This is a genomic window from Microcoleus vaginatus PCC 9802 (assembly GCA_022701275.1).
Classification (GTDB): Bacteria; Cyanobacteriota; Cyanobacteriia; order Cyanobacteriales; family Microcoleaceae; genus Microcoleus; species Microcoleus vaginatus_A.
Genome location: CP031740.1, coordinates 423,358 through 538,700 on the forward strand (window position 1 = coordinate 423,358; position 115,343 = coordinate 538,700).

A 115,343-nucleotide genomic window follows, 5' to 3' on the forward strand; every position below is an offset into this window, starting at 1 on the left:
TGAAGTTTATCTGATTATTGAAGTTGCCGATACTACGCTGAGAACAGATTTGGGAATTAAAGCGACTATTTATGCTCAGTCTGGAATTGCAGATTATTGGGTTTTGGATGTTAATAATCGGCAACTTCACGTATTCCGAGAACCGAGTCAGGATGGCTATGAAAGTATAGTAGTTCTGGGAGATGATGCGAGTATTTCTCCTTTGCAGTTTCCCGATATTTCCTTTATGGTTCGAGATATGTTGCGGCCATTGGTGTCAATTTAACGCTTTTTTCCTGAGTCCGGCAGGGGTTGAAACCCCCACCTCAAAGCTGAAGTCCTCGCTAGGAGGACTGAAGAGCTCATTAGTTAGCAACTATGCACTTTAGACTTTTATTGCAAAAATTTGAGATTCTTCGCTTGGCTCAAAATGGCAAATTTACCTTGTAATCCGTAAGTCTTGTTAGTCCTCTTGAGAGGACTTTAGCTTTGAGCCAGGGAATTCATTCCCTGGCGGTTTCCATTGGTGAGTAGCGGCCTATTTTAGCTTCTCAAACTAACGCCGAATTTCTCAACTAAAACATCGCGCACTTTTTGTTGTGCTGGTTCGACATCGGTTTCGCTCAAAGTTCGATCGCCCGCGCGGTAAACTAACCGAAAAGCCAAACTCCGCTGTCCCGCCGGCACGTTGTCGCCTCGATATTCGTCAAACAGTTCCACCGAATCCAGCAAACTACCCGCCGCCTTTTTCATCGCACTCTGCATATCTACAACCGGAACTTCAACCGGTGCGAAAAATGCAATGTCTCTGTCTGAAGCGGGGAAACTCGAATAACCAGCGAATTTGCGAGTTTGGTTGTTCGATCGATCCAACGCTGCCAACAGCACCGCCAAATCTAATTGAAACACGTAAACCTGCTCTGGCAAATCCTTTTGTTGCTGCAATTGCGGGTGCAACTGTCCAAAAACTCCTAAATGTTTTCCGTTTAACGATAACGCAGCGGTGCGGCCCGGATGCAAGCGTGTATTCGAGGAATCGCTTTGATATTCTACCGACAAACCCAACTCCTGAAACGCGCTTTCCAAAACCCCCTTGGCCTCAAACCAAGTCAAAGGTCGATCGCGCCCTCCCTGCTGCCATTTCCACACAGTCGGATCGCCGCCAATAATCCCCGCAACTGCATCGGCTTCCTTCATTGAATCCCCATCTTTCCAGAAAATGCGGCCGACTTCAAAACCGTTTAGTGCGCCATTTCCCTGTTCCAAATTGTACCCGAAAGCATCAATCAAACCCGACAGCATTTCTGTCCGCAAAGCCGAATATTCCACAAACAGCGGATTCGCCAGTACAACCTGATTTTCTCCCTCAGTTTTCACCAAAGAATAGTGCATCAACTCCGTCAAACCGGCCGCCCGAAAAGCCGATCGCACATTCCGAATTGCCGCATATTCTGGTGACAGATAACCAGGTTCCGTTTTGCTAGGCAAAGTATCGCAGAAATTGTCATAACCGTGGAGTCTGGCAACTTCTTCAATTAAATCAATTTCCCTTTCTAAATCCCGGTAGCGGTAAGGCGGCACAGTCACATTCCAAACCCGCTCTTTTTCCGTGGGAACAACTTCGCATCCCAAGGCTGTGAGAATATTTTTTACCTCTTCCGATTCCAGATATTTAGAACCGCCCGTTTCTCCTCTTTTCAACTGTCCTAAAACCAGATTTACTCGGTCGAGACGCAATTCGAGCGATCGCGAAAAACTCAAATCCTCGCCCGAACTTGCCGTTTTCTGCACCGTCGCAGCGCCTCCAGCCAACTCCAAAATTAGGGCGACAGCGCGGTTGCAAGCCGTCGCCAAGGCCGCCTGATTCACCCCCCGTTCGTAGCGGATCGATGCCTCGCTCCGTAGGCCTTGAGCGCGCGCAGAACGGCGAATCGTTGCCTGGTCAAAAATCGCGGCTTCCAAGACTAAATTTTGCGTTCCTTCGTGAACTTCCGTGTCTTCGCCGCCCATTACTCCAGCTAAGGCAACAGGTTTGTCGCTAGCAGTAATTAACAGATTTTGAGCTTGCAAATTGCGGTTTTGTCCGTCCAAAGTTTTGAAGGATTCGCCTGTTTTGGCAAAGCGGACGCCGATGCTGATATCTTGAGTACCCGTGAAAGATTGTAGGCGATCGCGATCGAAAGCGTGCAGCGGCTGACCCCATTCCAATAAAATGTAATTAGTTACGTCCACCACATTATTAATCGGTCGCACTCCCGCCGCTTGCAACCGCTGCTGCAACCAAGCTGGAGAAGCAGCAATTTTCACACCTTCAATTGTCGTGCCGATGTAAATCGGGCATCCTTGCGGTTCTGATATTTCTACTGCCAAACCAGGACTTTCTTTCCCCTCAATCGGAACACCATTCGCTTCGGGAATTCTCAAACTCGCCCCAGTCAGCGCCGCCACTTCCCGCGCCACGCCCACCATGCTCAAAGCATCTGCACGGTTGGCAGTTGCTGTCAAATCTAAAATTACGTCATCTAAACCCAAAAGCGGGCGAATATCGCTGCCCAATTCGGGATTTTCTAAATCGAAAATGTGAATCCCGGCTGACTCTTTAGATAGTCCCAATTCCGCCAGAGAGCAAATCATTCCTTCGGAAGGAACGCCCCGCAATTTAGCAGGTTTAATCTTTAAATCAATAGTCGATAAATAAGTGCCAACAACAGCGACAGGCACGTAAATGTCTGCCCTAGCGTTCGGTGCGCCGCAAACAATATTCAAAGCTTCTGAGGAACCCACATCCACTTGACAAACTCTCAATTTGTCTGCATTCGGATGCTGTTCGCAGGCAATGATTTTGCCCAAAACTACGCCGCTTGCCCACGGGCGGCGGTCTTCAATTTCTTCCACTTCAAACCCAGCCATTGTCAGGGTTTCGGCTAATTCTTCCGGGGATATCACCACATCCACCAATTCCCGGAGCCACTTTAGAGATATACGCATAATTTAGTCAGTAGTTAGTTGTCAGTGCTCGGTAGTTATTAGTCAAAAGTCGGCGCCGACAGGCTACGACTTTTGAGTCCCAGAATTTATTCGGGAAAGCTTTTCTTAGCATACTAATTCAATTTTGTCAAGACTGTTATGGTACACATAAGCAAAAAGGAGGAATATGCCCAAAGGTAGATGTCTACTGGGGGATGAGTAGCATTCTTATTCAGAGAATGAGGTATGCTAGAGACATCTAACAACGCAAAAAGCACCTAAGTTTAGAAAGACTTTACACAAAAAAGCACAACTTTAGCAAGTCTTTAAACTATCTTCAAGGATAATCAACGGAAAAAACTCACACCAGCGAGATAATCAAAATAGGGAAAAGATATCGGTTTAAAAGACTTAGGTGCAATTCCAATTCGCAATCGAAGGCACGGCCAGCCGACAACTGATAGATTAGTATTTCTACCAGAAGCAGGAACAGGCAATTTGTGCAGTCGAGCGACGCTGACAAGATCAGAACCACATAGGCAAACTCAATCAATATGAGCTACTGCGTAAATCCGGGCTGTCCCCATCCTCAAAACCCTGCTGACTCTATTCTCCAGTGTCAGACGTGCGGTGCGCGGTTATTGCTGCGCGCTCGCTATCGAGTCATTGAACCGTTAGGGCAAGGAGGTTTTGGAGCTACATTTCTGGCAAAAGACATTTCATTGCCCGGTCAACCGAGTTGTGTAGTCAAGCAACTGCGACCCAGTAGTTCGTCGCCGCGAGTTTTAGAAATGGCGCGGGAATTATTTAAGCGAGAGGCGAAAACCCTCGGCCAACTGGGCGACCACCCCCAAGTACCGAGGCTGCTAGACTATTTTGAAACGGAACAGCAATTCTACTTAGTTCAAGAGTATGTTAAAGGCTCGACTTTGAAACAAGAAGTCAAGCAGTCAGGCCGTTTCAACGAATCGGATGTTAAAAATTTTCTATTAGAAATTCTGCCAGTAGTGCAATATATCCACAGCCAAGGAGTAATTCACCGAGACATCAAACCCGCAAATATTATTCGCCGAGTTCAAGACAGCCACTTAGTTCTGATTGACTTCGGAGCGGTAAAAGACCAAGTTAGCCAAACAATATTATTAGACCCCGCCGACCAAAGCGCCAACACGAAATTTTCAGTCGGCACATTTAGTTTTGCCCCCCCGGAACAAATGGCGCTGCGGCCGATATTTGCCAGCGACATCTACGCGGTGGGCATGACTTGCTTGTACTTGCTGACAGGAAAATCGCCCAAGGATTTAGATTTTGATGGAGTAACCGGCGAAATTGTTTGGCAGCCCCACGTTCAGGTAAGTGCAAATTTTGCGCGGATTCTCGAAAAAATGCTGAAGCCGATGGTTGGGCACCGCTTCCAATCGGCAGCAGATGTCCTCAGAGCTCTCTCGGGCCAATTTGAAGACCCAAGTCTTGTCGATGGCTTAGCAACTCAATTCAACGGCTCTTCTCGTACAGTTGAAGAACCGACAATATTTAATGACGAGGGTTCTTCCTGGTCACCGCCTCAGAGCAAAATCAATCAAGATTTACGATCGAACCACACCCGCGCTGGTAGAACTTCCTTCACCCAATCCGGGAACACGGGGATGCAACCGAGAGTTTCCCGAACTCTGGCTGAGTCCGGCAGAACTTTCGGAACGGTTGGACCTTCTAGCGGCAATTTAGCAGCGTCAAAGGTATCGAAAGTTGCTCCTAAGTGGGACACCAACAGCGTGCGAGCGGCATATTTTAAAGGCAAGCGCGATTTTTCTGACTGCGAACTGTCTGGCCTGCAATTGCAAAAAGCGCAGTTAGCGGGGGGGAATTTTTATCAGGCTAGGTTGGTGAAGGCAAATTTGCAAGCAGCGGATTTGTCGGGGGCGAATTTGGGTCACGCGAGGTTAATTCAGGCGAATTTGCGAGATGCTAACTTGACTGAGGCTTATTGCAGCACTGCCAATTTTGAAGGCGCGGATTTCCGAGGTGCTGACTTGACGGGCGCTTATTTGACTAAGGCGAATTTGCGGGGAGCAAATTTGTGCGGGGCGAATCTTACGAACGCTACAGTTTCTGAGGAACAACTGGCTATGGCAAAGACCAATTGGCTTACTGTTAAGCCGGATGGTAAGCGGAGTTTTGGATTTTAAGAAGTCATGAGTCATCAGTCTGAAGAGGGAAGATGAAAAATGCCCCCAATCTTCCCCCCGCTCCCTTTCCCCTACTTCCCACTCCCCCAGTCAGGTGAGTCGTCAGGAGGAAGCCCGATCGCCCCAAAGCCGCCTAAATTAAAAACTAGGAATGGAGGATTCGATCGCACTAAACATGAAACTGCTCAACCCCCGCACTCGAATGCTTCTGTACACCGGCATCCTGGCCCTGGCCTACTTTGTTACCGGAAAACTCGCAGTGTCGATGCTGGGACTGGTGAAAGCCGAACCCTCCCCCGTGTGGCCGCCCGCCGGTATTGCTCTAGCAGCACTGCTACTGCAAGGACGACGGATGTGGCCAGGAATTGTCCTCGGTTCGGTGCTGTTAAACTCTACCGGCGGTATACCGTCGGCTGTCATTGTCACATCAGCCTTTAGCGTCACCCTGCAAGCGCTGGCTGGAGAGGCTGTGCTGAGGGAGAGCGGATTTTCTACCAAACTCGATCGATTGCGAGATGTTCTGGCTTTAGTGGCGGGCGCTGTCATCGGGTCTACTTTAGTCGGTTCTACCCTCGGCAACTTGGGAACGTGCATTTTTGGTTGGGCTCAGTGGAGCAATTTCTCTCGCAACTTGTGGACTACCTGGCTCGGAGACGGCATGGGAATTTTGCTCGTGACGCCAGTGCTGCTGACTTTGAACCACGCCGTTAATAGTTTTAAATTTCCATTAAACCCCCCCATTATTTCAACTTTTCTCGCACTTTTTAAAAGACAGAATAATCAATCATCAATTACTAATTACCAACTACCAATTACTAATCGCAGATACACATTCCCTGCACATGAAAATCGTTATAATCTTATATTTTTAATTATTAATTATTCAGAAATAGCGCTCTGGCTGACTCTATTACTGAGCGTTAGCTGGCTGTTTTTTTGCTCAAAAACACAGGCGGCGATCGCTCAGTATCCGCTGGAATATCTGCCTTTTCCTCTGATAGTTTGGGCAGCCCTGCGGTTTCAACAGCCGGGAGCGATTTTTGCTTATTCGATCGTGTCTTACATCGCGATTTTGGGAGCAGTCCAGGGAGGCGGGCCGTTTTTCGCCAAAAGCGATAATCTCAAACAAGCGGTGTTATTTTTACAAGCTTTTACCGGTACGATCGCCCTTGTGGCTCTGATGTTGGCGGCCGCTGTAGCAGAACGCCAGCAAGCGCTTTTTGAGGTGCGCCGCACGGCGGCGGCGCTGCGATCGCGCGAAGCTAGTCTGGCGAACGCTCAGCGCATCGCTCAGTTGGGCAATTGGGATTTAAATTGCACCGCCGTCGCAGCAACTGAGAACTTTCAGGAATCGTCAGAACACTGTACACCCAACAGCGAATTGCGGTGGTCGGACGAACTTTACCGCCTCTTGGGTTTTGCTCCGGGAACGGTCAAACCGACACCAGAAGTTTTTTTGCAGGCTGTACATCCAGAAGACCGAGAATTGGTGGCGCGATCGCAGCGCCAAGCTATGTTTGAGCGCAAACCCTATTGCATTAACTACCGAATTGTGCTGGCAGACGGCTCCGAACGCACTGTCTGCGAACAGTCGGCAATTCAGTCAGGGGCGATCGCCGCCACAGTCCAAGACGTTACCGAACGCCACCGCGCGGAAACCGCTTTGCGGGCGTCCTCCGATCGCGATCGCTTGCTCTCAGAAATCGCCCTGCGAATTCGCAACTCCCTCGACCTCGAAGAAATTCTCAACACTACTGTTGCCGAAGTCCGGCAATTTTTCAAGGCCGACCGCGCTTTCATCGGTATTATGGACGCTCTGGGGGCAAATCTTCCTAGCCCGGTGTACTGTAAAATTGTGGCCGAGTCTGTCGGATCTCAATGCCGTTCTATTCTCGGGTGGGTGCTCGCTGACGAGAATCACCTCGAAAATTTGAAAACTTTTTATGCTAACCACCGCGTCCGATCTGTATGCAATACTGCTACCGTGCAAGTCAGCGATACAGTTGCTAAATACTATAGCGACTATCAAATTCGAGCGACGTTAAATGTGCCGATCGTCCTAGGGGATGAATTGTTCGGGATCTTGGCCGTCAACCAGTGCTCCGGGCCCCGCCAGTGGCAGGAATTTGAAATTGATTTGTTAGAAAAACTCGCTACCCAAGTGGCGATCGCTCTCCAGCAAGCCCAACTTTTGCAGCAGGTAAAAGCTCTCAATGCCAACTTGGAATCTCAAGTGGAGGAACGCACCCGGCAACTACAGCAAAAAATGCACGAACTGCAAGAAAGCAACCGCCTCAAAGACCTATTTTTGCACGCAGTTTCTCACAATCTCCGCACTCCAGTTATGGGAATGTTAATACTGCTGAAAAATTTGCTCAACAAATCGGCCTCTGATTCTCTACAAGAGGTTCCGGTTTCTCGATCGATTTTGGAGCGGATCGTTCAAGCCAGCGAACACCAGTTGACTATGGTTAATGCCTTGCTCGACGCTCACGCTAGCGAGGTCAAAGGTATTGTTCTCAATACTGTACCGTTGCACTTACAGTCTTTAACTTCAGCAATTGTTGGTGATTTAGAACCGATACTGGCCAAAAACCAAGCAACTTTGACTCAGGAAATACCGACGGATTTGCCGAGAGTCTATGGCGACAGCAAACACTTGCAGCGGGTGTTGGAAAATCTGTTGACTAATGCTATCAAACACAATCATCCGGGAGTCAATATCACTTTTAAAGCCGAGGTAATAGAAGTTGAAAAAACGCTAAATTTTGAAGGAAATTCACAGGTTTTAACATCTCAAAATACTCAGCTCGCCGATTGTATCGCTAACCGGATATCTCCTGGGGGCGATCGTCCTAGAATAGGCGAGACAACCCAAAAAAATCAGGAAACCCTGGCCAAATTTCACCTCAATGGCAGTTGCACAATACCCCGCTATCAGGGGCAAATTGCCAATATCGGCAGCAAATTGCCCGGAGTCACCGTAAAAATGGTTCGCTGTACTGTAACAGATAATGGAGTGGGAATCAGCGCCAAACAGCAGGAATCTCTATTTGAACTTTACGTTCACGACCCTAATAGCCGACAATTAACAGGGCTGGGTTTGGGCTTGTACCTTTCCAAGCAAATTATCAAAGCTCACGGGGGCGAAATCGGCGTCGAAAGCACTCCTGGAGGTGGCTCGACTTTCTGGTTTTCGCTGCCTGCTGTCAACTCGGACGATCGCTCTTTGCCAGTCTAAAATCTAAAATCTAAAATGGTATGAGCTATTTGGGCAACGCAAAATCAGTTCAGGGGTTAACGGTTTATGAGGTGTGGCGCGATCGCTTCCTCCGAGATCGGCTGCGCCCTGCTGTCGGGATTGCCATATTTTTTGCCTTCACAATAACGGTCTATTTTCTGGGCGAAAGATTCTTCGTTGCCCAGGAGTTTAAAAGTGTTTATTTGTACACGAGCGCTGCTGTAGAATTGGGTTTGTTGACCTGTTTTGTGTTGCAAAAAACCTCCTTCGGACAGCGCTATCCCGGTTTGCTATTTTTGGGTTTTTCGTGGTCGCTGACGGTGGTTGTACAGCTTGGGTTAGCTGTCGCACAAGCGGGGGAATTACCAATTTTTACCTGGAGTTTAGCGTTTCTGATCCAAGCTACGCTGATGCCCGTCCGCTGGCGCCTCCACCTGATTTCTCAACTCGGCGTTTTGTGTTGCCACGTCGGGATAAATTTGGCTTTAAATCTAAGTTTTGCTAAGTATACTCCTTTTAAGTTGACCGGGTTTTACTTATATTTGTTTTGGTTTTGTTTGATTTGCGATTTGTCGGTTTATTGGTACGAATGTCTGCAACGGAAAGAGTTTAGTACCAGGCGTGAGTTGGAATCTGCTTACCAGCAGTTGGAGGTGGCAGAAGCGAAGTACCGCAGCATTTTTGAGAATGCCGGCGAGGGAATTTTTCAAAGCACTCCCGACGGCCGCTACATTACTGCAAATCCAGCTTTAGCGCGGATTTACGGCTGCGATTCCCCGGAAGAAGTGACGGCAAAGTTTACTGATATTGAACGGCAGTTGTATGTCGATCCGCATCGCAGAAATGAGTTTTTGCGATCGATCGAGGAAAGCGGCACAGTATCGGATTTTGAATCTAAAATTTACCGCTCAGACGGCAGTATTGTCTGGATTTCTGAGAAGGCGCGGGCGGTACGGGACAGCAGCGGCGCCGTGCTTTATTATGAGGGTTTAATTGAGGATATCACGCAGCGCAAACAGGCACAAGAATCGCTGCGGCTGTTTATCCACGCTCTTTCTCACGACTTGCGAAACCCGGTGGCGGGAATGTTAATGGTGCTGAAAAATTGGCAGACGAAACCTGGGGATTCGATCGCAATTCCCCGTTCTTTTTTGGAGCGGATGATTCAAGGTAGCGAGCAGCAATTGCGCTTGATAAATTCGCTGTTGGAAGTTCACGCCGGGGAATTGCGCGGTTTGGTTCTGCACTGCGATGCCGTTGATTTGAGGGCGGTAGTTGAAGCTGCTGCGACCGATTTGGAGCCTTTAATGAATGAGGGGAAAGCTACTTTTAAAAATTTGGTGCCGGATAATTTGCCAGCCGTGAATGCTGACAAAACTCAGTTGTGGCGCGTATTCTCTAATTTATTTGCTAATGCTTTAAAACACAATCTGCCGGGATTGAATTTAACAGTTTCGGCTCAAGTAATCAAGGCGGGGAAATTAATTATAAATCAAAGCACAGCAAAACAAGACATCCACAAATTACCGATTACCAATCCACAATCCCCCATTACCAATCCCCAATCCCCAATCCCCAATCCCGGAAGTAGGATGATTTACTGTACTGTGGAAGATGACGGGGCGGGAATATTGCCGGAACAGTGCGAACATCTTTTTGACCTTTACCTTAGGGGTGATAAATCCCGACACTCCGTCGGTTTGGGTTTGGGTCTATATCTTTGTCGGCAAATTATTGGTGCTCACGGTGGCCAAATTGGGGTAATTAGCACTCCGGGTGCTGGGGCAAGTTTTTGGTTTACTTTGCCGCTGGCGGAGAATTTCCGGTGATTTTTTTGTATTTTTAATTACCTTTTATCTAGCAATCGTGCCAGATATTTAGAACGTTATTAATTGCTGAAACCCTTGCGAAATATGCTTCTTCATTCTGCCTGCGGCTATACTTTTGTTGTGCCGTCGCAGGTGCTTTTTGAGTGCTTCAAGCCAAATCGGTCGATCGAAATAGTCCGATCGGACTATTGATATTAATTTAAAAGCGTGGTATAGTAACCCAAATGTTTTTAAAGGAAAAATAAATCTCCGATCTTCACATTTTCTTTAGAAACATCATTTAATCTAGAAAATCTCTAAAACTAGATAAAAAATATGCAATCTATGTTTATCGAGCAAAGCTCAGAAAATACAGCTAAAGACAATGCAGCTAAAGACAATGCAGCTAAATATAACGAGCGCTCGTTCTCAACTTTAATTCGGGCGCTCCGTCTTTCCCAAGGTTACTTTTCTTTCGTTTTAGTCAACTGCAACTCGCTAGCTTTGCGGCAGCAAATACTTGATCGGCTACAAGTAAATTCTCCCGTGAAACCGCGGCAACTGCTTTTGCCCAAATCGGCGACAACTCTTTACACGACAATCCCAGCAGAAATAGACGGCGAAAAGCCTCCAGCTTTAATGCTCCTCGGTTTGGAATCAGTGGAGCCGATCGATCGATTGCTCGTTTCTACCAACCTATTATGCAGCGAATTCAGCAAAAAATTTTCGTTTCCCCTCGTCTTTTGGGTGACTGATGAGCTCCTGAGAAAAATCATTCGCACCGCCCCGGATTTATACAATCGGATGACGACAATTAGATTCATCAGTAATTAGTAATCAGTCGCTCGATTTTAGATTTTAGATTTTAGATTTTAGATTTTTAACAGTCAACAGTCCTTAGTCAAGTGTTAAATTCCGCTTCCCAAATCAAGACTAATTCTCGCGCCGCCGCAGTTCCCTCAGCAGGAAAACCTGCCAAAAAGTCTTTATCCGCCCCCACGTCGTAAGGCCCTTCCTTAAACTCCAAAATCACGGTATCCTGTGTCAAAGCTACTAACGTGTGAATAGTGCCCTCTGGCAGTTCGACAGCGCGAGTCGGGCCGACCGCGCTGACTCGCAAGGAGCGCAGGATTTGACCATTTTCGTTCAAAATAAGAATACCGACTTCTCCTTGAATCACCACAAAAAACTCAAAACCGTTAACTGCAGGCGGGCGCAGGTGTTGGTGAGGGCGGACGTAAGTGCCTGGTTGCAGCACGTTGACAAACCGCTGCACTTTTTCAGACAAATCATGGAAATTGTAGTTTTGTCGCTGGCGGGGACTGCGCCGGGAGGAAGCAGCAACTTCGTCTAGCAATTCTTGCGTCAGCAATTTGATCGGAGGGGACTGCACAACAGATATCCTGTATTTAATAGTTTTTGAACAAATGGGCTAGTCTGGGATCATCGTTATCAGCATCTCTTGACACATGGAAATCGCAACTCAGGTGCGTATCACTAAGGCAATGCGTTTGTCAAGTATCTTTAGAAAAAGTATTAGCCCGATCGCCCTTTCGACTATTCTAGTCTGCGCCAGTAGCGTTTCTGCCTCTGAACCGAGGGTGGCACTGTTAATTCAGCAGGAATTCCCACAGCAGCAACTTAAAGAAGAAATTCGCGATCGAGTTCAAGAAGAAGTTGACATTGCTTTCGGGCGCACGGCGCTACTGCTTAACGGGCTGATAATTGCCCTAACTTTGTTTCCGACAGCAGCCGGAGTCGGTGTGTGGTTTCTGTTGAGCAAATTGTCCAAGCAGACAACAATTGCCCGCCAAGAAATTGAAAGTCTCCATTATGATACAATCTCTCAATTAAAACTATTAATTTCGGACGCTGAAACTATCTTAGGCGAAATTCAACAGCAAAGTCACCCGGCAGAGGCAGAAACAGACCTTTTATTCCCCGATGCCCAAATTCAAGAATTTGCTCCGGTTAACTATGGCAATTACCAAAAGTTATTGACGGCCGGCGACTATGCTAAACAGGGAGATGCTTGTTTCTTTGAAAACCGTTATCAAGATGCGATCGCAGCTTACGATCAGGCCCTGCAAATTCAGCCGGATTTAGCCGATACTTGGAATAACCGAGGAGTAGTGCTGACGAGAATGCAGCGGTATCCAGAGGCGATCGCCTCTTACGAACAAGCTACTACAATTCGCCCGAATTATCCCGACGCTTGGAACAATCGAGGTGTGGTATTGTTGGAGTTGCAAAAGTACCAGGAGGCGATCGGCTGTTACGAACAGGCAATTCAAGCCAAACCCGATTATGCCGATGCTTGGAACAACCGAGGCGTTGCTTTCTCAAAAATGCAGGAGTACGAACAAGCAGTAATTTCTTACAATCATGCGCTACAAATCAAAAATGATTATACTGACGCTTGGAACAATCGAGGCGTTGCACTCTCCAAATTGCAAAAATACGAAGCGGCGATTGATTCCTACGACAATGCTGCTAAAATTCGACCTGACTTTTACAGAATTTGGTACAATAAAGCCCGATGTTATGCACTGCAAGGTAAAATTGAATTAGCAATTGAAAATTTAAAGCGCGCCCTCAATCTCAATCCGAATGTGTGTAAAGAGTTGGCCAAAAGTGAAGCTGATTTGGAGAAGATTCGCGAACACGACGCATTCAAGCAGTTGATTAATTGAGCGGAACTCAGTAGATGAGTAAGAAAATACATACAGCCTATTCCAGGTTTATGAAGTTTAGGGACAAAGGTTTTCGCCTTTTCCCTACGGGGATAGAACGATAGGCGGGGGTACTTCATAAACATAGAATCTGCTTTAAGTAGTCAAAAGCGAGTGAAACAAAGCTATTGGCTTTCGGTTCTGGCAGTTGTACATTCGGTTATACAGCAAGGTTTATTTGTGCCTACCTACTTATTTCTGTTTGATTACTACCAAAGTAATGTCATCAAATACTTTTTGCTCCCCCATGTATCGTCGCACGTCGTCAATAACAGCTTGCTTGATTTCTGTTGCTGACTGTTCCCTGTTAAGGACAACCACTTCAATCAAGGCCTCGATACCGTATTGATATTTCTTCATATCAAAAGCTTCGGTAATTCCATCTGTATAGAGTACGACAACATCCCCCGAATTCAATTGTATTTCAGTAGTAGCAATGAAATCAGCAATATCTGGTTCCAAGGCGATGGGAAAGCCTAACTCCATGGTATCAATCCGCTCTACTTCGCCGCTGGAACGCACGACAATCACCTCTTCGTGCTGTCCGCTCAAACGCAGGATGTTGTCCCCCCGATATTCCAGCAAAGAAAGGCTCATACTTTTACCGCAATTCATGCGCTCTACGTTGTCAAAAAGCGTTTGGTTGACTGTCTGCAATAATTTAACTGGGTCGGTTTCCTTGTGAACCAGCAAAGTGCGAATTGCTGTTTGCGCCATAATCATTAACACACCGCTTTCTAAACCGTGTCCTGTCACGTCGCCGATGCCAATTGTGGCTTTACCGCCGTGATTTAGTACGTCGTAGTAGTCACCGCCAACTTCATCAGCCGGTTCCATGAATGCAGCTATTTCTAGCCCTGCAATTGACTCTAATTCCTGCTGTTGAGGCAAAATCATTTGTTGCAGGCGGCGGGTTACGTCTAGTTCGGCACTCATGCGAAGGTTTTCTACTTTTAGCCGTTCGTTCAAAAGCAATATTTCTCTATTAGCTTGGGCTAATTGTGCGGTGCGTTCTTCTACTTTTTGTTCTAGGGTTTGATAAAGTTGGGCATTTTCTAGGGAAATAGCAGCTTGGGCAGAAATTATGCTCAATACTGCTAATCTGTCTGCTGTAAAAGCGCCAGTTGCGAGATTGTTTTCTAGATACAAAATGCCGATGAGTTTGCCTTGATTGATGATGGGCGCGCACAAGACTGATTTGGGTTGATTAATTGCAATATAAGGCTCTGCGGTAAAGGTTCCTTCGCGGACGGCATCATTTAAAACTACATCTGACTGAGTTCTTGCGACATAATTGATAATAGATGTCGGGAGATTCTCACTCTTATTAACAGCAAGAGATTGCAAGACTTGGACGGAACCGTCAACGTCTCCGGCAGCTTCAATTCTGAGTTCGCCCCTGCTGTTTAGCAAGATGAGAAAACCTTTTTGAGCTCCGGCATTTTCAATGGTAAGTTTAATTAAGTTTGACAGTAAGGATGCTAATACTACTTCGCCGGATATTGCTTGCGATGCTTTGATTACTGTGGTAAAATCCAGCATAAACGAGTTGCTGCTGCCTGTCGAGGTTGGCGGAAGGGATGTGGTGGTTATGGCAGAAAGGTTTGTACCTGTTGATGTTTGTCTCAGCCATAGCTGAGGGTAGCGCTTTTCTAAGTCTTTAACTTTGGCGGCTGCACCCCAGCGGAGATAGTAAGAGCGGGCATTTTGCAGGTAGGTATTGGCAATCAATGTCTTATTTTTAGATAAGTAAAATTTGGCAGCTAGTTCGTAGGAGAGGGCTTCTTCGTTGATGTATTCGTTTTCTCCAGCGGTGGCGATCGCACGATCGTACCAGTCCATTGCTTCAAAGTTTTCCCCTTTAATACGACACAATTCTGCTTCTATTAGTTCTACTTTCTGCAAGTAATTCATCGGTGCGTAAGTTGCCAATACTTTCAGTTTATCCAGATTAACGGTTACTTGTTCTAACATTTGTTCGCGATCGCTCTGGCTGACATCAAAGTAAACCGCAAGTCGCACGAGAGAATCGTAGAAATAAAAGAGAGGAGCGAGAAGCGAACCAACTACTCCGGCTAAGTCTTTTGCTGCTAAGTCAGCATATTTTACAGCTTCAGCAAATTCTCCAAAGAGATAGCAGAGAATGGTTTTTTGCAAGTAAATAATGTAAACCGCACTGCGATTTTTGGCTTGCACCATCATTGGCAACTGGATGTCTTCGTTATAAGCTTCACCGATTAATTTACAGGGATTTTCGGAGCCATCTATTAAATTGAGAACTGCCTGCCGATAGATTTCATTAAAATTAAAATCTGCTTCTTGCTTTAGTTGGCGCATCATGTCGCTGTAGGCAGCTAATTCTCCTTCAAGTTCTGTTAATTCTTTGCCGATGAAATATGCGTGTAAGGCATACATACTGGCCGCGTGACAGGCATATTCTATATCTCCCGTTTCCAAGCCGATCGCGCAAGCATCCTGCGACAGTTTTAAAGTTTTCCTGACCGATTCTTTGCAATGTTTGACAAAACCATTCACAATGTGAAGTGTTTCTGCTTTGACTTCGTTGGAGTTAATCCTCTCCAGCAAATTTAAAGCCAGTTCGCCAAATCTGTAACCAGATTCGATGTCATTGAAAATCGCGCTCAAAAGCAGTCCACAATTAGCATAACCTGGCAAAGAATAGGGAGCATTGCCGTATTCTATCGATAAATTGACTTGTTTAAAGGCAAACAGCGGCAGGATTTGGGGAAAGGAAAAATAGGCAGCAGCAAAGGTGCTTGATATCACCTGCATGGCTGCTAATTTGTCCGGTGCTGTCATTGGCGGCAAATCGATTAAATCTTCGATTTCTCTGCCTGTTAGCGCTGCCTGAGTTGCTTGCAGCGCCGCCTCAATATCTGTCGGATTGGGGTGTTTGGGAAAATATATATCTAACAGTTCTAGCACTGATAAAGCTGTGTCTACTGCTTGCCGGAACTGGCTTTGCGCTAACTGAGCGAGAATTTTTGCTTGATAAACTTTTACTTTGTCTAAAACTGTTTTCGCTTGTTGCAGCACCGGAGTTGCTAATTGCTCCATCTGCTCGAAATCGGTACTGATGTAAGCGGCTTCTGCTGCTTCTTCGTAGAGATTCAGGGTTAAGTCGTATTGGGTTTGCCAACTGTCTGCACTTAATAATTGCCTGCCCGCCGCGAAGTAATCCAGTGCTGATTTATAAGCAGCGGAAACTTTGGCTTTTTTGCCTGCTAAAAGGTTTAGTGCTGCCAGTTCATTGCGCTGCGGCTGTGCAGCAATTAATTCGCTGCCAAAGTTTAGGTGATTGACGATATCAAAGATTTTCTGTTCTCGCTGTTCCGGCGCAGTATTTTCCAACAAAAGTTGTCCGACTCGGTAGCGGACAACTTGCTTTTCTGGTTCGGGAATTAGAGAATAGGCGGCTTGCTGCACGCGATCGTGCAAAAATTTGTAATAAACAGTTAAATCTTCTGAATTTTGCTCTAATTCGAGAAATTTGTAATCATTTCCCACGGGAATAATTAAAGTTTCCCTAACTGCTTCCAAAAGTTTCCCGTTAGTTGCTTTGACTGAATTTTCACTAACAATCGCCAAGGTTTTTACGTCAAATTGATTGCCAATGCAAGCAGCCAATTTTAATAGTTGCTGTGTTTCCGGCGACAGTTTTTGAATTTTTCCTGCCATCAGCTCGACTACATTATCAGTAATTCCCTTGGCTTGAATTTGCTCTAAGTCCCACTGCCAGCCTCCCTTGGTTCCCCCAAGCTTCGGAGAGGTTACTCCAAATTTCAACAGTTTCTCAGCATAAAGTGATTTGAGAAACTCGTTAATAAAAAAGGGATTGCCTTGAGTTTTTTGCAGGACTAACTCTGCTAAGGGCAGGGCTTTTTCGAGATCGCATTTAAGAGTATCTGCAATTAAATGACTGACATCATTTAACTTTAAAGGTAAGAGGGAAATTGAATTAATAACGCATCCAGTTTTCTGAATCTCATTAATTGTTAAAATCAGCGGATGGGCTGCACTGACTTCGTTATCCCGATAAGCCCCAATCAGAAACAGATATTGCATATCTGGGTCGGTGATTATTAATTGAAGCATCTGCAAACTTGCGGAGTCTGCCCACTGCAAATCGTCGAGAAACATGACTAAGGGATGTTCTGGCTTGCAAAATACGCGGATGAAGTTATGCAAGACTAAATTAAACCGATTTTGCGATTCAGCGGGAGGAAGTTCGGATAATTCTGGCTGCTTGCCAACTATCAATTCTAATTCGGGAATTACATCAATAACGACTTGGCCGTTAACTCCAACTGCTGTTAATATTTTTTCGCGCCACTGTTGGAGTTTAGCTTCTGTTTCTGCGAGCAACTCCCGCACTAATTCTTGAAAGGCTTTAATGACGGCGCTGTAAGGAATATTTCGCTGAAACTGGTCAAATTTCCCGGCGATGAAATAACCTTTTTTTCGGGTAATGGGTTTATAAATTTCTTGAACTAAGGCTGATTTGCCAATGCCGGAATATCCGAATACTAACATCATTTCGGAATGGGGTCGGCTGTTGGGGGATGGCTGAGTTTCTGAGGTTACACTTTCTGCTTCTTCCTGCAAGCTACCGGCAACTCGCTCAAATGCCGCCAGCAGGCTTTCTATTTCTGTTTTTCGGCCGTAAAGTTTTTGAGGAATTTGAAACTTATCTGAAATATCGTGCTGACCAATAGTAAAGTCTTCTATCTTGCCTTGAGTTTGCAGTTGAGTGAGACACAACTCTAAATCTGCTTGAATTCCCCAAGCACTTTGATATCGCTCTTCTGCGGTTTTTGCTAACAGCTTCATTACGATATCTGAAACAGGTTTAGGAATCTCTGGATTGAGTTCTTGGGGCGGAACGGGTTGTTTAGCGATGTGACAGTGTACTAATTCGATCGCATCATTACCTTCAAAAGGCAGTTGATTGGTTAGCAGTTCGTAAAAAGTAGCGCCCAGGGAATAAAAATCAGCGCGGTAATCAATGGCGCGATTCATTCTTCCGGTTTGTTCGGGTGCGATATAAGCTAAAGTTCCTTCTAAAACATTGGGACTTTTTAGGGTAGGATTTTCTATAGACAAGACTGTCGAAATGCCGAAGTCAATAATTTTGACTTCCCCGGTTTTGGGGTTGATAATTATATTAGATGGGTTAATGTCTTTGTGGATAATATTAGCGCTGTGAATCTGACCCAAAATCTCGACAGTTTTGATCGCGATGGGGAGAAATTTCGCTAAGGTTATTTGATGTTGCTGCCGCCATAAACTTAAAGATTCAGCGCCATCATCCTCGAAGACGATGGCAAGAGAATTATGATATTTTTCTAAGCTGTAAGCTTTAACAAAGCCTGAAAAATTCAGAGTTTGACTGATTTGGTATTCCTGCTGGTATCTGAGCAGTTGTGCTGGCGTTGGCAATTCTTCTTTCAGCAGCTTGAGGATGATCGGTAGGCGTTCGGCGTAGCCGTCACGTAGCGAATCGCGATCGCGAATTCCGCGATAAACGAAGGAGTTTGCGCTTTCATAAATTTGGGAGAAAATCTGATATCCAGGAATGCCAAGCATAGTTTAAATTGTCCGTTTTGAGCTTTTGCGCTTTCTGTGGAGCAGTTGCGACTTTATCTTGTCATTATTGCTCATATATCACTGCAGTGGTAGCTCGATCGCTGCCACTGCATAATAAATGACTGTTTGCAAAATCGGGATGCTTCCGATTTTGACTAACTTAATTAGCAGTCAGCTTCTCTCTTTGGTTCCTTTTTGGTATACACCCATTTATTAAATAAATCCTGAATTTCTGGCGACTGCTGCTGCACGATTTTATTGTAATCTTCCCGTGGGTCAATGCAGTAGCTTGCTGTGCGCTTCTCCACTTTTTGCAGCCAGGTTGTGTGGATGGTGAAAGCTAGGTTAAATTGAGGATGCCAGAGCTTGCAAACAGGCCCGCTGTTCAAGTTAGCAGCATCAAAAATCCAAACTTCATTGCCGTTGGTTTCGTCGCTGCCGTCGCCGTAGTGAACGAGGCAGACGATGTAACCGTCTGTTGAAATTCCGCTATCGGTGCGCGGTACGAATTGCGGCGACATTACCCAGTAACCGTCGGGAAATTGATAAACATCTGCGATACTCAGGCGATTGTCGCCTTCCTTAACGCTTTCTTGAGGAGCGATGTGCAGCCGCAATAAATTAGATGGTCTTCCCTTTTTGGTAATGTCGTCTATTAATTTTAAACTTAATTCTCGGTATTTGTAATTTTTGTACAAGTCAACCATGTGTTGTGTTTTGAGATCTTCCCAACATCCCAAACAAATCCAGTAGATGTCTTGCAGGCGATCGGGCAGCGGGTGCTGTTGATATGTGCAGATAGCCGGCCCCCAAGTATACTTTTCATCCATGATGACATCTTGATGTTCTTTGACTAATTTTCCAGTTTTGCCGTTGACAACGTGACATCCAAATTTGCTGATGTCCATCGGCCCTGCGATCGCTCCATAAAGACGCGGCAAATTGTTGACTTCTAAATTAGCGGTTTTATCGTCGTCAAAATCAAACTCGGAAAGATATTCCCCCGCATCCCACGCACAAACGTGAGACAGGTGCAGGGTAATTAAATCGTTAGGGTTTTTATAGTCTGCAAGAAAGTGTGCGGCTTCGCCGGGAATTCTCACTTTCTTGGCACTGACATGACTTTTTTCTGGCTTGAGATCGCTGCGGCGGATGATGTAGAAAGAGTTGTCGCTTAATTGCGGGCGATCGAGAAAATTCCTGACAAACTTTTCAAAGCGCTGATAGTTTTTGTTAGTAAGTGTTGGCAGCAGTTCTTCTAAAGAAACTTTGAACGCTGTATCCAGCAGCACGATATAATCTTCTGTCACTGCCATTTGATGGATACTTTGCTTAATTTTAATCGACAAACCGTTGTGCTGCACTTTCCACTTTTGCAGACTTCCTGAACCTTCCCACCGCAGGATATATACAAAGTTATCTGTAAAGATTCCGGCTGAGCCTCGCAAAAATTTCCAAAAACTCTCCACTGTCGTCGAGACTTTCTTCCTGACAGATAGGGGTTTTTCCTCTAGTTTTGGTGAGGTAAGAAGGTTTTTTTTCTTTATATTAAATATTTTTTGCAACCCCTGCATAATCCAATCCCAAATTTCTTTGAAGATATAAGCTAGGGGAATCAATTGCGATAAAACATTTGAGATCGATCGCCCGATATTGACCGTAAACATTTCCCGTGTATAAGGGTCAAAGCAGGGATGGGCTGAAGTTTGTATGATTTTAAAGGGAGTTGGCGGCTTTCCAGGCAAGCCAATTTTAGTAACTTCTTTCCACTCGTCACTGCTGCCGACTGGGGTAACAGTTTCCAGGGTTTTCGGATCGATTTCGTAAGGGCGGCCTACATCCCAAGTAGCCAACAACCGTTCGCTCTCATCTTGAGAAAATTTCAAGGGCACAAATGCTGTATTGAGCTGGTTCCTGACACCCAGTTGCCCAGATATGCGGGTAATGCCGTAATTTTCAAATTTCAAAGCGTTATATGTCGGACACTTGTCGGCGGCTGCATCTGCATAGTAACAAGGGGGTTTTACCAATCTTGAAGCTAGAAATGCTCCGGCTTGCAAGTTGTCAAAATCGAGACGGTAAATCATACCGTCGCCGTTATAAAGCGGGGTTGTACCGTCTGAAGACGGGTAAACTGTGGAGTTAGTCGGATGACCTTGAGCGTCGGGCGAATCTATCGAGCCGACTGGTGCAACAATGAATACGTGACCTTGTAAATCTAGCGGTAGCTTTCCCTCTTTAACGTTCATCTTTAGCGGTAAATTTTTGGCATCTGGGTTGTCTTCTTTGTTGCCAAATTCGTCGCGGCTGACTGATAATACTGAACGCGGAAAAGTTGGATTGAGTGCTTCTTTAGTAGCGTTTTGCATCTGTTTTTCACTTCTAAATATTTTCAGTTTGAGATGACGGCGGGATGAAAATTAGTTGCACTCGCCCGTTTCTAGGGAAAGTTTTGTGCACCTGAACTGACTGCCATTAGTCGCTGCTGAGCGGCGGTCGCGAAAATCAGCACAACTCAAAGGATAACTGGTACTCTTTTTACCATATATTTCCGATTGTGTCAATATTTTTCTTACTATCGGCACCCCAGGAGTTTGGAGGCGAGCGCGGGAATATTTAAGATTATTTAGACATAGTTTGTGAATATCTTATATTTGATAAATTAACAGCAAATACCGCTCCCCATGCCAGTAATAAAGTAAGAGGCACGGTCTTAAATTAAAAAATAAAGTAGGTGTTGACGGGATCTTGCAGGTAGGTGCAAATGCCACCCTCATTTAAAAACATGGAACTCGAAGTAATAGTGGTGTTTCAGCTCCTACCCAAACCGCACTTTAGAATATTTAATTTATTAAATTAGCAAAGAAACATAGAGTTTATTAGCCACCTCGAAACTAAAAAGCCTGAATCAAGAAAAAATGATAAAATGTAGTTTTAGGAAAAATAAAAATGAATAATCTGCAAGAGTACCTAAAAAAAATACCAGCACACAAAAAGGGTGTTAGAAATGGAATATGAACAACTAATAGAGTTAATTCAATCGGCTGAGTTATTAGAGCAAGAAAAACAACAGGAACGAGATAAAATAAAGATGAGAATAATAAAACTAGGTCGAGGGCGTCGCTCCTTCATTATCAACAAAAGAGCCGAGCTTGGTGACACTACAGCACTTTGCGTGACTAAGAGGTACAGTAACAGCAGTGAGCAAAATAATTTTCGATTTGCTTACTTGAACATAATTTCACACCCAATTCCAATAGTTTTTCCACAATCTGTACACTTCGAGGTACAAATCTCCTGAGCCATGCCTTTAATTCCCACCATAAATGTTCGATGGGGTTAAACTCAGGTGAGTACGGTGACAAATACACTACTCTTGCTCCCACTGCTTCGATCATTTTTTCCACACCTTCTACCTTGTGTGCCTTCAAATTATCCATAACTAATACCGCTCCTTTCCATAATTTGGGAACCAATTGTTCTTGCACAAATTTCTTGAACTCTTCTCCATTCATTGATTGTTTCATTGTTTTCATGGCGATGACCTTCTTGTTGGTTATTGCACCAATTACTGTCACCCTACTTCCTCTATAAAATGGCTTGATATCGTAGCTTCTTTCTCCCTTTTTACTTCTAGCTCTGGATCTCATTATCCCTAGCAATACGCCCATTTCGTCCAAAAATATCAGATCTTTTGGTGCGACATCTCGGATTTTTTTCCAATATTCTATTCGCTGATTTTGATTAATTTCTTTATGGGCTTGACTGCTGCGTAGTGTTTTTTTTTCAAAGTGAGTTGCTGCTTTTTTAGGAATCGGCACATCGCACTCTCGCTCAACCATACTCCTGTTTTTTCGTGCCAATACTCACAGTATTCCGCTAGTGTGTAATCTGGATACTGGGCTACCATCTCTTCAATCTGTTGTTCGTGACCAAACAGTAAACTCGGTTTACCGCCCTTTGCCTGACTAGGGAGTAATCTTCCTGTCTCTTTTTTTCGCTTTAGTAGGGCTTGTACGGTACTTTTACTGACTTGAAATCTTTCTGCTACTTGCCGAATAGAGGTGTTACCTGCCTCGTAAGTGTCAACAATCTTTTGACGCATATCTAGGGAGTAGGGTTTCATTTTTTTCTTTCTTACCACCTCTACTATTGTACCTAACTGTTAAGCAAAGTGCTGTAACATATTTACATCAGTTACCCAGGTTTCAAATGCTAGGATTATAGTTGAGATTAAGTGAATCTACAGCCAATGACTTTTTCCATTATTGGATAAAACTTTTAAGAGAATTACTGCCACCCAGTTTACTAGAACAAGTAAAAAAAAGGACAGTGGGTGGCAGTGGGTAGAAAAAATACTCTCTCGATTTTTAATTAATAGCAGATAGCTCTGAACAGCTCGGGGAAAGCTCCAGAGAAAATGTATAACAAAAAAGTGTTATTCAGGGCAGAATAAAACACATACATTCCTTTAAAAATTAAGTGATTGTGATGTCACAGAGAAAAGATAGAGTCGATGTAATGGTAGAGAATTGGGAGCAAAAACTGTTCTCAATCTATGGATATAAATAAGCCAGGACTTAGGGAAGAATCAAAAATATAAAAGAGACAAAGCTTCCCTAGGGGAATCAGCAATTCAAACGTCGCATCAAAAGCCAATAAATCACGAATTCTCGAAAAAAAATGAATAAGATGGGTTAAAGCCCGACAAAAGATAGTAGTAGCACATTTAATAAAACGCCTCAAAACTTATGTAGTTTCCTAGGACCAATTTCGCTTAAGAAGGGAAAACTCTGAAGAGGTAATCTTGAGTGTGTGCGGACTAATAAGATGGCGAATAGGAACGATAGTATTATAGGCTAATAATTAAAAAAGAATTTTCTAAAAAATAATAAAAGATCCGATATCAAACTAATTATTATTAACATAGCTGAACAAGCCCATAGATCCGTTACTTGTAGAGAACCAAGCACTCTTAGTGCGAGAGATTCAAAAGTAGCCAGAGAAGAGCTTTGAATATTTTCGGAGATGTCTATTGTTAAAACATTTGATAGGCAATGGATCTTACTCCTGACTTCTGACTCTTGACTCAGGACGAATGCTAGATATACAAATATTTCTGCCTTCTCCCCATGATGTAGGGTGCGCGCTGCACACCTTACACCTGTGGAGTCACCTATAACCTCATGATTGCAACTTAATTTCAACTACAAATACTTCTGCAAGAGCAAACCCATTTTCTCCTTAGTTGCGGCAGGCACTTGCTCCAGCCGAGTCAGAATTGCATATTTCAAAGCTGAATGCGACTCGGAAACGGGGGGATTTTCTGTTAACCTCCGGACTGTTTCTTGAATGACTTTTTGGGCATTTGCTGCATTGCGGTGCAAGTTTGCAACTACCATTTCTACAGTTACGCTGTCGTGATCCTCATGCCAGCAGTCGTAGTCTGTGACTAATGCTAAAGTTGCGTAGGCAATTTCTGCTTCTCTGGCTAATTTTGCTTCCGGCAAATTTGTCATCCCGATGACTGTCGCCCCCCAACTGCGGTAAAGGTGGGATTCTGCTTTTGTGGAAAATGCGGGGCCTTCCATGCAGACGTAGGTGCCTCCCCGGTGGAGGGTAACGTCGGCGAGGTTCAAGGATTCGATCGCACTTGCCAATACTTTAGCCAATTCGCCGCAAACCGGATCGCCGAATGTGATGTGAGCAACAATTCCTTCTCCAAAAAAGGTAGAAACTCGATTTTTTGTGCGATCGATAAACTGATCCGGCACTACCATATCTAAAGGTTTCGCCTCAGCTTTGAGAGAACCAACCGCCGACGCTGAGATTAAATACTCAACTCCCAAACTCTTCATTGCATAAATGTTTGCCCGATATGGCACTTCTGAGGGCAAAAAAGTGTGGTTGCGGCCGTGTCTAGCCAGAAATGCTACCGGCGTACCGTCCAATGTTCCCACAATTGCGGCATCGGATGGCGCTCCAAAAGGTGTATCAATTTTCACCTCTTCAATATCCTTGAGGGCCTCCATTTTATACAAACCGCTGCCGCCGATAATTCCGATTTTTGCTTGTGCCATTTTTACTTTCTGCCTGAGTTTTACAAGAGTGATTCTATCGGGCCATCGTTAAGTTGGGATAAAGATAATTGAAGATTTCCTGACAAAAGTCACCCTATATACACTATTTTGTCACACAAACTGTGTGATCTTAATCACCAAATAACTTCACAAAATCTTTAAAAATAAAGATACACAGTTCTGTTACCTACTTTTAGCGTGTTAAGACCATGACAGTCAGTTCTGGTAACGTCCCCAAAATCACGATCGAGGCGATCGTCCAGCGCATCTTTGCTTTTCGGCAAATTACCCCCCTTGACAGACGGCTGCTGAAGTCAGCAATGCTAGCGGAGAAAGGTCTTGACGAAAAAGACCACTCTCACATCAACCGGGTGTGTCAGGGCATCCGAAACGGATTAATTTTAGTTGTGGAATAACTTTGCTACACTATCTCTTGCTAGCTCAAGAAGCTGTTTTAAAAGTTGTGTTTGAGTCTGTATCTCCGGGAACTGAGTTCGGAGAAGGTTTTACTATTTTTCGGCGCGCGATGGATCAACATCACAAATAATATTATTTCCCTCTTATCGCTCAAAGTTCAACAGCCAAAAGCCTGTATAAGTCATGCCACTATCATCGGGCTGGACTAACAAAAAATGTAATCCTTTACTTAATTGCTTGCGCTGTTGGTAAATTTGGGCTGCAGCTTTCACCTCGCTATCTTCAAAAGTAGCCACAACCCACCTATCTACTAACCCAGCTTCCAATATCAATCCGTCTGGTTCTCCAGCAATATAATTCACAGCGAAAGGCTTGGCATCCTGAAGCCATCTAGCCAACCGCATAGACTGGCGTCCGCCGTCAATCACCACTCCTGGTACGGGCACTGTTGAGGCCAAGCCCAAATTCAGCGGTAACAGCAATTCTGGCATTTCCAAAATTGGCAGGGGACGCCCTTGGAAAGCCTCTTCAATGTCGCCGGCGGGTAGGGAAGCAAAACGCCAGCCATCGCCCCAGAGGTTTTCGGGTAAAGGCACGGGCGGCGGCGAGTCGAGGGCGATCGCACTGTAAGTTTCACCTGTATAATTAGGCATACTCAAATATTCTTTGGCGCGTTGTTGCAGCAGCAATTTCAGAGCCCCAGTGCGCCGAGTCGCTTCTACCTTGACACCCAAAACTTTGCCCGCAGCTTCGATTAAGCCCAGAGACTGAGGCCTAAATACTTGAATCAATGCCGGCAAATTCTGAGTTTGAGCTTGCTGCTGCAACTGCGAAGCTAGCCAATTAGAATTTGCGTCCCCCTGGCGGCAAACAGCGCTAAATTGAAAACTGCCTTCCGAGTCGCAAATTAAGAGTTCCCACAGTGGTTTGCCAGTTTCGTCTTGGAGAGGGCGGCGGTAAAAATCGGCTTGCCAAATACGCATAAATAATAAAAAATTAAAATCTCTAACTCGATTATTTTAGTATAGCCTGGTGACAATCTGATACAATACCGAACTATGAAAAAAAACTTCGAGCGATATATTCTCAGTTCATCTTTAAGTTTTATTTCAATATAGCCCTCCTAAATTTTTTATAAATTTCTTACTCCCTCCCCTTACCAAGGAGATGGTTGGGGTGGGGTAAAAAAATTACGACTGATGCGAGGATTGCTATATCTAACACAAGTAAAAAAAACGGCAACTGTAGGCCTGGGATTCCAACCGTGGTAGTAATCAGTAATTCCCAATTCTAAAATCTAAAATCTAAAATCTAAAATAGAATAAAGGCTCGGTTAGCCATTTTCCCTTAGCAATTAGCCATTCCCTAATTTATTTAAGATGGTGAACCAAATACATATCCAACTCGCCTTTATTTTTAGCATAAATTTTTCCTCGGTATTCGCATTCAAAAAAATCTTTAACTAATTCAAACGTGTCGTGAGAGATATTAATATTTCCAGGTACGCCAGAAGATTCCATCCGAGATGCAATATTAACTGTATCTCCCCAGACATCATAGGAAAACTTTTTATGGCCAATTACCCCAGCAAGTATTGGACCTGAATGAATGCCAATGCGGATATCCCAATAAGGGATATTTTGTTGAGCTTTCTGCAATTTCCGCAAATCCATGAACTGTCGAATTTCTAGGGCAGCAAGTACAGCGTCAAAGGCGTGTGTTGGGCGAGGCGTAGGAATTCCCGCCGCGCACATATAGCTGTCGCCAATAGTCTTCAGTTTTTCCATAGAGTATTTATCCATCACGCGATCGAAATAAGAAAAACAATAATCTAGTTCGTCAACCAACTCTCGCGGCGTCATTTTTTCAGATAACTGAGTAAAGCCTTTAAAGTCAGTAAATAAAACCGATACGTTATCATAATAAAGTGGTTCCACTTTGCCGTTATTTTTGAGTTCCTCGGCAATTTCAACCGGCAGCACATTCAACAGTAGCTGATCAGATTTGTGCTTTTCGGCATCGAGTTCGGAATACAGGCTATTTATCTCTTTAAAGCGTTCAGCATTGCGGATGGCTGAGGATAGTTGCAAAGCCAAAAGATAGCCAATTCGTAAATCTTCTTGAGTGTAAGCTCGTGGCTTGGTTGTGGCAAAATTAATTGTCCCTAAAACCTTACCTTCGCTTTCCAAAGGAATGATAATTTGCGAAGCGTAGGGGGATAAAATAGCAGTAGCACCCGCTTCTTGAATTAATTGAGGTTGACGTGTTGTGAAAGCCTTGTGAATAGGGCCGCCCTCTGGGAGGGCTGCAATATCTACAGGGATATGCCGGCCAAATAAGGTCATGCAAGCGTTAGTGCTGTGCAGGCAAACGCTACAGTGTTCAAAGTCTAGCAACCATTTGGCTTGCTTGCCTATTACCCGCAAAATCTGGTTGAGATCGAGGGTGCGGTTAATGGCAGTGGCAACTTCGTTGACAGCGGAAATGCGGATGGAAAGCGCTTGAGCTTCTGCTAACAAACGCCGGGCTGTCAACAGAAGTTCTTCTCGATCTTGATCTTCTAGCCGATCGCCCATAATATGGGTATAAAATATAGATTACAAAGCATCTATTTCGAGGGCTATTGAATCCGTATATCGGTTGACAAAGCTAAACAAGTCTGCTGTTGCAATAATCTCAAATATTTCACAATCATCAAGTCCTAAATCCCGCAGGTTTTGGTAATCAGTTTCTGTCATTTCCAGGGGCTTTGTAGCAGCGAGCAAGCCAAACCTAATTACGGCTTTATCACGTTTTGGCAAAGGGCAGTTGGCAAAGTCAGAAACTAGGGTTCGCAGGATTTCTTCGCTCATCCCCAAGGCTGACAATCCGTGCAGGTGAACTTGGAGTGCGTACTCGCTATTATTTGATTGGGAAATAGCGACGCCGACCATTTCTTTAAGCGTGCGGGGTAAGTCTCCTTGCAGAATGGTGCCCCGGAATTTTTTCCAATTTGCTTCTAATAGGTCAGGGTTGATTGCCATTGACTTGAACAGGTTGGGGACCATACCAAACCCCAAGTCTGTCAATATTTCTTGGTACACTGCTTTGGCTTTAGGATCGCTAAGTTGCTCATATTCTATAAGTGGAAAGTGTGTCATTGTCGTGTTGAACTTTACGGCAGTTAATTGGGGTTGGAATTTACGTGTTTGTTATGTAACGCCACTCAAAGGGCGACCTTACGAGCTATCTTGGCTTTAGTCGGATTGATGATAAAATGCACCGCTGTCAGCAAACCGCGAATCATGAAAATGAGCTAGCAACAAATCTGAGTCTTGAGGCTGGATTAAACCTGCAATTATAGCAGTAACCGGAGCCAATGAAATTCTGTTGCGATCGGGTTATAGTGCTAATCTTAGATGTTTCCAATGGCTGCTGTCAAGTATGGGCAATTCATGGGGCGCGGCAGTGTGAAATCTTACCAAAACTCTTGAATTAGATAATGCTGTTCCGTTCGCTAATTTTTAGGCAAAAAACACTGTTCGATCGATCAATCGGGCTCCACAAATGCCCTGAATCTTGTGCTCCGGCGCGCACAGAGGGGAAAAACAAAATGCTGTGCGATCGAGTTTATTGAATTAATCAGATGCTCGATCGACAACCCATGCCCCAGTCAAGCTACGCTAACGCCTGCGACTGGAGTTATTATAGATAAACTGTAAACTTCTATCATTGTCGCTGCATTTGCTATGAACCCTGCCCTGACTCAATTTGGCGCTCAGATGTCCCACCTCACGGGAGTTCGGGCAATTATGAAAGATATTATTGAAACACTCCGAGCCGGCAGCGGGCAGGAGTTTATCAATTTGAGCGCCGGAAACCCGGTGATTTTGCCGGAAGTCGAGCAGTTGTGGCGCGACTGCACTGCGGAACTTTTGGCGGGCCCGGAATACGGTGAGGTGGTTTGTCGCTACGGTTCGAGTCAAGGCTATCAGCCGTTGATTGATGCGGTGCGGGAGGATTTCAACCAGCGTTACGGATTGAATTTGACCGATCGCAATATCCTAATTACTCCCGGCAGTCAATCGATCTATTTCTACGCAGCCAACGCTTTCGGCGGCTACACTACCAGCAAACAGCTTAAAAATATTGTTTTACCGCTGAGCCCAGACTACACGGGTTACGGCGGCGTTAGCTTGATTCCCGAAGCGGTAGTCGCCTGCAAACCCACCCTCGATATTGATGCAGCCGCCCACAGGTTCAAATACCGCCCGGATTTCAGCCAATTGTCGATCGACCAAACCACCGGTTGCGTCATTTTTTCCCGTCCCTGCAACCCCACCGGCAACGTTCTCACCGACGACGAAGTTAAGAAAATTGCCGATTTAGCGGCCGCTTTCGACGTGCCGGTGTTCGTTGATTCCGCCTACGGCCCTCCGTTCCCGTCCTTGAATTTTACCGAAATGACGCCGATTTTTGGTGGCAATATCGTGCACTGTATGAGTTTGTCGAAGGCCGGATTACCGGGTGAAAGAATCGGAATTGCGATCGGCGATGAAAAAATCATTCAAATATTAGAATGTTTTCAGACCAATATGTGCATTCATTCGCCCAGATACGGACAGGCGATCGCAACTCGTGCCATTGCGTCCGGCGCTCTTGCCGATATTTCCATCAACGTAATTCGCCCGTACTATCAAAGCAAATTTGCGATCGTAGAAACCACTCTAGAACAAGCAATGCCGAAGGATTTGCCGTGGTTTTTGCACCGGGGTGAAGGAGCAATTTTCGCGTGGTTGTGGCTGAAAGATTTGCCAATGACTGATTGGGAACTGTATCAAGAGTTGAAAAAAGTCGGCGTAATTGTCGTGCCGGGAAGTTCTTTCTTCCCTGGTTTGCGGGAAGATTGGCAGCACAAACATGAGTGTTTACGCATCAGTTTGACTGCAACAAATGATGAGATTGAAACTGCAATGAAACGCTTGGCTCAAATGGTAGAAAAGCTTTATCACTCTTGATTTATTATACCAAATCCGCAGAAATCCACCTCCTTTCTGATTCGGTGGGGGAAACCGCTCTACAAGTCAAACTTTCGTCCGCCTCCGCAGACAAGCGAGAGCGAGGGGGTATTTAAGCCGGATTTGGTATGATTTCTCAGTCTCGCGTAGGTGGAGTCCGTTTGTGTAGTTTGAGGTCAAAAGCGATTTCAATCGGCGACTAGGAGCGAGGAGTTTTTAACACTTAAACCACCCGATAAACAAAACTCAGAGTTGCCCAAACATTCACATCCAAAGCCAAATCATCCGTCGATATCCCCACTTTCTGCACCCCTGGAATGCTAGCCGCGTGCAAATCTTCGAGCACCGCCCGCGCCACATTTAAAGGATTCAACAACGCTCGAATTGGCAGGGCATCCCTCGTTTGCTGCATTTCGGCTTCTATTGCAGCCAGAGTTTGAGCGAAGGGTTTCTCACTAAATATAATCATAGTTTCCGCAAGTCCGATCGCCCCAGATACCGCCAACCCAACAGCCCCAGCCGCCGGCACGGTCAAATTCTCCCCAGGAGCGATCGCCCGCGACATAACTCCCACAGATTCTTTGCCCTCAGTGCCGAGCACTGACAGCCGTCCCGCGCTGTCCGAGCAAAACACCGCAAAATAAACCGGGCGATCGCTGTCGTTATACAACCTGTAGCTAATTCGGCTGCCCTCTGCCAAACTTAGTATATGAGCGCTTGCCGATTTCTCACTTTCCGCGCTCAGGGGTTCCAGCCGATAATCACCGCCGGCCCGCACCGGCTCTCGCTGCGCCACGGCCCGCGCTTGCGGTGCGAGAGTTGCCAGAACCGCCCGCACCTTCAGGCGCGAAGACCCCTCATTGACTGTCAGCCGCAGCAACTTCCCCGCCTGCAGCGCTTTCAACTGCGGAGTCAAGCGCTGCACCGCAACCTTAACTGCTTCTCCCCCGTCGCCCTCAGTATCGGGAATCAGCATTTGAGCCAAAGAAAACAAACCGTAACGCCTTTGAGACAAAGCAGGCTCGTGAGGCGAGACTGTTTCGGCTAAAGTCGTTTCCGGGACTCTGCCGAACCGACAGTCAGCCAATTGCTCGCTGCCTACCGCCGAAACTTGTGGCAAAGTCGAGAAAGCACTGGTGGCGTCCACCCGCTCGATGCGTTCCAAACCCGAGTCCAAAGCTACTGTCAAACCGATGTTTCGCGGCAATACCCGAATTTCTTCCCTCACCAATTCGCCGACTGTTAGTTGCCCGTCTGTTCGATCGAACCCGTCTACAACTTGGGCTTTAGCAGAGAGGCCCGTGCGTCCCCGCAGCAAAAGTCTCGCGCCCCCGGAGGAATCCACAGCAAACACAGAACCCCCGCAGCACTCCAAAACCCCGGGCGACAACCCCCCCAGCCACAACTGCACAGTTTTGCCCCCCTCTTCCACCGCCGTCACAGCGCCGTCAGATGCAGGGGAATTCAAGATTAAATTTGAAAAATTCACCGCCGGCGCGGTTGTTAAATCGTGATTGAGAATTTGCGGTTGCTGCGATAACCCCGCCAGCTTGCTGTAACCATTACCCGCCACACGACTGAAACTGACGCTGAAGCTGCTAGCGGGAGTTGCCCACCACAAAGTTTGGGTGAGGGCGTAGGTAAACAAACCTGCGGTAAATCCGTTCCACTCTTGTTCCGCGGCGAGTGCGGAATTCGCGCCCGCGGCAAGTACGGCGGCGTCCGGACGGAGATTTGGGCGGGAGCGGAGGTCTTGGGCAAACGTTAATTCTGCGAGGCGAGGCTCGCCGATGGTGGGGCGGGGGCGGGAGCGAATGCGAAAGTTGCCGTTTTTGGGGAAACCCGGATAGGTGTAGCTGGTGTCGAGGATGGCGATCGCATTTTCTGTCGCGAGCGATCGCATCAACAGCAACAGCGTTTCCTCTAAAATATCGTTCACCGCCCGGTTTGCTAACAACGGCAAAACATCATCCGCCGGCACCAAACTGTTTTGCATTTTTCCGGGAGACTCGCCCCAACTGACTCGGCTACCGCAGCCGCTAAAGTGAAAAACTACCACGTCACCGGGTTTTGCTTGTTGAGTCAAGTGAGTGACAAAAGCCGTCTCGATATTCTCCCTCGTAGCTTTAGCGTCAGTCAAAGTCAAAATATCCGACGGCACAAACCCAAACCGATATATCAGCAGTTCCCGCTGCAATTCCACATCCGTGACGCAGCCGTGCAGGGGCGAATCTGGATATTTGTCAACGCCAACCAACAAAGCCAATTTCCTGGCTGTAGGCTGCGCTAAGGCTTGGAGGTAGCGATCGCCCAACGGCAGCCACAGGGCCTCGCTGATTCCGATGGCGGCCAGCACCCGGCCAGCTTGCTGCAAAAATTCCCGCCGCTTGAGTCCCATTTTTAAATAGCTTTGAATTTTAAGTTTTGAATTTTAAGTTAAATTCCCCTCAATAATTTTAGGGGAATTAATTAGATTGTGAGTGTTTAGTATTAAGGGAGTTTTTAAGTTTTAACTTTTGAGCTTTAAGTTGAAAATTTCCCATTTAAAACTCAAAACTCAAAATTAAAAACTATGCAGAATGTCGCCCCCACCAATGTTCAAGATTTAAATCTCGTAATTGAAAATATTCATTGCCTTGGCTAATTCTGCGGCAACTTCCGGCCGGGAAAACTGCGGCGGCGGCAATTTACCAGCGCGCAGCATTTCCCGAACTTTGGTTCCAGACAAATGCACCCGTTGTTCGGGAGTGCTGGGACTCGTTTTAGTTGTAGCCATTTGTTCCGTCAGTGTGCAATAGAAAGCGTGCTCGAATTTCATCGGCACAATTCCCAATTCTCCCGGCTCAAATTCGTCAAAAATATATTGGGCATCGTAAGTGCCGTAATAATCGCCAACTCCAGCATGATCGCGCCCCACGATAAAGTGAGTGCAGCCGTAGTTTTTGCGGATTAAAGCATGAAAAATTGCTTCTCGCGGCCCGGCGTAGCGCATCGCCGCCGGATTAATTGCCAAAATTACGCGATCGTGTGGATAGTATTTTTCTAGCAGAATTTCGTAGCAGCGCATCCGCACATCAGCGGGGATGTCGTCTTCTTTTGTCGTCCCGACTAACGGGTGCAGAAACAAGCCGTCTACTGTTTCTAAGGCGCATTTTTGGATGTATTCGTGTGCGCGGTGGATGGGGTTTCGGGTTTGGAAACCGACTATCGTTTTCCATCCTTTTTCTGTGAACAGCATTCTCGATTTCGCCGGGTCAATTTGGTATTGGGGAAACCGGGGGTCTAGTCCGCGTTCCAGCAGCCAAACATCACCTGCGAGGTTAACGGGCCCGGATTTGTCTACTACTTGGACGCCCGGGTGTTTGAGGTCGTCGGTGCGGTAGACGTTGAGGGCTTCTTCTTCTTTGCTATAGTGGTATTTTTCTGCAAGTTCCAAGAGCCCGACAAATTCGCCCGTCGGCGAGTCGAGGCGCACTAAAGTGCCTTCTTTGAGGGAGTCGGCGACTTCTTGGGAGACCGAGAGGGTGATGGGAACCGACCACGGCAGGCCGTTGGAGAGGCGCATTTGTTTAACGACCGATCGATAATCAGCTTCGTTCATGAACCCTTTGAGGGGACTCAGGGCGCCGATGGCGATCATTTGCAGGTCAGAGATCGAGCGATCCGAAAGCTGGACTCGCGGCAAGACTTCTGCTTTATCGAAAAATTCTTGTCTTTGGTCTAGTGTGGCAATGCGGTTGACCAGGGTGCCGCCGTGAGGGGCAATGCGGTCTGAATGCTGGCTCATGTCGATTTGAAGTTGTGGGTTTTAGCTGCCAGAGTACATAGTATCAAGCGGTGGCTGCAATTCTACATTTTTTAATTGTTCTGGACTTGTGCAGAACGCTACTTTTGTGGCGGTGTAATTCTTTAACTGTAAACTCGCGCACTCCAAACTCTAAACTTTCCCGTCAATCGATTTTAGATTTTAGATTTTAGATTTTAGATTGAAGCATTGACCCCACGGATAAATTCGGGGGCGTGTTTATCGGATACAGGTTTTTTATTTCTCCACGGATGAATCCGGGGGCTTGTATCCTGGATGCTTTCGGTCAAGTCTGGACTTGAAATTCTTCGGGATCTATTCCCCAATTTACCCAGTTAATCGCTTCTTTAGCCGATCGCACTTTTGGTGGCACTCGCAAAGCGTGAAGGTGTCCCGTACTCGGACAAGTCATCTTTAACAAATAAATTGGCTCTATGTCAATATTATTTTCAATTTTCAACAAAGTATATTCTTGCCAAGTATCCAATTCAGTTGCTTGCAATTCTTGACAAATTCTCGGATAGCCGATCGCTTGAATCAAAACTCGCCGCACTTCGGCATTCTGTTCTGTTAACAGCCATGAAGCTTGCCAAGACTGCGGCGGAACTTTACCAATTATTTCCGGCAGTCGGACACCGCGATAAGAGTATACACTGAACTTGTCAGCAAATTCAACCGCTGGTTGACCTTCTGCGTGGAGCAAATATTCGCTATCAAAATGAAGTTGGATCGGGCGATCGCACACAAAGCACTTTTTCTCAAACGGGTAAATCCAGCCGCAGTTTTCCACTAAAGATTTAAAGGCTGAGTATAAAGGGCGATCGTACTCCAAATTTAACACGCCAATACAAAAATCCACCCAACTTCCGTGACAGGCTGATAGTTCGGAAACTATGCTGTTATTATGATAAGCCTGATCGATCAGAAATCTCTGAAATCTCCCGCCCAACTTCCTTGCTAATTTGACGTAAACTTCGTCTTTAACATGAAGGTGGAGTTGATTCATCAGTTGAGCGTACAGGGGATTATAGAGTTGGCTGTAAATTTGATTTTCCAGCTCCCGGCCGAGTTGACTTCTTAATATATCGTACAATTCATTATGAATTTTGTTTCTGATTTCGCTGGCCGTTCCCAGACCAGAATCGCGTATTCTTAGCGGTTCAACTGCTTGCAAAGCTATGTAAGGGCTGTCACAGAAAATAATTTCCGGTTCAGGACAGCGGATGATGTTGTAGGCGGTGTTGATGGCCGCTGTCGCTTGCGGGCGATCGATCGGTTTTATCGAAAGTCCAATTTGTCGCCACTTCTCGCGATAAATCGGAATTAGCGGTATTTGTTCGGGAGTAATTGCGATCATTTGTACAGCTAGATTATTTAATTGGCGGTCAAACTTTTTCGCTCTCGCATCCGGTAAAAACTCAGATTAACTTTGTAGTGACCGCAGCAATTTTCACTACCAACCTCTTTTATTAGAGCCGTTAAATTATTTGTATGAATTAACAATTGTTTGCAACGCACCTAAAATCATAGGAACATTATCGACACAATAAACATCAGCATCAATAATTAAATTATTTCCCTCTAATTTAAGAAACCGCCAGACAACGCCAGTAGTTACGCAGCCATATACTGCAGGTAGGGAATTGTGTTCGCGTTCGTTAAATAGCTGAGCCGCTACCATTTGTGCTGCACACTGCGGCAGAAAAGATTCTATTTCTGGGCCTTTCGTTTCTCTCAATGCAAAAACCGGAACTTTAATTTCAAAATCAAACGGCACGGAAGATAATAGAAAGTCGCATTCCCCATTCAATCCCTGCTCAACATCTACATCAAACGACCAACCAGAAAAAATAGAAAATTGTCTGTTGTTCCTTTCTCTAAATTCTAACAGAAGAGGAGAAATAATCCGTTCCGAACGTTCTTTGGCAGTTGTAACAGCAGTGTGAGAACTAATTTCGAGGGTTCTCCAAAACCATTCGGAGGGTTCTACAGGAACAACCTTGGCACTCCAAATAGGACTGAGTGACGGTTCCAATCCAAATCGCTCTTTTAATTGTTGGAAAGTAAAGGATTTGTAAGACATATTTCTCAGATAAGTCGCTGAAACTCTAGATTACTGGGAGAGAGAAAGCGAATTGACCGACGCTAAACTCGTTTGTATACAGGACTTACGCCTTAGAAACCCGGTTTCTGGGATAAATCGTGGTTTTGTAGAGAAGTATCTAGGAAGAAACCGGGTTTCTAACCGCCGTGCCGAAGTCCTAATATAGCAACCAGTGGATAATTTGTGAACCTCTCTTTTCTTACTTATTCCTTCTTCTTTTTCTCCTAGATAAATCAATCCTTCTTCCCTCTTCCCTCTTCCCTCTTCCTTCTTCCTTCTTCCCTCTTCCTTCTTCCCTCTTCCTTCTAAACATTTAACCACTCAAGGAGTACCCTGGGCGCCGGCAACAAAATCATTAACAAAAGCCCGATCGCCATTAGCCCCAAAAAATCCCGCCGATTATCCAATTCACTGACATCATTCAACGCCGGTTCGTCGTTTAGTGGCGTGAAAAACAAAATAATCGCCCATAGCAGTAAACCCTGTTCCAAAAAAGACAGCAGCAGCATACAAAGTCTAGCAACTTGCCCGATCGCCATACTCGCTCGCTGGCCGAACATCGCGTGCACGATGTGCCCGCCGTCGAGTTGTCCCACCGGCATCAAATTAAACGCCGTCACGATCAAACCCAAATAACCAGCCACCGCTACCGGATGCAAATTGATCGCAGTTTCCGCATTCAAAGCGCCGCCCAAGGTTAACTTGCTCAACAAAGTCATCAGCAGCGAAAAACTGGGTTTGAAAGAGTCAAAATTTAACATTCCCGACTTTTCAGACAGCGGTACAATAGTCGAATGATTCAAACCCCAAAGTAATAATGGCACTGTCGCCACTAAACCCGCAAGGGGGCCGGCAATGCTAACATCAAATAAAGCTCGGCGGTTGGGAATTGGACTCCGTATTTGAATGAATGCCCCAAAAGTTCCCAAGAAAAAAGGAATCGGGATAAAATAAGGCAAAGTCGTGCGAATTTTGTAGAATGTGGCAGCTAAATAGTGGCCGGATTCGTGAATTGCTAAAATTGTAATTAGAGAAAGCGAGTAAGCCAAACCCTGGAGCAATATTGATGGGTTGGACTGCAAAGCTTGTTCAGTAACTCCGGCAAGTCGCGCCCCGACAAGCGTAGTCGTAAACACCGTGATCACCAGCAAAGCTAATGCGAAAAATGGCCGGGTTACAGATTCGGTTTTGACAGGAGTTTCCCCTGATTGGTGGCTGGGATTGGGAACTATAGCAAAAAAAGGTTGACCGCTCAAGCTGTTTTGAAATACTACTAAAAAGCGATCGCCAAAAAGCCTCTCCACATTCTCCCGAATTGTCTGATAAGCCGCGTCGGGGTTCGTCCGCAACTGTCCGCGACAAATTACAGCCTGCGGCCGAAATTCCAAATCTCGCAAAAAGTAAATTGACCAAGGAAAACAATCGCGCAAACTCGCTTCTTCCGCTGCATTTATCGGGCGCACGGGCGGTTTTGGCTTTACAGGTTCAGTCGCTTCTGCTGCTAGCTGCTCAGCAGTTTCGGCGGTAATTTTCTTGCGCCCCAACTGTACCAAAAACCAATACAAAAAAGGGCAAACCAGAAAAGGTATAATTACCAACTCCGGCGGTACAGTTTTGCTGGTACCGTAAACTAAAATCCAACCACTCCAAATCAGCGCGGGCGCCATCATTACCAGCCACAGCAGCCATATCGGAGTCCTGGTGATGCGGCTGGTGCCGTTCTGCAACAAGTAGTACGATATCAGCCCCAATACGAACAACCATAGTAAAAAGAACATAATATTTATCCCATTCCCTTCTGAAATACTTCCTTGAAACAACAGACTTTAGTCTCCAAACAACCCAGGCCCGTGCTCGACAATATCCTTGCTTTCCCGCCTAACCGGGAAACTCTGGGTGCAACAGCCTATTTCATTGTAGAAAACCAAACTAACATCCTGGTGGATTGTCCCGCTTGGGATGAGATTAACCAAACATTTTTGCGGGAACACGGCGGCGTGCGACTGCTGTTTCTCACGCACCGCGGCGCTATCGCCAAGGCGCGGGAGATTCAGGAAGCCACGGGGTGCGAGATCCTGATTCAAGAGCAGGAAGCTTATTTACTGCCGGGTTTGAAGGTGACGGTTTTTGAGCGAGAATTTGTTGTGAGCGATCGAATGAAAGCATTTTGGACTCCTGGCCATTCTCCTGGTTCCTCTTGCCTTTATCATAGTGGCAGCGGTGGAGTGCTGTTTTCGGGTAGGCACTTGCTCCCCAACCGAGAAGCCGCCCCAGTACCGCTGTTGACCGCAAAAACTTTTCACTGGCCTAGGCAAATTAACAGCGTGAAATCAATTATCGATCGATTTTCGCCAGAAACTTTACAGTATATTTGTCCCGGTGCAAATACTGGTTTTTTGCGGGGAAAAGGATCGATCGATCGAGCTTTTGAGCAATTAGCCAATCTGGATTTAGCTGTTTGTTTGCAGTCAAAACCTGAACCCTAAATGTATGCTGCAACATCAAAAAATGATCTGACGCACTAATTATAGCGGTAAGGTGCGCCTAGCGCACCCTACATTATTCTTCAATTTCTTAGAGAGGAAGTTCGTTGGTGAAGTAGCGGTTTAACCGCCGATTCTTACCGTGGAAAAAACTGTGGAAAAAACAGAAAAACAAAAAATGCTCGCCGGCGAATTGTATTTAGCTGGTGATGAGCAATTAATTTTAGAGCGCCAACGAGCCCGCCGCCTCACCAGAACCTACAATTCTACCCGCGAAGACGAACCAGACAAACGGTTAGAAATTCTCACAGAATTGTTCAGTTCAGTTGGCCCAAAAGTTGAAATCGAGCCACCTTTCTACTGCGACTACGGCAGCAATATTTATGCTGGAAACGGATTGTACATGAATTTTGGTTGCGTGATTCTCGACTGCAATCGAGTTAACATTGGCGAAAATTTACTGTGCGGGCCCAACGTGCAAATTTACACAGCTTTTCACCCCACAGACCCGGAAATTAGACTTTCTGGCGGAGAACTCGCCGCTGAAATTAATATTGGCAATAATGTTTGGATTGGTGGCGGCGCTATGATTTGTCCAGGAGTCACTATTGGCGACAATAGCACGATCGGCGCAGGCAGTGTTGTTGTCAAAGATATTCCCGCAAACGTCGTGGCGGCGGGGAATCCTTGCCGAATTATCCGCCATCTACCTTGATGTGGTACGATCGACACAATCGTGCGATCGGCTCTTTGGAGCTTAAGCCAAAAATTTTAGGTATTAGAACAGCCGGTTTGAGATTTTTTAGGTAAAATACCCGAAAAAAACCCTGGAAAAAATCTCAAATCTCAAATCTAAAATCGCTTAATTTCTCGTTCCCGGTTTCCACACTACCAAGCTTTTTTTATGACGACTGCAACAGTTTATTCCAACGCTCCTGATCTCTGCACCGACGACTACATAGCAGTCGGTGTAGCTACCTGCTTCATCAAAGAAGAAGGCGAAGTTTTTGAAGTGCAAGTAATCGAAGCTATTCCCTCAGCAGCTTTGGAAGCAATTTTGAAGGGAATTCCCACATCTTATTTAATGATTTGCGGGACGACTTTGGGAGCAGTGCTAGACGGCGAAACACCCAAAATGTTGCCAGAATTCCCGACATCAGCTCAGTTTAGCGAAGAATTTGGCTTTCGGGCGATCGCCGCTGCCCGCACTTACAAAATCCGCCCCCAAGCTCAACTTCACATTCCCCTGGGAACAGTTCGCAACGACTTTACTTATTCCTTAGAACGCAAAAGAGTGCTCAACTCCGAGCGCGTCATTCGCACTGAAGACAATGTGAAACAGCACGAACACACTCACAAGGTTCTTTAAACAAATCCCGCAACTGGGGCAATTTAACAGTGCCTCAGCCAGCGGATGCACCGAAAATAGTTCCGAGTTTTGAGATGTAATATGAATTCCGGTTGCACTCCTCAATATGATTTTTGACTGTTGACTGTTGACTAAAATTATGCTTTCGGACCAACTGACTGTTGGGATTTTTGAAAAATACCGAGGCAACCGGAAACGATGTCAATTAAACATTTAACAAGTTTTTAGTTCATTAATGAAGGAAAAACTTTTAATATTTCGTTATTAAGACAAACACCAAACATCTCAATGTAGGGTTCGCAGTGCTCACATCACCTAATTAACATAAATTATTAACGACTGTTAAGAAAAATCTTAAGTTCTTAATGAAAAATTTTAATTCATCAAAAAAATGATAGAATATTATTCCAGTTTAACAAGGTGAGCCGGCCGGCGGGAAAAAATTAAAAAATCCCGCAATTATTGAAGGCTAGTAGTTTCAGACTACTGGCATGCGGGCGAGTACATCGCAGGTGAGCTAAGGATTTCAATCTCACAAATTGGTCAAACCATGCGAAGCTTTGCGAGAGTAAAGTGGTGGAAATTAACTCGACTATTGCCAGCGGAATTAAAGGGCGAATACCATCTTGGGTACAAAACTGCGCTCTTAATTTTGGGCGGAACAATTTTAGCAGCTAGCATCACGGGTTGTATCAGCTATCAAAGCGTTCGCCGCTTGATTATCACCAAAAGCGAGCGAAATGCTTTGTTAGAAGTTAGGGAGGGGGCCAACAAGATCGATCGCTGGCTCGGCACTAGAAAGGCTGAGATCGAAATCCTCGCCCACACTCCTCCCGTTCGTTCGATGAATTGGTCAGTTGCAGAGCCTTATTTAAAATCGGAAGTAAATCGACTGCAAGAGTTCCAGCACTTCGCATTAATTGATCCCGACGGTTCTTATTTCACCACAAAAGTGGGCAGAGCCTTGATTAATGTGAGCGACCGCCAACACTTTAAAAAGGCAATGGCTGGGGAAGTCTATGTTTCCGATCCTACCATTTCTCGCACGCTCAAAGGACAAAGTATTGTTCCCATTTCCGCTCCGGTGTGGTCAAATTCGGCAAATTCTATTGATAAAACAGCCGAAAAGCCGATCGGAGTAATGAACGGCGTCATTAGCATCGACCGAATTGCCGAAGTAGTAGGAAAGCTGGAATATGGGGCAGGAACTTACGCTTTTGTTCTAAATTCTCAAGGAGTGCCGATTGTGCATCCCAACGATCGATTAACCGGAAATATAGACAAATCGGCGCCCAGTCTTTTAGAGTCCGCAGATGCTAATTTGGCAAATGTAGCCCGGGAGATGGTTTATCAAAAAACGGGCATTGTGCTGACTCAAATCAACGACGCCAGAGTTTATGTTGCCTATCTTCCCTTAGAACAAGCTGAATGGTCGATCGCCCTCGTAATTCCCCGTGACAATCTCGAAAAAGAACTCCTGCCTTTCAAGATACTAGCAATAGCCGCCGGCGTACTTGCCGCCGCAGCTATTTTCGCAGCAATTGTGGCGCTCAAGCTGTTTGCCCTAAATTGCATTCGCAGTCGCACAGAAGGTCTTCTCCATCGCTTGACGGGCCGGATTCGCGCTTGCTTGCACCTCGATCGCATCCTCCAAACTACAGTAGACGAACTCGGTACTTTACTGAAGCTCGATCGAGCAATTTTCGCATGGTACGATCCCCGACAAGATACTTTAGAATTTGCCTGGGAATATTGCCGGGAAGGTTTGCCGGGGCGCTTGGGAATCTTTGGTGTTCCAGGAGGGCCCTCTGGAGATTTAGCTGCACGGCTTCACCGCTGCGAAACGATACTGCTACATAAAACGGCTGCCCCTGATGCCACAGCCTCTGAGGAATATGTCCATATCGAACTCACAAATGGTCACTACGCAGCAGTACCCGTACTAACTCAAAATCATCGGCTTGGATATCTGTTCGCCTGTGCAAATCGGCGGTTTGCAACTCCCGACGAGGTGGAAGTTTTGGAAGCAATTGCAGACTCGCTGGCGATCGCCATTTCCCAATCCCAACTCCACGGGCAAATTCAACAAGAACTCAAACTTTTGGAAGAAGTCTTAGCCAAACTCAGAATCACCGAAGAGCATTTAGTACAAAGCGAAAAAATGACAATTGTCGGCCAACTAGCCGCCGAAGTTGCCCAGGAAATTAATAACCCGATTAACTTTATTTACGGTCGCCTGATTCACGTTAACGATTATATCAAAGATTTGCTCAATATAATTCGCCTCTATCGCGAACAATATCCCGAGCCTGTGCCGCGAATTGCCACAGAAATAGAAGCCTGCGACCTAGATTTTATCACCGAAGAGTTGCCGCAAATTCTCAACCTTTTGAAAATAGGAGCCGATCGCATTCGCCAGATAGTCCTTGCTTTGCGGAAATTTTCGCTTCCTGACGAACCCAACAAAGAACACGCCAACCTAAATGAAAGCATCGACAATATTTTGCTGTTGCTAGCGAGTCGGCTGGAGCAAAAAATATTAGTAGTCAAGGAGTACCACAACCTGCCCCCCATTTTGTGTTATCCCGGTCAACTGAGCCAGGTATTCGCGAGTCTCCTCAGCACTGCTATTGATGCTCTTAACACTCTTGAAAACTCCGCTCCAATTATTACAATTAAAACAGATATTGTCGAGGATTCTCCAGGCAGGTTTATTTCACTATCAATCGCCCACAACGGCTCCCGAATTCCACCGGAAATTCTACACAGAATATTTGACCAGTTTGGCCATACTAAATCATTTAAAAATTTTAGAGGATTGGAGTTGTCGGTTTGCTATAAAATTATTGTAGAATTGCACGGCGGTCGCCTTACAGTTGAATCTCCAGTGCCATCTCAAATTAAATCTCAAACTGGGGGCGGTGCTGAGTTTATGGTAAAATTGCCGATTGTTTGATATCGCATCTTACCGCCAGGGAAACCCGTCGCAAATCTTGCCAGCAAGCTCCGCGAAAAGTTTAATTTGGCTTCGTACTCAAGACTTTATTCGTCATAAAACAGAGGGCTGAAGTCCTCACTACAAACCTAATGATCCTTTGTTAACCCAATTGCTATGATAGGATTAGGGAAATAATAAAGGTGCAACCACAGCAAACAACCAACCTCCCATTACCAAGACTTCCGCAACAATTAATAAAATATTTTTGTTCATTTTCAAATTAAGCCTTTTCACATTAAGAGCGATCGACCAAAGAGCGAATTTTCTTCCACCAAGCCGCCGGTGAATCCTCCGGGCGATATGCGGCATCAAACATGGACAAAATTAGCGGCCAACCCCCCACCTTCGCACTCATCAACAAGTGCATTGCCAGACAAAACACCAATACCACCCAACCAGAAGCGTGTAAATAATACCAAACCTGCGTCAATTCCCCAGCCGGCAGCCATTCTTCCTTAACCATACTGCCAGAAGCGATCGCCCAAGTCAGTGCCAGCAACATTAACGTATTCACAATCCGGTGCCAACTGTACCACCAAATCGGTTTTCCCAACTGCGTTAGTTTCCCAAAAGAATCCGGCTGCACCAAGCGTTTTGGACCGGCGTGGAAACTGTACAATGCAAAAGCCGGCATTATTCCTAACAGCAACATCTTGCCAAAAGTGCCGTGAATCCCGATAATATCTGCAATCTGAGGCACGGGGACTTTGCCAAACCGCCCATCGTAGGTGTTGTAAGCCAGAAATGCGCTCAAAATTGCTAAAAGGGCGATCGCGGCGTTAACCCCATGCAGTAACCTGAGCAGCAATGGCTGGTACGGTCTAGATTGCGGCATAGTCAATTCTGCTACTTGATAAATAATCTTTTACACAATACAGCTAAGCGCTGATTTTTTCAACTCTCGCTAATTGTGAAATAAATGTGACTCAAAAATGAATATATTATGATAATAACGTAATTATATCAAAAATTTTTGTAAACTAAAACAGTCAAGAGTAACAGTTTATTTATAACACCTAACAGTTTACAAAAATGGATGCAGCCACTACCATATTACTTTCCTTGGGACTAGCAGCCGATGCTTTTGCTGTTGCTGTTTCGAGCGGTTTAGCAATCAAACACATGAAGGTCAATAAAGCTTTAAAAATCGCCTTATTTTTCGGAGGTTTTCAAGCTTTAATGCCCGTAATAGGATGGTTAATCGGTCTTAGTTTTAGTTTTTTGATAACACCGATCGACCATTGGATCGCTTTTGGGCTTTTGAGTTTCATTGGCGGGAGAATGATTTACGAATCGCTGCAAAGCGAAGAATGCGAGAAAAAGTTCAATCCCTTAGATACGGGAACTTTGATAACGCTGTCGGTGGCGACGAGTATCGATGCCCTCGCAGTTGGCCTCGGATTTGCTGTCCTGAAAGATTCTATTGCTCTTGCGGTGACTGCGATCGGAGTTATTACTTTCTTTTTAGCCTTTGCAGGCGTGTTTATTGGGCACAAGTGCGGCAACTTGTTTGCTAATAAAATTGAGATATTGGGCGGAGCAATTTTAATTTTTATTGGCAGCAGAATCTTGTTTCTGCACTTGACAGAAATGCCATTAGTTATCGGTCATTAGTTATTAGTCAAGAGTCATCAGTCGAACATTGACATCAGAGTCTCTGGTGACTCCAATTCCCAAAAAGTGCTATAACAGCAATATTGCGTTAAAGGATAAAAATTCGGTGCTGAAACTTTACGGCGGAGCCCGCAGCAGGGCCTCAATTGTCAAGTGGTATCTAGAAGAAATAGGAGTTCCCTACGAATTCGTCATGCTGGATATGCAAGCAGGGGCACACTTGCAGCCCGAGTATCTCGAAATAAACCCGATCGCCAAAGTACCGGCAATTGTTGACGGAGATTTCAAACTTTGGGAATCCGGCGCAATTCTGCTGTATTTAGCTCAAAAACATGGTAAAATGCCCGATAATTTGGAGCAGCAAGCTCAAATCGTGCAGTGGGTCATCTTTGCTAACGCCACCCTCGGCCCTGGAATATTTGTCGAAGCAAGTCGGGAGCGGGAAACTCCCAAGTTGTTAAAACCGTTAAATGAAATCTTCGAGAAACAGCCATTTTTAATGGGTGATGAATTTGGCGTCGCCGACGCAGCAGTCGGGTCAATGTTGGCCTACATTCCGATGATGCTAAAACTAGACCTTAGTGCTTATCCGGCCGTTGTAGATTACATCAAGCGGATCTCAGAAAGACCGGCTTTCAAAAGTGCGATCGGCGGTAGCTGAAGGCAGAAAGAACAACGAAACAAAACTTAATAGCTAAAAGCAGGGGCAATTCAAAAATTGCCCCTGCTTTTTAGGAAATCAAACTTATCTAAATCCGACAGCCGCCTGCCAAACAAAAGCCAGCAACAAGAAAAACACGGGAATGACCGGCAAAACATTAACCAAAGGCTCAAAAATCGAATAAGCTTCGGGCAGTTTTGCTAAGAGTAATGCAGCTTCCATGAATCAACCTACCTATCCAACAGAATTTTCATAATTGTCGCATATCTTTACCCAAGGCAATCATGATTAATCGACTCTCGGTGCGAGCCAGTGGGCAAACTCTTCAGTAAATCGATCGGCAAAAATCGCTTCCCGCATCCTCCCAGTAAAGCGAATCAACTCCGTGACATTGTGAATCGCCAGCAAAGTATACCCCAGCACTTCGTTAGCCCGCGCCAAATGGGCCAAATAAGCCCGACTGAATTTTTGGCAGGTATAACAAGGACAAGACTCATCCAGCGGAGCAAAATCCTCCCGAAACCGAGCATTTTTCAAATTCCAGCGTTCCCCACCAACAAAAGCAGTCCCGTGGCGGGCTAGCCGAGTTGGAATCACGCAGTCAAACATATCTACGCCACTCGCCACCGCCAGCGCCATTTCCCGATAAGTCCCAATCCCCATCAAATAACGCGGTTTATTTGCCGGCAACAGAGGCGCTGTCACCTTCACAATCTCTGCGATCAAATCCCCCGATTCCCCCACACTAACCCCGCCGATGGCGTAGCCTGGTAAATCCAAATCTACCAACTGGTTCGCCGCGCGCGATCGCAAATCGGGGAAAACGCCCCCCTGGACGATTCCAAACAAAGCTTGATCCGGACGCGAGTGAGCTTGAATGCAGCGTTGCAGCCAGCGGTAAGTGCGATTTGTCGCCGCCTCCACCTCTTCCCGCGTAGCGGGGTAAGGGGGACACTCGTCAAAGGCCATAATCACATCAGCGCCCAACTCATTCTGAATTTCGATCGATCGTTCCGGCGTCAAATTAATCATGCGGCCATCGCGGGGAGAGCGAAAAGTCACCCCATTCTCCGAAATAGTCCGCATTTGGCTCAAGCTAAACACCTGAAAGCCGCCCGAATCCGTCAGCATCGGGCCTGGCCAAGCCATAAATTTGTGCAATCCGCCCGCGCCTGCGACAATCGCTTCCCCCGGCTGCAAGTGCAAGTGATAAGTATTTGCCAAAACCATTTGAGAACCCGCCGCCTCAAGATGTGCCGGTGTCAAAGTTTTGACATTAGCTAGCGTCCCCACAGGCATAAATTTAGGCGTTTCCACAACACCGTGGGGAGTTGTAAAAACCCCTGCACGCGCTTGGGTATGGCTGCAATTAGCCTGACATTTAAAAGAAAATCTCGCGTTGTCTTCAGTCATTAGTCCCCGACGATCGTTAACCGCTACTGGGCAGTCGTTGTTATCTAACCTATTGTTGATGACATAGCGACAAAAAACTCATGACCCCGCCCAAAAACGGATACAAGTTTCCGACAATCGTCGTGGAGGGCAAAAAATTTTAGACCTTAGTTCTAACTCCCAGATTCACGGCGCTGCAAGTAAATCTAAAATCTAAAATCTAAAATCTAAAATCGACTGACTGACGATTAAAAGGGGGAATCATCTTCGTCCAAGTGCAGATCCCAGTTGCCTGAGAGTACCTGATCGACAACCGCATCCAAAGCCGCAGCATTTAAATTCCGGGCGAATTGCTCTTGCAAAGGATTGGAGAGGGGAATTAAGCGCAACTGCCGTCCATCTTGAATCAGGTCAAAATAAGCACCATCTTCAGGGGACTGTTTAAGTTCCAGGTAATCAAAACTATACACGTTCAAATAAAGCGCATGGTTGGCAATCAGGGTAGAACGGTCGGGGTTGGCGAAGACTTCGAGTACATAACCTTCCCCTTCGCTATAAATCTGGCCATCCTGTATGTGAAGGTAGCGAACACGTCCTAAATCAAACAGCAATCTTTTGATATCGCGTTTGTTGACGACAATCCCTGTATCGATGATGCAAGGAGCAACTACCCTGTTATTCAATTGATCGTGACTCATGTAGTAAAAGCCTCTGTTGTAGTATTGTCCCGTCTTGAAAATCAGGGAGTTAGTTAGAATTCTTGGCAAGGGAAACACGGATCTTGAGTATAGTCATTTTAGATAGGGAGCTTTGGGATCGCTGCCGACAGAGGTTTTCCGGGGAAAAGAGCGGGCGACAGGAGGAATGCTCGATCCAAAAAACTAGGGTGTTACAGTCCAATTCTGGCACACGCTAATCGATTGACAACTGCATACCAGATGAAAAATTTTCTATCTTATGGTGCATGATAAATGGGTTCGCTCTACGATCGAGTTTTTCCGGAATCAAGGCGCTGCCATCGCAGCGGCAGTCGCTTTTTATACTTGTTTGCCGGTACCAGTGTCTTGGACTTTGGAGTTTCGGGGCATTGCCCGCTTGGCACCGGCGATCGGGCTTTTGATTGGGGGGATGCTGGGACTGGGGGATGTTGGGTTGCAGTTGTTGGGAATGCCTGATCTGACTCGATCGGCCTTGGTGGTAGTCTTGGGCATCGCCGTGACTGGCGGGCTGCACCTAGACGGCGCAATGGACGCGGCGGACGGGCTGGCTGTACCCGACCCGGTACGCAGGCTGGAAGTCATGCGGGACAGCGTTACAGGAGCCTTTGGGGCGATGGCTGCGATCGCGATCGTACTGCTGAAAACTGCCGCTCTCTCGGACTTGAATAACTATCGGTGGCTGGCTTTGATGGGTGTCGCGGGTTGGGGAAGGTGGGCCCAACTGGTGGCGATCGCCCGCTATCCATATCTGCGGGCCGAGGGTAAGGGAGCTTTTCACAAGGAATCTATTTATTCTCCTTTTGATTTTATCCCAGGAGTGCTGTTGCTGCTTAGTCTGAGCGTGGTGCAAGTTGTCTTGGAGGGCGATCGGTGGCTGTTGGCGGTGGGGATGGCGTTGGGGGGAAGTGCGATCGGGATTTTTGCCGGAGCCTGGTTTAACCACCGTTTGGGCGGCCACACGGGCGATACTTACGGTGCCGTAGTCGAGTGGACGGAGGCTTTATTGCTGTGTCTTTTGGCAGCTTTGGAAGGGTGAAGATGCAACGCTTGCGCTTTTTGTGGCAGAGTGTCGTATCCAGTCACTGCGCCCCCGAATCAGTCGCTTGCGAAGCTACTCTAAGTGCGATCGGTCATACTCTCGAAAGTTTATCGCACCTGCTGCACCCTGAGCACAGGATTTACCGTATTAAGCTACAAAAACCGCATTTTTTCACCTATATTCTCACTGTAGTGGCATATTTTGGTTTAAAAAAACGGTTTCCAATGAATGGAAAATGCAACTGCCAATTTTCCATTCATTCTCAATTTTTACGCTTTCGGTTCAACCCAAATTGTCATCCCCTCAACCCTCAAACCTTTGCCGCGAGTGCCGCAATATTGACCGTTAGCAGTAACAGGAGTATCGCCCACATTCTGGATGTGAGCCGTATAAAATACGTCGTATTTATCAGCTTGCGGCCCTGTCAGGCGGGCGGCAAATCCCTCAATGCGCTTGGCTTTGCCCCGGAAACCGGCCAACTCCCCTTCGGAGATCCAAGCAGTATCGCCAACTCCTTCAACGTGAGCCATGTACTGCAAGTTTAAACCGGCAACGGGAGGCTCTATTTTAATTTGAAATCCTTCCACGCGGCGGCCTTGAGCTTTAGTACCCGCATATTCTCGATCGCTAAAAGTTCGATCGCCAATTCCTTGAATATGCGCCAACACTTTTAAACCCACAGGCGCCACTGTTTGGGAACTCGCAGACTGCGCGATCCAAACTTTGATACCCTCTATTCTCAAAGCTTTGCCGCGAGTGCCACAATATTCGCCGTTGGAGGACACGTCGGTGTCGCCGATATTCTGAATGTGAGCGCTATAAAATACGTCGTACTTATCAGCTTGCGGCCCGCTCAACCGCACCGCAAATCCCTCAATTCGTTTCGCTTGACCCCGAAAACCTGCCAATTCTCCTTCGCTGATCCAAGGAGTATCGCCCACACCTTCGACGTGAGCCATGTACTCGACATTTAAACCGGGAATTGGGGGATCGATATTAATTTGAAATCCTTCGACACGGCGCCCTTGAGCTTTAGTACCCGCGTATTCTTGAGCACCGAAAGTTCGATCGCCAATCCCCTGAATGTGCACCAAAACTTTGATTCCCAAACCGCCCTCTACGGCCACCGCTGGTTGAATGTTCCGGGGTGCCCCAAAAACAATGTTCCCAGAACCGGTTGTCGGGAGAGACTTAGGTACTTCCACGCTGGGAACAATAATTACCTCGTGCATGGGGGCAGAAGGTGCGGGGGATTCCAAAATCTGGATCTGTGGCGCAACTGTAACTTGTTTCGGCGCCACATTTCCTGACGGGATGACAATCACTTCTGGCAAAGGTTCGGCGCTGATTTTTTGTTCTGGCGCTGCTTTAAATGCGGGTTCGACTTTTGCAGGTGCTGCTTTTACCATCTCAGCAATGGTTAATTTGCCTCTGGAAATGGCTACGGCTATTTGTTTGCCAAAAGCGGCGCTGACTGTTTCTTCGAGAATGACCCACTGTTCGTCATCTAATTTGTCTTGCTGTTCCACCAGGGCGAGCACTGCTGAAACTGGGTGTTTGCCGCTGACTAAGGATTCTGCGTCAGAATGCAGTTGAGTTGGGGTTGATTCGGAAATCGCGCGTTGCAGTTCGCGGGCTCTGGCATGAACTGATTGTAAGGGTGCGAAGTCGCTTTGTTCGCGGTGGGCGATCGCCAATACTCGATCGATCACTTTCAATGCTGCATCGCGAATTTCTGCTTTACCTTCAGAAGCTGCTGCTGTCTGAACTAAGTTTTGAATCTCTTTGAGGGAAGCAATTTCCCCCGGCGCGATCGCGGATTTGTTGAGTTCGAGAGCTTGTTTTTGGACTGCAGCAAAGTTGCGGCTGTAGGCTGCTACTTCCTGCAGCAAGCTGTCAGAGGGAGGAAGGCCGGAGTCTTGCAGTTGTTTTGCTGCTTGAGACAGGCGATCGGCCAAATTAGCATAAGTTTCCGATAGTCGGGCTATTTGTTGTAGCAAATCTTTATGAGCTAGTTCCATATGTCTTGCCGTAAATATTTAACTTGCTGATTATAGACGTTGAGCGTCTTCTGAAGGTAGAAGGCAGTAGTCATTAGTCATTAGTCCCAGGGAAAAAGAAAAATGCTCCCCCTCTCCGACTCCTCCACTCGGACACTCTCCGACTCCCCCACCCAGACACCCGGACACTCTCCGACTCTCCACTCTCCGACTCCTCCTCTGGCATCCCCTGGGTGATCGCCGTCACAACCGTGCAAATACTTAGTCACACTCTGGGACTCCGGCTGTCACGAGTGACCCGTAACAATGTCACACCTATCGAGCAATAGCCGTCACTGCTGATTCTGTGAAAACAGTTGATACTGAGGCTTGAACCAATAAAATCCCGAAGTGTTATGGTACTAATTCGTGATCTCACCCAGCAAGCTCTGGCTCTAGGCTATCTAACCATTGAAGCCGAAAATCAACTGCGGCGGATGTTAACTACCACCAAGTATGACTTGGAAGACTTAAATGCTTTTATGGCTTTGCAACTAGCAGCTATGTCCGGAGGAGTGAAACAAGAGTCTCGCGAACTGAAAAAATTGGAAATCTTTGGCGAGACGGCTTCCGAAACTTCCTGTTAGTAATTGGTTGGCTTTTGATCACTTAAAATTTAGTAAGGGACATTTCTACCGTGCAGATTCGTGAAGTTGTAAAACAAGCTATTGCCGCTGGATATCTGAGTTTGGAAGCGGAAAATGAAATGCAGAATATTTTTTCCTCAGCCAAGTGTGATTTGGAAGATTTGAATGCTTTTATGAGCTTGCAGTTAGCTGCGATGGCGGGTCGCGTGAGGCAAGAGTCTTTGGAAGTGATGAAAATGCCCAATTTTCCGGATAGAAATTAATTTTTTTATTCAATCATCTGGCGATATGAATATTAAGCTTTATACTTAATAAACGCTGGTTAAATATAATTATATTGCTTATTTATAGACTAATTAATTTAAAAAGTATTGGTATTTGGGTTCAATAGGTGTTGAGCAAATTAACTAAAATTGAAATAAATATTAAAATGAATATGTAAGTGGAGAGTGAGGACTTCACTCGTCATAGGTCAGGCTTGGAGGACCAGACCTGTCAAGGTGTAGACAAAGTGTTTGCTTCCTAAAAGTTGAGCAGTATTCTAGAGATGTTATGTATTGTTAATACTCTATAAAATGGAGAAGATGTATCCCTCGCCCCAAGCAGAGATTTCAAGCGTTTTAGCTACTTTGTAGGGGTTGCATAATTGCCGGGTGATTTTGATTGTTTTTTTGGGGAATGGGCTCTCGTAGCCCGAAGGCGTGTATTTTCACCGCAGGCGGAACACCCCACAATATATTAGTGTCAACTTAAGCTTTTAGTCCGCCAGTGCTCCCGCTCACCCGCAGGGCGGTTTCATTCGACCTAGGTGCAATCCCCTCGTGGTTGCCCCCATGTCTGAAACGCCTGTGAAATCGTCTGTGGGGGGTAGGCATTCTTGGCACTACAAGAGTCAAAATCGCGATTTTCGTGAGAATGAAACTGCCCTGCGCTCACCCGAAAGTGCGCCAAAGAATGAATTTCCTGTCTTATAGCTAAAGTCCTCTCAAAGAGGGCTGAAGAACTCATTAGTCTTCATAGCGAGGACTTTCGCTTTGAGGCTCTTGTTTCAACCCCTGCCGGAATGAGGTTTAACGTTAAGTTGACACCAATGCTCACAATAATCATCCTCAAATTGTGTAAGGCCCCTTTTTCACAATCTGGACAGGTATGGCTGGGATGAGGGCAAACAATTTATGATCGCTGGTTAACTGGACTTGGTATGAAACAGCTAATATTATTTCCCCTCCATCGACCGCAATAAAATTAGTTGGTAGTGAGGACTTTAACCCTCATAAAACTCGCTCGTACTTCCGTCGTCACTACAAAGTTTATAACGGTTATAATACCCGATTTTCTATCCTAACTGAGACTATTTCTCGCGACTCCGACGCTCTAACTCTTTAATTCCTCTCAGAACAAACAGCGACATTAAAGCGCCAATTAATGCCAGTTGCCACAACCCGCATCCTGCCGCAGTTCCTAAAGCTGCTGACACCCAAATAGCGGCGGCAGAGGTGAGCCCGTGAACTTCCACTTTGCCTATTTCCTCTTGATTTTGCCGCAGGATTTCTCCGCCTCCCAAAAACCCAATCCCGGCAGCAATGCCTTGAATTACGCGCCCAAAAGCCTCTCCTCCACTTTCATTTTTACCCATTGCTAGTGGTATTAAAACAAACAGCGCAGAACCCATACTTACTAGCATATGAGTTCTTAACCCCGCTGGTTTGTGTCTGAGTTGGCGCTCCCATCCAATAATTCCGCCAACGAACATGGCTAGGCACAACCTTAATAGTAGGCCTAGCCAATGATCGGGAGACCACAAGTTAGCGATCGACAATGTTTTACTGCAAATAATTAATCCGAAGATTCCAATATTAGCGGAGTACGATGTCCGATCGCAATCTCACTGCCAAATCTTGTTCCGGGCGAATCACGAGTACGTCAACGCTGCGTCGCCCCAACAATACTCCAGCTATAGCGCCGATCCCAGCGCCTCCCAATACTTCTTCAGTGGCGATCGCTTTGTCACCGGTAATGCCTGCTAGTGCTGCTGCTGCTGCTGCACCCAATGCTGCACCTTGCGCTAATGAACCTGTGCCAGCACCTTTTTGGACTCTTTCGGTTCTGGTAATAATTCCTGAATAGCCATCAATCCGATAGCGTTGGCGGCGGCTGATAATTAACTCTCTAGCAACAAATTGAGTACCTATTTGATTGCCTCTTCTGACAGGTTGCAGTGTCCCGACTATCTGGCTGCCTCCGGGGATTAATACTCTGCCTTGAGGTGTGCGGATGTCTCGCGCCACTGTTAAAGTTAAAGGTGCAGTTTCTTCGCGGGTGACAAGTATTTTGTCTTTTTCATAGCTAACTGGAATTACACTGCCCGACGGAATTCGGATGCTATCAAATTGTGAAATTCGTTGTTGGGCTTCTGCGGGAGTCGCTACCACTAGCGGCGCGCTGGTTCCAACTGTAATGCCCAGTGCGAGGATTGCTGCTGTTGCTGAACGCCATTTTTGAGAAGTAATCATATAAATTGTCTCCTTGCTGCGGTTTTTGTTTACTTAGGAACGCAATACTGCTAAATTTGTTTCTTGTTTCGCATTCATCTGATGTTTTGATTATGGCAGGCTGGAATTCTACAAGTTGGGAAGATAAGGTAGATAATCGAAAATTTTAAAATTTGGAAAGATCGAGAAAATGGGCAACATTGGGAAGATAAGGAGGATAAAGGAGAGATTTCGATTCATCGTCCCCCTTAGCCTCTAATTAGTTAAGGTGAAATTACAGCACGAAGGCTGGGATCGCCAGGTTAATTGTTGAGAGCGTTTAAAGCTAACAATCCAGCACCGAAAGCTGGTTCGTATCGGGGCGAAATTACCTTAGCCTTTGGGGCGATCGCACTTATGGCCGCTTCAAACCGACCTCGGCAATTTGCCTCGCCGCCCCACACGCCTCCTACGATCACAATTTCAAATTCTTCTGTTTGGTTAAATAGCGCTGAAATGGCTATTTTTGTTGAATAGGTTAATTCTGCCACAGCATTATTGATAATGCAGTCAGCGACGTGATCGCCCTCTGCTGCTGCTCCCTCGACAATCGGCGCTAAAGCTGCAATTTCTTTGACTCCCCAACCGCGCCCGTAAACCACTTCTACCAATTCTTCTAGGTTATTGAGGCCTAAATGCTTTTGAAATTTTTCCGCAAGCACGGTAAAATCTTCGCGTCCGTCATAGAACTTCAAAGCAGCTTGCAAACCCTGAAGGGCGATGTTATATCCGCTGCCTTCATCGCCTAAAATATATCCCCAACCGCCGACTCGTTTAGTTTTCCCTTGACGGTTTTGCCCAAAAACAATCGAACCGGTTCCTGAAATAACGGCGATACCCACTGGATGGCCTGTACCGCCAGCAAGTGCGATCGCGCAGTCGCTGCAAATTACTATATTCCTGGGCAGAAATGATCGGGTTACTGGTAAAGTATTCGTCAACTGCAAGTTCTGCACTACAAATTGCACTATTTCACGATCTTTTGGACGCCCGACGCCTGCTAGTCCCAGACCAATTGCTTCTATGTTGAGATTGCCTACAGCCTCGAGCTGAGCGGAAAGAACGGCTCGTTCGATCGCCAATTGGATGGATTGTTTTGCTGTCTCAATTCCCAGGGTTTGATAATTCGACGGCCCTGCTTCACCCCGTCCTAAAACAAGGTGGTTGTCATCCATTAAAAGGCAGATAGTTTTAGTGCCGCCGCCGTCGATGCCGAATACGTAGCTCATGAATAATTTAGAGAATAATAGAGCAACCCAGATTAACAGAGATAGCTCTATTCTACGCTTTGTACAATCCGATTAAATCGACAGAGCAATGCTAATAATAATTAAACCTAATAATGCTAACCAAACCAGATGGCGCTGACACCAATTTTTGATCGATTGCAGCCCGCCGCTGCTGTAAGGGATCGTCTGTGGCACAAGTGGCTCAGCTTGATTGTGATAAAGCGTGCATTCTTTGGCAAAGGGACGCTGCGGGTAGTTGCAAGTGTCGTCTTCGTGATAAATACAGGTAGCACACAGAAATTCTTCGGGTTTTGATCGATAAAGAGGGATACCCGGATGACCGAAAGCTTTGAGGGGGATTTTGCAGTGTGGACAGGCGAGCGCTTGGGCGTCTACAGGTTGGTGACAGCGGGGGCAATCAGGCATAGACAGAAGGGTGATGGGGTAATGTGGTGGGTAGGCTCATTAGCGGGTTTTCCGAACGCCGATTAGCGTGATCGCCTCGCCATCAGGCGGCTGGATGCTCCAAAATAGAAAGGTAGGTGTGCGCTGATGTAACTTTAAGTTTACAGATGGTTTCGCAGCCACAGCAGGCGACCTGAGCCGATCGGGTATGAAAGGGCAAACATTAGGAAAAATCTATGGATAACAATAGCAACTTACTCAAACAACTGGTAATGCTGGGCATTGGTACTACCTCCCTGGTAGCCGAGAAATTGCAGGAAGCTAGCGAGCAATGGGTCAAAGATGGCAAAATCAATCCCGAGCAAGCCAAAACCTTTGTCGATGACATGACGGAGCACCTCAAGTCTGAGCAGGGCAATTGGGATACGCAGTTGCAGCGGCAATTGCGGAATATTCTCCAAGATATGGGAGTCCCCCGACAGTCCGAAATGGATGAGTTGCGCGGAAGGCTCGATCGTTTGGAACGTCAGATGCGGGATTTAGAAAACCGTAACTGGCGCTGAGTTCGATCGCCCGCGAGAAGTTCGCTGCTATCTTGTGATAAGATTGTCACCCGAAGGCAGAAGGCTAAAAAAAGGCACTTATGTAGAAGTCATTTATGTAGAATTACAAACATTCTGACTTCATACTTTTGCCTTTAAAATTATCTGGAACCTGCCGTTTTTTGGTGGAAAAGTTCAGATAACATTTGGTAGTTCTTGTTGTACTAGATGTCTTAGATATCTGAGATATCGCGGTTAAAAGTATCAGGAGGATTAATTTTGCGAGGAGTTCTAGTCAGCTTGGGGGTAATGCTGGTTTGCTTTTTGTTTTTGATAGTCGCTCAAATGGGCGGTTCTGGGTCCCAAGCAGTTGCAGCCGAATTGAACAATCTTTTACCCGAGACTGCTATTGAGAAGTTGTCCGCGCAGTCTTTGAATGAGGATAGCTTGCTAGTAGCTGATGCTACTTTACCGAAGGTACCAGCTACTATCGCTGGCAATAACATGACTGATAATACTGAGAAAACTGTCACCACAGATTCCGGTCTGAAATATGTTGAATTGAAAGAGGGTAATGGGGCGACTCCAAAAACCGGGCAGACGGTTGTCGTGCACTACACTGGAACTTTGGAGGATGGCACGAAGTTTGACAGTTCTCGCGATCGTAATTCTCCTTTTCAGTTCAAAATTGGCGTAGGTCAAGTAATTAAGGGTTGGGATGAAGGTGTCGGTACGATGAAAGTTGGAGACCGCCGCAAGTTGATTATTCCCCCTGAACTCGGTTACGGTGCTCGCGGTGCGGGCGGGGTGATTCCTCCTAATGCTACGCTGATTTTTGATGTGGAATTGTTGAAAATCGCTGGCTAGATAGCTCAAAACCTAATTCAACGTAAAACTTTGTAAAACTTTTACGGTGTTTAGAAACCCGGTTTTTTTTAAGAAACCGGGTTTCTGTGTAATAAGCTGTTCCGCATTTAAGTTGTATTTTTCAGGCGGGCGAAACGCCCACCCCACAATAATTTCATCAAAGTTGACTGTAAAATTTAGCTGCACCTGAGCTTATCACGTCTGGTAAATTAACCACAATATTGGTAGTGGCAGGTTTAACCAACAATCTTCCCTTCACCTCGACAATATCTATCTACCCGTCCCCCACTTGAGCGACAAAATTTTATAAAGCCAATTCAACGGACATAATATAAGCTCTGGTGGATTTACGATCGCTTCGGAGATGCCAGATTGCGAAAGCAGGTAAATTGGGCGTCAAATAATAGTTTGATGATTCCTGTGGGGCCGTTTCTGTGTTTGGTAATAATTACTTCTGCAATTCCGCGATCGGGCGAATCAGGGTTGTAGTATTCATCGCGGTAGAGCATAATTACTAAATCCGCGTCTTGCTCGATCGAGTTGTGAACTATGATGTCATTAGCGACAAAATTATGCAGGGCAAGCACTGTTAAATCGTAAACCTCAGCTTCGCCATCAACTTCTATTGAGGCGATTTCATCCCAGTAAATATCGCTCTTAGATAAGAGGGCAAGTTCATCAGATTTAACAATTGTAGCTAATCTGAATGCTCGTTCCCGACCGAGGTTTTGTTTGTAAAGGGTTGTACCACAATATAAGTTGCCAAGCTGTGCTTGCATCTGGCGTGTAGTTAAACCACATTGCTGCATAGCAGGAACAGCATACATTTTCCACACATCACGCGGTATGACATCTCTATTAGTATTGCTAGAACGAATTTCAATGTATTCTGCCATTTCTGTCAGAGCTTGCTGTTTGTAGTTACCTACTGCACCAATCAAATGAATAAACTTATCTAAATCAGGTCTTCCAGTAACCCAAACTTGATGTTGATCTCGCCCTTTCCCTGGCTGGGGGCTTAAAAATAAGCGGGCATTGATACCAAGTCTGAGTAAGAGTGACTGAACATCTCTTGCCAATTTTTCACTACTGGAAGCATAGTAAACACTAGGGTAATGACATTTACCCCTACCTGTTTTTATGCAACCATCAGTAGACCAAAGATGGCGTAAAAATAAAGCTATTGCTTCTTGAGGCTGCTCAAATATTTGATTAGGGACAAACTTCTGGTGAGAACGCAGACCAAAAACACCTAAAGCATCTAGCCATTCAGTTACAGGATTCCTCACATTATGTGTGAGATGATAGGCCGCAGGAAGATAAACTTGATACCAATCACGTTCTTTACCAATACGAGGTATGATTCGCTCTCCAAAGACTTCTATTGCAAGATTTGCAACTGTATTGGCTAAATCTTCCTCTCTAGTAGTGTATTGAATAACGTGTCGAGGTAGAGTACATCCGTCTCCAATCATGTGTCCTAGCAAGGCTATTTCGGCATTGTCCATCGATTGGATGAAGGAACTTGATATGTATCTTCTAGGTAGGGCAATGCGATCGCCTATTTTTAACTCGTCCAATCGCCGCCAGCCGTGAATGGTTAAGAACTTATGATTGCCAGTGGCTCTAATTGCTCGTCCCAAACGAGTTTGCAGTCGTAGTACAGGCTTCACACCTGTAGCAAAGGCATTGCTAACAACGGCTTTTTCTAACTGCATGGTGGCTTCATTGAGCGCCCAAACTGTGAAGCCAGATTTTCCTACTAATTCACGAATTGGTACGCGCACACCAGTATCTGCTAGCATTACTAAACTATCACCTGTTAAGCAGCCACTTTCTCTCAAATCTGACATCATCGGCCGCTTGTTTGTCCTCGCTTCCACACCCCGACTCAACTGAGATAAGGCAATAATCGGCACGTTGAGTTCGCGGGCTAAACCTTTAAGGCTTCTGGTAATTCGAGATAGTTCTTGCACGCGGTTGTCGCTGGTACCTTCCATTAATTGCAGGTAATCTAGCAAGACTAATCCTAGGGTTCCGCCTTGTTCTGCTTGGAGGCGGCGGACTTTCGATCGTATTTCTGTGACGGTAATATTGGGAGTATCGTCAATAAATAGTGGTAGTTCTGATAAATTGCCAATGGCTGTACTGATTGGTTCCCATTCGTTTTGACTGATTCTACCCGATCGCAATCGGTTACTTTCTATTTTGGCTTCGCTGGACAGGATACGCTGCACTAGCTGTTCTTTCGACATTTCTAAGCTGAAAACGGCAACCGGCAATTTCTGCTGTCCAGCGGCGATGTGGTGGGCGATGTTGGTACAAAAGGCAGTTTTGCCCATCGCCGGCCTGGCTGCAACGATGATTAAATCCGATCGCTGAAAGCCTCCTGTCATAGCATCTAAGTCATAAAAACCGCAGGGAATACCGGGAAGTGTGAGGCCTTCATTGCGATTTTCTAGGTCTTGAAATGTTTGGTTTAATGTTTCGCCGATCGATACTAAATCCTGTTGCGGGCGTTCTTGAGTTATGCTGAAAATTTCTTGTTCGGCGCGGTCTAAGACTGTTTCTAGTGGTGTTGCCGTCTCGTAACCTAATTGTACTATGTTGTTGCCAGCTTCGATTAATTTGCGGCGCTGATATTTGTCTTCAACTAAAACTGCATATTGGTCGATGTTGACTGCGGAAACTGTGCGATCGACTAATTGTGCTAATTTTGTTAGTCCTCCTACTTGCTCTAACTGGTTGCGGTCGGTTAGCGCAGTTGTTACCGTCATTAAATCGGTAGGTTGACCCTGTAAAAATAGCCCTAATGCCGATCGATAAATGACTTGATGAGCGGTGATGGCAAAAAACTCCGGCCGCAGCAGTTCGGCAATTCGGGAAATAGCTTCGGGGTCAATTAAAATCCCGCCCAAAATTGCTTCTTCTGCCTCTATATTTGTCGGCATCAAATCGCTCATTAGTCATTAGTCCGCAGTCATTAGTGATTAGTCGTCAGTTTTGAATCCTTAGTTAACAGTCCTCAGTCCTTAGCTAGCGGTACGCAGTCCTTAGTTAGCTGTACTCAGTTCTTAGCTAATGACTAATGACTAATGACTAATGACTAATGACTGATGACTGTTAATTACATCGGAACAACTTGAATATCAACTTCGGCGGTAACTTCTGCGTGTAGTTTGATTTCAGCTTTGTATGTACCAGTTTGGCGAATTTCGGGCAGAGTGATGCCGCGCCGATCGACTTCTTGACTGGTAGAGTTGAAAATCAGTTCTGCTACTTCTTGGTTGGTGACAGTACCAAAAATCGCGTCAGCTTCGCCAACTTGCTTGGAGATGATGAAAGGCCCAGCCGATTGGAGGGCGGTTTTGCGGACTTCAGCTTGCTGCTTGAGCTCTAGCTGGCGCAGTCTTTCTTCTTCACGGCGGCGCTCTGCTTGCTTCAGAATGCCCGGAGTGGCTCTAAATCCCATTCCTTGGGGTACTAGATAGTTGCGGGCGTAGCCCGGGGCTACTTCTACTACGTCGCCAGCTTTGCCGAGTTTGCTGACATCTTTATTTAAAACTAATTGGACGCGCTTGGCCATGATCGTGGGTTGTGGGGTTTTAACTGCAACTTTTTATAATAGCGAAGTTTGAGGGGCGATCGCAAGGGAGTTCGGCAACGGATTTGGTAACGGAGGTAACGGATATAACGGATTGAACGGATGGATGTTGAGATTCGAGGTTCGAGGGAAGAAACAGGGATAATATTTTTAACAGGCAAATTCAGTTTCAAATTACGCCAAACAGGGGTGGTGTAATGAGCCAAATCAACTAGATTGCCATGTCTTACCGAGAACTCAGGCTTTATTTTCAAGGCGCTTGGCGACGATCGCTCGCGCTACAGTAGCAACTAACAGGGTCGGATTGATCGGCTTGGCTAAGTGTTTGTCAAATCCCGCTTGCAAAACTTGGCGCTCGTTCGCTTCTCCAGCATAGGCCGTTAAGGCGATCGCCAATAACTGCCGATACTCAGGCGCAAGCTGAGTGCGGATGCGATTTATCAACATATATCCGTCCATCTGCGGCATTCCGATGTCGCTGACGAGCAAATCCGGCGCAGTTTGTTCGATCGACTCTAGCACCTCAGCAGCAGATGACAGGGAAATCACCTCTGCACCCGCTTCCTCAAGCACGAAAGCGACAAAATCTCGCGAGTCAGGTTCATCATCTACCACCAAAATTCTCAATCCAGCTAGTTGCAAGGATGAGAGATCGGGACAAGCAGCCCCATGACGTTCTTCCTCCTCCTGCCTTCTAGAATCATCATTTAATAGCGGTAATCTCACCGTAAACGTCGCTCCTTGACCTTCTCCGGCGCTTTCTGCAAACACCGTTCCGCCGTGAAGTTCAGTGAGTTGGCGGACGATCGCCAATCCCAATCCCAAGCCGCCAAATTTGCGAGTTGTGGCGCCATCTTCTTGTCGGAAATGGTCAAAAACATAAGGCAAGAAATTGGGAAGAATGCCTTTACCAGTGTCTATGACTTGAATTTGAGCTTGGCATTCTATTTGCATTAATCGAACTTCAACTCGACCGCCTTCGGGCGTGAATTTCACCGCGTTTGACAGCAAATTCCAGACAATTTGCTGCAAGCGACTTGTATCGCCGACAATTTGCCCGACATCGGGATTTAAAATTGTTTGAATTTGAATTTTTTTGGCTTCGGCTGCTAATTGCACGGTTTCCAAAGCAGACTTGATAATGGTTGCCACATTCACCGGAGCGACATTCAATCTGAGTTTCCCTTGCAGAATCCGAGACACGTCAAGCAAGTCTTCGATTAGTTGAGATTGTAGTCTGGCGTTACGCTCGATCGTCTCAAAAGCCTTGGCAGTTTGATTCGCCTTCAGCTTGCCACCGACGAGCAGTTGCGACCAGCCTAAAATCGGATTCAGGGGCGATCGCAACTCGTGAGAAAGCACCGCCAGAAACTCGTCTTTAATGCGGTTAGCGCGCTCGGCTTCCGCGCGAGCAGTTTGTTCTAATTGCAGAACCATATCGCGCTCGGTTTCCACTTGTTTGCGCTCTGTAATGTCGATTACAGAGCCGATATAACCCTCAAATTGTCCGCTTTCGGAAAATCTGGGAGCAGCCGCATCGATCGCCCAAGAATATCTGCCATCCTTGCGCCCGACGCGAAATTCTACGCGGTAAGGTTCCTGGCGTTCGTTGGCGGTCAAAAATGCTTTTTTGACCTGTTCTCGGTCTTCTGGATGCGCCGCGTTTACCCAACCGAATCCCAAACCAGTTTCCTCCGTTTGACCTGTGAATTCATACCAGCTTTGGCTCAGGAAAGTGCAATAGCCTGTGGAGTCTGTTACCCATACCATAAAAGGAGCGTTGTTAGCCATAGTGCGAAATCGTTCTTCGCTTTCTTGCAGCGCTGCTTCGGCTTGTTTGCGTTCTGTGATATCCCGACAGACAGCCACTCCGCCTTTGATTTCGCTGCTAGTATCAACTACCGGATAACCGCTGATACTGATCCAGGGACCTTCGGAACCTTCGCGGCGGACAAATACCTCTACATCATTAACATATTCACCTTTGATTGCTCTGGCTAGAGGTAGTTCAGCGTTGGGGAAAAGGGTTTTTTTGTCAGGCAAAAATAGTCCGTAGGTGCTCGACCATTCCTCATAGGATTTTTCATTCGATAGCTGACCGAATATGCCTACGGCGGCTCGGTTAAACAGCACCAACTCCCCTTGTTGGTTGGCCAAAATCAAACCATCACCAATGCTGTCAATAATTACTTGCAGTAACTTAGTTTGTTCTTGCAGGGCGACTTCTGCTCGTTTGCGATTTGTGATGTCGCTGGAGATGCCAATCAGACCGATGACTTCTCCCGCCTGATTGCGGTAGGGAGCTTTCATTACCAGAAATGTCCGAATGCCATCGTGAGATTCTTCGAGGACTTCTGTTTGGCCGGATTCCATAATCCGCCGATCGTTTTCCGTGACTGTGACTGCAAGTTCTACTACTGGGTATAAATCCAGATCGCGACCACCAATTACTTCAGAAGCAGATTTGCCCATTATTTCCAGCGTGGCTGGATTTGCATAAATAATCTGTCCTTCTCGATTTTTGACAAAAATTGGCGTGGGCGCTGACTCATTAATCACGTTCAAAATCGCATTCTTTTGCCGCAGTTCTTCTTCAGTGCGTTTGCGATCGCTAATATCGCTCCAATAAGCCGTAAGTCCTTCGGCCGCAGGATAGGCACTCACTTCTATATACATCTGGAGCGACGGCGAAAACTCTTCAAATTTGACAGAAACTTGCTCGTTAACGACTCGATGAAATTCTTGATATACCCTCGAATTGGATTCTTTGTCGGCGGGGAGTAGCTCCCAAATTGATCGACCTAACAAGTCGGCTCTCGATCGAGAAAGGAGTTTTTCTGCAGTGGCATTAACGTAGGTATAGCGCCATTGTGAATCGATCGCGATAAAGGCATCGGTAATACTTTCTATAATATTGCGGACTTGCTGGGAGGCCGCAGAGAGCGCGAGTTCAGCGTTTTTGCGCTCGGTGATGATTTCGCAAAAAATCATGATGCCGCCAATCTCATTGGTGTTGGTTCGCCAAGGATGAATTTCCCAGCGCACCCAGTCGATTAACCCATCAGGGCGGGGAAACTGATCTTCTTGGCAGATTTCGACTTCTCCCGCCAGACAGCGCTGGTGGATTTGTTTCAAACGATCGGGCAAATTGGGAAAGATGTCGTAGTGCGATCGACCCACAATGTTTTGAGTGCCGAGCCCGTAACTTGATAGCCAGCGGTCGCTCACCAGCATATACCGCATCTGGCGGTCAAACATCGCCACTCCCGCAGGCGAATGTTTGACGAACAGCCGCAGTTGTTCTTCCTGTTGCCGCAACCGATTCTCCGATTGTTTGCGATCGGTGATTTCTGTGAAAAGCAAGGCGACTTTGCGGCTGTGCGGCTCAGGAGTGCGGAACGCCGAAACCTCAAACCAGCGGTTCGTGACTTCCGAGCCATGCTCGAAGCGCAGGGGTTCCCCCGTCAGCGCAACTTTGCCGTACATCTCAAACCAATCATCTTCGAGATCCGCAAGGAGTTGTCGCGCCGTTTTACCCACAGGTTGTTCGAGTCCGGTTTGTTTCAAGAAGGCCGGATTGACTTCCAAAAAGCGGTAATCGATCGGCTTTTCGTTTTCGTCAAACAGCATTTCGATGACGCAAAAACCTTCGTCTAGGGACTCAAACAAAGTGCGATAGCGTTCCTCAGAACGGCGCAAAGCAGCAATAGCTTGTTTGCGATCGGTAATATCCATAAACGCCGCCACACAGCCGCGAACTGCGCCTTGTTCGTCAAATAACGGCACCGCATTCACCAACCAATCAAAGGCTGCCCCGTCCTCGCGCACCATTTGAATTTCCATATCTCGCACTTCGACGCCGGAAGCCACGGCTAGTTGCATGGGGACTTGTTCTCCCGGAATTTCCTGTCTGTTGCGGAGTCGCCTAAACGGAAGGACTGCAGCTTGCTCTCCGGTTCCTGAAACATTGGTATCGGGCGGCACTTTCAACATCGACTGGGCAAACCGGTTAGCGCGAATTACTTGACACTGTGGGTCGTCCGCGATCGTAATACCGACGGGTACAGCATCCAGTATCGATTGCAGTTCATTAATTCGTCGCTCTAGTTCCTGGTTGAGCCGTTGAATTTCTTTTTGGGTAGCTTTGCGCTCGGTAATTTCATGCACCGTCACATTCACGCCCAAAACGCGATCGTCCTCAGCCCTCAGCGGATAGAGACTCAACAGCCAATCGTGTTCGACTCCCGGCTGTGCTGAGTTCGTCCCGCGAACTTCGAGCTGTTTGAGGGGAACTTTAGTTTCAATAACTTCTCGGTAAAGCGGCTCTAAATCATCTGCCATTTCTGGCAAGATTTCGCGCAATGTTTTGCCGATGTGGGCGGCGGCTGGAACTCCGTTAATTTCTGCTAGCCGATCGTTGATGCGGACAAACCGCAACTCCGTATCTATAAAGCAAAGTCCGATCGGCGCACTAGCATAAATCGCCTCGATTTCTGCTAGTTGTTGGTGTGCCGTTTGCGCTTGTTGAATAAAAACAGCCCGAGCCCCCTTCTGCTCAGTCACATCTTGAAAATAAACGGCAAGTCCCGATGGGATCGGATACGCTCGTACCGCATACCAAGCATTGAGCGGCGGATAAAAAGATTCAAAACTAACTGTAACTTGGAAGGTCGCGGCGTGGCGATATTCCTGCTCGAACAAACTGCCCACTGATTCGGGAAACTCTTCCCAAATGCTGTTGCCAATTAAATCTTTTGAGGGTCGATTCAGCCACCGCGCCGCTTGCGAATTGAGGTAGGTAAATCGCCAGTCTCGATCCAAAGCAAAGAACCCGTCCGAAATACTTTCGAGGGTGTCTGAGAGTTGTTGCGCGGGCGCGTTACAAACGGGTTCTGGCTTTTGTTGAGCGATAGCAGTGAAGGTTGTTACTACCGCATAGGGAGTCGATCGATCTGCCTGAAATAAAGGTTGAGAATTGAGCGTCAACCAAATCAATTCTCCCTGTGGCCGATCAAAGCCCATGATGACATTTAAACATGGTTGCCCGGTTTGCAGCGCCACCATCGCCGGATGTGTCTCCCCGGGAAAATCCGAGCCATCTTTACGCAGAGTCTGCCACCGACTGTTGATTGAAGTGCATAAGAGCATCTGTTCTGCTGTCATCCCCAACAGCTCCTGGGCGTGAGAATTGCACCCCTGAATGCTACCATCTGCCAATTGCAGAACCATCCCTACATCAGTTGGCAAAGGCGCGGCGGGGTAGAACGCTTTGTTAGAATCCGTTGAAACAGAGGGGTCGATTTTTGCTTGGGGTTCAGTATTGCGTGGGTTTTGCATCGGTTTCTAACAACGATCATTTTACTTTGGGCAAAGCAAAGCGCGATTAATAATAGGGAAATAACCAGAGGAACTTTTGATTTGAGGAGGGTGACGCTTCAAACCTAAGATGGATGTCGATCGTTGTGCGGTAATATCGATATCTAGACAATTTATTTTATCGTAGAGTCCCACGTCTGAACCATTTGCGCGATTTAGCACAGGCGACGAGGAATTTTCTGGCTGTTTCAAATGCCAGGTTAGTCCGTCTCATTATTTTTCGCGTTGCTGCATATTACCAATGGCTGTTGCTCGTTTTCGGGCGCGCACAGATGGCACTTGCACACAGGTAAATAAGTAGATGAAGCTTGAAAATACATAACCCCTCTCTCGCAGCGAGTGAAACGAAGCAATCGCTCTTGTTATGCCCGCCTTACATTCTGTTATATTGTAAACTTTATTTGCGCCTACCTACTTAGAAACCCCGTTTCTTTGTGTAAATCTAACCGGAAATTTAGGCAAGATTTTGCTCGTCTCAACGGTAAACGGGCGATCGTATTTACCTCAATACAGGGTCGCCTGCTTCCTCCAGTCCCAACGTTTGTGTCACGTTTGCCGTTCATCTCACAAACTTAATCCTATGCACATATTCACAGCCGCCGATCGCACCTATATTCTGGGGTTAGCAGCACTTCTCAAGTCTGTAGATCTGAATGTTAGCCAATCTGGGAAGGAGCAGGTCAAAATTAGCGTTGTATCTACCAGGATATATTCACACCAAAAGGAACAGTTACAGAATTGCTGCAAATACCAGATTGAATGGCAAGAATTGCAATCTAATTACGACCAACTTCTTTCTGTATCAGGTTCTAAACTTCCTTACGTTAAATTGGAACCGCGAAAATATACCAAAGAAACAGAAAGGCTGATTTGGCTCGACAGCGATACGATCGTTCTGGGGAGCTTAGAGCCGCTGTGGAACCTAGATTTTCAAACTCTGCCGATAGCAGCCGCACCCAACGTCTGGGGAAATCCCAACAATTATCAAGATCTAAGCCCTTATTTCAATAGTGGTGTTTTAGTTTACAACATGAAGCTTTGGGAGGAAGAGCAACTGTCGGAAAAGTTGCTCCACAACGCTAGAACCCACGTTTGGGGCGATCGCGATCAAGGTGCTTTAAATTCAGTTTTAGTGGGAAGGTGGAAGCAATTAGATCAAATATGGAATAACTACAAGACTGATGATATGTCAAGTAAAGTGATGCACTTTATATCAAGACCGAAACCGTGGGAAAGCACTGCCCCCAATCCATTATGGCTCGATATGTTGTCTCAGACACCGTTTAAGGACGAACTGGAACAAATTCCAAATAACTTTAAGGGGCTGTCGAGCTTTACGATCAAATACAAAACACTTGACAGGTGGTTGAGCGAACCGATACTCAAGTTTAGGAGTTATCTGAAAAAACAAAAACTTTAAGGTCAAAATTGGTCTTTCATGCCACGCAATCGAGCGAAGGTTTGCACTGGATCGCGGGTGTTGGCGGCTGATTGGAGGTTGGGAAAATCCCAGCGCAAAAATGGGTTTGTGCTTTTTTCGATGCCGATCGATGATGGTATTGTAGGTTGCGATCGACTCCGGGCTTCCTTGACTTCGGCGAAGCGCTGCTGTAAATCGGGATTGTCGCCATCTACGCTGATGGCAAATTGCAGGTTTTTCAGCGTGTATTCGTGGGCGCACCAAACTCTGGTATTGTCGGGCAAGTTTCGCAGTTGCCCGAGGGAGGCTACCATTTGAGTTGGAGTGCCTTCAAATAGTCTGCCGCAGCCTCCAGCAAATAAAGTGTCGCCACAGAACAATTCGCCTGTTTCGCCTGGGCTGCGGGGGGGGAAATAGTAGGCGATGTGAGCTTTTGTGTGGCCGGGTACGAAGAAGACTTCGGCGGTTCTGTTGGCGAAAGAAACTCGATCGCCCGCTTGTAAAAAGACTTGCTGTCCGGGAATTCTGCCTCGGTCTTCTGCGCCGCCATAAACTTTAATTTGGGGAAAGCGATCGATCAGTTCCTGATTGCCGCCTACGTGGTCGCTGTGGTGGTGGGTATTGAAAATTGCGGTTAAGTCGGCTCCGAGTGCTTGCAGTTGCTCTAATACTGGCTGCGATCGCGCTGGATCGACGACGGCTGCGGTGTGGCTATCGGGGTCGTGCAGCAAGAAAATGTAATTGTCGGACAGTACCGGAAGCCGATAAACCTGCATAGAAAAGTGCCTCTCTAGGAAAAATATTATATAATTAAATTAGTTCTGAACGCTATCCGAAAGCTGATTGCAGATTTATTAAGTCCGCGTATCTATCTTGGGAAGTAAAAGTCTGATACGTTATTTATCCTGTTGAGCAAAGTGATTTACGGTCGGGTACGCACCATTTTTGGGTCAATTAGTGCAATCGGCTTTAATTATTTTAGCATACAAGCGATCGAAGAATAAATGCGAACATCTCACAACAAATCGAACTTAACAATTTCTCAAAAAGTCGATCGGATTGTAGCCTCTGGTAAGATCAGTCGCCGGGAACACTTAGTTTTGACTTCGGCTATCCTATCAGATGATAAAATTTCAGAAGAGGATCGACATCAAATCAATCGGATATTTGATTATATCCAAATTGGTCGCCTCAAGTTTATCGATTGAACAGAAAGACTTGCACAGTCAGCATCTATCTGGAGTATAAAAAGCGTTTTTTAGGAGTGCGATCGTCCTGTCCCGGACACCAAAGCCTATATATTTCGCTTGAATTCTCCGGCTCACGCCTAGTGTGAAAGCGTCTGATGTGGCAGTCTCAAGTTAACAAGGCTCTTGGCAATCCCAGCTACAAAAACAGGCAGAAGAAAATGAGTGCAGACAAACCAACTATTTTGGTGACGGGCGGAGCTGGATATATTGGCTCTCACGCGGTATTAGCGCTGAAAAACGCCGGTTACGGTGTGGTGATTTTGGATAATTTAGCTTACGGTCACCGAGATATAGTAGAGCAGGCTTTGCAGGTGGAGTTTATAGCTGGCGATACGAGCGATCGCACTCTTCTCGACAACCTGTTTGCTACGCACAAAATTGATGCGGTAATGCACTTTTCTGCATACGCTTACGTGGGCGAATCTGTTACCGACCCAGCTAAATATTACCGCAACAATGTCATCGGTACTATTACCCTTTTGGAAGCAATGCTCGCTGCTGACGTGAAGAAATTTGTGTTTTCTTCTACTTGCGCGACTTACGGCGTACCGCAGAAAATCCCGCTCACAGAAGACCACCCACAAAACCCGATCAATCCCTACGGTGCTACTAAGTTAATGGTAGAACGGATTTTGTCGGACTTTGACGCTGCGTACGATTTCAAGTCTGTTTGTTTTCGCTATTTTAACGCGGCTGGGGCCGATCCGAACGGGTTGTTAGGAGAGGATCACAATCCAGAAACTCACCTGATCCCGCTGGTGTTGTTCGCTGCTTTGGGGAAACGAGATTCGATCGCGATTTTTGGCACGGATTACGATACTCCTGACGGTACTTGCATCCGGGATTACATTCACGTTAACGATTTGGCATCCGCTCACATTTTGGGATTAGAATATTTGCTAAATGGTGGCAAATCTGATTTCTTTAATTTGGGCAACGGCGGCGGGTTTTCGGTGAAAGAGGTGATAGAAACGGCTCGTCAAGTGACGGGAAAAGAGATTAAGGCTGTTGAGCGTGAACGGCGTCCGGGCGACCCTCCTGCTTTAGTTGGTAGCAGCAAAAAGGCGATCGAAACCTTGGGTTGGTCTCCAGAATATCCCGACATTAAGAACATTATCTCCCATGCTTGGCAGTGGCACCAAAAACGCCACAACTCTTAGTCTTTAAAGGTGCGGCTTCCGCACCTTACCCTTAACATTAGAAAATACGGCCAATTTGCGTAAGTACGCTGACCAGATTCAAGCGTACTTTACGCTATTAAGAGTAGTAGAACTTAGCCAATCGTCCCAGGTATGGGGGCAATCACGGGGGATTTGCCCCTACAAAACAATATATATTGAGCCTGTGCGTAAGTCCTGAGTAGTAAAAGAAAACTGGTTTTCCAGGTAATGTTTATGTGTAAGCACCTACTTAAATATCAATTAAATAAATAATTTATGAATAAGTAAATTAATGAAGTCAAATAAATTAGCAACTAAGGGATTTATTACTATTTTAACTGGTCTTTACTCTTTCCAGGATTGTGTTCATTTTCTGGCTTCTGTCAGGAAGTTTCACCGGGAACCCATTATTATTTTAATAGATAGAGTCCCTCTAATTTTATATCCTTTACTTCAGGTGTTTGGAAATGTCATATTGAAACCTGCACCATCTAATGAAAATCCTGTTTTGGCGTCGCGGCAAGCTAAGCTGGCTTTGTACGGTGAATCTTTATTTGAGAAAACTATTTATATGGATTGTGATATTTGTTTGCTGTCGCCAATAGATGAGGTGTTTGATTTTCTTGATGGGGTGGATTTGTTGGTGACGGAAGATGTGCAGCCTGCGATTGCTAAAGCGGCAAATTTATTAAGAGTGAAGCAGGATATTCTGTCAACTTTGCAGTCTGTCGGGTTGCCGCTAAATGAAAATAGCATTCAATACAATGGCGGATTTATCGCTTTTACGAAAAGCACTAAAACTCAGGAATTGTTCACCAACTTTAAGAAATATTTCGATATGGTAGTGGCGCATCAAAAGGTGCTATTATTGAAAGACCAGGGCGCTTTTGCGGCGGCTGTTGAATCGGTGAAACCGAAAATGACAACTTTGTCCCCGGTTTACAACTACTTGGATAAGTGGAAAGATGTTTATACGATCGACAAACCGATTAAAGTAATGCACTGCACTTATCCTTACCGCCCTCAGTACGCCAAGAACGTGACGCGATCGCTCTTTACTAGAATAGTCGATCGCACGGCTAAAATATTTTTACCAAATCAACTTAACAATCCTTGGCGTTTAAAATAATTAAAGTTTGTTAGCAAACTGCATCAAAAACAACAAAATTTCGCCCACAATTAAAAAAAAATTAGCCTCAACATATCCGAAAATTTACTTAGAAGAATTATTGCTGGCTTGAATAACAGTCTTGGGTTCATCACCGTGTGTTTTTTTACCAACATACTTCGTTGCTCCGCTTTTCTCTGGTTACAAACCCGGTTGCTTTGGTCTGGAGAGCGTGAGTCCCCATCACCTTGACAAAAGCTCGGTTAAGCAGGAAAATTAAACAAATGTTTTAAACAAAATACTTAGTGAAAGTTTCATTAGTAGTGAGCGATTTGTCAGGAGCAGGTGCAATTCGTGCTTTTTTCTTAGCTCAAGTCCTGATAGAGCTTAAATGTGATATAGAAGTTGTGGGATTTCAGTTTGGCAAGGAATTGTATGCTATTCCTCCCAGAGATATCCCGGTATGTGCAATACCGGGTAAAAATTATCCAGGGTTTTTGATGGATGCTCAAAAACTTTGGAAAAAAATAGATGGGGATATTATTTATGCAGTCAAACCTAAACCTACAAGCTTTGGGTTATCACTGCTAAAAAAACTGGCGACTCGCCACTCTATAATTCTAGATATAGACGACTGGGAACTGAGCTGGTACGGTGGAGATGAATGGAAATACCGTCCTTCTTTTAAACAACTTTATCGAGATATTTTTAAACACAATGGTCAATTGAGAGAACCAGATAATCCCCTCTATGTAAAGTGGATGGAAAGTCTCATCCACGGTGCTGATGCAGTCACGGTTCATACTGAGTTTTTAAAACAGCGTTTTGGTGGTGTATATTTGCCTAATGGTAAGGATACTGCCATGTTCGACCCTGCTAAATACAATCCTGAATTGAGCAGACAGCGTTACGGCTTGTCCGGGTATAGAGTTCTGATGTTTCCGGGGGCACCGCGACCTCATAAAGGCGTGGAGGATGTTTTGATGGCCCTGGAACAGTTAAATGAGCCCGATTTAAAATTAGCGATCGTCGGCGGGAGTCCTTATGATGATTATGATGATAAACTTGTGAAACAATGGGGGCGTTGGATTATTAAACTGCCAAGGTTTCCAGTGGAGACGATGCCGTCGGTTGTAGCGGCGGCTCATGTTGTCGTTGTTCCTCAGCGAGAAACTATCACAGCCGTGGCTCAGTTTCCGCTCAAGCTGACAGATGGCATGGCAATGGCTAAGCCTGTTTTGTCTACGCGGGTGGGGGATATTCCAGCAATTTTAGGGGGAACGGGTTATTTAGTAGATCCGAGTTCTCCCGCTCAAATTTCACAAAAAATTCAATGGATATTTCAAAATTTGACAGCGGCTAATTTACAAGGAATGAAAGCTCGGCAAAGATGTGTAAAAAAATATAGTATTCAAGCAATGAAACCGATACTTTCAGATATAATCGCAGGTATGTAAAGGTTATTTGAAAACCACTCACGGGAGGAAGAAAAACTGGCTGTTATTAAAGAATATTTTGAGATGCCGTACTGTTTAGCTGGGAATGCTTCATGTCTGCCAATAAGCTACTCCTAAAATTTGCCAGACGATATCCCGGCAGGATTCTCTTAACTGTGATGCTGGGCTTTTCAGGCGCTTTATTCAACGGTATCAGCACGACTCTGATTGTACCCGTGCTTTTAAGTTTTTTAGAGGAAGCAATCGAGCTGCGTGGCGCTCCACCTCTAATTAAAACTTTGATGTATCCCTTTGAGGGAATGCCCGGAAATCAGCGTTTAATGTTGATGACCGGGGCGGTTGTGCTGGCAATTTTTTTAAAAAATGTTGCGAGTTATATCAATACTTTAGTAGCTACTTCTCTGACGCGCTCTCTGACTTTTGATTTGCGAGAAGCAGGTTTGCGGTTGTTGTTAGGAGTTGATTTAGATTTTTACTCTAAAACTAAAGTCGGGGATTTAATTAATAGATTGGGCGGAGAGATTGGTCGGACTGCTAGTGCAGTTGGTACGGCCATCGGAATGTTTACTACCTCAATCACGGTTTTGGTGTTTGTGGGTCTGCTACTTTCTATCTCCTGGAAACTGACGCTGACAGCTACAGTTTTGCTGGCGTTAGTTGCTTGGACAAATCAATTTATTATTAACCGTTCCAAGCATTTTGGTCACCTGCTTTCTGAAATGTCGAAAGATTATTCGGTTAGGGTGCTCGAAACGATTACTGGGATTCGGCTGGTTAAGTCAACGGGGAACGAGGAAAGGGAGTATCAGCGGATCAAGCATTTAATTCAAAGGCGAGAACAAGCGGATTTTCAGGCTCAGGTAAATTATGCGGCGATCGCCCCAATTAACGAAGTTGTTAATTTGATAGTTATAATTTTGATTGTATTTATAGGTCGCACAATATTTGCGAATGAGATAGAGTCTCTTGCTACAATTTTATTAACCTATTTATTGGTACTGTTTCGATTAATCCCTTTAATTTCACAGTTGAATAGCGGGCGCAGTCAATTTGCTAATACGTCGGCGAGTGTAGAGGTGGTTAATGATTTTTTGAGCTGCGATGACAAGCCATTTATGCTGAACGGTTCTGTGCCTTACACTCAGTTGCGATCGGGAATTCATTTTAATAAAATATCTTTTAGTTATCCTAACCACAAAAATTTAGTTTTACAAGGAATTGATTTATTTTTACCTCACGGCACTACTTTGGCTTTGGTAGGAACTTCGGGTTCTGGCAAGTCAACTTTGGCAGATTTACTGCCGAGATTTTACGATCCTACTGAAGGTCATATCTCGATCGATGGCAGGGATTTGCGCGACTTTGAGCTGACAAGTCTCAGACAAGCGATGGGTATTGTTAGCCAAGATACGTTTTTATTTAATGCTTCAGTGCGCGAAAATATTGCTTACGCTAGGCCCCAAGCGACTGAGGAAGAAATTGTGGAAGCGGCGAAAGGAGCGAATGCTTACGAGTTTATCCAACTGTTGCCGGAGGGGTTGGATACTCAAATTGGCGATCGGGGCGTGATCTTATCGGGAGGGCAGCGTCAGAGAATTTCAATTGCTAGAGCCCTGCTGCAAAACCCGGAAATCTTAATTTTAGATGAGGCAACGAGTTCGCTGGATACGGTTTCGGAAAGGTACGTGCAAGGGGCGATCGAGAAATTGAGTTGCGATCGCACAACCTTAGTCATCGCCCACCGCCTCTCCACAGTCCAAAAAGCCAACAAAATCGCCGTGATCGATCGCGGGCAAGTAGTAGAAATGGGTTCCCACGAAGAATTGCTAGCAAAAGGAGGTTATTACACTCGCTTGTATTCCGTGCAATTTGCCGAAGAAACCGCTCGCGATGAAGCTCTAATTAGAGGTTCTTACGAAATTCGCACTCGCCTGACTCCCATGATAGCTTACCTCAAATTGCTAGTAGATGAAATGGTAGACTCTCCCGAAGAAAGAGACGAGTTAATCCGAGAATCATTTCACTCTGCGGCTAATATTTTCACTACTTTAGAATTTATAGAAAAGACTATTAAGCGTCAGGCTGTTAAAAAGTAGTCAGAAGGAAGAAGGAAGGAGGAAGAAGGAAGAAGGAAGAATTTAGGAAGAAGGAAGAAGGAGCCATAAGTCATATCATGTCGGGTTAATTTACCTTTGTTCCCAGCGTCCGCCTAGGAATACATATGTGGAGGCTCTGCCTCCCCTTACCAATTACCAACTACCAATAACGATGTCTAAATATTATGTATTTTTTACCAGAAATATCTTACCGCAACCCAATATCGCGAGCTTAGTTCAAGTTGCACACTCTGCTAATGCCGCAGCAAACCTTGGTTATCCAGCAGTTTTGGTATACCTCCGCAAAGGCTGGAGTGCTTTGAATCCGGTTGATTTGCTTTTTCCATTTCAACCGACGAAACCAGATGACAAACTTGCAAAAATTTACAATATTCAAGATAAATTAAAAGTAGCAGATTTGCCCATGCCGTGGCCGATCGACCTTTGGGACAGCAAGTGGACGAGTGCGAGTACGATCGTCTCAAAATACTATTTACCAATTCACCTGCTTAAATCCACTAAAATTGTCCACACCCGCGACTGGAACTTTGTCAAAGCAGCAGTTAAAAACGGAATTCCCGCTATCTACGAACAGCACCACCATGAAGACAAAAATTTTGAGCCAGAAATTGTCCGCAATCCTCTGTTTCAGATTTCCGTAACTGTTGCCGATACAGTGCGAGACAGCATGATTTTGAATGGGATGCCACCGGAAAAAGTAATTACGCTGCACAACGGTTTTAACCATTTGTTTCTCGCGAGACAAACAGAAGCTGCCCAGAATTGGCGACAGCAATTATTAGAAGATGACAGACGGCATTTAGCAGTTTATGCAGGGGGACTTTACCCGTTTAAAGGTGTTGATATGTTGGTGGATGTGGCTAAGGAATTGCCGCTGGTTCAATTTGCGATCGCCGGCGGTGATTCATCCCAAGTAACAGCCTACCAACAGTTAGCCAAATCCAAGCAAGTTAACAACATTAAATTTCTCGGCTACCTGCCTCAAAATCAACTGGCTAGCTTGCTGCAAGCAGCCGATGTTTTGACTCACCCGCACTGTTTGACAGAGGCCGCGACGTTCACATCTCCTTTAAAATTCTTTGATTACATGGCATCGGGAACTCCGATTGTTGCGACGGAGATTGCCTCTTTAATGGAATTTAAATCGGGAAATATAGCAGCAACTTGGTGCGAACCGGATAACCCGCACCATTTCGCGCAAAGCATTCGAGATTGTTTAACAAAATATCCGAGGAAAATCGAAGGCTATGCAGAAACAAGGGATTTTGTCAAGCAATTTTCGTGGGAAAATAGGATAGAGAGAATTATGGGTTATGTAGATGAAGGCGTGCGATCGCAAATCATTCATTAATCCTCATCCAATAATTTTAAAATCCGTAGGGGCCGGTTTTACCAACAATCATCGCCTAAAATTAATAATCTCATAAACCCGCCCCCCCCACACGCAAAAACCAGATTTATTATTAGATATGATCCCAAAAATTATCGGCGCAATCACCACCTACCCAGGCATGAGTCAAAGCGACTGGCTGTGGCAACAAACCCCCCAAAACTTCGGCAAATGGGGCAACATTCAAATGCTCGCCAACCACCCAGAACCAGACTTTTTACTCATGTATCAATTCGACTTTCCCCAACCGCCCAAAAAGCAATCTTGGCTCCATCAAATACGTCACTACAGGCATCAAAATCCCGAAAATGACATTCGAGAAAAATTGCGCGGTGTCCCCAAGGAACGCATAATTTACCTGATCCGCGAGCCACCATTACCAGAAGTTATTGAAATTACGAAAGCTAACTACGAACAAGCCAAACTTTATTGCGGTTACGTTTCCGGACCCGACGATTTCGCACCAAAACCCGATTATATGCCCGCGATTTGGTATCACTCTAACTCGTTTCGAGAACTCGATGAGATGCCTGCGCCGCCGAAAACTAAATCCTGTTCTTGGATTACTTCAGGTGTTAGTCGCAGCGCCAATCACCGCCACCGATTAGACTTTATCAAATTGCTGCAATCACAAGAATTGGATTTTGACCTTTACGGGCGAAACTTGCCAACTTGGGCGCGCGGGAACGGCACTATGAACAATAAATGGCACGCCGTCGCACCATACTATTACAACTTAGCTATAGAAAATTATGCCGAAAACGATTGGTATGTCAGCGAGAAGCTTTGGGATGCTTTGTTAGCTTGGTGTTTGCCAATTTATTACGGCGGTTCGGCGGCGGATAAGTTGTTGCCTGCAGGGAGTTTTCTGCGGCTGCCGAGTTTGGATGAGAAAGGAGTAGAATTTATTAAAGAGGTTGTGGCTACTGCGGATTATTGGCATGAAGCCAGGGAGAAAATTGCCGAAGCCAGACAAATCATTCTCCACGAATTGAACTTGCTCAATTGGCTGTCTAATTTTGTATCTCAGGAAATAGCGCCATGACAGAAAACCAAAATCAACCCAGAGAATACGATGCCGTACTCGGCGGTCAAAATCCACCCCCCCTCGGTGCTGCTGTCTTAGGCGGGATTCCCGGCGTTAAGAGTCGTTTAGCTTCACCGATTGTCGAGGTGAAAATTGCTGCACTGTCGGAAGCGCTGAAATATGGAGATGTAGGTTTAGATTTAATAATTGGGGTAGTGCAAGATGAATCAAGGGCGGTGAAGTTGGCAGCCTTTTCGCTGTTGAAGGATAGAGATGAACCCAATATAAAACAGCAGTTACACAAATATTTGCCTATTTTTGAATTTGATGTGATAACGGTTGATGCTGAAGGACAAGAAAACAGTCGCCATACTTCCTCTGCTCACTTCTTCACAGAAGACTTAGGGAACGGAGTTGTGCTGGAAATGGTTTATATTCCCGGCGGCACATTTATGATGGGTTCGCCAGAAACAGAAGAAGGTAGAAAAGATAGGGAAAGTCCGCAGCATCAAGTAAAAGTACCCCCTTTTTTTGCAGGTAAGTATCCCATCACCGAAGCACAGTGGCGAGCAGTGATGGAAAAAAATCCATCGGTTGTCCAAGGTGAAAAACGTCCTGTAATAGGTGTGTCGTGGCAAGATGCCGTCAAATTCTGCGACAAACTCTCAGAAAAAACCGGGAAAAAATATCGCCTCCTGAGTGAAGCAGAATGGGAATACGCCTGTCGTGCGGGTACAACAGGGCCATTTCATTTTGGGGAAACCATTACCATAGAATTAGTCAAGCATGACAAATACCCTGTCTACGCAAACGCTCCCCCCACAGACTCTTACAATCGCAGCCGAGAAACAACGGATGTCGGGAGTTTTACCCCCAATGCGTTTGGACTGTACGATATGCACGGCAATGTTTGGGAGTGGTGCAGCGATACCTGGCACGAAAACTATAAGGGCGCACCAACTGACGGAAGTTCTTGGGAAACTGGCACAAATGATAAACGTATGCAGCGTGGCGGTTCCTGGGAATATTCTGCGGTATATTGCCGCAGTGCCACTCGTCTTAGATATTCGGCTAGCTTCCGGGCTATAGACGTTGGTTTTCGCGTGGCTTGTGTTTTAGCGTAGTCTCGGGTTTTTGGTTTGTAGTATTCGGCGATGATTTTTATGTCTTGTCATTTTTGCCGGAGGTCGATAGAGTTTTATTTCAAAACTTTAAATCCTGATTAATCGAGCGGACGCGATATAATTGAGCGCCTATATATGAATGGAATTTGCACGCTTGCCAACGATACAGTTTACGACCAACTAATTGCTTTACTCAACAGTATTGAAGTTATCTTAGGCTCAAATACTCGTGTCTGTATTTATCCTTTCGACGACCAAATAGAGCAAATCAAAGCTGAAATTGTTAACCGTCCCAACGTCTTTATTTATGAAGATAGCGCCTCAATTCTGCGGTGGGATATGTTTATGCAAGCAGCAAGTCCTCAAAGTATAAACCGTAAGTACAGAATTTATGGTGGACATCGGCGTTTTTGTGCCTTTGACAACCCTTTTGATAATTTTGTCTATATGGATGCTGATACATTATTAATGAATTCACTAGACGGGGTTTTTCAAAAGTTGAATGATTATGATTGTGTCGTCTACGATTTTCAATTTTATCATCCAGAAAAAGTCTATAATATGGAATCACAAAAACTCTTTAATGTTTTTGAACAGCAGCAAATTAAATCAGAAATATTTTGTTCGGGATTTTACGGTTCAAAGCGAGGTTTGTTTGACCAGGAAAAAATAGAGTGGTTATTGTCTAAACTCAAAGAAGGAGAATCGGAAATTCTTTACAAAACCGGCGATCAACCTGTTTTAAACTATATGTTTATGCGGTCTGGTATTCCGATTTATAATTTTGCTTATCATTTGCCAGACAGCGAAAGAACTGGGTCTTCTGTGACTTCAAAACATTTTGAAGAACGAGATAATATTCTCTACGATAAGGGTAATAGACTCACCTATATTCATTATATTGGAATTCCTCCAAGTATTACTGAAGCAGTGTGCCTCGGCGAAAATATTGAGTTTCCCTACCGAGATTTATTTTTACACTATCGCTACTTGCACGAACCTGAAAAGCGGCCAGTTTTTACAGCACCTTCTAGGTCATATAGTGAAAGTCCTAATTTTTTCAACAGAATTTTCAGAAAACTAAAACTAAATCTCAGAGGATAAATGTATGAATCGCGGGATTTATATTGTGGCGAATGATAAGGTGATCGAAAGTGCGATCGCCCTTTTAAACAGCATACGTCTGTACAATTGTCAAGTACCTGTTTTTCTGATTCCCTTCGACGACAATTATCAGCAAGTCGCAGCCGCCCTCAGCCGTCTCCACGGGGTGCGATTGTTCCCAAATCTGGAGTTTGTCGAACAGTTTACCAGGGAAATTGGCCAAATGTTCGATCGCAACTTTTTAGCCCTACCCAACAAAATGCGAAAACTCGCAGTCTGGTTTGGCCCGCTTGACGAATTTCTGTACATCGATACCGATATCATCGTCTTTGAAGACATCGCAGCCAACCTCGATAAATTATCAGAAGTAGACTTTTTTTGCTGCGACTATCACCACCTCAGCGAAAAACTGCGAAATGTATTTTCACCACTTGTAAAAGAACAAAATATCTTTACAGACTCACAGCTTCAAGATGTATTTAACAGCGGTTTTTGGGCCTCCCGAAAAGGAACTATTACAGAATCGCAAATGTATGAGATTTTACGAGAATGTTCGCACCATCGAGAATATTTTGACTTTACTCACAATGTCACCGACCAACCTATACTAAATTATATCATTCTTAAATTGATTTCCCAGCGCTGCAATCTTGTTAAAGATTCAGCGACCGAACCTGGAAGCTGGGCGGGTTCCAAGCATTTTCAGGAAATAGATTATGTTCTTTATGACAAAGGCAAAAGGTTAAAATATCTTCACTGGGCTGGGATACCGATTAAATCGGGTAGTCCTTATTGGAAACTTTGGAAACATTATCGTTATCTCAATGAGGAAGAGGAAAAACAAACTTTACTGCAAAAAATATTTCGATATTGGCATGGATAAATAATATTTTTTGTAGTCACACGGCGATTGAAATCGCTAGCAACGCGCGCACACAAACGAAGTCCACGCGAAATAAAAAATTAACTGGTTTACAGGCCGCACTTAGTAACGAGTAGAATTATTCAATCTAAAATCTAAAATCTAAAATCTAAAATCTAAAATCTGATGACTGATGGCATTTATATTCTGGCAAATGATGTTGTTTTTGACCACTTAGTCGCTTTATTGAACAGTCTCGAAGTCAATGGCGCAAAAAATATTCCTGTTTGCATCATTCCCTATGATGATAACTTGAAAAAAGTGCGATCGCACATTTCCCTCCTACACAATGTCACATTGTTTGACAATACCGATTCCATCGATTTTTGGGAAAACTTTGCGACTCAAGCTTGGACATCTCACAACAAGGCTCAAAAAGTTTGGCAAGCTAAAGGTTGGCAACAAGTTCACGGTTTGGGAATGCACCGAAAATTTTGCTGTTTTGATGGCCCTTTTGACAAATTTGTCTATTTTGACTGCGACACTTTGTTGATGGGTTCTCTGGATTATATCTATCAAAAACTTGATGAGTTTGATTGGGTAGCCAACGATTTTCAATACAAATCTGACCTCAATTATGTATTTGATTTATCATCTCCCAAACTCGCCGCAATTTTCAATCTTGGTCAACTGCAATCTCAGATTTTTTGTGCAGGTTGGTTTGCTTCAAAAAAATGTATTTTAAATCGAAATAACTCAAGTCTACTTTTAGATAAATTAACTTCGGGAGAAGCAGAAATTTTGTCTTTGCGGGGAACTGACCAACCTTTATTTAACTATTTAGTCGCCCGCTACGGCATCTCTTTTTACAACTTTGCTTATCATCAACCTGCACTGGTAACGGGAAATCATTGGTCTTCTAAATTTGAGGTGATAGATTATGTCCTATACGATAAAGGACGACGATTGACTTACTTGCACTACATGAGTATTTCGGCTGCAAAGTTTACTCGATTGTGTGCTGGCGAAGATGTTGAGATTCCTTACCGAGAGGTGTTTCTGCACTACCGATATTTGAATTCGCCGGAAACACAGGCAAAACTCGCGTCTCCAAATTTGTTGGTTCGCTTGGGGAGAAATCTCAAAACTTGGGGAAGTCAAAAAGTTAACAATTTTCAATTTAAACTGCGGAATTTCTGGGATAGATAGCATCTAACTGTACTCTAACTGTACACAGACTGAATCCACTCCCATTCGCGCCTTAAACCTTCTTCTAAAGCAACCTGCGGCTGATAACCTAAGATTTTCTTGGCTTTAGACACATCCGCGCTAGTGTGTCGCGCGTCTCCCCTCGCAGCTTCAGTAAAATCTATCCGAATAGGTCGATCGACAATTCTCTCTATTGTATCAATAACTTCTTTTAAAACTACCCGACTTCCCCCACCAATATTAAAAACTTCCCCCGCAGCTTCCGGAACCTCAGCCGCCGCTAAATTCGCCGCAACGCAATCGCTGATAAACGTAAAATCCCGCGTTTGCAATCCGTCGCCGAAAATTGAAATCGCCTCGTCAAACAAAATCGACTTAAAAAACTTGTGAAAAGCCATATCGGGGCGCTGTCTCGGCCCGTAAACAGTAAAATAGCGCAGCGAAGTAGTCGGAAGGCCAAAATTTTTGTAATAAAGCCCGCACAAACGTTCACCGGCTAACTTCGTAATTCCGTAGGGAGAAACCGGCTGCGGACAAGCGTTTTCAGTCGTCGGAAAAGATTCAGCATTGCCGTAAATTGAAGAAGAAGAAGCATAGACAAACTTTTGCAATCTTGGCGCATCTTTTGCCGCTTCTAACAATACTTGAGTGCTATTAATATTCCGTTCGGTATAGCTACGAAAACCGTCGCCCCAGCTAGCACGAACTCCTGCTTGCGCCGCCTGATGAAATATTACCTTAACATCGGATAAAAGCGATCGCCAATTTAGAGACACAATATCGCCTTCCACCAATTCAAAACCCGGATACTTTTCAAATCGTGCAATATTCTTGCGCTTGAGCTCCGGATCATAATAATCGTTGAACTCATCAACACCGATAACCGTCTCGCCTCGATTTAAAAGAGTTTCTACTAAGTTAGAGCCAATAAACCCCGCCGCACCCGTAACAATTAAAATACTCATTCGATTTTAGATTTTAGATTTTAGATTTTAGATTTTTAAATTTTTACACAAATTATTGCCTAAGTTTTCATCCTCTTCTTTCTCTTCATCTGCGTTCTCGGCGGTTCCAAAAGCCTCAAATTAGGATAATCCTAGATAAACAGATAACTATCAACCCCCTTCCTTCTGATAAAAAGAGGTTGATAGTTAACTTTCATTGTTCAAAAGAATCTAAATCCAGCGCTTGGGAACCTCCGCGTTCTAACTCGATCAAAAGCTTACCCAACTGAGTCCAAACCAACCAGCCCGTGAGTAACGTCAGTGGCAAAGCTAGGGCATAAGAAAGTAGTTTTGGAAAGCCAAAAATCTCCATTCCAGAAGCTAAAAATACGCAAATACCGCCCGCCATTCCCAGAAAAGGTATCTGCAAGGGCAGCCCTTGCAGGTTAGCCAAAGTGCTAGTAGAACGATTTTTAGACCACAGTTGTACGGATTGTTTGAGAGTTGCTTCAAATGCTACACCGGAGGCGATACCTGCTAGCAGTCCAGCCGACATTAAAAAATAGGGAGGTTCTGGAAAATAATACACGAATAATTCCTTAATTTGGGTAATTTGGGTAATTTGGAATTGGGAGTGGGTGAGTGAGAATTGGGAATTGGGAATCTGCAAAAGTAGAATTATTTTTCTTTCTTCTTCCCTCTTCCTTCTTCCTTCTTCCCTCTTCCTCCTTCCTTCTAATTAAAATCGAGTTAGCGCCGCTGCTCCTGCTGTGGAAAACTCCGTCAAAGCGCCTAGAGCAACGTTGAACAGGCGACCGGGCTGCAAATCTTCCTTGACTAAGTTCCACAGGCTGCGAACTTCTTCGGTGTGGAGTCGATCGTCCTCAATCAAAGCTAACATTAGCTGGCGTCTCAAAAACGACCCTTCCTCGGACAGCAAGAATTGCAAGCCTAGTTGGGCGGTGGGGAGCAAGTCGAAACTACGATCGGATCGGGCGATCGCGATCATGTCCTCCAACCTGTTCCATTGGAATTTGCCATTTTTGAATAATACCTCAATCAGACGCCGCCGCAGTGCCGGAGATTCTCCGTTCAACAAACGCCGCGCTACATAAGGATACGCCACCTCGACTATCTTGAAATTGGGATTCAGCGTCAGGGCCAAACCTTCTTCTGTTACCAGAGAGCGAATAATTAAGGCAAATTTCGCCGGCACCCGGAAAGGATAATCGTACATCAACTCCGAAAACTGGTCTGTAATCGTCTTGAAGTTAAAATCTGACACCTTTTCGCCGACGATATCACCTAGTACAGATTCCAACGCCGGAACGATCGGCATAATATCTGTATCTGGTGTCAAAAAGCCCAGTTTGACAAAATCCTTAGCTAACTCTAAGTAATCTTTGTTGATCAAGTGAACGACAGAATCAACCAAAGTTTCTTTAGTTGTTTCTTCCATCTGATCCATCATCCCAAAATCAATGTAAGCCATGCGGCCATCCGCTAAGGCAAACAGATTTCCCGGATGCGGGTCAGCGTGAAAAAATCCGTGTTCCAGCAACTGTCGCAAACCGCTGCGGACTCCGACTTCAATTAAACTATCGGTATCCAAACCTGCGGCTTTAACACTTGCCATATCTGTCAGCTTGATGCCCTCAATCCATTCGAGAGTGAGAACGCAGTTTGAAGTATAGCGCCAGTAAATGCTCGGAACTTTTACTGTCGGGTCGTCGGCAAAATTTGTAGCAAATTTCTCGGCGTTCCGTCCTTCATTGAGATAATCAATTTCCTCGAACAATTTGATACCGAATTCATCGACTATTAAACAAAGGTCGTGACCGAGATTCAGCGGCAACAAGGGGCCCAACCATCCAGCGGCCCAGCGCATTAAATAAAGATCCAGGCTCAAAACTGGCAGCAAATTCGGTCGCTGAACCTTGACTGCTACTGCTTCGCCGGTGAGGAGGCGAGCTCGGTAGACTTGACCGAGACTTGCCGCGGCGACAGGTTCGGGAGAGATTTCGCTGTAGGTTTCGCTAATTTTGCGATCGAGTTCCGCTTCAATAATCTCGAAAGCGCGCACGGAGTCAAACGGCGGCAATTGATCCTGAAGTTTGATCAATTCTTCGAGAAAGTCTTTGCGGATCAAATCCGGTCTGGTAGAAAGGGCTTGGCCGACTTTAATGAAAGTGGGGCCCAAGCGAGTGAGTATTTGTCGCAGGTGGGCGGCCCGTTCCGGCTGGTGTGCTGCGACTTCGTGCTGCCAACTGTCCCACAGCATCCCCAGAACGAAGCCTGCAAAAGACCAAATAACGGTAATTGCGCGCCAAATTGCTTTCCAAGGACGGTTGCGGTAATACTGAGCGATCGCTTGTGGATCGTAGCGTCTAGCCTGAGTGAATTGATACTGAGGCACTCGTTTATTTTCCTCTTATCTTCTGAAAATTACAGGTTAAATTGAGAATTGGGCATCGGCCATCGGGCATCGGGCATTAGGGATCAGGCATCGGGCATCGGGGATAGAAAGTCGAAAGTTCAAATATTATTTAGTCTTCGTTCTTCCTTCTTCCTTCTTCGTTCTTCCCTCTTCCCTCTTCCTTCTTCCTTCTTCATCATTGACCGATCGCATTGCAAGGTTTAGGCGAGCGGAAAATGCACCCGTTCGAGGCGGATTGCTAGCCTAAATTTGTTTCTTTTCATTAAATATAGTACATAAAAGTACAAGTGATCGGTCAAAATACTTAACGGCTCTCCCTGACCGCTGCACATTCTCACAACACTGCAACCCTGCAATTCTTTTCTCGTCCTGCGTTTCCCTCGCTTATGCCCTCGCGCCAAAGCTACCGGATGCGATCGGCCTTTGCCAAGCAATCTTTCAGCCCATAAATCGTCCGCTCTTGTTGATCCCTCGACAGTTCCGGAAACATCGGCAAAGACAAGACTTCGCGACAAACTTGCTCAGCCTTTGGCAACTGACCTGCTTGATAAGCCAAAGATTTGTAAACAGGTTGCAGGTGCAAAGGTAACGGATAGTAAACCATCGAACCGATGCCGCATTCCTGCAACTGAGCCCGCATCCAATCTCGAAAATCGCCCGAGGGATTTTGCGCCTCTTCTGGGCTTGTCAGCCGGATCGTGTATTGATTCCAAACTCCTTTTGCTTCCGGCAATTCTTTGGGGACGGCTACTCCGGGCACGCGGGAGAGAAATTCGCTGTAAAGTGTCGCTTTCTCCCGCCGCTGCGCGTTCCAACTGTCGAGATACCGCAATTTAATGCTGAGGATCACTGCTTGCAGGGCATCTAAACGGCTGTTGTACCCGATTTCTTCGTAGAAATATCTAGAAGACTGTCCGTGTTCTTTGAGCACTCGCATCGAAGCTGCGAGGGCTGGATCATTTGTCGTCACCGCCCCACCGTCACCGCAAGCGCCTAAATTTTTGGTCGGATAAAAACTGAAGCAGCCAACATGGCCGATGCTGCCGACTTTTCGAGATTGCCACTCGGCCCCGACAGACTGGGCGCAATCTTCAATTACGGCTAAATTGTGTCGAGTCGCAATTTCCATCAACCGAGTCATGTCTACCGGTTGGCCGAAGATGTGTACTGGCATAATTGCCTTGGTTTTGTCGGTAATTGCCGCTTCGAGGAGTTCGACATCCAGATTAAAAGTATCGCTGTCAATATCGACAAATACTGGAGTCGCGCCGACGGCGCTAATTGTCTCAGCCGAAGCAAAAAAGGTAAAAGGAGTGGTAATCACTTCATCGCCGGGGCCAATTTTGAGAGCTCGCAAGGCCAAAATCAGCGCATCCGTGCCAGAGTTACAGCCAACGCACTCGGAAACTCCAGTGTAGTCGGCGAACTCTCGTTCAAAACTCTTCACGGCCGGGCCGCCTACGTAGCCGCCAGAGGCAAGCACTTTTTGCACCGCAGCGGTTATCTCGTCGCCAATCTGCGCGTATTGGCGGGTTAAGTCGAGGGGGGGAACATTATTCACTCTTCACACCATAAATTTCAAGCATTATCAAAGCAAATTCTTGCAGCAAAACTGTTTTCCAGAAACCTTTATTCAAATATCTTATATTTGGACAGGCAAACAATCACGTTATCTAAAGGGTGGGCCGGTGTTAATTGAGCTAGATTTTACAGATTTGGGTTGGGCTTTGGGGATGGTGGCGATCGCGATCGGGCTTTCGGCGTGGCAGGGATTGGGATTGGAGGGGGCGATCGCGATCGCGGCGGGGCGCACCCTGATCCAGCTAATCTTAGTCGGGTACGTGCTCGCAGTCGTATTTGACCCGGAGGGGAAAAATCCTTGGCTGGTTTTAGCAGTTTTAGCAATCATGCTGACAACAGCTAGCATGGTTGCCAGCAACCGCATCAGCAAAAAAATCAAGAACTTACTGCCCTTAGTTTGGGGTTCAATTTTTATCAGTACGGCCTTGACTCTCGCCTATACAAACTTGCTAATTTTGCAACCTGACCCTTGGTACGAACCGCAATACCTGATTCCTTTAGCGGGTATGATTTTGGGCAATGCCATGAACTCCGGGGCGATCGCCGGCGAAAGACTTGTCAGTACAGTTAATAGCAGCCAGTTAGAAATAGAAACCCATTTAAGTTTAGGTTCCACGCCGCAGCAAGCAGTAAAGCAGTACCGCAAAGATGCGATCAAAGCTGGATTAATCCCGCTCTTAAATACAATGACAGTGGTAGGAATCGTGACTTTACCCGGGATGATGACAGGTCAAATGCTGAGCGGTGTCAGTCCTCTCGATGCAGCATCTTACCAGATTTTGATTATGTTTGTGTTAGCGCTGGCAACTGTAATCGCAACTCTGCTTTTGACTGAGGGATTGTCCCGGAAGTTTTTTAATCAAGATGCACAATTGATAAAATGGTAATTGGGCATTGGTAATTTGTAACATCATGTGGGTATGAACTTGCATTGGGCACTATTTTTAAGAACAGGCAAGATGCCTGTTCCACAAGACTTAAATTTTATTGTGGGGTGGGCGGAACCGGTAAGATGCCTGTTCCACAAAGAGTGAGTTTTATTGTGGGGTGGGCTTCTAGCCCGCCCTGTCATCACTAAGGAGAATAGCCATGATTCAAACTGCAACTAAACCGCTAACTTTTGAAGAATTTGCGGAATGGAAGCCCGAAGAGGGACGTTATGAATTGCACAATGGAGAGATTGTTGAAATGTCACAGCCATTAGGAAATCATGAGAAAGTTATAGGTTTTTCAGCCAAATAATTGACCGCGCAATTCGATCGATTAAACCTTCCGTACTTCATCCCGAAACAAGCATTAGTTAAGTCGTCCGAAAACGAATCAGCTTATTCCCCCGATGTTCTGATCTTAAATGAAACCAATTTAGCATCAGAACCTCTGTGGGAAAAGTTCTCCACTGTGACTCAAGGTGGATCAATTCCGCGGGTTATTGAAGTAGTTAGCACGAATTGGCAAGATGACTACATCAGGAAAGTGGGCGAATATGAACTAATCGGGATTCCTGAATACTGGATTGTGGATTATCTCGGTTTGGGGGGGTCGCAGGTTTATTGGCCATCCCAAACAACCAACGATATCGGTTTATCAGTTGGTTGACAGCGAGTATGAGGTGAGTTTGTTTCAGGGAAATGATAGGATTGAGTCGCCAACTTTTCCCGAGTTGAAATTAACGGCACAACAAGTTTTTCAAGCTGGATTGACTGCGGATAAAATAGCTGGGGGTGCGTGAGTGTAAATATTTCGATCGTTCAGACAGATTTTTGGCACTCACGCACCCTACCACTACAACTACTTCGGTTCGTGGCTCCCAATCCGCTGGCCTTCGCCATCGTACACCTGCATCGGGATTGTGGCGTTTTCGGCGATCGCCTCCAAAGCTTTTTGCAATGTTTGAACGTGCTTTTCTACAGCTTGGCGAGTCTTCACAGCATTGTTGTTATTTGCTTGGATGAAGGTTTGTTGCAGTTTCTCCACGTAACCTGGAGTCATCTGCACCGCAATCAAATCTTTGCTAACAGTATAGTCGCAAATCTTGGGGCTGCCTTTGCAAGTTCTATCTAAATCGGTGCGGGCTTTTTGCAGGTTCCTTTCTTCCTGCAACTTTACTTCTGCTTGCTGCAAGGAAGTTTTGTAGGAAGCGAGCAGCGGTTGGGCTTTCTGAGAATATGCAGTTGCTGCCGGCACTTGCTCCGCATAACTCAAAGCTCTTCGCCAGGATTCAGATGCTTTAAACCAGGCGTTTTTGCCCTCAAAAATTTGAGCTTCCGCTGCTAAAGTCACAGCTTGAGTATACGCATTTTCCGAAATTCCTTCGACATTTTTGCGCTCGCGAGCTTCTGAAAGTTTGGTTTCGTATTTGGGAACTAGCAGTTTAGCTTGTTGGTAAGATGTCGTGCTCGTGGGAATTGCTGATAGGATGTCGAGGGATTCTTCCCAACCTGATTGCACTTGAGCCCAAGTCTCGGCTGTGTGAGCTACTGCTTCGCGAGCTTCTGCTATTTGGGCTGTACTTTTGGCGGCGAGCAGGGTTTTTTCGGCTTGTTTCTCTGTGCTTAACTGCCGATTTCCAGTTGCTAAATTTTTCCGGTATTCTTTTGACTTTTTCTGAGCAAATGGATAAGCTGGGCTGTCTGGGGGGATTTCTGCGAGTTCGGCGATCGCACTTTGCCACAGAGCTTGCGCTTCCTGGCCGTCCTCCGCAGAATAAGGCGGATTTTGGGTTTTCTGGGCTGCTGACTGTGCGAGGCGCGCTGCATCGATCGCAGAGTTTAAATTCTGATTTTGCTTCCGGTAGCTTTCCAGGGCGCTTTGAGCTTCACCGCGATGAATTGACCAAGAGGGAATCGGTTCCAAAAGGGCGATCGCCTGTTTTAACTGTCGCTGCGCTTCTTGGGGGCTGTTGGCCACTTTTGACGTTTTCAGCGTCTTCGTCGAATTCTCGCTCAACTGTTTGGCATTAGCTAATGCACTACATTCTCCGATGACGCAGGGGCGGCTCAGCATATAATAACCGCCTGCCAAAATTAGCGCCGCCATGCTGACCATTCCTGCGGCAGCCAGCATCGCAAACGGTGAATGCTTGGGTTTTTGGGCAACTGTTACCGCTTCCATATCCAGCGGATTGAAGGGATTGTCGGCAATATCTACCGGTATTGCAGCTACCTTAAAGGCGATCGGATCGGAATTGCTGGAACTCTCAGACAAATGGGGGAAATATTCTTCCTCCCACGCATCTTTCCCATCCGTTTCTAACGGTATCTCCTCCTCTACATCCGCCGTCGGCACCACATTTTCTGTTAAGACTATCCCGGTTTCTTCTGCGGGGGTATTCTCTGTTTTTTTGAACAACTGCACTGTTTTTGGTCTTGACAAAACAGGCTGGTGCATGGTAAAAGAATGGAAAGCATAAGGCTGTTTTTGCCCGGTAATTTTTAGGCAAAGTCCAATCTGTTGAATAGATTCTGGTTCAATTTCGAGAATTGCTGCTTCTAGCACCGCAAAAGTCGGTTTGGCTTTGAGAACTAAACTGCGCGGGTGTTCTCCCACAACCGTTAAAGATTCATCTCGAAAATCGCAACTAATATAAAGGGGTAATTTTTTAAATCCGGCTGCTTGCAAGTGCTGCTGCAACTTTACTTCTAGAATTTGTGCGTTGCTTTGTCGCGTTGCTACTGTCATATTTTCTCCTCTGTCTGATCTCACCACTTTCGATTTTAGATTTGGAATTTTAGATTTTAGATTGCAGAACTGTCGCGATTTTTGATTGGTTTGAACTTTGGCACCGATTCATTCCAAATCTTAACTCTTAAAATTCAAGTTGCAACAAAATCTTAACTCTCAAATCTCAGCTTGCAAAGCCTGCCCATAACTTTCGCTGTAATAAACTTGAGTCACCTCAAAACGTCCGCCATAGTGTTTGAAAGGTTCTGCTGCATAACCAAGTGGCAGCAAACAGCAAACATCTACTTCTTCGGGAATTTGAAAGGCTTCTTTCACCTTAGCGCTGACAAAACCTTCCATCGGACAACTGTCTACCCCAAAACTTTTAGCTGCAATCATTAAGTGGGCTACTGCGAGCATTGTATGTCTGTTTGTCCAAGCTTCTAGGGAGTCGAAGCAGGGACGGTGCTCGAACAATTGCGGGATTGCTTGTCGCATATAACCGGCTAAAGTGTCATTCATTGCGCCTGTGGCTTTGCCCAATTCGATGACGGCTTCGGTGTTTTCCGGCCCGGCGGCGCGTCGATCGCCACAGCAAATTAATACTGTTGGGGCTTCTACCACTTGGCGCTGATCGAAGGCGCAAGCTTTTAATTTTTCTTTGCTAGCTTGGTCTTGAAGTACGATAAACCGCCAAGGCTGCAAGTTGTAACCAGAGGGTGATCGCATTCCCAACCGCAAAATCTCTGCCAATATTGCTGGGGGAACCGGATCGGGTTTGAAGCTGCGGGCGGCGCGGCGGCTTTCGATCGCGGTTTTAACATTAATTGAAGGTTGGATTTCAATTGGCATGGATAATTGGTAATTGGTAATTGGTAATTGGTAGTTGGGCATTGGGCATTGGGCATTGGGCATGGGGCATTGGGGTTGGGGCATTGGGGATTGGGATTGGTAACTTAAAAAAGTTGAATTGTTTTTCTTCCTTCTTCCTTCTTCCCTCTTCCTTCTTCCTTCTTCCTTCTTCCCTCTTCCTTCTTCCTTCTTCCTTCCTCATCCCAAGCCCAACTCGCGCTTGAGCAAATTAATCGACTTAGAGCCGATGTAATTTTCGCAGCATACCAGTTGCGGGGGACGAATAATATCTTCTCTGGCGGCGTTAATGGCAGCTTTTACTGTAGCAAAACTCGGTTGGTCGCAGAAAATTGTTCTGGCCGATCGCACGATCGAGTTAATCTTGTAGTCGTCTGACAGCAAGGCCGTCATCACCAGCAAATCCTCTCCCCGGATGCTGTGGATGATGACTTCGGTCGATCGCAGCATTCCCGGACTCAGGCTGACGAGACCCAAATAACTGTCTTTCGGCAAACCCCCAACTAGCTGGATTTCCTGGCTGTAGTCGTAGATGTCTACGGGAATCACTCGCACCGAACGCGGTGCCGAAATCGATTCTGCTTCTCCGATAAAATACCGGCTTGTGATCACAGTTCCCGAAGAGATTTGATCCAAAAAAGTACCTAGCTGTTCCATCGGCACTAACTGTATGGGGATGCGGAGAGCTTGTTCGAGTTCTTTCGCCATCAGTTCACCCACGCCGATGTCTTCTGTGGGGGCTGTGACGACTACTCGGGCGCTGCACCTGAGCCGCCAGTCAATTTCGGCCAAAAATAATTCCCTCGCTTGGTTGAGCGTACAGCCCTGTTCCAGCAGTTGATCGATACTTCCTTGCACTATTTTGTTGGCAAGGGGATATTCTTCGAGGATCGGAGATTTGAGTTTGTTGCCTACAACTTCGTTGCCTTGAGCGCGGACGTAAATGCCCGATCCTGCTTGGGCTTCTACGAGTCCGGTATTTTCGAGCTGTCGGTATACTTTGCTGATGGTGTTGCGGTGCAAACCCGTCTGCATGGCTAGCTGTCTGGTGCTGGGCAAGCGGTGCCCGGGCGGAAATTGTCGCGAGGCGATCGCAAACCTGATTTGATTGAATAGTTGGGTGGATGCGGGAATATCGCTATCTGTTTGAATATGAAATTGAACCATTATTAAAGGCTCCGACGACTTCAACTTAGTATTTTTATAACGTTGAGTACCGCGCATAGGATTGCTCGGATATCTCTGTCTATAGCATAATCTTATTTGGCTGCTCTGCTGCAGCCGTTCTGCCACTGGGCGATCGCGCCGAAGAGGGGATTAATCGCCGCCTCGGGAGTTTCCCTCAACAATCAGGTACTTTCAAGTCTTAGTTTTATTTACTCTCAGATTTTGAGATCGCTTGCTATTTTCCGGCCCGTCAGCAAATAAGTCCGCATTTCCCCTTTACCTTTAATCTCGATCTCGCCGCGATCTTCAAATTCATATTTATCCTGCAGCAACTTATAAGTATAGTGGCTGACTTGAATGCGGCCTGTTATGCCGTGAGATTCCATGCGGCTGGCTGTATTTACGGCATTTCCCCACAAATCGTAAATGAATTTTTTAGTCCCGATTACCCCCGCTACCACCGGGCCGCTATTAATCCCGATGCGGAGGTCAAATTTCGCGTCTAGCTTCACATTTAATTCCTGAATTGCTGCTAGCATATCCAGCGCCATTTCGGCGATCGCCTCTGCGTGGTCTGGACGTTCAATGGGAATACCGCCTGCTACCATGTAAGCGTCCCCGATCGTCTTAATTTTTTCTAACCCGTGCTTCTCACTCAGTTCGTCAAAAGCTGAGAAAATTTCATTCAGCAAGTACACTAATTTAGTTGCCGACATGGTGGTAGAAATTTGGGTAAAATTCACCAAGTCAGCAAAAAGAATTGTTGCTTTTTCAAACTTGTCAGCAATCACCCCCGGTTGGTACTTCAACCTGTCGGCGATCGCTTCTGGCAAAATATTTAGCAGTAAACTTTCAGTTGTATTCTGTTCTTTCCTGAGTGCAGCTTCCATCTGCCTGCGCTTGGTTATGTCGTGAAAAAACACAGAAATGCCGTCGTGAGAAGGAAAAGCCCGGACTTCCACCCACACTTTTAAGGGACGATAATATTGTTCAAAAGCCACACCAACTTGTTTGGCTACAGCTCCATGATACTCTTCATAAAAATCCGAATTCACTAATTCGGGAAACTCTTCCCAAAAAATTTTACCATAGAGTTTTTCCGGCGAGCGCTGCAAAAATTGCCCTGCTTTGTAATTGACGTAAGTAAATCGCCACTGGGTGTCTAAAGCAAAAAAAGCATCGCTCATTCCTTCTAAAAAATTGACAATTTGCTCGTCTGTAGAACGGAGTTTTGCTTCTACTTGTTTGTTCCTGATCTGTGCGCGCTTTAATTTAGTCAGATTTATTCGCAACTCCATGTGGTTAATAATTTGCCGTCCTAAAGTCCGCAGCGCTTCTAGCTGTTGTGGGGTGAGATTGCGAGGAACTGTATCTATCGCGCACAAAGTGCCTATAGGGAAACCGTCAGCAGTTACTAGCGGGGCTCCAGCATAAAATCGAATATTTGGATCGGAAGTTACTAACGGATTGCCGGCAAAGCGATCGTCTTCTAGAGCATTCGGTACAACTAGCAATTCCTTGGGATTTAAAATAGCGTGGGCGCAAAAAGCTAACTCTCTCGGAGTTTCTGGCGCTTCCAGACCGACTTTTGACTTAAACCACTGTCTGTTAGAATCTATTAAGCTTACTAAAGCAATAGGAGTGCCGCAAATATAGGATGCTAAAGCTGTTAGGTCATCAAAAGCTGCTTCGGCCTCTGTATCTAGAATGTCGTAGCGGTGAAGTGCTTCTAGCCTCTCTTCTTCGTTGCTGGGCAAAGGCGCAGCCTGCATCGGCGGTGGGGATACAGGTTTGCGAACAATGCGCGCAAGTCTCAGTGCTGCGAATTTTTGGACTTGCGCGGCCAGTTTTTCAACTAGCATCAAAAGACCTATTTGCCAAGCTTTATTCATATTTTTTTATCTTTTCTCACACTTGATCGAACTGAGGGCGATCGATCTAATTCGATCGATACTTACGTATTTACCGCAACTAACTCCTCAATCTCCAGAGCTTTTGTTGGTAATTTTCCTGTCAATACTTCTCTACCCTGTTCGGTGACAAGTATATCATCTTCAATCCGGATTCCCCGCACGTCTGCGAATTTTTCCAACTCGTCCCACTTAACAAAATCTTTATATTTAGCGCGATTTTCAGAGTTATTCAAAATTGCCGGAACTTGATAAAATCCCGGTTCGATCGATACCAGCATTCCCGGACGCAAAACTCGATTCAACCGCAAAAATCTCAACCCAAACCGACTGCTTCTTGTTCTTCCTTCTTCATAGCCAGCCAAATCTCCTAAATCTTCCATATCGTGAACATCCAAACCAATTAGATGTCCGATACCGTGTACAAAAAATAGCGCGTGAGCATCCATTTCTACCAAATCTTCAACCGAGCCGCGCAAAATGCCCAAATCAACCAACCCTTCCGCCATAATCCGAGCAGCTAAAAGATGAATCTCTTGATATTCCACCCCCGGACTAATTCTCTCAATACAAGCATCGTGCGCTGCCAAAACTACATCATAAATCGCTCTTTGAGTCGCAGAAAACTTGCCACAAACCGGCCAAGTGCGAGTCACATCCGCCGCCCATCCCGTTGATGTTTCTGCACCGACATCTGCTAACAGCAAATCTCCTGTTTGTAGGGAATTGTGATAATGTTCGCTGTGCAGCACTTCTCCATGCACCGTCACGATACTAGGATAGGCATAGGTCATATTTTTGGAGATGATGACACTTTCCATTGCAGCGCGCACCCCTGCTTCAATTTGAGCATTTCGAGTTGCCGCCATCCCCGCTTTGTGAGCTTCTACAGTAACAGCCGCAGCTTGACGCAATTCGGCCAAACTGCCTGCATCGTGGCTGAGGCGCAGAGATACGATCGCCTGAGTTAATTCTAGGTCGATTCCGGTTGGCGAGTTGGGCGGTGCAAGAGGGCGATCGAGAATTTGAGACTGTTGCAACTGAGTCCAAGAATCCTGAACGGCGATTGTTGCTGCATTTGTCGTTAGCGGAGCCCTCGAAGAGGATCGGGCTTTCAATTCGGCCATTGGGAAAGCAGCATCAGCCCCAATTAATTCGGCAATTTCTGCTCTTTTGGGCATTTCTCCGTGCCAAAGAGTGCTGCTAGCAGGTGCCTCATCTAAGAACAATTCTAATTTGCCAGATTCTAAGCGAATGGCAGCATTTTCTAACGGCAAACCAGCAAAATATAGAAAGTGACTGCTGGCACGAAAGGGATAAGTAAGTGCTGGATAATTGCGAGGAATGCTGCGGCCAGACCAAAGAATTACGGGAAAATTAATTAAACTGGCCAGTTTTTGCCGCCGTTGCTGTAAAGTATTAGTTAACAAATCATAACCTTCTGTAATTTTCATGGGTAAAAACCGATAAGTTTGAGTTTGGTTTGCAGTCAGCGGGAAGTTTTTGCCTTCTCGGCATTAAATCACTAAAATTCAGACTGCCAAGTTGGCAGGTCTTTTTGAGAAAAGTCTCATCTTTATCTGATTTTTTGCTAGCATTTTTATGCGGTGTTTTTTATAGTCTTTGTCGTCATCGCCGGAATGATTGGGTTAAGCAGTAAGCCTGCTCCACAGGCCGGAAAAACAGGCGGAAAGTGCTACTCCGCAGGCAATTAGCAGAAATGTCACAACACCCGCAATTAGTCAAATTCCTTGGTCGGGTTTTTGTTGGTTGGGTGACGCGAGCGATCGCCTCTATTGACTGTTTGATATTTGAGACTTTAAAGTATAAGTAAAATTAACTGAAAAAACATGAAAATTTCTCACAAAACTCCTCAAACTTCTGTGCAACTACGCGACTGGCCGATCGCACATTTACCGGGATTGAGCAAGGAAAACCAATCTCAACTGGAAGAGTGCAACATCACCACAACCGAACAACTAATTCGCATGACCAAAACACCGGCTGCGAAAGCGTTACTAGCGCATCAATTACAGATTAACATTCAATATGTTAATAAATGGGTAGCGATGGCAAATTTGGCTCGAATTCCGAGTGTAGGCTGTCAGTATTGCGGGCTGTTACTTCACGCCGGCGTTGCTTCTCCGGCTCAATTGGCTCAAATGCCCGTGGAGAGATTGCACCAACAAGTTTTAAGGCTGCACGTAGCGACAATGCAGCGCAATGACTTGACTCCTTCAGTCGATCGCGTGCAAAAATGGGTTCAACAAGCTAGATTAGTCAGTAGTCATTAGTCATTAGTCATTAGTTAGCAGTCATTATTATGTCAATTCAAGTTTACGGAATCCCGAACTGCGGAACCTGCAAAAAAGCTTTCCAGTGGCTCCAAGATAGCGATGTTAATTACGAGTTTATTAACACAAAAGAACAGCCGCCGACTCGCGCCACAATCCAAAGCTGGGTAGCTGCTTTGGGTTTTCAACCCATGCGAAATACTTCCGGTCAATCTTACCGCGCTTTGGGCGACGACAAGAATAATTGGACAAGCGAACAGTGGGTGGAGGCTTTTGCTAAGGATGCGATGCTGCTGAAACGTCCTCTTTTCGTTAAAGAGGGAACGGCTGTTTTAGTAGGTTTCAAAGAAGATGTAATTCGAGAAAAATTGGGGCTTTCAAGGGGCTGAGTTCAGCCTGTTGTTCGCCGCAAAAACTTAAGTTCGCCCACATCATCCGAGAAACCCCAACGCTCGTAAAACGGCATCATGTTCGGCAAACAATTAAGATAAAAATGCTCGACAGCTTGCAGTTCGGGATGAGTTAAAACTGCATCCATCAACTTCGCACCCAGTCCCATCTTTCTGTGTGTCGGCTTGATAATCACATCAAAAATCATGGCTCTGTATACGAAATCGGTGATGACGCGGGTAATGCCAATTAGCCGATCGCTCTCATCGACAAAACCAATGATAACATCAGTCGCCGCTAGCATTTTCACAACGTCCTCGCGCGTCCGCTTGTCGCTCCAAAACTCGTTTTTGTACAAATCCATCAAGTCGGAAACCTGGCTTTCGGTCAAAGTTTCGACAATTCGGTAGTTATCAGTTTTATCGGTCATACTCTACTTTACCGTAATCTAGTTTAATTGCGCGATCGGCTAAATCAAAATAGCGGTCATCGTGACTAATCACAAAAACCGTTTTCCCCCGGCGCTTCAACTCCGGTAACAACTGCTTGTAAAAAATATCCCGGAAAAACGGGTCTTGATCCGAAGCCCATTCATCAAACAAATAAATCGGTCTATCTTCCAAATACGCCGTCAGCAAAGCCAGCCGCTTTCGCTGTCCCTGAGACAAAGCCGTAGTTGACAAAACTCCATCTTTCACCTCAACTTTATTGTCCAAATGAAACTCTCGCAAATATTCAGCCGCCTGCTTGTCCAAATCGTGATTAGTCATCCCCAACAGCCTTTCAAACAGATAGAAATCCGAAAAAATCGCAGAAAAATGCTGCCTGTACCACTCTCGATTTTCCTCAGTAATTGGCTGGCCATCGAGGAGAATTTTTCCCGATTCAGGAATATACAAACCAGTGATTAACTTAGCTAAAGTAGACTTCCCGCTGCCATTCCCGCCAATTATAAACACCAATTGACCGGGATGAAACTTCAAATTCAGCTCGCCCAAACTAAAATTACTGTCTTCTTTTTCTCCGGGATAGCTGTGAACTACTCGATTTAACTCCAGCGTCGCCCACTCAGCAGTTTGAATCGGTTTAACCGTTAAACTTGTCTCAGCTTGACTCGCCAAAGCCAATCCCATTCTCTCTATCTTTTCCACCGAAGTATTAGCACGAAAAATCGCCGGCAACCTTTGCAAAATATTCTGAAACGGAGACATCAAATAGGTACTTGTCAGAATATAAGCTGACAAAACAGGTGTAGAAACTGGCACAAATTTCGGCAAAGCAAACAGCAGCAAACCCATCAGCATAAAAAATAGCAACTGACCCACTCCAATCGCAACTGCACCAGTATTCAAAGCAGTCACGTTATAATCGCGGGAAGCATCAGCACTCACCTGCAATTGTTCCGTAAAAAACTCTTGGCGGCGCAAGGAATGCAGTTTAAGTTCCTTAATTCCATCAGTAATACTACGAAAATGCTTAAATAATATATCTTGTTCTTCTCTGGCTAAATCGAAGAATTTTCGCATTTTGCTAAGCAACAACTGCACCGTCCCAATCATCAGCACCAAAAAACAAAAGACAACAACAAAAACCGTACCTGAAATCGTGCTTAAATAAGTTAAGCAGCCCACGACAACGGCGATATCAACACAAAGAAAAGGAATCAAAAATATAGTATTAGAAAGGGTTCCCACATCATCTGTGAGAGTTGCCAGCAAGCGGTTAGCGCCCAACTCTTCCAAATTTCGCAAAGGAGTAGACAAAATCCCACGGCTCAAACTCAGCCGGAGATTGTAAACAGCTTCTTGAGAAAGGTAGATTAACAAAAATTGGGATACAAAACCACTCAAAAGAGCCAAGATTGCTAATCCCGCAAAATACCAGACTAAATTACCATTTGAATTGTCGCTGATTGCACGGTTAATTAGGGAAATTAACATAGCGCTGCAACCGCCGCTGATTAAGCCTGTGAGTATGGCGATGGAAACATTTAACCAAGAAGCCTTTAACAGTAACCAAATTACATTCATCTAATTTTACTCTGAATTTAACTTGTGAAACTCGGGAATAAACCAAGTAAATACCTTAATTCTTGGTTACAATCTCGATCGCCAATGAATTTTATTCAGCAGTCGGGGATTTGCAGAAACCAACCAATTAATTTGATTATTGTACTTCTGTTTCAGAGGTTTCAAATACCACTTTTGCATAAATCTCGCTCATCGACATTTGCACTCCCAAGGAAGCAAAAGAAACGGTTGCTGTCTCTCCCTCATATTCCCGAAATAACCATTCATTCGATTCTGTTTTAATATATTGTGCGACTAAAAACTCAGATTGATTGACTAACACATATTCACAGAATTCAGGGATAGATCGATAAAACCGAAACTTATCCTCTCGATCAAAATCTTTGGTAGACTTAGAAAGCACTTCCAGGATGAGCATGGGATTGAGGATCTCATCACTGCGTCCCTCGGTAAAAACTGGCTCCCCTTCAATAACCATCACATCCGGGTAAGTTCCCCGTCGGTACCGAGGAATCCACAAGCGCAAATCGTTGTGAAAAAGCTCATAGGGCTGCTCCTCAAGCAAATTTCCCAAGACTCTACTCAAATTTCGGATAATCCGGCTGTGATTAATACTACCACCACTCATTTGTACAATTTTTCCATCGCGGTATTCATTTCTAAACTCAGCAGTTTCCTCTAACTCCCGGTACTCATCTGGAGTATAAAACTTTTCCTTAATTTGTACTAACATTGTTGCCTCTGTACTAACTTTAATCTGCCTACATCTGCGTTAATCTGCCTACATCTGCGGTTAAAAATCATAATTAACAGTATATCACAACAAAAAAGAAACGCCCAACTTCAAAGAGTCAGGCGTTTTCCACTATTTCAAAACCAGGAAAAATTAATCCCGGCGAGACACCAAATTCGATTCAATTTTCGCAGCCACAACAGGTTGCACCTGACTCAATGCCGACTGCAACATGGGAGTTTTGGTAATAGCATCATTAGCCAAGTTAAACAAAGGGTTCGATAAAATTCCCGCCAATGTTGTCGCCACCAAGGTGAGTACAACGCTGACTTGTAAAGGCCGCAGTCCCTGAAGGTTCCAGCGAATTTCGGGATAATTTTTTACCGCATCTGACATTTCTTGAGGTTCCTTCACTACCATCATTTTGACGACGCGGATGTAGTAGTAAATCGAAACTACGCTGGTAATTAATCCCAGAATAACTAAGCCGTAAAGTCCTGCTTGCCAGCCGGCCCAGAACAGATAGATTTTGCCGAAAAATCCAGCCAGGGGCGGAATTCCACCGAGAGAAAGCAGGCAAATACTTAAGGCTAAAGTTAACAGCGGGTCTTTTTGGTACAAACCCGAGTATTCGCTAATTTGGTCGGTTCCAGTCCGCAGCGAGAACAGGATGATGCAGGCGAAAGCACCCAAGTTCATAAACAGGTAAACCAACAGATAAAATATCATGCTGGAGTAACCGGCTTCTGTTCCTGCAATCAAACCCAGCATCACAAAACCGGCTTGGGCGATCGACGAATAAGCCAAAAGCCGCTTCATGCTAGTCTGGGCGAGGGCAACCACATTTCCCAACACCATGCTGAGAATGGCTAAGGCCGTGAATACGAAGTGCCACTGTTCGGTAAGTGCGGGGAAAGCACTTGTTAACAAGCGGATTGCTAGGGCAAAACCGGCTGCTTTGGAACCGACAGAAAGGAAGGCAACAACGGGTGTAGGAGAACCTTCGTAAACGTCAGGAGTCCATTGGTGGAAGGGAACCGCAGAGATTTTGAAGGCGATGCCGGCGATCGCAAAAACCAAAGCAATCACCAAACCGAGAGATTGACCTTCATTCACAGTAGAAAGGTTAGCCGCGATCGTACTCAGCTTAGTTTCGCCACCAGACAACCCGTACAACAGCGAAAGCCCGTAGAGAAACACCGCCGAAGAAGACGACCCAATTAACAAATATTTCAAAGCAGCTTCATTGGAACGCGGGTCGCGTTTTGTGTAACCCGTCAGCAAATAAGACGAGATACTCAGAGTTTCCAACGAAATAAAAATCATCACCAATTCATCAGCGCCGCTGAGGAACATTCCCCCCAAAGTAGCGGTCAGCAAAATGCCGATAAATTCCGCTAAAGCAGTACCCGTTTGCAGTACATAGCGGACGGATATCAAAATAGTGACAGCCGTACTCAAAGCGATAATTCCGCGAAACACTAAACTCAAGGCATCGCTGTTAAAACCGCCCAGAAACGAGATGGTATCCGTGTTATCCCACTGCAAACACAAGGCAGCGACGGCGGCCAACAAACCCGCAACGGCAACGTAGGGAGTCCAAGCCGAGGAACTGCGGCCTACGATTAAATCGCCGACGAGAACCACCAAGAGGGTGATGATGACAATTCCCTCTGGCAAGATAGTTCCAGCATTTAGCTGGGCAGCAAGAGTAGCAAAATCCATATTTTCAGGCAGGTTGGGTAGTACAAGCCGCAAAGGCTGTAATGGGCTGTGAACTTGTAAAAATTCTTTACCAAACACAGATTGTAGCGGATTACAGCTTCGCGATCCCAGTTGGGCGGGTGTTTGTTGCCGGAGAGTTGATACTCGGTACCGGTTTTGCATACATCAGGGGGCATTGTAGAGATTGCCCCCTGATGTCACCTGCCACGAGAGTCGCGATCGACCATAACTGCCACAATGTAGAAAGTTAAACCAGTAATTCGGCATGACTGACTCGCTAAGTGCCTACAAACGGCAGATTCTCAATGATTTCAACAACCGCCCCGACTACGAGAATAAATTTCACAAACAAGCTGCAACTCGGTTAGTTGAATTGGCAAAAGTGCGATCGGGCCAGCAAGTTCTAGATATTGCCACCGGAACAGGTTTAGCGGCGATTGCGGACGATGCACTTAGGTCGATCGCACTCAAGAAAATATCAGTCGCCTTTTCTACACCAGGAATGCTTTAGATAGTATGTCTAAACTACTCAATTACCTCTGTATCTTTATTATTACCGGCTGCCTGCTGTTTGCTTGTCATTCTCGGGAATCTCTAAAAATAAAACGTCCTCCCCTAAAAGTATCTTGTGTCTCTTTTGTTGGCTATACACCTCTGATCATTGCTCAAGAGAAAGAATTCTTCAAAGGGCAAGGGGTAGACGTGGATCTCAGCTATGTAGACTACTCACAATTCCAAGACGCGGATTTCAGTGCAGGGAAGTATGATGGGATCGGATTGACCTTGGGCGATTTGGTGATATTGAGTGCCACAAATCCTGATATGCAAGCTGTGATGGTTTTGGATGAATCGACAGGTGCAGATGTGGTAGTCGCGCAATCAGAGATTAAAACAATCCCTAAGTTGAAAGGAAAAAAGCTTGGTGCAAATCTAGGCAGCTTTAGCGAGGTTTTCGTTACTGAGATGTTGAAAGCCTCTAAACTGACGAGCGATGATGTTAGCCTGGTTAAAGTCGAGCCTTTAGAAGTTCCCAATCGCTTACAAAACAATGCTATCCAAGCAGGACACACTTGGGAACCGCATCTTTCTGAAGCATTAAAATTAGGGGCGCATATCCTGTTTACAAGCAAACAAACCCCAGGCTTAATTTTAGATTTGGTAGCGTTTCGGGGTGAGGTGATACGCGATCGCCCCGAAGATATTCGCGCCTTTGTGCGAGGCTGGCTTCAAGGCTTGTCATATTGGCAAGCAAATATTCCCGAAGGAAACGAGATCGTGAGCAAAGCGTTGAATCTTCCGATCAACACAATCTCTTTCGAGGGAATAGACCTCACTGACTTTGCCGAAAATCAAAAGTTCTTTCAATCAGACAGTCCTAATTATATCTACAAAACCGCCAACAAATATGCGGACTTTTTTATTCGCGCTGGCAATGTTACGCGCCTTCCCAATCTAGAAACCTTGTTCAATTCTTCTTTCTTAACCCCCCCTCCTAGTCTGAAACCATGAAGCGATCGTCGTTTTTCAACAGCATTCGTACAAAGTTAATCGTGTCGTTTCTCCTCGTTGCTCTAATTCCGTTGCTGTTGTTAGCATTTATCAACAAGCAGACAACTCAAAAGGCATTGACCGACAACGCACGACAAGCCCTATCTGCGGCGGCTAACGAAACCGCTAACAGAATAGATGGGTTTATCGATGGGAATCTCGATGCCGTGCGCGTAGAAGCGATTTTACCAGGTTTGGCTGCCTATCTGGGCCTACCTCCAGAACGGCGAAATGGTAGTCCCCAAGAGATGTTAGCGACTGAAACCTTAACCCGGCTCAGTCGCAAAGATATGCTTAATATTATCTCCTATGCCTTGCTCAACTTAGAGGGACGGAATGTACTCGATACACATACACCGGATGTTGGACGAGATGAATCCGGTCAAGATTACTTCCAAGAACCGCTCAAAACTCAACTATCTTTTGTTTCTAGTATTAGACAATCGGCGACAATTCCCAACCTCGTTACGCTCTTCTTTAGCAGTCCTGTTCGCGATGCGAAGGGAAATATATTGGGTGTATTGCGGGTGACATACAATGCCACATCTGTCCAGCAGTTGGTGACTCGGGAAACTGAACACGCGGGTGCGAAATCCTTAGCAGTTCTTTTAGATGAACACTATATCTATCTGGCACATAGCACTACACCTGAACTCCTTTTCAAATCGATTGTGCCTTTGTCACCCAATGTTGTAGCGAAACTGCAACGCGAAGGGCGTTTGCCTAAGAGTCTAACGAAAGAACTTGCAATCAATTTGCCCGACCTCAAGCAAGCATTAGACACTAAGCAGCCTTATCTAACCACACGATTGGCAGCTACGGGTAATAATGAGTTGAGCCTGTTAGCGATCGCCCGCCTGAAATATAAACCTTGGTCAGTTCTTTTCGCACAGCCCATTGCCGTTGCCCTAGCACCTGTAGAAAAACAAATACGTGATGCACTTCTTTTATTAGCAATCATCGCCACAATTGTAACTATCATCGCTTTGGCGATCGCACAACTATTAACCAAGCCTGTGATTTACCTCACCGAAGCCGTTGCCCAGTTTACGGCGGGTAACTTAGATATGCGTGTGAAGATGCGATCGCGAGACGAAATTGGTCTGCTGGCACGATCTTTCAACAGCATGGCGAGGCAAATCCAAGAATCCTTTGAAACCCTCGAAGACAAAGTTAAAGAACGAACAGCAGAACTCGCTAATGCTAATCAGGAAATCATTGGCCTCAACGAAAAACTTAAAGTAGACAACCTCCGCTTAGGTGCAGAAGTGAATGTGGCGCGTCAGATCCAGCAAATGATTTTGCCTAACCCTGAGGAACTGGAAATTGACGGACTAGATATCGCCGGATACATGGAACCCGCTGATGAAGTAGGAGGTGACTACTACGACGTGCTACAGATCGATGGTGTTGTCACACTGGCGATCGGTGATGTCACCGGACATGGCCTGGAAAGCGGCATTCTGATGCTGATGGCGCAAACCTCAGTTCGCACCCTGCAAGAGATTCGTGAACTAGACCCCGTTCGATTCCTGGATGTACTCAACCGTACCCTCTACAAAAACGTACAGCGCATGAATTCTGAGAAAAGTCTGACGCTGGCGATTTTGAGCTACTCCGAAGGACTCATTAGTATTAGCGGTCAGCATGAAGAAACGCTAGTTGTGCGAAAAAATGGAGATGTTGAGCGCATCGATACGATGGAGTTAGGCTTCCCGATCGCTTTAGATGATGATATCGCAGACTTCATCAGTCACATCCTGATTAAGCTAGAACCTGGAGATGGCGTGGTGCTTTATACTGATGGGATTCCAGAAGCCTATAACATCGGCAAAAAGCAGTATGGACTAAAGCAATTGTGTCAAGTAATTAGTCAAAATTGGCACAAGTCTGCAGCAGGAGTTAAGGATGCGGTGATTCTAGATGTGCGGCAACATATCGGTAAGCAGAAAGTCTTTGATGATATTACGTTGCTAGTCTTTAAGCTGCAGGCTGACGTTACTGAAAAGGGAAATTTAGTTAATAAAATTATTTCGCCAGGAGAAATGCTACAATGAAGAACAAAGTTTGAGTAATACTTTATGAAAGTAAACTACCAAGAAAGAATTGATTTAACAGCAGACGAGTTAAAAATAATTCTGTCTGAGCAGCGAACTCAACCTAATAAACAAAAAATTCAGGCACTTTATTGGTTAAAAACTGGAGCGAGTCAAAGCCTTACAGATGTAGCTGAACGTTTAGGTGTACATAGAATTACTGTACATAGATGGTTAAAACAATATATTGCTGGCGGTCTGTCAGAACTGTTAGAAATACGGCAAGCAACGGGTAGACCCCGAGTAATTCCTTCAGCGGTAATAGCCGGAATATCAGAAAAATTAAGTGAAGAGTCCTGTGATTTTAAGACTTATAAAGAAATTGGTCAATGGGTAGAAGAGAACTATCAAGTCTCAGTCAAATATCAAACATTACACAAGCAAGTACACTATCGCATGAAAGCCAACTTAAAGGAACCAAAGCCTGTGAGTAACGAAAAAGCTCAGGAGGTAGGGAGCGAGTTTAAAAAAAATTCAAAAACCTTGCTCAAAAACGATTAAAAGGAACAATGTTACAGCTTTTACACTAAAATTTATATGTAAAGTAAAAGGGAATTTCAAAGCTTATTATTTAGAGAGCTATAGCAATCCTAAATCATTTGTGAATTTCTTACTCGCTCCCCTTGATAAGGGGAAAGTTGGGGTGGTCTAAAAAATTTACGACTGATTTAGGAGTGCTATATTAGCCTTAATCTATCTTACGTTTTTTGAGGTGGAGCTACTTAGAAGATGGTTTAGGAACTGCAACGGTGGTAACACGGACATTCGGATCAAGGGCCTCACCTTGAGAGTAAATATAATCAAATGCAGCTCGATCTTTAAGCATATTTGCCCGCAAAAATAGGGCGCTCCAACGGGCGATCGTTTCAATACCCACGGCTCGCTCTAAGGTAGCAGTATTGCGATCGGGGTTCGCACCAGCGGGGTTATTAACATTGGTAATGCCGAAGTGATTTGCACCCATAACAGTAATCAAAGCTTTGGGTGGTGTTTGAATTTGATCAAAGGTGCTTTGATCTCGCTCTGGAAGGGCGACACCATCGATATCGCCTTGAATCAACGCCACTGCAATGCCATCATTAGCGATGGGTACAAATTCATTAGCAATGGGATTCCGCAAGTTAGCTCCAAAAAATGCGCCCGCTAATAGTTCTTTCGGGCGCGTAAATGGCTCTTGACACAAATACAATTCTGGGAGACATTTGTTAGCAATCACGGATAACCCCACCGCGCCCCCAAAAGAATGACCCAATAAACCAAGGCGCTGCGTATCGATAACAGATGCAATCGGAGATGTGGGGTTTGTGTTTTCGATCGCCATTTGAGACAAAACCGCCGCAATTTGCGAAGTTTCCGACGCCAAATTAGGGGGTGAAGTGGGATTGAAGGGCGAAGGGCGCAAATGGTTCGGAACGACTACCACAAAGCCGTACCGCGCCACCTGGCTAGCGTAATCTGAATAAAATGATTTATCTACAAGCGCACCTTGCAATAAAAGTACAATGGGGAAAGAGTAATTACCGGAATTAAGATCGGATGGTTTAGGATAATAAATGTCAGCTAAATCGTTATTAGCAGATATCGTCGTACTGTAAAAGCTGGTTTCTTTAAAGGGCGGTGCATAATCAATTGTTGTGGCAAATACTTTGCCACCAAGGACAACAAACGCCGCAATTGCACAAACAATTGCTAGGGTTTTTGCCGAAAAAAAATGAGGGTCAAAATTCATAATTATTTTGGGTTTGAGAGTGCGTGCATAAGGTACTGAGAAAAAGCCAGTCGGCGACGGTTGGTAATTTAAGGAACGTTGCCGGAAAAGGTTGCGGACTCTGTGACTAAGAGTATCAACTTGTTGTTAATAGAAGTTTGTGTAAAAATTGCCAATAAACTGACTGATAAATAAACGCGGTTCCTGATTTTACACCCTTTTTAACTACTTTTATTTTAGTGTGGCTTATAACCCGACCAAATCTTCTTTAGAAAAACGTTTTTTAGAGTGGTGAATCGGAATTTCGATGGCTAATGTCGCTCCTTGAGTCGGTACCGAAAAACAACGGAGTTGCCCGCCATGCTCGTCCACTACAATAGCATAGCTAATCGATAACCCCAAACCCTTTCCGTGACCCACTTTCTTCGTTGTAAAAAATGGCTCAAATATGCGTTGTTGAACCTCTTCGGTTATGCCCTGCCCATTATCAGTAATATAAATAGCCACTTGAGAGTCCGAGAGTAACTTCGTGCAAATAGTAATAGTAGGGATGGGGCTGTTATCATCTGCCTCTTTTGCCCAACTTTTTTGTGACTGCAACACATCAATCGCATTAATCAGGATGTTCATAAAAACCTGATTCATTTGTCCCGCATAACATTCTATCTTTGGCAGATCCTCATATTCTTTTACCACTTCAATTATTGTTTGGTCTGCTTGATCTTTTAGCCGATGCTGCAAAATCATCAGCGTACTTTCAATTCCTTCATGAATATCCACCGCTTTCAACTCAGCTTCATCGAGTCGGGAAAAATTCCGCAGCGATTGCACTATTTCTCCGATTCGGTCAGCTCCTATTCTCATAGAAGCAATTAACTTCGGGAAGTCATTCCTGAGAAAAGTGAGATCCATCGCCTCCAGTTGTTCCTGGATAGCGGCTGTGGGATTGGGAAAATCTTCTGCGTAGAGTTGCACCAGCCTCAGCAAATCTTCAGTGTACTCCGTTACCGGAGAGAGGTTCCCTTTAATGAAACTAATCGGATTGTTAATTTCGTGAGCTACCCCCGCTACTACATTCCCCAAACTTGACATTTTCTCGCTTTGGATGAGTTGAGCTTGCGTATGTTGTAACTGTTGTAGAGCCAGCTCTAGCTGGTGAGATTTCTCCCGCTCTTTAGCTTCGGACTCCTGCAATCGCGCATTTTGCTCGTGCAATTTTTTTTGCAAACGCTGAATAGTTAGTTGATTTTCGACACGAGCTAAAACTTCTTCTAAATGAAATGGCTTGGTGATGTAGTCTACTCCTCCCACAGCAAATGCTTTGACTTTATCCAACACTTGATCTAGGGCGCTCAAGAAAATAACTGGAATATCCGAAGTTCTGCCATCCGCTTTTAAATGTTGGCAAACTTCGTAGCCATTCATCTGGGGCATCGTGATGTCGAGCAAAATCAAATCTGGTGGAGTTGAACGCGCTGCTTTTAATGCCATCTCCCCATTTATTACGCCCCGAACTTTATATCCTTTGTCGCTCAGCATAGTGGATAAAAGACGCAGGTTGTCTGGGGTATCGTCAACTACTAAAAGATTGGGCAAATGAGATTCTAATTGATGACTGTTCATGGAATAATTTCTTCAGTTAAGTTAGTAATTTTATCAAAACGAAAGTTGTTAGCCCAATCAGCGATGGTCTCCGTGAAAGAAGTATTAGATTCGGGAATTGCGGTGACCAAACTTAAAATCAGCTCTGCATCAGCATCGATAGCTGCTTGATGTAACTGTATCACCCACTCCGCAGGCAGTGTCGCCAAAGTCGTCCTTAAATTTTCAGTTTCTTCCTCTGCTTTTACACTCAAGTCTTGACCCTCAAGCTGAGATAATGTAAAGTTCGGTAAATCTTCATAGATATACTGTACCCCTAAATGTTCAGCCATTTTGGCAAAAATAACTTCTTCTTGGAAAGGCTTGCTCACACAATCGTCACAGCCTGAGGATAAAACAATGGCTCGCTCTTCCTCAAAAGCGCTAGCGGTCAACGCAAGAATCGGGGTAGCCTCCTCTTGAATCTTGGCTTTAATTTGTCTGGTGGCCTCATACCCGTCTATCACAGGCATTTGCATATCCATCCAAATTAGGTGAGGTTTCCAAGTTTCCCAGATTCTAATAGCTTCTTGACCATTTACTGCTTCGCGCACCTCCCAGCCAAGCGGTTCGAGAAGATGAACCAATAGCAAACGGCTCTCCCATTTATCATCAACCACCAAGATGCGATATGAGGGTTGGTTGGGTTCTAAACCAATTACCCGCCTTCTTGATTGTCGAGGTTGAACTTCAGCCATCTCAGGGGAGCTAATTTGGATATCAAACCTAAAAATTGTTCCTCGATTCAAGGTACTGCTGACGGTAATGTCTCCTCCCATCAGTTGTACGAATTGTCGGCTGATGGGTAAACCCAAGCCAGTTCCTTCTCGAGATTTCCGACCCGCGTCAGTTTGTACAAAAGCCTTAAATAGAGAGCCTACCTCAGTAGGAGCAATGCCGTAACCAGTGTCTTCCACTTCAAACGTAATAGTCCGTGGTTCGTTGTCTGTTGGGGACTTTTGTTTTGCACTAATTGCTGCAACCCGAAGCGTTACACTTCCCTTCGTAGTAAACTTTATCGCATTTCCTAGCAGATTAATTAAGACTTGACGCAATTTACTTTCGTCAGTTTTTACATACTGAGGAATGTTAGAATTGATGTGCCAACTGAGCTGTAAACCTTTAGAATCAGCTTTGAGTTTGAGCATTTCTTCGAGAGAATGGAGCAAATGATACAGGTCAAAGCTAGTAGGGTTTAAGGTAATCCGACCTGCCTCGATTTTAGACATTTCCAGCACGTCATTAATCAGCGTCAGCAAATGCTCGCCAGAACGACTAATGATGCCGAGCTGTCCCTGCTGTATGTGAGAAAGGGATGAGTCGCGGGCTAACACTTGGGTAAAGCCGAGAATTGCATTGAGGGGAGTTCGCAGTTCATGACTCATTTTTGATAAAAATTCGCTTTTAGCCTTGTTAGCCGCATCTGCGACTTCTTTGGCTTGCTGAATTTCTTGGCTGGCATACTGAATTTCTTGGAACTTCTCCTGGAGAGCACCTGCCATGATTTGGAAGTTGTTTGTCAGGACATTGATTTCCGTTACTCGGCTGATGGGTAATTGTAATTCTTTACGTTCTATCAGCTTATTTGGTAAATTGGTGGTGAAGTTAGTCAGTTGCTGCAAAGGTTGAATTAGACGGTGGCTGATAAGTTTAGTCAGCAGGGGTGTCAACATCGCGATCGCAGTCAAGACTGCAAAACTATTTGTATAAAGTCTATTTAAGAGAGCTAGATGGGGAGCACTAGCCATTTCCACAACTAATTGCCAGGGAAAATTATCACCGATCGTTGCTTTCTGAACATAGAACGATTTTCGCCAGCGTACCGCCTTCGGCATATTTTGAACAGTGGGAATCCAACGGTGGGTGGTGTCATCTAGTTGCTGTATTTCGCCATTGTCATTGTGATCGAATGGTTGTAATAACTTGAGATCCTGACGAGTGCTGAGAATCACTTGCTGCTGCGAATTCAGCACGCTAATCAGATCTGTGTAGGCTGAATAATTCTGGGTTAACCAGCGATCGAGTGCATTAACATCAATTTCTGCCAATACCTGACCCACCAGACGATCGCCATCCAAGATCGGCACGCTTTGAATCATGCTAGAGAAGTTAGTGCGATCGAGCAATATACTGTCAGAAAGTTTGGGCTGCTTCTCCCTGAGAAACGAATTGTATTTTAATCGATCCAGCTCGCTCGATGTTGGGGAAATAGCCGATACAATAATTTTTCCTTGAGCATCAGTTATGTAAATATTTCGGAATTCGGGAAAGGCTTGCTCGACTAACTCCGTGGATTTTTGGAGGGCATTTGATTGAGACAAATTGCTATTCTTGGCAATGACTGCCAGTTCTGTCATCATACTTTGACTACGCTGGTGCCAGTTCCGCAGATCTCTGCTTGCACTCTGGGTAGTAGAGTTTAAATTTGCTAAGATATAACGTTCTTGCTGAGCAGTAGCCCCATCGCAGTTCCAAATCGTCAGGATGACAGTTGGGATAAAAACAAAAGTGACGAACAAATTCAAGAGAGTTTGCTCAAAACTCATGATTTTCGTTGCTGGGGAACGACCGCTCCACTGAGCAATGGGGGTATGATTTAGGATTAAACTTGCTACTAGGGCGTTACAAATTAGATTGACTGGGTTTTTTAGTGACATAAATAGCACCAAACTGGGTTCAATCTTGCCAACGCCAGCATATAGTAACCACAACAAGGGAAACCCAATTAATCCCCAATAAATCACGTCGAGCAGAAGTAAGTTATTGCTGCGCCGTCGCAATCCCCAGCCGACAAAAAATGCTTCTAGGGTAAACAGGATAAAGCCGTAGGGATGTTTCCATAGTAGGATGGTGTAGGAACCCGCGATCGCCCCTGAGAGCGTCCCCCAGCCCCATCCGTACAGTCTCACGACCAACATGGTAAACACACTGCCAAATAGCCAGTCTAGATGAAAAATTATCGGGATGCTGAAGTAATTACCTGCATAACTCAGGATTAGGAGGATTAGCAGGATTACACTGGTTGACGATCGATAGTGTGATTTCATGAGTCCCGATAAGTAGGTCAACTTAATTAAATGTAAAATGTGATGGCTGTTAGCCCCGACTTCTTCAAGTGCTACGGGCGTGGATTTTGTCATCTACCAAGTGGACAGGTTTCAGCATATAAGAGATGGCTACTGTCACCAGCCGATCGCGGGAGCATCTCACTTTTACAGCCAAGCTAGAAATTGGAGTTTTGAGGCAGGAGGCAGGAGGAAAGAGGAAGAAGAAAGGAACCCGAAGAAGTGCTTTTACAAATATCAGATGTTCCCGGCGATCGCGATCACGTTAGGACTCGAACCAAAGGCTTTAGAAAACTTTTCCTCAGACTGACCCCAGGCTCTTTCTGTGTGCATTGTGAGACCGATGAGTTTAATTTGTTCGCTATCTGGGTAATCAGGATATTGGCGGGTTTGATATCTTTAGGAATAACTCGGTTTTGGTAGAGATAGTGGAGAATATCGGCTAATTGCAGGACTTTGTTGAGAAATTTTTCTAAAAATACCGATTGAGAAGGTTGGTTTTTATCAGTTACTCCCTTGAGATAACTACACAGGGAAACTCCTCCACACTCCTCCATTATCAAAGCATAGGCGTTTGTGTAAGGCGCGAAATCGAGTGGCTTAACAATACTGGGAATGTTGAGATTTTTGGCAATGGTATATTGGTTGCGGAATTGAAGTAGTTCGCTGAAGCTGGGGTATTCGTTTCGCAGGACTTTAATGACGACTGGAGTGCGATCGCTCTCCCGAACACCTCGATAGACTAGAGTGCGAGATCCTGCATAGAGTTGTTCTGTTATGCGATACCCTGGCACGTCAGTAATTGTCTCCATTTTCCAGTCCTCAATAAATTGGGGGTTACTAAGTAGGTAGGCGCTGTAAAACGCAATTCTGTAAACGATCCTCAAGTATTAAAATGCCCTAAGCGTGGCTAAGTCAGCCTTGTTTACATACTGTTACATAGCTGAGTTTAATCGCGCTTACCTACTGATATCTCTAGTTTACTCAGCAAACTTGGAAAATTATCAATTGCCTCTAATGTTCCTGCACTTGTCAGTCCGCGTTCTGTACGAACGCTCGCAGCTCGTTCGATACTGAAGCCATATTATTAATTGTTTAGAACTTGTCTCCACTGGAGCGAAAATTATCCATAAGTATGTTTACATAACTCATTTGAGATATTGAGGGCGATCGCATCTAGCAGTTGTGAAGCTTACAAAAAGCGATCGCCCCCAAAAGCTATTTTTCGAGGTAGTTCAGTTTAAACCCAAGCTTGGAAAGGTTTTCCAGTTGGTTGTCCCCCCTTGAGGGTTTTGAGGTAAAGTTACCGTAAAAATACGCAAGGGCAGCCGTCATGGCGTGTTCTAGCAACCTATTGTATCGACAGAAGATTCTTTTGTTATAAATCGACGAATGGTATAAAAAGACATCAAGCTGTTGATACGCTTGGTTTCCATTGTTTCCTCAAGCTTACAAAAGCCAATTTATATCCTGAATGTGGCTTTGATGGAGATGTTGAGTAAAAACCTTGATTATTCAAGTCTCAACCACTCAATAAATTTCCAAGCTAATATAGCAATCATAAATGAGTCGTAAATGTTTTACCCCACCCCAACCCTCCCCGAACCCGCGGGGAGAAAGTAAGAAATTTACAAATGATGCGACGATTGCTATATTACCTTTATCACGGCTATCACCCAGAACATCTGACTATGGAGTTAAAGAAGATTTATCTGCCGATTATAACTAAAATCAGTTTTAAGCTCTTTAAAAAACTATCGAAATCATAATAATAAGCGGAGGGGGAGTCGGGATTGGTTCCGGTTGTGGCAAGGTAGGTAATTGAAAGAGCAAGCTCTTGAATGGGAAACTGCAAAATCCTCGCCTATTAATTTTGAGATAACTTTAGATACTATATCGGTAATGAATATTTTTTTATTACGCTAAGGGTTAAAAGGCTGGCAGCGTTTTAGATGTTAAATGGGTTACATAGAACTAATTTTTAGCTAACGGATTGAGATTACCAACTGATAATAAGCGGCAATTCAGGTCGGAAATCTACCTGTTTTCCCTGCACTTCTCCATCAAAACCCAGCTCCACAAAATATTCGGTTCCTATCCGTAACTTGAGGTGATTTGTCTCAAGCAATGCTTGAAGTTCAGGTGACGGATTATTAGCAGCAGGACTGACTAATTCTACACGAGTAATTTCGCGGAAACCAACACCATGCTCCAAAGGCTGTGACTTCTGGGCAGAGTATTGATCTGGACGTTTACCAAAGGAAATTTGGAAAAGCATCGGCTCAGTCAACACATCACTATTTGTTGCCACCCTTATACTCATCGTTTCAGATAAATAAGGTGGACGATATGCCCAACTAGAAAATGCAACTGTGTCCTCAGAACCTTTGGCTGGACGCAAACAGATGCCAAATGGACACGCACCATTATTCCGATTTGTCGATCGCTCCCAAAGACGAGTCTGATGAATTGGCTCAGACTTCGCCTCTTCTGGATCGTGAATCCATAACAATTCCAACATTGCGTTATGGAAAAAGAAACAGCGATTGGCTGTACCTTGTCCGTGATGAATGCGAGATCCACCCTCAACTAAACCGAATGAGGATAAACGATTAGCTTCCGAAGCACCAATATCAGTAAGAATGAAAAGATGGTCGAATTCAAATGTCATAGCATTGTTCAGAGAATCCATCGATCGCTCAAGTAATTTTAATCCCCTGTGATTGCTTTTTTTGCGATCGCCACGCTTATGGTGCACAGCGTACTGTACCAAAGTCCCAAACCTCTACTCAGTCAATCTTTCCCAATCTAAAATCTAAAATCTAAAATCGCTCGCCCCAACCTTCCCCAAGCTTCAAGTTACAACCTGATTGAGGAACCATCCGCCCGCATCCAGCAGTCTCAACATCCAGTTACCGACAATTCTGCTAGAGTCAGGTCATCATCCGGTGCATCTTGTAAAGACGCAATTCAGAGCCTCTGCCCCGAAAGCAGTAAAATCCCATCAGCTTGTCACCTGCCACCCGATCGGCAGTAACTTAAAAATTAAGGTAGTTTGAAAATAATCGCCCAAAGTTGAAAGAAGCCTTGACATCTGACCTAAACTCTCTAACTTACACCCTCTAGCTGCGCTGCCATCCATATTTAAAAGATGCCATGTCAACCTTAGTCATCGTCGAATCTCCGACCAAAGCCCGCACCATCCGCAACTTCCTGCCCTCCACCTACCGTGTAGAGGCATCGATGGGCCATGTCCGCGACCTACCATCCTCCGCCGAAGAAATACCAGAAGCCGTTAAAGGAGAAAAATGGGCGCAACTGGGCGTAAACGTGGAAGCAGACTTTGAACCCCTCTACGTCATCCCGAAAGATAAAAAGAAAATTGTTAAAGAACTCAAAGACGCCCTCAAAGACGCCACAGAACTGATTCTAGCCACTGACGAAGACCGGGAAGGCGAAAGCATTTCCTGGCATTTGCTGCAAATCCTCAAACCCAAAGTTCCGATCAAGCGGATGGTGTTTCACGAAATCACCCGCGAAGCTATCCGCGACGCCTTAACTCACTGCCGCGATATCGACAATCGAGTTGTACAAGCGCAAGAAACTCGCCGAATTCTCGACAGACTCGTCGGTTACACACTCTCTCCGCTACTGTGGAAAAAAATCGCTTGGGGTTTGTCGGCCGGTAGAGTGCAGTCAGTCGCAGTCAGGCTTTTGGTGCGCCGGGAACGCGAACGCCGCGCTTTTCGCCAAGGTAGCTACTGGGATTTGAAAGCCCTTTTGGAAAAGGGCAAGATTTCCTTTGATGCCAAACTCGTGACTGTCGGCAATGTGAAAGTTGCAAACGGCAGCGATTTTGATGAAAATACCGGGCAAATTATCTCCGGCCGCCGCGTACTTTTGCTGAATGAAGAACAGGCGCGGGCTTTACTTTCACGCATTCAAAACAAACCCTGGACTGTCACCAATCTCGAAGAACGGCCCGTCACCCGCAAACCGTCGCCGCCGTTTACGACCTCGACTTTGCAGCAGGAAGCTAACCGCAAGCTGCGGCTGGGTGCGCGGGAAACAATGCGAATTGCCCAAAGTCTCTACGAACGGGGTTTTATCACCTATATGCGGACGGATTCGGTGCATTTGTCCGAACAGGCGATCGAAGCGGCGCGCAGTTGCGTGCAAGAACTTTACGGCAGCGAATACCTCAGCCCCCAACCGCGCAAATACACCACCAAAAGCAAAGGCGCCCAGGAAGCCCACGAAGCTATCCGTCCCGCCGGCAGCACTTTTCGGACTCCGCAGCAAACCGGATTGGATGGCATTGATTTCCGCCTCTATGATTTGATTTGGAAGCGGACTGTCGCTTCTCAAATGGCCGATTCCCGCCAAACTCACGTCACGGTACAAACTCAGGTAGAAGATGCCGGTTTCCGTTCCAGCGGCAAACGCATTGATTTTCCAGGCTTTTTGCGGGCCTACGTGGAAGGTTCCGACGATCCAGATGCGGCGTTGGAAGACCAAGAGGTGATTTTGCCGGCGCTGAAGGTGGGGGATAAACCTAATTGTAAGGATTTAGGGGCGATCGGGCACGAAACTCAACCTCCCGCCCGCTACACGGAAGCTTCTCTGGTCAAAATGCTCGAAAGCGAAGGTGTGGGCCGTCCGAGTACCTATGCGAGTATTATCGGTACAATTGTCGATCGCGGATACGCGAAATTAATAGCTAACGCCCTAATTCCGACATTCACCGCTTTCGCCGTCACGACTTTATTGGAAACACATTTTCCCGATTTAGTAGACACCGGTTTTACTTCCCGAATGGAACAAACCCTCGATGAAATTGCCACCGGCGAGGCGAAATGGCTGCCGTATTTGCAAAAGTTTTATACAGGGGAAACCGGACTCGCAACCCAAGTTAAAGAACAGGAAAGTCAGATTGAC

The 115,343-nt window shown here is 45.5% G+C and carries 85 protein-coding genes and 2 pseudogenes (2 of these 87 only partly in view); 40 read left to right on the forward strand and 47 right to left on the reverse strand.

Translation table 11 applies throughout. The features are described 5' to 3' along the window. A protein-coding gene (locus D0A34_01780; protein ID UNU17757.1) for a Uma2 family endonuclease crosses the window boundary here: on the forward strand, positions 1-265 show its end. The gene continues 308 nt to the left of window position 1, outside the view; 265 of the gene's 573 nt are visible here — the last part of the coding sequence; the start codon falls outside the window, past its left edge; the stop codon is at positions 263-265. 257 nt (positions 266-522) lie between these two features. Here D0A34_01780 and D0A34_01785 read toward each other — a convergent pair whose 3' ends face one another. Next, on the reverse strand, positions 523-2,967 hold the full coding sequence (locus D0A34_01785; protein ID UNU17758.1) for a phenylalanine--tRNA ligase subunit beta: 2,445 nt from the start codon (positions 2,965-2,967) through the stop codon (positions 523-525). 533 nt (positions 2,968-3,500) lie between these two features. Between D0A34_01785 and D0A34_01790 the strand changes: the two genes are divergently transcribed. The 4 genes from D0A34_01790 to D0A34_01805 all read left to right on the forward strand — a co-directional run bounded on the left by D0A34_01790 (position 3,501) and on the right by D0A34_01805 (position 11,015). After that, positions 3,501-5,132, forward strand: coding sequence for a serine/threonine protein kinase (locus D0A34_01790; protein UNU17759.1), 1,632 nt, complete (start codon positions 3,501-3,503; stop codon positions 5,130-5,132). A gap of 175 nt (positions 5,133-5,307) precedes the next feature. Continuing rightward, the gene (locus D0A34_01795; protein ID UNU22123.1) at positions 5,308-8,373 is read left to right on the forward strand and encodes a GAF domain-containing protein; all 3,066 of its coding nucleotides are present in this window, start codon (positions 5,308-5,310) and stop codon (positions 8,371-8,373) included. A gap of 20 nt (positions 8,374-8,393) precedes the next feature. Further along, complete coding sequence (locus tag D0A34_01800) at positions 8,394-10,202, forward strand: PAS domain-containing sensor histidine kinase (protein UNU17760.1); 1,809 nt, start codon at positions 8,394-8,396, stop codon at positions 10,200-10,202. Between the two features lie 315 nt (positions 10,203-10,517). Next, positions 10,518-11,015, forward strand: coding sequence for a hypothetical protein (locus tag D0A34_01805; GenBank protein UNU17761.1), 498 nt, complete (start codon positions 10,518-10,520; stop codon positions 11,013-11,015). A 67-nt stretch (positions 11,016-11,082) separates the two neighbouring features. On the opposite strand, the gene D0A34_01810 is transcribed toward D0A34_01805, so the two are convergent. Further along, a complete protein-coding gene (locus D0A34_01810; GenBank protein ID UNU17762.1) occupies positions 11,083-11,574 on the reverse strand; it encodes a cupin fold metalloprotein, WbuC family in 492 nt (163 codons plus the stop codon). Positions 11,575-11,650: 76 nt separating this feature from the next. On the opposite strand from D0A34_01810, the gene D0A34_01815 reads away from it, so the two are divergent. Next, entirely contained in the window at positions 11,651-12,874 is a 1,224-nt protein-coding gene (locus tag D0A34_01815) for a tetratricopeptide repeat protein (GenBank protein UNU17763.1), read from the forward strand. 231 nt (positions 12,875-13,105) lie between these two features. On the opposite strand, the gene D0A34_01820 is transcribed toward D0A34_01815, so the two are convergent. From D0A34_01820 to D0A34_01840, 5 genes are all read right to left on the reverse strand, one after another. Further along, entirely contained in the window at positions 13,106-18,520 is a 5,415-nt protein-coding gene (locus tag D0A34_01820) for a GAF domain-containing protein (protein UNU17764.1), read from the reverse strand. Between the two features lie 164 nt (positions 18,521-18,684). Beyond that, positions 18,685-20,889: a lignostilbene-alpha,beta-dioxygenase gene (locus D0A34_01825; GenBank protein UNU17765.1), complete on the reverse strand. Its 2,205-nt coding sequence runs from the start codon at positions 20,887-20,889 to the stop codon at positions 18,685-18,687. A gap of 810 nt (positions 20,890-21,699) precedes the next feature. Continuing rightward, the gene (locus D0A34_01830; protein UNU17766.1) at positions 21,700-22,362 is read right to left on the reverse strand and encodes an IS630 family transposase; all 663 of its coding nucleotides are present in this window, start codon (positions 22,360-22,362) and stop codon (positions 21,700-21,702) included. Beyond that, complete coding sequence (locus tag D0A34_01835; GenBank protein UNU17767.1) at positions 22,248-22,664, reverse strand: transposase; 417 nt, start codon at positions 22,662-22,664, stop codon at positions 22,248-22,250. The genes D0A34_01830 and D0A34_01835 overlap by 115 nt, the downstream gene beginning before the upstream one ends. A 1,063-nt stretch (positions 22,665-23,727) precedes the next feature. Then, positions 23,728-24,600, reverse strand: coding sequence for an S-methyl-5'-thioadenosine phosphorylase (locus D0A34_01840; GenBank protein ID UNU17768.1), 873 nt, complete (start codon positions 24,598-24,600; stop codon positions 23,728-23,730). Positions 24,601-24,809: 209 nt separating this feature from the next. On the opposite strand from D0A34_01840, the gene D0A34_01845 reads away from it, so the two are divergent. Beyond that, positions 24,810-25,016, forward strand: a complete 207-nt coding sequence (locus D0A34_01845; GenBank protein ID UNU17769.1) for a hypothetical protein — start codon at positions 24,810-24,812, stop codon at positions 25,014-25,016. 144 nt (positions 25,017-25,160) lie between these two features. On the opposite strand, the gene D0A34_01850 is transcribed toward D0A34_01845, so the two are convergent. The 3 genes from D0A34_01850 to D0A34_01860 form a co-directional block, all read right to left on the reverse strand. Beyond that, the gene (locus D0A34_01850) at positions 25,161-26,000 is read right to left on the reverse strand and encodes a DUF1092 family protein (protein UNU17770.1); all 840 of its coding nucleotides are present in this window, start codon (positions 25,998-26,000) and stop codon (positions 25,161-25,163) included. A 387-nt stretch (positions 26,001-26,387) separates the two neighbouring features. After that, positions 26,388-27,593 (reverse strand): adenylate cyclase, encoded by a 1,206-nt coding sequence (locus D0A34_01855; GenBank protein ID UNU17771.1) that lies wholly within the window; start codon positions 27,591-27,593, stop codon positions 26,388-26,390. Between the two features lie 21 nt (positions 27,594-27,614). After that, complete coding sequence (locus D0A34_01860) at positions 27,615-28,157, reverse strand: carboxymuconolactone decarboxylase (GenBank protein ID UNU17772.1); 543 nt, start codon at positions 28,155-28,157, stop codon at positions 27,615-27,617. Between the two features lie 588 nt (positions 28,158-28,745). Between D0A34_01860 and D0A34_01865 the strand changes: the two genes are divergently transcribed. Then, on the forward strand, positions 28,746-30,014 hold the full coding sequence (locus D0A34_01865; protein UNU17773.1) for a valine--pyruvate transaminase: 1,269 nt from the start codon (positions 28,746-28,748) through the stop codon (positions 30,012-30,014). A gap of 223 nt (positions 30,015-30,237) precedes the next feature. Here the strand turns inward: D0A34_01865 and D0A34_01870 are convergent, their stop codons facing one another. The 6 genes from D0A34_01870 to D0A34_01895 form a co-directional block, all read right to left on the reverse strand. Beyond that, complete coding sequence (locus D0A34_01870; GenBank protein UNU17774.1) at positions 30,238-32,412, reverse strand: caspase family protein; 2,175 nt, start codon at positions 32,410-32,412, stop codon at positions 30,238-30,240. A 207-nt stretch (positions 32,413-32,619) separates the two neighbouring features. Beyond that, a complete protein-coding gene (gene sat / locus D0A34_01875) occupies positions 32,620-33,801 on the reverse strand; it encodes a sulfate adenylyltransferase (GenBank protein UNU17775.1) in 1,182 nt (393 codons plus the stop codon). A 304-nt stretch (positions 33,802-34,105) separates the two neighbouring features. Then, entirely contained in the window at positions 34,106-35,176 is a 1,071-nt protein-coding gene (locus D0A34_01880; GenBank protein UNU17776.1) for a hypothetical protein, read from the reverse strand. Between the two features lie 126 nt (positions 35,177-35,302). After that, on the reverse strand, positions 35,303-35,902 hold the full coding sequence (locus D0A34_01885) for a hypothetical protein (GenBank protein UNU17777.1): 600 nt from the start codon (positions 35,900-35,902) through the stop codon (positions 35,303-35,305). A 30-nt stretch (positions 35,903-35,932) separates the two neighbouring features. Continuing rightward, positions 35,933-36,244, reverse strand: a complete 312-nt coding sequence (locus D0A34_01890) for a hypothetical protein (GenBank protein UNU17778.1) — start codon at positions 36,242-36,244, stop codon at positions 35,933-35,935. Beyond that, entirely contained in the window at positions 36,229-37,701 is a 1,473-nt protein-coding gene (locus tag D0A34_01895) for a site-2 protease family protein (GenBank protein ID UNU17779.1), read from the reverse strand. The genes D0A34_01890 and D0A34_01895 overlap by 16 nt, the downstream gene beginning before the upstream one ends. A 33-nt stretch (positions 37,702-37,734) precedes the next feature. Here D0A34_01895 and D0A34_01900 point away from each other — a divergent pair, with 33 nt between their 5' ends. The 4 genes from D0A34_01900 (at position 37,735) to D0A34_01915 (ending at position 42,731) form a co-directional block, all read left to right on the forward strand. Continuing rightward, positions 37,735-38,409: an MBL fold metallo-hydrolase gene (locus D0A34_01900; protein UNU17780.1), complete on the forward strand. Its 675-nt coding sequence runs from the start codon at positions 37,735-37,737 to the stop codon at positions 38,407-38,409. Between the two features lie 151 nt (positions 38,410-38,560). Beyond that, positions 38,561-39,121: a sugar O-acetyltransferase gene (locus D0A34_01905; protein UNU17781.1), complete on the forward strand. Its 561-nt coding sequence runs from the start codon at positions 38,561-38,563 to the stop codon at positions 39,119-39,121. Between the two features lie 189 nt (positions 39,122-39,310). Continuing rightward, positions 39,311-39,775: a hypothetical protein gene (locus tag D0A34_01910; GenBank protein UNU17782.1), complete on the forward strand. Its 465-nt coding sequence runs from the start codon at positions 39,311-39,313 to the stop codon at positions 39,773-39,775. 550 nt (positions 39,776-40,325) lie between these two features. Continuing rightward, positions 40,326-42,731 carry a GAF domain-containing protein gene (locus D0A34_01915; GenBank protein UNU17783.1) on the forward strand — a complete coding sequence of 802 codons (2,406 nt, stop codon included), beginning with the start codon at positions 40,326-40,328 and terminating at the stop codon, positions 42,729-42,731. A 277-nt stretch (positions 42,732-43,008) separates the two neighbouring features. Here the strand turns inward: D0A34_01915 and D0A34_01920 are convergent, their stop codons facing one another. Next, positions 43,009-43,608, reverse strand: a complete 600-nt coding sequence (locus D0A34_01920) for a cytochrome b/b6 domain-containing protein (GenBank protein ID UNU17784.1) — start codon at positions 43,606-43,608, stop codon at positions 43,009-43,011. 197 nt (positions 43,609-43,805) lie between these two features. On the opposite strand from D0A34_01920, the gene D0A34_01925 reads away from it, so the two are divergent. Together D0A34_01925 and D0A34_01930 are read left to right on the forward strand one after the other, a co-directional pair. Next, complete coding sequence (locus D0A34_01925) at positions 43,806-44,387, forward strand: manganese efflux pump (GenBank protein UNU17785.1); 582 nt, start codon at positions 43,806-43,808, stop codon at positions 44,385-44,387. Between the two features lie 106 nt (positions 44,388-44,493). Continuing rightward, on the forward strand, positions 44,494-45,048 hold the full coding sequence (locus D0A34_01930) for a glutathione S-transferase family protein (protein ID UNU22124.1): 555 nt from the start codon (positions 44,494-44,496) through the stop codon (positions 45,046-45,048). 84 nt (positions 45,049-45,132) lie between these two features. Here the strand turns inward: D0A34_01930 and D0A34_01935 are convergent, their stop codons facing one another. From D0A34_01935 to D0A34_01945, 3 genes are all read right to left on the reverse strand, one after another. After that, entirely contained in the window at positions 45,133-45,270 is a 138-nt protein-coding gene (locus tag D0A34_01935) for a photosystem II reaction center protein K (protein UNU17786.1), read from the reverse strand. 66 nt (positions 45,271-45,336) lie between these two features. Then, positions 45,337-46,461: a tRNA guanosine(34) transglycosylase Tgt gene (locus D0A34_01940; protein ID UNU17787.1), complete on the reverse strand. Its 1,125-nt coding sequence runs from the start codon at positions 46,459-46,461 to the stop codon at positions 45,337-45,339. A gap of 227 nt (positions 46,462-46,688) precedes the next feature. Continuing rightward, positions 46,689-47,138, reverse strand: coding sequence for a hypothetical protein (locus D0A34_01945; GenBank protein ID UNU17788.1), 450 nt, complete (start codon positions 47,136-47,138; stop codon positions 46,689-46,691). Positions 47,139-47,397: 259 nt separating this feature from the next. Between D0A34_01945 and D0A34_01950 the strand changes: the two genes are divergently transcribed. Further along, complete coding sequence (locus D0A34_01950; protein ID UNU17789.1) at positions 47,398-48,195, forward strand: adenosylcobinamide-GDP ribazoletransferase; 798 nt, start codon at positions 47,398-47,400, stop codon at positions 48,193-48,195. A gap of 272 nt (positions 48,196-48,467) precedes the next feature. On the opposite strand, the gene D0A34_01955 is transcribed toward D0A34_01950, so the two are convergent. After that, entirely contained in the window at positions 48,468-50,219 is a 1,752-nt protein-coding gene (locus tag D0A34_01955; protein UNU17790.1) for a hypothetical protein, read from the reverse strand. A 374-nt stretch (positions 50,220-50,593) separates the two neighbouring features. Here D0A34_01955 and D0A34_01960 point away from each other — a divergent pair, with 374 nt between their 5' ends. Together D0A34_01960 and D0A34_01965 are read left to right on the forward strand one after the other, a co-directional pair. Further along, positions 50,594-50,824, forward strand: a complete 231-nt coding sequence (locus D0A34_01960) for a hypothetical protein (protein UNU17791.1) — start codon at positions 50,594-50,596, stop codon at positions 50,822-50,824. A gap of 50 nt (positions 50,825-50,874) precedes the next feature. Next, entirely contained in the window at positions 50,875-51,087 is a 213-nt protein-coding gene (locus D0A34_01965; GenBank protein ID UNU17792.1) for a hypothetical protein, read from the forward strand. Positions 51,088-52,175: 1,088 nt separating this feature from the next. Here the strand turns inward: D0A34_01965 and D0A34_01970 are convergent. The 4 genes from D0A34_01970 to D0A34_01985 all read right to left on the reverse strand — a co-directional run bounded on the left by D0A34_01970 (position 52,176) and on the right by D0A34_01985 (position 55,010). Then, positions 52,176-52,643, reverse strand: coding sequence for an MgtC/SapB family protein (locus tag D0A34_01970; protein ID UNU17793.1), 468 nt, complete (start codon positions 52,641-52,643; stop codon positions 52,176-52,178). Between the two features lie 37 nt (positions 52,644-52,680). Continuing rightward, positions 52,681-53,337 (reverse strand): hypothetical protein, encoded by a 657-nt coding sequence (locus D0A34_01975; protein ID UNU17794.1) that lies wholly within the window; start codon positions 53,335-53,337, stop codon positions 52,681-52,683. Between the two features lie 281 nt (positions 53,338-53,618). After that, complete coding sequence (locus D0A34_01980; GenBank protein UNU17795.1) at positions 53,619-54,584, reverse strand: ATPase; 966 nt, start codon at positions 54,582-54,584, stop codon at positions 53,619-53,621. Positions 54,585-54,656: 72 nt separating this feature from the next. Beyond that, a complete protein-coding gene (locus D0A34_01985; protein UNU17796.1) occupies positions 54,657-55,010 on the reverse strand; it encodes a zinc ribbon domain-containing protein in 354 nt (117 codons plus the stop codon). A 215-nt stretch (positions 55,011-55,225) separates the two neighbouring features. On the opposite strand from D0A34_01985, the gene D0A34_01990 reads away from it, so the two are divergent. Continuing rightward, complete coding sequence (locus D0A34_01990; protein UNU17797.1) at positions 55,226-55,552, forward strand: hypothetical protein; 327 nt, start codon at positions 55,226-55,228, stop codon at positions 55,550-55,552. A 258-nt stretch (positions 55,553-55,810) separates the two neighbouring features. Then, positions 55,811-56,398: an FKBP-type peptidyl-prolyl cis-trans isomerase gene (locus D0A34_01995; protein ID UNU17798.1), complete on the forward strand. Its 588-nt coding sequence runs from the start codon at positions 55,811-55,813 to the stop codon at positions 56,396-56,398. 347 nt (positions 56,399-56,745) lie between these two features. Here D0A34_01995 and D0A34_02000 read toward each other — a convergent pair whose 3' ends face one another. The 3 genes from D0A34_02000 to D0A34_02010 form a co-directional block, all read right to left on the reverse strand. Continuing rightward, complete coding sequence (locus D0A34_02000; protein UNU17799.1) at positions 56,746-59,361, reverse strand: intein-containing replicative DNA helicase; 2,616 nt, start codon at positions 59,359-59,361, stop codon at positions 56,746-56,748. Between the two features lie 164 nt (positions 59,362-59,525). Continuing rightward, positions 59,526-59,984, reverse strand: coding sequence for a 50S ribosomal protein L9 (locus tag D0A34_02005; protein ID UNU17800.1), 459 nt, complete (start codon positions 59,982-59,984; stop codon positions 59,526-59,528). Between the two features lie 255 nt (positions 59,985-60,239). Next, positions 60,240-65,339, reverse strand: a complete 5,100-nt coding sequence (locus D0A34_02010; GenBank protein UNU17801.1) for a PAS domain S-box protein — start codon at positions 65,337-65,339, stop codon at positions 60,240-60,242. 619 nt (positions 65,340-65,958) lie between these two features. Between D0A34_02010 and D0A34_02015 the strand changes: the two genes are divergently transcribed. Then, positions 65,959-66,798: a glycosyl transferase family 8 gene (locus D0A34_02015; GenBank protein ID UNU17802.1), complete on the forward strand. Its 840-nt coding sequence runs from the start codon at positions 65,959-65,961 to the stop codon at positions 66,796-66,798. Positions 66,799-66,800: 2 nt separating this feature from the next. Here the strand turns inward: D0A34_02015 and gloB are convergent, their stop codons facing one another. After that, positions 66,801-67,574, reverse strand: a complete 774-nt coding sequence (gene gloB / locus D0A34_02020) for a hydroxyacylglutathione hydrolase (GenBank protein ID UNU17803.1) — start codon at positions 67,572-67,574, stop codon at positions 66,801-66,803. Positions 67,575-67,802: 228 nt separating this feature from the next. On the opposite strand from gloB, the gene D0A34_02025 reads away from it, so the two are divergent. From D0A34_02025 to D0A34_02075, 11 genes are all read left to right on the forward strand, one after another. Continuing rightward, positions 67,803-68,006 carry a hypothetical protein gene (locus D0A34_02025; protein ID UNU17804.1) on the forward strand — a complete coding sequence of 68 codons (204 nt, stop codon included), beginning with the start codon at positions 67,803-67,805 and terminating at the stop codon, positions 68,004-68,006. 200 nt (positions 68,007-68,206) lie between these two features. After that, the gene (galE, locus tag D0A34_02030; GenBank protein UNU22125.1) at positions 68,207-69,208 is read left to right on the forward strand and encodes a UDP-glucose 4-epimerase GalE; all 1,002 of its coding nucleotides are present in this window, start codon (positions 68,207-68,209) and stop codon (positions 69,206-69,208) included. Between the two features lie 292 nt (positions 69,209-69,500). Continuing rightward, on the forward strand, positions 69,501-70,337 hold the full coding sequence (locus D0A34_02035) for a hypothetical protein (GenBank protein UNU17805.1): 837 nt from the start codon (positions 69,501-69,503) through the stop codon (positions 70,335-70,337). Between the two features lie 284 nt (positions 70,338-70,621). Beyond that, positions 70,622-71,773 (forward strand): glycosyltransferase, encoded by a 1,152-nt coding sequence (locus D0A34_02040; protein UNU17806.1) that lies wholly within the window; start codon positions 70,622-70,624, stop codon positions 71,771-71,773. A gap of 92 nt (positions 71,774-71,865) precedes the next feature. Beyond that, complete coding sequence (locus D0A34_02045; GenBank protein ID UNU17807.1) at positions 71,866-73,869, forward strand: ABC transporter ATP-binding protein; 2,004 nt, start codon at positions 71,866-71,868, stop codon at positions 73,867-73,869. Between the two features lie 172 nt (positions 73,870-74,041). Further along, the gene (locus tag D0A34_02050) at positions 74,042-75,241 is read left to right on the forward strand and encodes a glycosyltransferase (protein UNU17808.1); all 1,200 of its coding nucleotides are present in this window, start codon (positions 74,042-74,044) and stop codon (positions 75,239-75,241) included. A gap of 118 nt (positions 75,242-75,359) precedes the next feature. Next, complete coding sequence (locus D0A34_02055; protein UNU17809.1) at positions 75,360-76,325, forward strand: glycosyltransferase; 966 nt, start codon at positions 75,360-75,362, stop codon at positions 76,323-76,325. Next, entirely contained in the window at positions 76,322-77,431 is a 1,110-nt protein-coding gene (locus D0A34_02060) for a formylglycine-generating enzyme family protein (GenBank protein ID UNU17810.1), read from the forward strand. Before D0A34_02055 ends, D0A34_02060 begins: the two co-directional genes overlap by 4 nt. Positions 77,432-77,566: 135 nt before the next feature. Beyond that, positions 77,567-78,535, forward strand: a complete 969-nt coding sequence (locus D0A34_02065) for a sugar transferase (GenBank protein UNU17811.1) — start codon at positions 77,567-77,569, stop codon at positions 78,533-78,535. 4 nt (positions 78,536-78,539) lie between these two features. Further along, positions 78,540-79,418 carry a methionine synthase gene (locus D0A34_02070; protein UNU17812.1) on the forward strand — a complete coding sequence of 293 codons (879 nt, stop codon included), beginning with the start codon at positions 78,540-78,542 and terminating at the stop codon, positions 79,416-79,418. A gap of 165 nt (positions 79,419-79,583) precedes the next feature. After that, positions 79,584-80,606, forward strand: a complete 1,023-nt coding sequence (locus tag D0A34_02075) for a sugar transferase (GenBank protein UNU17813.1) — start codon at positions 79,584-79,586, stop codon at positions 80,604-80,606. Between the two features lie 14 nt (positions 80,607-80,620). On the opposite strand, the gene D0A34_02080 is transcribed toward D0A34_02075, so the two are convergent. From D0A34_02080 to D0A34_02095, 4 genes are all read right to left on the reverse strand, one after another. Next, positions 80,621-81,571, reverse strand: a complete 951-nt coding sequence (locus D0A34_02080) for an NAD-dependent epimerase/dehydratase family protein (GenBank protein UNU17814.1) — start codon at positions 81,569-81,571, stop codon at positions 80,621-80,623. A gap of 193 nt (positions 81,572-81,764) precedes the next feature. Beyond that, a complete protein-coding gene (locus D0A34_02085) occupies positions 81,765-82,139 on the reverse strand; it encodes a hypothetical protein (protein UNU22126.1) in 375 nt (124 codons plus the stop codon). A gap of 150 nt (positions 82,140-82,289) precedes the next feature. Continuing rightward, on the reverse strand, positions 82,290-83,966 hold the full coding sequence (locus D0A34_02090) for an AarF/ABC1/UbiB kinase family protein (protein UNU17815.1): 1,677 nt from the start codon (positions 83,964-83,966) through the stop codon (positions 82,290-82,292). 424 nt (positions 83,967-84,390) lie between these two features. After that, positions 84,391-85,548 (reverse strand): DegT/DnrJ/EryC1/StrS family aminotransferase, encoded by a 1,158-nt coding sequence (locus D0A34_02095; protein ID UNU17816.1) that lies wholly within the window; start codon positions 85,546-85,548, stop codon positions 84,391-84,393. Positions 85,549-85,675: 127 nt separating this feature from the next. Between D0A34_02095 and fetB the strand changes: the two genes are divergently transcribed. Together fetB and D0A34_02105 are read left to right on the forward strand one after the other, a co-directional pair. Beyond that, positions 85,676-86,455, forward strand: coding sequence for an iron export ABC transporter permease subunit FetB (gene fetB, locus D0A34_02100; protein UNU22127.1), 780 nt, complete (start codon positions 85,676-85,678; stop codon positions 86,453-86,455). A gap of 202 nt (positions 86,456-86,657) precedes the next feature. Continuing rightward, a pseudogene (locus D0A34_02105) lies at positions 86,658-87,297 on the forward strand (Uma2 family endonuclease). A 59-nt stretch (positions 87,298-87,356) separates the two neighbouring features. Here the strand turns inward: D0A34_02105 and D0A34_02110 are convergent. From D0A34_02110 to D0A34_02130, 5 genes are all read right to left on the reverse strand, one after another. Continuing rightward, on the reverse strand, positions 87,357-89,246 hold the full coding sequence (locus D0A34_02110) for a hypothetical protein (GenBank protein ID UNU17817.1): 1,890 nt from the start codon (positions 89,244-89,246) through the stop codon (positions 87,357-87,359). Between the two features lie 159 nt (positions 89,247-89,405). Further along, entirely contained in the window at positions 89,406-90,080 is a 675-nt protein-coding gene (locus D0A34_02115) for a nitroreductase family protein (protein ID UNU17818.1), read from the reverse strand. A 198-nt stretch (positions 90,081-90,278) separates the two neighbouring features. After that, positions 90,279-91,265, reverse strand: coding sequence for a GntR family transcriptional regulator (locus D0A34_02120; protein ID UNU17819.1), 987 nt, complete (start codon positions 91,263-91,265; stop codon positions 90,279-90,281). A gap of 215 nt (positions 91,266-91,480) precedes the next feature. Beyond that, positions 91,481-93,157: a GAF domain-containing protein gene (locus tag D0A34_02125; GenBank protein ID UNU17820.1), complete on the reverse strand. Its 1,677-nt coding sequence runs from the start codon at positions 93,155-93,157 to the stop codon at positions 91,481-91,483. 62 nt (positions 93,158-93,219) lie between these two features. Then, positions 93,220-94,629, reverse strand: a complete 1,410-nt coding sequence (locus D0A34_02130; GenBank protein UNU17821.1) for an aminopeptidase P family protein — start codon at positions 94,627-94,629, stop codon at positions 93,220-93,222. A gap of 396 nt (positions 94,630-95,025) precedes the next feature. Between D0A34_02130 and D0A34_02135 the strand changes: the two genes are divergently transcribed. Together D0A34_02135 and D0A34_02140 are read left to right on the forward strand one after the other, a co-directional pair. Further along, entirely contained in the window at positions 95,026-95,469 is a 444-nt protein-coding gene (locus D0A34_02135) for a DUF4332 domain-containing protein (protein ID UNU17822.1), read from the forward strand. Positions 95,470-95,498: 29 nt separating this feature from the next. Then, positions 95,499-95,858: a Spx/MgsR family RNA polymerase-binding regulatory protein gene (locus tag D0A34_02140; protein UNU17823.1), complete on the forward strand. Its 360-nt coding sequence runs from the start codon at positions 95,499-95,501 to the stop codon at positions 95,856-95,858. Between the two features lie 2 nt (positions 95,859-95,860). On the opposite strand, the gene D0A34_02145 is transcribed toward D0A34_02140, so the two are convergent. The 4 genes from D0A34_02145 to D0A34_02160 form a co-directional block, all read right to left on the reverse strand. Then, on the reverse strand, positions 95,861-96,289 hold the full coding sequence (locus D0A34_02145; protein ID UNU17824.1) for a GNAT family N-acetyltransferase: 429 nt from the start codon (positions 96,287-96,289) through the stop codon (positions 95,861-95,863). Beyond that, the gene (locus tag D0A34_02150; protein ID UNU17825.1) at positions 96,279-97,889 is read right to left on the reverse strand and encodes a cyclic peptide export ABC transporter; all 1,611 of its coding nucleotides are present in this window, start codon (positions 97,887-97,889) and stop codon (positions 96,279-96,281) included. Before D0A34_02150 ends, D0A34_02145 begins: the two co-directional genes overlap by 11 nt. A 136-nt stretch (positions 97,890-98,025) precedes the next feature. Then, positions 98,026-98,622 (reverse strand): Uma2 family endonuclease, encoded by a 597-nt coding sequence (locus D0A34_02155; GenBank protein UNU17826.1) that lies wholly within the window; start codon positions 98,620-98,622, stop codon positions 98,026-98,028. A gap of 153 nt (positions 98,623-98,775) precedes the next feature. Further along, a complete protein-coding gene (locus D0A34_02160) occupies positions 98,776-100,347 on the reverse strand; it encodes an NAD(P)H-quinone oxidoreductase subunit N (protein UNU22128.1) in 1,572 nt (523 codons plus the stop codon). A gap of 265 nt (positions 100,348-100,612) precedes the next feature. Between D0A34_02160 and D0A34_02165 the strand changes: the two genes are divergently transcribed. Genes D0A34_02165 through D0A34_02180 form a run of 4 tightly spaced genes read left to right on the forward strand, consistent with a single transcriptional unit; the run spans position 100,613 to position 104,492 of the window. Further along, the gene (locus D0A34_02165; protein UNU17827.1) at positions 100,613-100,858 is read left to right on the forward strand and encodes a hypothetical protein; all 246 of its coding nucleotides are present in this window, start codon (positions 100,613-100,615) and stop codon (positions 100,856-100,858) included. Positions 100,859-100,863: 5 nt separating this feature from the next. Then, a complete protein-coding gene (locus D0A34_02170) occupies positions 100,864-101,856 on the forward strand; it encodes a nitrate ABC transporter substrate-binding protein (GenBank protein ID UNU17828.1) in 993 nt (330 codons plus the stop codon). Then, the gene (locus D0A34_02175) at positions 101,853-103,952 is read left to right on the forward strand and encodes a HAMP domain-containing protein (protein UNU17829.1); all 2,100 of its coding nucleotides are present in this window, start codon (positions 101,853-101,855) and stop codon (positions 103,950-103,952) included. Before D0A34_02170 ends, D0A34_02175 begins: the two co-directional genes overlap by 4 nt. A 24-nt stretch (positions 103,953-103,976) precedes the next feature. Then, entirely contained in the window at positions 103,977-104,492 is a 516-nt protein-coding gene (locus tag D0A34_02180; protein UNU17830.1) for a helix-turn-helix domain-containing protein, read from the forward strand. A 217-nt stretch (positions 104,493-104,709) separates the two neighbouring features. Here D0A34_02180 and D0A34_02185 read toward each other — a convergent pair whose 3' ends face one another. The 5 genes and pseudogenes from D0A34_02185 to D0A34_02205 form a co-directional block, all read right to left on the reverse strand. Further along, entirely contained in the window at positions 104,710-105,723 is a 1,014-nt protein-coding gene (locus tag D0A34_02185) for an alpha/beta hydrolase (protein UNU17831.1), read from the reverse strand. Positions 105,724-105,945: 222 nt separating this feature from the next. After that, positions 105,946-107,322 carry a hybrid sensor histidine kinase/response regulator gene (locus D0A34_02190; protein ID UNU17832.1) on the reverse strand — a complete coding sequence of 459 codons (1,377 nt, stop codon included), beginning with the start codon at positions 107,320-107,322 and terminating at the stop codon, positions 105,946-105,948. Next, positions 107,319-108,788: pseudogene (locus tag D0A34_02195) on the reverse strand (response regulator). Before D0A34_02195 ends, D0A34_02190 begins: the two are co-directional and overlap by 4 nt. Positions 108,789-110,665: 1,877 nt before the next feature. Continuing rightward, positions 110,666-111,217: a protein kinase gene (locus D0A34_02200; GenBank protein ID UNU17833.1), complete on the reverse strand. Its 552-nt coding sequence runs from the start codon at positions 111,215-111,217 to the stop codon at positions 110,666-110,668. A 1,187-nt stretch (positions 111,218-112,404) separates the two neighbouring features. Next, positions 112,405-113,076 (reverse strand): hypothetical protein, encoded by a 672-nt coding sequence (locus D0A34_02205; GenBank protein ID UNU22129.1) that lies wholly within the window; start codon positions 113,074-113,076, stop codon positions 112,405-112,407. A 485-nt stretch (positions 113,077-113,561) separates the two neighbouring features. Here D0A34_02205 and topA point away from each other — a divergent pair, with 485 nt between their 5' ends. Then, positions 113,562-115,343 carry the 5' portion of a type I DNA topoisomerase gene (gene topA, locus D0A34_02210; protein ID UNU17834.1) on the forward strand. Its footprint extends 990 nt past the window's final position, so 1,782 of the gene's 2,772 nt are visible here — the first part of the coding sequence; it begins with the start codon at positions 113,562-113,564; its stop codon lies off the right edge, out of view.

What these genes read in the sequence shown, in the direction of transcription:
- galE (UNU22125.1), top strand. Translation starts at nt 68,207, where the DNA reads ATGAGTGCAGACAAACCAACTATTTTGGTGACGGGCGGAGCTGGATAT.
- D0A34_02180 (UNU17830.1), top strand. Translation starts at nt 103,977, where the DNA reads ATGAAAGTAAACTACCAAGAAAGAATTGATTTAACAGCAGACGAGTTA.
- D0A34_02075 (UNU17813.1), top strand. Translation starts at nt 79,584, where the DNA reads ATGACTGATGGCATTTATATTCTGGCAAATGATGTTGTTTTTGACCAC.
- D0A34_02170 (UNU17828.1), top strand. Translation starts at nt 100,864, where the DNA reads ATGTCTAAACTACTCAATTACCTCTGTATCTTTATTATTACCGGCTGC.
- D0A34_01960 (UNU17791.1), top strand. Translation starts at nt 50,594, where the DNA reads ATGGTACTAATTCGTGATCTCACCCAGCAAGCTCTGGCTCTAGGCTAT.
- D0A34_02140 (UNU17823.1), top strand. Translation starts at nt 95,499, where the DNA reads ATGTCAATTCAAGTTTACGGAATCCCGAACTGCGGAACCTGCAAAAAA.
- D0A34_01870 (UNU17774.1), bottom strand. Translation starts at nt 32,412, where the DNA reads ATGGGACTCAAGCGGCGGGAATTTTTGCAGCAAGCTGGCCGGGTGCTG.
- D0A34_02025 (UNU17804.1), top strand. Translation starts at nt 67,803, where the DNA reads ATGCGAACATCTCACAACAAATCGAACTTAACAATTTCTCAAAAAGTC.
- D0A34_01855 (UNU17771.1), bottom strand. Translation starts at nt 27,593, where the DNA reads ATGGGCGATCGGCTAGAAGATCAAGATCGAGAAGAACTTCTGTTGACA.
- D0A34_02010 (UNU17801.1), bottom strand. Translation starts at nt 65,339, where the DNA reads ATGCAAAACCCACGCAATACTGAACCCCAAGCAAAAATCGACCCCTCT.
- D0A34_01840 (UNU17768.1), bottom strand. Translation starts at nt 24,600, where the DNA reads ATGGCACAAGCAAAAATCGGAATTATCGGCGGCAGCGGTTTGTATAAA.
- D0A34_02035 (UNU17805.1), top strand. Translation starts at nt 69,501, where the DNA reads ATGAAGTCAAATAAATTAGCAACTAAGGGATTTATTACTATTTTAACT.
- D0A34_02000 (UNU17799.1), bottom strand. Translation starts at nt 59,361, where the DNA reads ATGAGCGATTTGATGCCGACAAATATAGAGGCAGAAGAAGCAATTTTG.
- D0A34_01825 (UNU17765.1), bottom strand. Translation starts at nt 20,889, where the DNA reads ATGCAAAACGCTACTAAAGAAGCACTCAATCCAACTTTTCCGCGTTCA.
- D0A34_01910 (UNU17782.1), top strand. Translation starts at nt 39,311, where the DNA reads ATGACGACTGCAACAGTTTATTCCAACGCTCCTGATCTCTGCACCGAC.
- D0A34_01955 (UNU17790.1), bottom strand. Translation starts at nt 50,219, where the DNA reads ATGGAACTAGCTCATAAAGATTTGCTACAACAAATAGCCCGACTATCG.
- D0A34_01935 (UNU17786.1), bottom strand. Translation starts at nt 45,270, where the DNA reads ATGGAAGCTGCATTACTCTTAGCAAAACTGCCCGAAGCTTATTCGATT.
- gloB (UNU17803.1), bottom strand. Translation starts at nt 67,574, where the DNA reads ATGCAGGTTTATCGGCTTCCGGTACTGTCCGACAATTACATTTTCTTG.
- D0A34_01845 (UNU17769.1), top strand. Translation starts at nt 24,810, where the DNA reads ATGACAGTCAGTTCTGGTAACGTCCCCAAAATCACGATCGAGGCGATC.
- D0A34_01975 (UNU17794.1), bottom strand. Translation starts at nt 53,337, where the DNA reads ATGATTACTTCTCAAAAATGGCGTTCAGCAACAGCAGCAATCCTCGCA.
- D0A34_02120 (UNU17819.1), bottom strand. Translation starts at nt 91,265, where the DNA reads ATGGTTCAATTTCATATTCAAACAGATAGCGATATTCCCGCATCCACC.
- D0A34_02125 (UNU17820.1), bottom strand. Translation starts at nt 93,157, where the DNA reads ATGAATAAAGCTTGGCAAATAGGTCTTTTGATGCTAGTTGAAAAACTG.
- D0A34_02200 (UNU17833.1), bottom strand. Translation starts at nt 111,217, where the DNA reads ATGGAGACAATTACTGACGTGCCAGGGTATCGCATAACAGAACAACTC.
- D0A34_01865 (UNU17773.1), top strand. Translation starts at nt 28,746, where the DNA reads ATGAACCCTGCCCTGACTCAATTTGGCGCTCAGATGTCCCACCTCACG.
- D0A34_01820 (UNU17764.1), bottom strand. Translation starts at nt 18,520, where the DNA reads ATGCTTGGCATTCCTGGATATCAGATTTTCTCCCAAATTTATGAAAGC.
- D0A34_01880 (UNU17776.1), bottom strand. Translation starts at nt 35,176, where the DNA reads ATGATCGCAATTACTCCCGAACAAATACCGCTAATTCCGATTTATCGC.
- D0A34_02070 (UNU17812.1), top strand. Translation starts at nt 78,540, where the DNA reads ATGAATCGCGGGATTTATATTGTGGCGAATGATAAGGTGATCGAAAGT.
- D0A34_02190 (UNU17832.1), bottom strand. Translation starts at nt 107,322, where the DNA reads ATGAACAGTCATCAATTAGAATCTCATTTGCCCAATCTTTTAGTAGTT.
- D0A34_01985 (UNU17796.1), bottom strand. Translation starts at nt 55,010, where the DNA reads ATGCCTGATTGCCCCCGCTGTCACCAACCTGTAGACGCCCAAGCGCTC.
- D0A34_01850 (UNU17770.1), bottom strand. Translation starts at nt 26,000, where the DNA reads ATGCGTATTTGGCAAGCCGATTTTTACCGCCGCCCTCTCCAAGACGAA.
- D0A34_01990 (UNU17797.1), top strand. Translation starts at nt 55,226, where the DNA reads ATGGATAACAATAGCAACTTACTCAAACAACTGGTAATGCTGGGCATT.
- D0A34_02160 (UNU22128.1), bottom strand. Translation starts at nt 100,347, where the DNA reads ATGGATTTTGCTACTCTTGCTGCCCAGCTAAATGCTGGAACTATCTTG.
- D0A34_01800 (UNU17760.1), top strand. Translation starts at nt 8,394, where the DNA reads ATGAGCTATTTGGGCAACGCAAAATCAGTTCAGGGGTTAACGGTTTAT.
- D0A34_02145 (UNU17824.1), bottom strand. Translation starts at nt 96,289, where the DNA reads ATGACCGATAAAACTGATAACTACCGAATTGTCGAAACTTTGACCGAA.
- D0A34_02015 (UNU17802.1), top strand. Translation starts at nt 65,959, where the DNA reads ATGCACATATTCACAGCCGCCGATCGCACCTATATTCTGGGGTTAGCA.
- D0A34_01830 (UNU17766.1), bottom strand. Translation starts at nt 22,362, where the DNA reads ATGGTTGAGCGAGAGTGCGATGTGCCGATTCCTAAAAAAGCAGCAACT.
- D0A34_02155 (UNU17826.1), bottom strand. Translation starts at nt 98,622, where the DNA reads ATGTTAGTACAAATTAAGGAAAAGTTTTATACTCCAGATGAGTACCGG.
- D0A34_02080 (UNU17814.1), bottom strand. Translation starts at nt 81,571, where the DNA reads ATGAGTATTTTAATTGTTACGGGTGCGGCGGGGTTTATTGGCTCTAAC.
- D0A34_01790 (UNU17759.1), top strand. Translation starts at nt 3,501, where the DNA reads ATGAGCTACTGCGTAAATCCGGGCTGTCCCCATCCTCAAAACCCTGCT.
- D0A34_01895 (UNU17779.1), bottom strand. Translation starts at nt 37,701, where the DNA reads ATGTTCTTTTTACTATGGTTGTTCGTATTGGGGCTGATATCGTACTAC.
- D0A34_01980 (UNU17795.1), bottom strand. Translation starts at nt 54,584, where the DNA reads ATGAGCTACGTATTCGGCATCGACGGCGGCGGCACTAAAACTATCTGC.
- D0A34_02115 (UNU17818.1), bottom strand. Translation starts at nt 90,080, where the DNA reads ATGCCAATTGAAATCCAACCTTCAATTAATGTTAAAACCGCGATCGAA.
- D0A34_01860 (UNU17772.1), bottom strand. Translation starts at nt 28,157, where the DNA reads ATGACACACTTTCCACTTATAGAATATGAGCAACTTAGCGATCCTAAA.
- D0A34_02045 (UNU17807.1), top strand. Translation starts at nt 71,866, where the DNA reads ATGTCTGCCAATAAGCTACTCCTAAAATTTGCCAGACGATATCCCGGC.
- D0A34_01805 (UNU17761.1), top strand. Translation starts at nt 10,518, where the DNA reads ATGCAATCTATGTTTATCGAGCAAAGCTCAGAAAATACAGCTAAAGAC.
- D0A34_02065 (UNU17811.1), top strand. Translation starts at nt 77,567, where the DNA reads ATGAATGGAATTTGCACGCTTGCCAACGATACAGTTTACGACCAACTA.
- D0A34_02165 (UNU17827.1), top strand. Translation starts at nt 100,613, where the DNA reads ATGACTGACTCGCTAAGTGCCTACAAACGGCAGATTCTCAATGATTTC.
- D0A34_01815 (UNU17763.1), top strand. Translation starts at nt 11,651, where the DNA reads ATGGAAATCGCAACTCAGGTGCGTATCACTAAGGCAATGCGTTTGTCA.
- D0A34_02110 (UNU17817.1), bottom strand. Translation starts at nt 89,246, where the DNA reads ATGACAGTAGCAACGCGACAAAGCAACGCACAAATTCTAGAAGTAAAG.
- D0A34_01940 (UNU17787.1), bottom strand. Translation starts at nt 46,461, where the DNA reads ATGACTGAAGACAACGCGAGATTTTCTTTTAAATGTCAGGCTAATTGC.
- D0A34_02050 (UNU17808.1), top strand. Translation starts at nt 74,042, where the DNA reads ATGTCTAAATATTATGTATTTTTTACCAGAAATATCTTACCGCAACCC.
- D0A34_02135 (UNU17822.1), top strand. Translation starts at nt 95,026, where the DNA reads ATGAAAATTTCTCACAAAACTCCTCAAACTTCTGTGCAACTACGCGAC.
- D0A34_01950 (UNU17789.1), top strand. Translation starts at nt 47,398, where the DNA reads ATGGTGCATGATAAATGGGTTCGCTCTACGATCGAGTTTTTCCGGAAT.
- D0A34_01920 (UNU17784.1), bottom strand. Translation starts at nt 43,608, where the DNA reads ATGCCGCAATCTAGACCGTACCAGCCATTGCTGCTCAGGTTACTGCAT.
- D0A34_01915 (UNU17783.1), top strand. Translation starts at nt 40,326, where the DNA reads ATGCGAAGCTTTGCGAGAGTAAAGTGGTGGAAATTAACTCGACTATTG.
- sat (UNU17775.1), bottom strand. Translation starts at nt 33,801, where the DNA reads ATGAGCCAGCATTCAGACCGCATTGCCCCTCACGGCGGCACCCTGGTC.
- D0A34_02005 (UNU17800.1), bottom strand. Translation starts at nt 59,984, where the DNA reads ATGGCCAAGCGCGTCCAATTAGTTTTAAATAAAGATGTCAGCAAACTC.
- D0A34_01785 (UNU17758.1), bottom strand. Translation starts at nt 2,967, where the DNA reads ATGCGTATATCTCTAAAGTGGCTCCGGGAATTGGTGGATGTGGTGATA.
- D0A34_02055 (UNU17809.1), top strand. Translation starts at nt 75,360, where the DNA reads ATGATCCCAAAAATTATCGGCGCAATCACCACCTACCCAGGCATGAGT.
- D0A34_01925 (UNU17785.1), top strand. Translation starts at nt 43,806, where the DNA reads ATGGATGCAGCCACTACCATATTACTTTCCTTGGGACTAGCAGCCGAT.
- D0A34_02060 (UNU17810.1), top strand. Translation starts at nt 76,322, where the DNA reads ATGACAGAAAACCAAAATCAACCCAGAGAATACGATGCCGTACTCGGC.
- D0A34_02175 (UNU17829.1), top strand. Translation starts at nt 101,853, where the DNA reads ATGAAGCGATCGTCGTTTTTCAACAGCATTCGTACAAAGTTAATCGTG.
- D0A34_02130 (UNU17821.1), bottom strand. Translation starts at nt 94,629, where the DNA reads ATGAAAATTACAGAAGGTTATGATTTGTTAACTAATACTTTACAGCAA.
- D0A34_01945 (UNU17788.1), bottom strand. Translation starts at nt 47,138, where the DNA reads ATGAGTCACGATCAATTGAATAACAGGGTAGTTGCTCCTTGCATCATC.
- D0A34_02205 (UNU22129.1), bottom strand. Translation starts at nt 113,076, where the DNA reads ATGACATTTGAATTCGACCATCTTTTCATTCTTACTGATATTGGTGCT.
- D0A34_02150 (UNU17825.1), bottom strand. Translation starts at nt 97,889, where the DNA reads ATGAATGTAATTTGGTTACTGTTAAAGGCTTCTTGGTTAAATGTTTCC.
- D0A34_01795 (UNU22123.1), top strand. Translation starts at nt 5,308, where the DNA reads ATGAAACTGCTCAACCCCCGCACTCGAATGCTTCTGTACACCGGCATC.
- D0A34_01885 (UNU17777.1), bottom strand. Translation starts at nt 35,902, where the DNA reads ATGTCTTACAAATCCTTTACTTTCCAACAATTAAAAGAGCGATTTGGA.